The sequence below is a fragment of the Pseudosulfitobacter pseudonitzschiae genome, from assembly GCF_900129395.1.
GTDB lineage: Bacteria > Pseudomonadota > Alphaproteobacteria > Rhodobacterales > Rhodobacteraceae > Pseudosulfitobacter > Pseudosulfitobacter pseudonitzschiae.
Map to the genome: position 1 here is coordinate 571257 of NZ_FQVP01000002.1, position 115343 is coordinate 686599.

104 protein-coding genes (2 of these 104 cut by a window edge) are annotated in these 115343 nt (G+C 63.3%); 72 read left to right on the forward strand and 32 right to left on the reverse strand.

Features of this window, described 5'->3' with window-relative positions; all coding sequences use genetic code 11:
• From BUC08_RS07100 to BUC08_RS07110, 3 genes are all read right to left on the reverse strand, one after another.
• Positions 1–591 carry the 5' portion of an ABC transporter permease gene (locus BUC08_RS07100; protein WP_037925268.1) on the reverse strand. 333 nt of this gene lie to the left of the window's left edge, so the window shows 591 of its 924 coding nt (coding positions 1–591); it begins with the start codon at positions 589–591; its stop codon lies beyond the left edge, outside the window.
• A gap of 11 nt (positions 592–602) precedes the next feature.
• On the reverse strand, positions 603–1589 hold the full coding sequence (locus tag BUC08_RS07105; protein WP_037925269.1) for an ABC transporter permease: 987 nt from the start codon (positions 1587–1589) through the stop codon (positions 603–605).
• 62 nt (positions 1590–1651) lie between these two features.
• Positions 1652–3223 (reverse strand): ABC transporter substrate-binding protein, encoded by a 1572-nt coding sequence (locus BUC08_RS07110; RefSeq protein WP_037925271.1) that lies wholly within the window; start codon positions 3221–3223, stop codon positions 1652–1654.
• A 200-nt stretch (positions 3224–3423) separates the two neighbouring features.
• On the opposite strand from BUC08_RS07110, the gene BUC08_RS07115 reads away from it, so the two are divergent.
• On the forward strand, positions 3424–4122 hold the full coding sequence (locus BUC08_RS07115) for a GntR family transcriptional regulator (protein ID WP_037925273.1): 699 nt from the start codon (positions 3424–3426) through the stop codon (positions 4120–4122).
• Position 4123: 1 nt separating this feature from the next.
• The gene (locus BUC08_RS07120) at positions 4124–5509 is read left to right on the forward strand and encodes an amidohydrolase family protein (protein ID WP_037925275.1); all 1386 of its coding nucleotides are present in this window, start codon (positions 4124–4126) and stop codon (positions 5507–5509) included.
• 5 nt (positions 5510–5514) lie between these two features.
• On the opposite strand, the gene BUC08_RS07125 is transcribed toward BUC08_RS07120, so the two are convergent.
• Both BUC08_RS07125 and BUC08_RS07130 read right to left on the reverse strand, forming a co-directional pair.
• Entirely contained in the window at positions 5515–7152 is a 1638-nt protein-coding gene (locus BUC08_RS07125; protein ID WP_037925619.1) for an MFS transporter, read from the reverse strand.
• A 127-nt stretch (positions 7153–7279) separates the two neighbouring features.
• Positions 7280–9343: a methyl-accepting chemotaxis protein gene (locus BUC08_RS07130; RefSeq protein WP_051694222.1), complete on the reverse strand. Its 2064-nt coding sequence runs from the start codon at positions 9341–9343 to the stop codon at positions 7280–7282.
• Between the two features lie 292 nt (positions 9344–9635).
• Here BUC08_RS07130 and BUC08_RS07135 point away from each other — a divergent pair, with 292 nt between their 5' ends.
• The 5 genes from BUC08_RS07135 (at position 9636) to BUC08_RS24290 (ending at position 17813) form a co-directional block, all read left to right on the forward strand.
• Complete coding sequence (locus tag BUC08_RS07135; protein WP_037925277.1) at positions 9636–12959, forward strand: transglutaminase family protein; 3324 nt, start codon at positions 9636–9638, stop codon at positions 12957–12959.
• A gap of 10 nt (positions 12960–12969) precedes the next feature.
• Entirely contained in the window at positions 12970–15375 is a 2406-nt protein-coding gene (locus tag BUC08_RS07140; RefSeq protein WP_037925279.1) for a circularly permuted type 2 ATP-grasp protein, read from the forward strand.
• Positions 15376–15377: 2 nt separating this feature from the next.
• Positions 15378–16256 carry a transglutaminase family protein gene (locus BUC08_RS07145; protein WP_037925281.1) on the forward strand — a complete coding sequence of 293 codons (879 nt, stop codon included), beginning with the start codon at positions 15378–15380 and terminating at the stop codon, positions 16254–16256.
• Positions 16257–16333: 77 nt separating this feature from the next.
• On the forward strand, positions 16334–17317 hold the full coding sequence (locus BUC08_RS07150; RefSeq protein WP_037925283.1) for a zinc-binding metallopeptidase family protein: 984 nt from the start codon (positions 16334–16336) through the stop codon (positions 17315–17317).
• A 214-nt stretch (positions 17318–17531) separates the two neighbouring features.
• On the forward strand, positions 17532–17813 hold the full coding sequence (locus BUC08_RS24290) for a hypothetical protein (protein ID WP_143186691.1): 282 nt from the start codon (positions 17532–17534) through the stop codon (positions 17811–17813).
• A gap of 119 nt (positions 17814–17932) precedes the next feature.
• Here the strand turns inward: BUC08_RS24290 and BUC08_RS07155 are convergent, their stop codons facing one another.
• The 3 genes from BUC08_RS07155 to BUC08_RS07165 are packed head-to-tail and all read right to left on the reverse strand — an operon-like array spanning position 17933 to position 21499.
• The gene (locus BUC08_RS07155) at positions 17933–18997 is read right to left on the reverse strand and encodes a DUF1513 domain-containing protein (protein ID WP_037925286.1); all 1065 of its coding nucleotides are present in this window, start codon (positions 18995–18997) and stop codon (positions 17933–17935) included.
• 1 nt (position 18998) lies between these two features.
• The gene (locus BUC08_RS07160; protein ID WP_051694224.1) at positions 18999–19958 is read right to left on the reverse strand and encodes an imelysin family protein; all 960 of its coding nucleotides are present in this window, start codon (positions 19956–19958) and stop codon (positions 18999–19001) included.
• On the reverse strand, positions 19958–21499 hold the full coding sequence (locus BUC08_RS07165; RefSeq protein ID WP_037925290.1) for a di-heme oxidoreductase family protein: 1542 nt from the start codon (positions 21497–21499) through the stop codon (positions 19958–19960). Before BUC08_RS07165 ends, BUC08_RS07160 begins: the two co-directional genes overlap by 1 nt.
• Before the next feature lie 71 nt (positions 21500–21570).
• Here BUC08_RS07165 and BUC08_RS07170 point away from each other — a divergent pair, with 71 nt between their 5' ends.
• Together BUC08_RS07170 and BUC08_RS07175 are read left to right on the forward strand one after the other, a co-directional pair.
• Positions 21571–21993, forward strand: coding sequence for a hypothetical protein (locus BUC08_RS07170; RefSeq protein WP_143186692.1), 423 nt, complete (start codon positions 21571–21573; stop codon positions 21991–21993).
• A gap of 11 nt (positions 21994–22004) precedes the next feature.
• Complete coding sequence (locus tag BUC08_RS07175; protein ID WP_037925293.1) at positions 22005–22475, forward strand: Dps family protein; 471 nt, start codon at positions 22005–22007, stop codon at positions 22473–22475.
• A gap of 94 nt (positions 22476–22569) precedes the next feature.
• Here the strand turns inward: BUC08_RS07175 and BUC08_RS07180 are convergent, their stop codons facing one another.
• Together BUC08_RS07180 and BUC08_RS07185 are read right to left on the reverse strand one after the other, a co-directional pair.
• The gene (locus BUC08_RS07180; RefSeq protein WP_037925294.1) at positions 22570–23538 is read right to left on the reverse strand and encodes a LysR family transcriptional regulator; all 969 of its coding nucleotides are present in this window, start codon (positions 23536–23538) and stop codon (positions 22570–22572) included.
• Positions 23539–23548: 10 nt separating this feature from the next.
• The gene (locus BUC08_RS07185) at positions 23549–24223 is read right to left on the reverse strand and encodes a GntR family transcriptional regulator (RefSeq protein WP_037925297.1); all 675 of its coding nucleotides are present in this window, start codon (positions 24221–24223) and stop codon (positions 23549–23551) included.
• Positions 24224–24437: 214 nt separating this feature from the next.
• Here BUC08_RS07185 and BUC08_RS07190 point away from each other — a divergent pair, with 214 nt between their 5' ends.
• The 11 genes from BUC08_RS07190 to queF all read left to right on the forward strand — a co-directional run bounded on the left by BUC08_RS07190 (position 24438) and on the right by queF (position 33499).
• The gene (locus BUC08_RS07190) at positions 24438–25454 is read left to right on the forward strand and encodes a TRAP transporter substrate-binding protein (protein ID WP_037925299.1); all 1017 of its coding nucleotides are present in this window, start codon (positions 24438–24440) and stop codon (positions 25452–25454) included.
• A gap of 106 nt (positions 25455–25560) precedes the next feature.
• Complete coding sequence (locus BUC08_RS07195) at positions 25561–26370, forward strand: TRAP transporter small permease subunit (RefSeq protein WP_037925624.1); 810 nt, start codon at positions 25561–25563, stop codon at positions 26368–26370.
• 5 nt (positions 26371–26375) lie between these two features.
• Positions 26376–27971 (forward strand): TRAP transporter large permease, encoded by a 1596-nt coding sequence (locus tag BUC08_RS07200; RefSeq protein ID WP_037925303.1) that lies wholly within the window; start codon positions 26376–26378, stop codon positions 27969–27971.
• Between the two features lie 56 nt (positions 27972–28027).
• Positions 28028–28261 (forward strand): hypothetical protein, encoded by a 234-nt coding sequence (locus BUC08_RS07205; protein WP_143186693.1) that lies wholly within the window; start codon positions 28028–28030, stop codon positions 28259–28261.
• 252 nt (positions 28262–28513) lie between these two features.
• Positions 28514–29440, forward strand: a complete 927-nt coding sequence (locus BUC08_RS07215) for a DMT family transporter (RefSeq protein ID WP_037925308.1) — start codon at positions 28514–28516, stop codon at positions 29438–29440.
• Between the two features lie 21 nt (positions 29441–29461).
• Positions 29462–30205, forward strand: a complete 744-nt coding sequence (locus tag BUC08_RS07220) for an SDR family oxidoreductase (protein WP_037925310.1) — start codon at positions 29462–29464, stop codon at positions 30203–30205.
• A gap of 30 nt (positions 30206–30235) precedes the next feature.
• Entirely contained in the window at positions 30236–31084 is an 849-nt protein-coding gene (locus BUC08_RS07225) for a fumarylacetoacetate hydrolase family protein (protein ID WP_037925312.1), read from the forward strand.
• A 172-nt stretch (positions 31085–31256) separates the two neighbouring features.
• A complete protein-coding gene (gene queC / locus BUC08_RS07230) occupies positions 31257–31958 on the forward strand; it encodes a 7-cyano-7-deazaguanine synthase QueC (RefSeq protein ID WP_037925315.1) in 702 nt (233 codons plus the stop codon).
• On the forward strand, positions 31958–32311 hold the full coding sequence (queD, locus tag BUC08_RS07235; RefSeq protein ID WP_037925318.1) for a 6-carboxytetrahydropterin synthase QueD: 354 nt from the start codon (positions 31958–31960) through the stop codon (positions 32309–32311). Before queC ends, queD begins: the two co-directional genes overlap by 1 nt.
• On the forward strand, positions 32308–33018 hold the full coding sequence (queE, locus tag BUC08_RS07240; protein ID WP_037925320.1) for a 7-carboxy-7-deazaguanine synthase QueE: 711 nt from the start codon (positions 32308–32310) through the stop codon (positions 33016–33018). Before queD ends, queE begins: the two co-directional genes overlap by 4 nt.
• 19 nt (positions 33019–33037) lie before the next feature.
• Positions 33038–33499: a preQ(1) synthase gene (gene queF / locus BUC08_RS07245; protein WP_037925323.1), complete on the forward strand. Its 462-nt coding sequence runs from the start codon at positions 33038–33040 to the stop codon at positions 33497–33499.
• Between the two features lie 8 nt (positions 33500–33507).
• On the opposite strand, the gene BUC08_RS07250 is transcribed toward queF, so the two are convergent.
• Positions 33508–34416: a sugar kinase gene (locus BUC08_RS07250; protein WP_037925325.1), complete on the reverse strand. Its 909-nt coding sequence runs from the start codon at positions 34414–34416 to the stop codon at positions 33508–33510.
• A 181-nt stretch (positions 34417–34597) separates the two neighbouring features.
• Positions 34598–35047, reverse strand: coding sequence for a winged helix-turn-helix transcriptional regulator (locus BUC08_RS07255; protein ID WP_037925328.1), 450 nt, complete (start codon positions 35045–35047; stop codon positions 34598–34600).
• A 95-nt stretch (positions 35048–35142) separates the two neighbouring features.
• Here BUC08_RS07255 and BUC08_RS07260 point away from each other — a divergent pair, with 95 nt between their 5' ends.
• The 3 genes from BUC08_RS07260 to BUC08_RS07270 all read left to right on the forward strand — a co-directional run bounded on the left by BUC08_RS07260 (position 35143) and on the right by BUC08_RS07270 (position 37953).
• Complete coding sequence (locus BUC08_RS07260; RefSeq protein ID WP_200796201.1) at positions 35143–35655, forward strand: PaaI family thioesterase; 513 nt, start codon at positions 35143–35145, stop codon at positions 35653–35655.
• A 4-nt stretch (positions 35656–35659) separates the two neighbouring features.
• Positions 35660–37066, forward strand: coding sequence for an MATE family efflux transporter (locus BUC08_RS07265; RefSeq protein WP_037925331.1), 1407 nt, complete (start codon positions 35660–35662; stop codon positions 37064–37066).
• Positions 37067–37155: 89 nt separating this feature from the next.
• The gene (locus BUC08_RS07270; RefSeq protein WP_037925334.1) at positions 37156–37953 is read left to right on the forward strand and encodes a TIGR03084 family metal-binding protein; all 798 of its coding nucleotides are present in this window, start codon (positions 37156–37158) and stop codon (positions 37951–37953) included.
• Between the two features lie 9 nt (positions 37954–37962).
• Here BUC08_RS07270 and BUC08_RS07275 read toward each other — a convergent pair whose 3' ends face one another.
• The 3 genes from BUC08_RS07275 to BUC08_RS07285 form a co-directional block, all read right to left on the reverse strand.
• On the reverse strand, positions 37963–39762 hold the full coding sequence (locus tag BUC08_RS07275) for an IlvD/Edd family dehydratase (protein WP_037925336.1): 1800 nt from the start codon (positions 39760–39762) through the stop codon (positions 37963–37965).
• Between the two features lie 91 nt (positions 39763–39853).
• The gene (locus BUC08_RS07280; protein ID WP_037925338.1) at positions 39854–40699 is read right to left on the reverse strand and encodes a DMT family transporter; all 846 of its coding nucleotides are present in this window, start codon (positions 40697–40699) and stop codon (positions 39854–39856) included.
• A 109-nt stretch (positions 40700–40808) separates the two neighbouring features.
• A complete protein-coding gene (locus tag BUC08_RS07285) occupies positions 40809–44204 on the reverse strand; it encodes an indolepyruvate ferredoxin oxidoreductase family protein (protein ID WP_037925341.1) in 3396 nt (1131 codons plus the stop codon).
• A gap of 228 nt (positions 44205–44432) precedes the next feature.
• On the opposite strand from BUC08_RS07285, the gene BUC08_RS07290 reads away from it, so the two are divergent.
• The 4 genes from BUC08_RS07290 (at position 44433) to BUC08_RS07305 (ending at position 49358) form a co-directional block, all read left to right on the forward strand.
• Positions 44433–45263: a 3-oxoadipate:acetyl-CoA acetyltransferase gene (locus tag BUC08_RS07290; RefSeq protein WP_037925343.1), complete on the forward strand. Its 831-nt coding sequence runs from the start codon at positions 44433–44435 to the stop codon at positions 45261–45263.
• 67 nt (positions 45264–45330) lie between these two features.
• The gene (locus tag BUC08_RS07295; RefSeq protein WP_037925627.1) at positions 45331–46443 is read left to right on the forward strand and encodes an S-(hydroxymethyl)glutathione dehydrogenase/class III alcohol dehydrogenase; all 1113 of its coding nucleotides are present in this window, start codon (positions 45331–45333) and stop codon (positions 46441–46443) included.
• Between the two features lie 199 nt (positions 46444–46642).
• Positions 46643–47104, forward strand: coding sequence for a (2Fe-2S)-binding protein (locus tag BUC08_RS07300; RefSeq protein WP_037925345.1), 462 nt, complete (start codon positions 46643–46645; stop codon positions 47102–47104).
• Between the two features lie 4 nt (positions 47105–47108).
• The gene (locus BUC08_RS07305) at positions 47109–49358 is read left to right on the forward strand and encodes a xanthine dehydrogenase family protein molybdopterin-binding subunit (protein WP_037925347.1); all 2250 of its coding nucleotides are present in this window, start codon (positions 47109–47111) and stop codon (positions 49356–49358) included.
• Between the two features lie 14 nt (positions 49359–49372).
• On the opposite strand, the gene BUC08_RS07310 is transcribed toward BUC08_RS07305, so the two are convergent.
• From BUC08_RS07310 to BUC08_RS07320, 3 genes are all read right to left on the reverse strand, one after another.
• A complete protein-coding gene (locus BUC08_RS07310; protein ID WP_037925349.1) occupies positions 49373–50695 on the reverse strand; it encodes a TRAP transporter large permease in 1323 nt (440 codons plus the stop codon).
• Positions 50688–51173: a TRAP transporter small permease gene (locus BUC08_RS07315; RefSeq protein WP_051694228.1), complete on the reverse strand. Its 486-nt coding sequence runs from the start codon at positions 51171–51173 to the stop codon at positions 50688–50690. Before BUC08_RS07315 ends, BUC08_RS07310 begins: the two co-directional genes overlap by 8 nt.
• 112 nt (positions 51174–51285) lie before the next feature.
• On the reverse strand, positions 51286–52284 hold the full coding sequence (locus BUC08_RS07320) for a DctP family TRAP transporter solute-binding subunit (RefSeq protein ID WP_037925352.1): 999 nt from the start codon (positions 52282–52284) through the stop codon (positions 51286–51288).
• Between the two features lie 227 nt (positions 52285–52511).
• On the opposite strand from BUC08_RS07320, the gene BUC08_RS07325 reads away from it, so the two are divergent.
• From BUC08_RS07325 to BUC08_RS07340, 4 genes are read left to right on the forward strand one after another with little or no spacing between them, the layout of a single operon-like run.
• Positions 52512–53378 (forward strand): IclR family transcriptional regulator, encoded by an 867-nt coding sequence (locus BUC08_RS07325; RefSeq protein WP_037925354.1) that lies wholly within the window; start codon positions 52512–52514, stop codon positions 53376–53378.
• Between the two features lie 24 nt (positions 53379–53402).
• Positions 53403–54575 (forward strand): acetyl-CoA acetyltransferase, encoded by a 1173-nt coding sequence (locus BUC08_RS07330; protein WP_037925355.1) that lies wholly within the window; start codon positions 53403–53405, stop codon positions 54573–54575.
• The gene (locus tag BUC08_RS07335) at positions 54572–56194 is read left to right on the forward strand and encodes an acyl-CoA synthetase (RefSeq protein ID WP_037925357.1); all 1623 of its coding nucleotides are present in this window, start codon (positions 54572–54574) and stop codon (positions 56192–56194) included. The genes BUC08_RS07330 and BUC08_RS07335 overlap by 4 nt, the downstream gene beginning before the upstream one ends.
• A complete protein-coding gene (locus tag BUC08_RS07340; protein WP_037925359.1) occupies positions 56191–57042 on the forward strand; it encodes a PCC domain-containing protein in 852 nt (283 codons plus the stop codon). The genes BUC08_RS07335 and BUC08_RS07340 overlap by 4 nt, the downstream gene beginning before the upstream one ends.
• Here BUC08_RS07340 and BUC08_RS07345 read toward each other — a convergent pair.
• Together BUC08_RS07345 and BUC08_RS07350 are read right to left on the reverse strand one after the other, a co-directional pair.
• Complete coding sequence (locus tag BUC08_RS07345) at positions 57039–59528, reverse strand: ATP-binding protein (RefSeq protein WP_037925360.1); 2490 nt, start codon at positions 59526–59528, stop codon at positions 57039–57041. The two genes, BUC08_RS07340 and BUC08_RS07345, sit on opposite strands and share 4 nt — an antisense overlap.
• The gene (locus BUC08_RS07350) at positions 59525–60250 is read right to left on the reverse strand and encodes a response regulator (RefSeq protein WP_037925362.1); all 726 of its coding nucleotides are present in this window, start codon (positions 60248–60250) and stop codon (positions 59525–59527) included. The genes BUC08_RS07345 and BUC08_RS07350 overlap by 4 nt, the downstream gene beginning before the upstream one ends.
• Before the next feature lie 261 nt (positions 60251–60511).
• On the opposite strand from BUC08_RS07350, the gene phnD reads away from it, so the two are divergent.
• The 4 genes from phnD to phnE (BUC08_RS07370) all read left to right on the forward strand — a co-directional run bounded on the left by phnD (position 60512) and on the right by phnE (BUC08_RS07370) (position 63927).
• A complete protein-coding gene (gene phnD / locus BUC08_RS07355; protein WP_028954724.1) occupies positions 60512–61486 on the forward strand; it encodes a phosphate/phosphite/phosphonate ABC transporter substrate-binding protein in 975 nt (324 codons plus the stop codon).
• A gap of 82 nt (positions 61487–61568) precedes the next feature.
• Positions 61569–62342: a phosphonate ABC transporter ATP-binding protein gene (gene phnC / locus BUC08_RS07360; protein ID WP_037925364.1), complete on the forward strand. Its 774-nt coding sequence runs from the start codon at positions 61569–61571 to the stop codon at positions 62340–62342.
• Positions 62339–63133 carry a phosphonate ABC transporter, permease protein PhnE gene (gene phnE, locus BUC08_RS07365; RefSeq protein ID WP_037925366.1) on the forward strand — a complete coding sequence of 265 codons (795 nt, stop codon included), beginning with the start codon at positions 62339–62341 and terminating at the stop codon, positions 63131–63133. The genes phnC and phnE (BUC08_RS07365) overlap by 4 nt, the downstream gene beginning before the upstream one ends.
• A complete protein-coding gene (phnE, locus tag BUC08_RS07370) occupies positions 63130–63927 on the forward strand; it encodes a phosphonate ABC transporter, permease protein PhnE (RefSeq protein WP_037925368.1) in 798 nt (265 codons plus the stop codon). The genes phnE (BUC08_RS07365) and phnE (BUC08_RS07370) overlap by 4 nt, the downstream gene beginning before the upstream one ends.
• Before the next feature lie 106 nt (positions 63928–64033).
• On the opposite strand, the gene BUC08_RS07375 is transcribed toward phnE (BUC08_RS07370), so the two are convergent.
• The 3 genes from BUC08_RS07375 to BUC08_RS07385 all read right to left on the reverse strand — a co-directional run bounded on the left by BUC08_RS07375 (position 64034) and on the right by BUC08_RS07385 (position 67810).
• Positions 64034–64285, reverse strand: coding sequence for a DUF1289 domain-containing protein (locus BUC08_RS07375; protein WP_037925370.1), 252 nt, complete (start codon positions 64283–64285; stop codon positions 64034–64036).
• Positions 64286–64358: 73 nt separating this feature from the next.
• Positions 64359–65615 (reverse strand): imelysin family protein, encoded by a 1257-nt coding sequence (locus tag BUC08_RS07380; RefSeq protein WP_037925372.1) that lies wholly within the window; start codon positions 65613–65615, stop codon positions 64359–64361.
• A gap of 149 nt (positions 65616–65764) precedes the next feature.
• A complete protein-coding gene (locus BUC08_RS07385; RefSeq protein WP_037925374.1) occupies positions 65765–67810 on the reverse strand; it encodes an NADH:flavin oxidoreductase in 2046 nt (681 codons plus the stop codon).
• A 247-nt stretch (positions 67811–68057) separates the two neighbouring features.
• Between BUC08_RS07385 and BUC08_RS07390 the strand changes: the two genes are divergently transcribed.
• A complete protein-coding gene (locus BUC08_RS07390) occupies positions 68058–69497 on the forward strand; it encodes an aldehyde dehydrogenase family protein (protein WP_037925376.1) in 1440 nt (479 codons plus the stop codon).
• A gap of 2 nt (positions 69498–69499) precedes the next feature.
• On the opposite strand, the gene BUC08_RS07395 is transcribed toward BUC08_RS07390, so the two are convergent.
• A complete protein-coding gene (locus tag BUC08_RS07395) occupies positions 69500–70195 on the reverse strand; it encodes a UTRA domain-containing protein (RefSeq protein ID WP_037925378.1) in 696 nt (231 codons plus the stop codon).
• Positions 70192–71553 carry a formimidoylglutamate deiminase gene (locus BUC08_RS07400; protein ID WP_037925380.1) on the reverse strand — a complete coding sequence of 454 codons (1362 nt, stop codon included), beginning with the start codon at positions 71551–71553 and terminating at the stop codon, positions 70192–70194. The genes BUC08_RS07395 and BUC08_RS07400 overlap by 4 nt, the downstream gene beginning before the upstream one ends.
• 75 nt (positions 71554–71628) lie before the next feature.
• Here BUC08_RS07400 and hutI point away from each other — a divergent pair, with 75 nt between their 5' ends.
• From hutI to hutU, 4 genes are read left to right on the forward strand one after another with little or no spacing between them, the layout of a single operon-like run.
• Entirely contained in the window at positions 71629–72822 is a 1194-nt protein-coding gene (gene hutI, locus BUC08_RS07405) for an imidazolonepropionase (protein WP_037925631.1), read from the forward strand.
• On the forward strand, positions 72819–74375 hold the full coding sequence (gene hutH, locus BUC08_RS07410; protein WP_037925382.1) for a histidine ammonia-lyase: 1557 nt from the start codon (positions 72819–72821) through the stop codon (positions 74373–74375). Before hutI ends, hutH begins: the two co-directional genes overlap by 4 nt.
• Entirely contained in the window at positions 74372–75169 is a 798-nt protein-coding gene (hutG, locus tag BUC08_RS07415) for an N-formylglutamate deformylase (RefSeq protein WP_037925384.1), read from the forward strand. Before hutH ends, hutG begins: the two co-directional genes overlap by 4 nt.
• On the forward strand, positions 75166–76836 hold the full coding sequence (hutU, locus tag BUC08_RS07420) for a urocanate hydratase (RefSeq protein ID WP_037925386.1): 1671 nt from the start codon (positions 75166–75168) through the stop codon (positions 76834–76836). Before hutG ends, hutU begins: the two co-directional genes overlap by 4 nt.
• Positions 76837–76883: 47 nt before the next feature.
• Here the strand turns inward: hutU and BUC08_RS07425 are convergent, their stop codons facing one another.
• Positions 76884–77348, reverse strand: a complete 465-nt coding sequence (locus BUC08_RS07425) for a MarR family winged helix-turn-helix transcriptional regulator (RefSeq protein WP_037925388.1) — start codon at positions 77346–77348, stop codon at positions 76884–76886.
• A gap of 234 nt (positions 77349–77582) precedes the next feature.
• Between BUC08_RS07425 and BUC08_RS07430 the strand changes: the two genes are divergently transcribed.
• The 6 genes from BUC08_RS07430 (at position 77583) to BUC08_RS07455 (ending at position 81077) form a co-directional block, all read left to right on the forward strand.
• A complete protein-coding gene (locus tag BUC08_RS07430; protein ID WP_037925390.1) occupies positions 77583–78125 on the forward strand; it encodes a sigma-70 family RNA polymerase sigma factor in 543 nt (180 codons plus the stop codon).
• Positions 78118–78807 carry an anti-sigma factor gene (locus BUC08_RS07435; RefSeq protein ID WP_037925392.1) on the forward strand — a complete coding sequence of 230 codons (690 nt, stop codon included), beginning with the start codon at positions 78118–78120 and terminating at the stop codon, positions 78805–78807. The genes BUC08_RS07430 and BUC08_RS07435 overlap by 8 nt, the downstream gene beginning before the upstream one ends.
• Before the next feature lie 136 nt (positions 78808–78943).
• Positions 78944–79495, forward strand: a complete 552-nt coding sequence (locus tag BUC08_RS07440; protein WP_037925394.1) for a fasciclin domain-containing protein — start codon at positions 78944–78946, stop codon at positions 79493–79495.
• 112 nt (positions 79496–79607) lie between these two features.
• Positions 79608–80084, forward strand: coding sequence for a peptide-methionine (R)-S-oxide reductase MsrB (gene msrB, locus BUC08_RS07445; RefSeq protein WP_037925396.1), 477 nt, complete (start codon positions 79608–79610; stop codon positions 80082–80084).
• A complete protein-coding gene (locus tag BUC08_RS07450) occupies positions 80081–80437 on the forward strand; it encodes a DoxX family protein (RefSeq protein ID WP_037925399.1) in 357 nt (118 codons plus the stop codon). The genes msrB and BUC08_RS07450 overlap by 4 nt, the downstream gene beginning before the upstream one ends.
• A gap of 46 nt (positions 80438–80483) precedes the next feature.
• A complete protein-coding gene (locus BUC08_RS07455; RefSeq protein WP_037925401.1) occupies positions 80484–81077 on the forward strand; it encodes an NYN domain-containing protein in 594 nt (197 codons plus the stop codon).
• Between the two features lie 62 nt (positions 81078–81139).
• Here BUC08_RS07455 and truA read toward each other — a convergent pair whose 3' ends face one another.
• Positions 81140–81910 (reverse strand): tRNA pseudouridine(38-40) synthase TruA, encoded by a 771-nt coding sequence (truA, locus tag BUC08_RS07460; RefSeq protein ID WP_037925402.1) that lies wholly within the window; start codon positions 81908–81910, stop codon positions 81140–81142.
• Between the two features lie 114 nt (positions 81911–82024).
• Between truA and BUC08_RS07465 the strand changes: the two genes are divergently transcribed.
• The 7 genes from BUC08_RS07465 to BUC08_RS07495 all read left to right on the forward strand — a co-directional run bounded on the left by BUC08_RS07465 (position 82025) and on the right by BUC08_RS07495 (position 93091).
• Complete coding sequence (locus tag BUC08_RS07465) at positions 82025–83431, forward strand: YcjX family GTP-binding protein (RefSeq protein ID WP_037925404.1); 1407 nt, start codon at positions 82025–82027, stop codon at positions 83429–83431.
• Positions 83428–83883 (forward strand): GNAT family N-acetyltransferase, encoded by a 456-nt coding sequence (locus BUC08_RS07470; RefSeq protein ID WP_037925406.1) that lies wholly within the window; start codon positions 83428–83430, stop codon positions 83881–83883. Before BUC08_RS07465 ends, BUC08_RS07470 begins: the two co-directional genes overlap by 4 nt.
• Positions 83883–84878: a YcjF family protein gene (locus tag BUC08_RS07475; RefSeq protein ID WP_037925408.1), complete on the forward strand. Its 996-nt coding sequence runs from the start codon at positions 83883–83885 to the stop codon at positions 84876–84878. Before BUC08_RS07470 ends, BUC08_RS07475 begins: the two co-directional genes overlap by 1 nt.
• 77 nt (positions 84879–84955) lie before the next feature.
• Entirely contained in the window at positions 84956–87697 is a 2742-nt protein-coding gene (locus BUC08_RS07480) for a DUF2339 domain-containing protein (protein WP_037925410.1), read from the forward strand.
• Positions 87698–87937: 240 nt separating this feature from the next.
• Positions 87938–90907: an isoleucine--tRNA ligase gene (gene ileS, locus BUC08_RS07485; protein WP_037925412.1), complete on the forward strand. Its 2970-nt coding sequence runs from the start codon at positions 87938–87940 to the stop codon at positions 90905–90907.
• 232 nt (positions 90908–91139) lie between these two features.
• Positions 91140–92552 carry an NCS1 family nucleobase:cation symporter-1 gene (locus BUC08_RS07490; RefSeq protein WP_037925414.1) on the forward strand — a complete coding sequence of 471 codons (1413 nt, stop codon included), beginning with the start codon at positions 91140–91142 and terminating at the stop codon, positions 92550–92552.
• An 83-nt stretch (positions 92553–92635) separates the two neighbouring features.
• On the forward strand, positions 92636–93091 hold the full coding sequence (locus BUC08_RS07495) for a methylated-DNA--[protein]-cysteine S-methyltransferase (RefSeq protein WP_037925416.1): 456 nt from the start codon (positions 92636–92638) through the stop codon (positions 93089–93091).
• Here BUC08_RS07495 and BUC08_RS07500 read toward each other — a convergent pair.
• From BUC08_RS07500 to fsa, 4 genes are all read right to left on the reverse strand, one after another.
• Entirely contained in the window at positions 93088–93783 is a 696-nt protein-coding gene (locus tag BUC08_RS07500) for a CDP-alcohol phosphatidyltransferase family protein (protein ID WP_037925418.1), read from the reverse strand. The two genes, BUC08_RS07495 and BUC08_RS07500, sit on opposite strands and share 4 nt — an antisense overlap.
• A 91-nt stretch (positions 93784–93874) precedes the next feature.
• Positions 93875–94795, reverse strand: coding sequence for a tyrosine recombinase XerC (locus tag BUC08_RS07505; RefSeq protein ID WP_037925420.1), 921 nt, complete (start codon positions 94793–94795; stop codon positions 93875–93877).
• A complete protein-coding gene (locus BUC08_RS07510; RefSeq protein ID WP_037925422.1) occupies positions 94792–95499 on the reverse strand; it encodes a DUF484 family protein in 708 nt (235 codons plus the stop codon). The genes BUC08_RS07505 and BUC08_RS07510 overlap by 4 nt, the downstream gene beginning before the upstream one ends.
• A gap of 211 nt (positions 95500–95710) precedes the next feature.
• On the reverse strand, positions 95711–96364 hold the full coding sequence (gene fsa / locus BUC08_RS07515) for a fructose-6-phosphate aldolase (protein WP_028954692.1): 654 nt from the start codon (positions 96362–96364) through the stop codon (positions 95711–95713).
• A gap of 128 nt (positions 96365–96492) precedes the next feature.
• Here fsa and BUC08_RS07520 point away from each other — a divergent pair, with 128 nt between their 5' ends.
• The 4 genes from BUC08_RS07520 (at position 96493) to BUC08_RS07535 (ending at position 101575) form a co-directional block, all read left to right on the forward strand.
• Entirely contained in the window at positions 96493–98688 is a 2196-nt protein-coding gene (locus tag BUC08_RS07520) for a primosomal protein N' (RefSeq protein ID WP_037925424.1), read from the forward strand.
• Between the two features lie 118 nt (positions 98689–98806).
• Positions 98807–100039 carry an MFS transporter gene (locus tag BUC08_RS07525; protein WP_037925426.1) on the forward strand — a complete coding sequence of 411 codons (1233 nt, stop codon included), beginning with the start codon at positions 98807–98809 and terminating at the stop codon, positions 100037–100039.
• Between the two features lie 211 nt (positions 100040–100250).
• The gene (locus BUC08_RS07530; RefSeq protein WP_037925427.1) at positions 100251–101123 is read left to right on the forward strand and encodes a 50S ribosomal protein L11 methyltransferase; all 873 of its coding nucleotides are present in this window, start codon (positions 100251–100253) and stop codon (positions 101121–101123) included.
• A gap of 170 nt (positions 101124–101293) precedes the next feature.
• Positions 101294–101575 carry a hypothetical protein gene (locus tag BUC08_RS07535; RefSeq protein WP_224553477.1) on the forward strand — a complete coding sequence of 94 codons (282 nt, stop codon included), beginning with the start codon at positions 101294–101296 and terminating at the stop codon, positions 101573–101575.
• Between the two features lie 177 nt (positions 101576–101752).
• On the opposite strand, the gene BUC08_RS07540 is transcribed toward BUC08_RS07535, so the two are convergent.
• Positions 101753–101962, reverse strand: a complete 210-nt coding sequence (locus tag BUC08_RS07540) for a DUF1127 domain-containing protein (protein ID WP_037925430.1) — start codon at positions 101960–101962, stop codon at positions 101753–101755.
• A 341-nt stretch (positions 101963–102303) separates the two neighbouring features.
• Between BUC08_RS07540 and ruvC the strand changes: the two genes are divergently transcribed.
• The 15 genes from ruvC to BUC08_RS07615 form a co-directional block, all read left to right on the forward strand.
• Positions 102304–102813, forward strand: a complete 510-nt coding sequence (gene ruvC, locus BUC08_RS07545; protein ID WP_037925432.1) for a crossover junction endodeoxyribonuclease RuvC — start codon at positions 102304–102306, stop codon at positions 102811–102813.
• Positions 102810–103466 carry a Holliday junction branch migration protein RuvA gene (gene ruvA / locus BUC08_RS07550; RefSeq protein WP_037925434.1) on the forward strand — a complete coding sequence of 219 codons (657 nt, stop codon included), beginning with the start codon at positions 102810–102812 and terminating at the stop codon, positions 103464–103466. Before ruvC ends, ruvA begins: the two co-directional genes overlap by 4 nt.
• 3 nt (positions 103467–103469) lie before the next feature.
• Entirely contained in the window at positions 103470–104492 is a 1023-nt protein-coding gene (gene ruvB, locus BUC08_RS07555; protein WP_037925436.1) for a Holliday junction branch migration DNA helicase RuvB, read from the forward strand.
• Between the two features lie 57 nt (positions 104493–104549).
• Positions 104550–105179: a hypothetical protein gene (locus tag BUC08_RS07560; RefSeq protein WP_037925438.1), complete on the forward strand. Its 630-nt coding sequence runs from the start codon at positions 104550–104552 to the stop codon at positions 105177–105179.
• Positions 105169–105558 carry a YbgC/FadM family acyl-CoA thioesterase gene (locus BUC08_RS07565; protein WP_037925440.1) on the forward strand — a complete coding sequence of 130 codons (390 nt, stop codon included), beginning with the start codon at positions 105169–105171 and terminating at the stop codon, positions 105556–105558. Before BUC08_RS07560 ends, BUC08_RS07565 begins: the two co-directional genes overlap by 11 nt.
• Positions 105559–105657: 99 nt before the next feature.
• Complete coding sequence (gene tolQ, locus BUC08_RS07570) at positions 105658–106353, forward strand: protein TolQ (protein ID WP_037925442.1); 696 nt, start codon at positions 105658–105660, stop codon at positions 106351–106353.
• A gap of 3 nt (positions 106354–106356) precedes the next feature.
• Positions 106357–106839: a protein TolR gene (tolR, locus tag BUC08_RS07575; protein ID WP_037925444.1), complete on the forward strand. Its 483-nt coding sequence runs from the start codon at positions 106357–106359 to the stop codon at positions 106837–106839.
• A 6-nt stretch (positions 106840–106845) separates the two neighbouring features.
• Complete coding sequence (locus tag BUC08_RS07580; protein WP_037925446.1) at positions 106846–108000, forward strand: hypothetical protein; 1155 nt, start codon at positions 106846–106848, stop codon at positions 107998–108000.
• Positions 107997–109319: a Tol-Pal system beta propeller repeat protein TolB gene (gene tolB / locus BUC08_RS07585; RefSeq protein ID WP_028954677.1), complete on the forward strand. Its 1323-nt coding sequence runs from the start codon at positions 107997–107999 to the stop codon at positions 109317–109319. The genes BUC08_RS07580 and tolB overlap by 4 nt, the downstream gene beginning before the upstream one ends.
• Positions 109320–109401: 82 nt before the next feature.
• A complete protein-coding gene (pal, locus tag BUC08_RS07590; protein WP_037925448.1) occupies positions 109402–109923 on the forward strand; it encodes a peptidoglycan-associated lipoprotein Pal in 522 nt (173 codons plus the stop codon).
• A gap of 4 nt (positions 109924–109927) precedes the next feature.
• A complete protein-coding gene (locus BUC08_RS07595; protein ID WP_037925450.1) occupies positions 109928–110758 on the forward strand; it encodes a tetratricopeptide repeat protein in 831 nt (276 codons plus the stop codon).
• 2 nt (positions 110759–110760) lie between these two features.
• Positions 110761–112017: a tRNA lysidine(34) synthetase TilS gene (gene tilS / locus BUC08_RS07600; RefSeq protein ID WP_037925452.1), complete on the forward strand. Its 1257-nt coding sequence runs from the start codon at positions 110761–110763 to the stop codon at positions 112015–112017.
• A gap of 98 nt (positions 112018–112115) precedes the next feature.
• Positions 112116–114032 carry an ATP-dependent zinc metalloprotease FtsH gene (gene ftsH / locus BUC08_RS07605; protein WP_037925455.1) on the forward strand — a complete coding sequence of 639 codons (1917 nt, stop codon included), beginning with the start codon at positions 112116–112118 and terminating at the stop codon, positions 114030–114032.
• A gap of 87 nt (positions 114033–114119) precedes the next feature.
• Positions 114120–114872, forward strand: coding sequence for a type I methionyl aminopeptidase (map, locus tag BUC08_RS07610; RefSeq protein ID WP_037925457.1), 753 nt, complete (start codon positions 114120–114122; stop codon positions 114870–114872).
• Between the two features lie 135 nt (positions 114873–115007).
• On the forward strand, positions 115008–115343 hold the 5' portion of the coding sequence (locus tag BUC08_RS07615; RefSeq protein ID WP_037925459.1) for an MOSC domain-containing protein. The gene runs 276 nt beyond the window's last position; only the first 336 of its 612 coding nucleotides appear in the window; the start codon lies at positions 115008–115010; its stop codon lies beyond the right edge, outside the window.

Consider the following 115343-nt stretch of genomic DNA (forward strand, 5'->3'; position numbering starts at 1 on the left):
CTTGCGCCGCTCTACCATGGTCGAACCGCGCACGGTGCGTGCATATTGCACCCAGTTGGTCAGGCCGATCGACAGGATCAGCACGATCAGCGCCGAATCCGCCTGCGCCGATTGTGGCAGCGCACCACGCAGAACGCCGTTGATCAGCAGCGCCACAAGGATCGGCGGAAAGCTGAGCAGAACATCGGCGATGCGCATCAGCACCGCATCGACGATCCCGCCCAGAAAGCCGCCCAGCAGCCCCAGCGTGACACCCAGCACGGCGGCCAGGATCACGCTGGCAAAGCCAACGACCAGCGAAATACGCATCCCGTACATGATCGACGACAGCACGTCGCGCGCCTGCGTGTCGGTGCCCAGCAGATAGGCGGGGTTGCCGCCCTCGGCCCATGCGGGGGGCAGTTCGCTGTCGAACAGGCTCAGCTCGGCAATATCAAAGGGGTTTTGCGGTGCCAGATGGGGTGCGAAGATTGCCGCCAGAAACATCGCCAGCAACAGCAGCGTCGAGATCACCGCGACCCGCGACTTGCGGAAGCTATAGGCGATGTCGCTGTCCCAGGCGGAATAGAGCATTGGCATGAAAGTGGACATAGGGGGTCTCCTCAGACGCCGCGCGCGGTCGATTTCTCGACGCGCAGGCGGGGATCAACGACGTGGTACAAAAGGTCGACGATGGTGTTGATGACAACGAACAGGAACGACACCAGCACCAGATAGGCGGCCATCACCGGCACGTCGGAAAAGTTCACCGCCTGAATGAACAAAAAGCCCATGCCCGGCCACTGGAACACCGTCTCGGTGATGATGGCAAAGGCGATCAGCCCGCCCAGTTGCAGGCCGAAAATGGTCATCACCGGGATCAGCGTGTTCTTCAGCGCGTATTTGAAATGCAGCATCCGGTTGGGCATGCCGCGTGCGCGGGCAAATTTGATATAGTCGGCACGCAGCACCTCAAGCATCTCGGCACGCACCAGCCGCATGATCAGGGTCATCTGGAACAACGCCAGCATGATCGACGGCAGGATCAGCGCCTTGAGACCTGACAGCGTCAGAAAGCCGGTGGTCCAGCCGCCAAGGTCCACAACCTCGCCGCGTCCGAAACTGGGCAGCCAACCCAGCGTGACGGAAAACAGCAGGATCAACAGGATGCCGGTGACGAATGTGGGCACAGAGATTCCCAACAGCGACACGACCTGCAACCCCTGGCTGATCCAGCCGCGCGGGTTCAGCGCGGTGTAGATTCCCAAGGGGATACCCAACGCAAGCGCCAGGCTTGCCGCGACCAGCACCAGTTCGGCCGTTGCGGGAAAACGTTCGGCCAGCAGGTCGGACACTGGCCGGTTGTTGCGGTAACTCTGGCCAAAGTCGCCCTGGGCCGCGTTCGTGATGAACCGTCCGTACTGCACCACGAAGGGGTCGTTCAGCCCAATCTTTTCACGCAGGTCCGCGCGTTCTTCGACCGTTGCATCTTCGGGCAACAGGTTCGAGATCGGGTCACCCAGAAAGCGGAACATCAAAAAGGCAATTGACGCAACAACCAGCATCACAAGGGCGGCTTGGACGATGCGTCTGAGAAGAAAGGCGAACATGGCGGCCTCCGGCAGGAATGGGGGAAGGCGGCGGGCGCACGCATGCACCCACCACGAAGGGGTCAGTCGATCCGCGCAAGCCACAGGCGCGCTTTGTCGTCGCCGGTTTGCGGAATGCTCACACCATCACGCGCGGCCCAAGACAGCGGCTGTGCATGCAGCGGCAGCCATGCAACGTCGTTTTTGGCAATGGCAAAGGCCTCGACCATCATCGCCAGACGCTTGTCCGCATCCAGCTCAACCGCCACGGCTTCGGTCAGGCGATCCACTTCGGCGTTGGAATAGCCGCCGGGGTTCCAGGTGCCCATCTGCCCGCCGGGTGTGTGCAGCATGGCCGACAGCACCGAATAGCCGTCCAGCATCGGCAGCGTGGCCCAACCCAGCATGAACATATCCGTCTCGTTGGCGCGGGCATGTTCGAAATGGATCGCCTTGGTTTCGGCGGTCAGGTCCGCCTTGACGCCGACACGTGCGAACATCGCGGCCAGCGCCTGACAGATCGCCGCGTCGTTGACGTAGCTGTCGTTGGGGCAGTTCATGTTAAAGCTGAAGCCGTCCGCATAGCCCGCATCGGCCAGCATCTGCTTGGCCAGTTCGGGATCATAGGCGGGGATTTCATCGTTCGCGTCGTCAAAGCCGGGAACTTGCGGGGCGACAAGCGTGCCCAGATTGCGGGATTTGCCGCGCATGATCTTGTCCCGTAGCAGGTCATAGCTGATCGCATGGACCAATGCCTGACGCACCTCGACCTTTTTCAGCGGATTGCCCTCGGTGCTGGCATTGTTCAACTGATCGCCCAGGTTAAAGCCCATCATGATCGCGCGCAGGCCGGGCGCCTCGAGCACGTGCATCCCAGGAGTTGCCTCGATGCGTTTTGAATCCTGCAATGGCGACGGCACGATCATGTCCAACTCGCCCGACAGCATCGCCGCCACGCGGGTGGCGTCCGAGTTGATCGGGTTCAGTTCGATGCGGGTGATGTTGTGCTGGGGCGTGTCCCACCAACCTTCGTTGACCTCCAGCACGGTCTGCGCGTCCGGGGTGCGCGACACAAAACGGAACGGCCCGGTGCCGTTGGCATGCGAGGTGGTATAGCCCTCTTCGCCCTTCTGCGCGTCGATGGGGTCCAGCGCGTTGTTTTCTTCCAGCCAGCCCGCGTCAAAGATCAGGATGTTGGTCAGAAAGTTGTTCAGCAACGGGTTTGGCCCGTCCAGCAGCAGATCGACGGTCATGTCGTCCACCATCTTGGCCCCGACAAGACCCGCGATGTTGCCGCGAATGGGGGAATCTTCATGTGCGGCACGGTTGACCGAGGCAACGACATCCTCGGCGGTCAGGTCCTGACCGTCATGGAACTTGACCCCTTCGCGCAGGTGATAGCGTACGGTCGTTTCGTCAATCTGTTCCCAGCTTGTGGCCAGCGCAGGCTCGATCTTCAGGTCCGCGTCATAGCGCACCAGCGCCTCGTAGATGTGGTTCAGGAACGACACGGTAAAGCTGTCGGTCATGGAATGGGGGTCAAGGCCGTAAAGGTCGCCATTGGTGCCAAGGCGGAAGGTTTCGGCCTGCGCCGCGCCGCCAAGGGCCAGCGACAGCGCCGTGGTTGCGGTCAGCAAGAGTTTGCGTGGTGTCATGTTGGTATCCCTGTTTTCGGTTCATTGGGCCGGCAAAAGCGGCTTGCACGTGGATGACGACGGGAAGCTGACATGATTCGCAATTTACGTCTACAATTATTGTTAACAATTTATGACGACATTAATTGCTTGCATCTGTCTGCCTAATTTTGCGACAATTGAGATCGGGCCTGTTGCCCGGTCCAAGCCAAGGAGGCGAGATGTCGGACGCTCCCAAACTGACGGAACAGCAGATCTATGAACGGATCTGGAAATCGATTGCCGAACGCCGTTTGCCGCCGGGCACCCGCCTGAAAGAAGAGCGCCTGTGCGAGATTTTCGGCGTCAGCCGTCCGCGCATCCGCCGGGCGCTGGACCAATTGGCCCATGACGGGCTGGTCTGCCACATTCCCAATCGCGGGGCCTTTGTGTCGACGCCGTCCGTGGACGAAGCACGCGATGTGTTCTTCACCCGCCGCGTGGTCGAGCGGGGCGTGATCGAAGCGTTGAAAGACAACGTCAGCGACGACACGTTGTCTGCCCTCAAGGGCCACATAGAGCAGGAACGCCAGGCGTTGCGGGACGGTGATACGTCGCAGACCATTCGGCTGTCGGGGGCCTTTCACATGCTTCTGGCCGAACTGTCCGCATCGCCGCTGCTGGCGGATATCCTGCGCGATCTGGTGTCCAAAAGCACTTTGGTCACGGCGGTGTTTCAACCAAAATGCGACACCCAATGCGGCCCGGATGAACATGCCTCTATCGTCGATGCGCTGGCGCAGGGCGACTTTGAGACCGCCAAAAGCGCAATGGATGCACACCTGCTGGAAGCGGAACACACCCTGCAACTGGAAGCTTCGGGGGATGGCCAGCCGTTCCCGACCGATGTTCTGGGCGCAGCCCTGACCGAGGATACCTGAGTTGACCACCACTGCCATCACCGGAACCACTGCCATCACCATGGACGCCGCGCGCCGGGTCATCGAAAACGCGACGATTGTCTTTGCCGATGACCGTATCACCGCCGTTGGCGCGGCGGACGATGTGACCATTCCCGACGGCGCCGAGATCATCGACGGCACAGGCACGTTGACGTTGCCGGGGCTGATCGACAGCCACGCCCACGCAGGCCACGGACTGACCCGCAATCTGGGCGCGCGGGCAGGGGGCGACGCATGGTTTCAAGCCTGCGAAGACCTTTATACGCGCGGATCAACTGCCGGTTTCTGGCAGGCCGAGGCGCGTTTGTCCGCGCTGGAACGGCTCAAGGCGGGGATCACCACCTGTACCATTTTGCTGGGCGGCGGGGCGGACCACTATCGCACCGAAACGCGCGAGGCGGGTGATCTGCATTGCGCCGCCACCCGCGAGGCGGGCCTGCGCACCATGTTGGCCGCCGGTGTAAACCGGGCACCTTTCCCCAAGACCTACCGCAGCCTTGACCAGTCGCGCGAGATAACCCTGTCCTTCGACGAGCAACTGGCGGTCTGCGCGGAACTGGCCGGGGCGCATAACGACCTGTTGGGCGCGGGCACGGGCGTGTGCCTGATCATGCCGGTCTATCAACCGGACGAAGTGGCCGAAGACCCGCAAACCCTCCGCCGGATGTGCCGCGACGTGATGGACCTGCGCGAAAAGGCGGGGCTGCTCTTTACACAAGACGGGCACCGCAACGGCTCGATCGAACTGGCCGAAACGCTGGAGATCATCGGCCCGTGGTCCTATCTCTCCCACTCGGTCGACCTGACCGAGGGCGACATGGCCGCCGCCAGGCGCAGCGGCACCTCGATCGTTCACAACCCGTCGGCGATCATGTCGGTCTATGGCCGGTGCCCCGCGCCGGAACTGCGCGACATGGGCGTGAACGTGGCACTGGGATCGGACGCTGCCGCACCGGATCGCGGCTATGACATGTTCCGCCATATGGCGCAGTGCCTGCATTACCATCGCCGCCATTTCCGCGACCCCGACGTGATGATGCCGATTGACGTGCTGGAAATGTGCACCATCGACGCTGCGCGTGCCATCGGGCTGGCGGATGACCTGGGGTCGCTCGAAACGGGCAAAAAGGCCGATATCATCATGCTGGACCGCGAACAGGCGCATTTGTATCCGCCGATCATGCCGCTGACGGCCGCCGCGCAATTCGCAAATGCGGGCGACGTGGACACGGTGATCGTCAACGGCAAGATCCGCATGCGCCACCGCAAGACCGATCTGGACGAGCGTGCAATCCTGACATCGGCCGCGCAGGAACTGACCGATGCCATCGCGCGCTGTGGGCTGGAGCATCTGTTGGAGGAATGAGGTGTTCAGGCCTCTGACAGGCTCTCGTCGTCCTTTTGCATCATGTCGTCGCGCAGCGGTACGGTCTGGCGCTCGATCATCCGGTGAACCGCCGGCGATCCCTCGCCGCGGTGCAACACCCTCAGACGGTCTGACAGGGCGGCGTCCGCGTTGGTGCGCCGCTCGTTATGTCGTACATATTCGCCCCAGGTTGGTACATGATAGCTTTCGCTCCAGTGCTCGGGCTGGTGCAGATCGCGCAACAGCGCCCATTGCTGTGCCCCGTCCCGGATGCGCACACGCCGTCGCAGGCTCATCGCGGCCAGGAACTCGGGCACGTCTTCCTGTGCGATTTCATAGTCGACCATGACCATCACCGGACCGCTGCGATAGTTCAGGTCAAACCGTGTCGCGGGCTCCTTGAAGCGGTTCAGCGGGCCAAGGTCCAGGCCGTTGAACTCGGGCAGGGGCAGGGGATAGCCGATCAGCGCCCCGACAGCCAACAGGCCCGCGGCCCCCAACAAGGCCACCTCTGCCGATCCCGACTGTTCCGCGATGGCACCCCAGATCAAGCTGCCTGCGGCCATGCCACCGAATGTGCCGGTCTGGTACAGGGCGATCACCCGCCCCACGACCCAGCGCGGCGTCGACAGCTGGATGGTGACGTTGAACATGGACAAGGCCAGCACCCAGGCAGCCCCCGCCAACATCAGCGCGGCCCCCGACAGAACCGTGTTTGTGCTGAAGGCCAGGACGACGCAGCTGGCGCCGAACCCGACAAAGCCGCCGCGCGCGATGATCTCGTTGCTGAACCGGTTGCGCAGGCGCGCGTTGGACAGGGCGCCGGCCACGGCCCCCATCCCGAAACACCCCAGCATGACACCGTAGACAAAGGCGGTGGCATGCAGGGTTTCGCGAACCACCACCGGCAACAGGGCCAGCAGGGCGATGGCCGACAGGCCGAACCAGAACCCGCGCAGGATCACGCGCAACAGGTTTGGCGACATTGCCACATACCGCAGGCCGGCGGCAAAGGCGCTGCCCATGGGTTCCCGGGGCAGGTGCGTGTCGCGGGCAGGCGCCTGCCAGCGCAGCAAGGCGAGGATGATGGCGACGTAGCTCAGCGCATTGACGGCGAATGCGGCGGCCGCACCCGCAATGGCCACGATCGCACCGCCCGCAGCCGGGCCGATGCTGCGCATCAGGTTAAAGCCCATGCTGTTCAGCGACACCGCCGAGGGCAGCTCCTCGCGCGAGACGATGTCACCCATGGTCGCCTGCCATGAGGGGTTGTGCAGGGCTGTGCCGCACCCGATCAGAAAGGTGAATCCCAGCAACAGCCAGGGCGACAACCAACCTTCAAACGCCATGAATGTCAGGATGATAGAGACGAAGAACATGAAAGCCTGGGCAACCAGCATGACGCGGCGGCGGTCAAAGTTGTCGGCAAAAACCCCCGCCAAAAGCGAGAAAATCATGATCGGCAGCGCAACAGACCCCTGTACCAGCGCCACCATATTCTGTGAATCCGACAGCGAAGTCATCAGCCACGCCGCGCCCACCGCCTGAACAAGTCCACCAAAGTTCGAGGCCAGTGCCGAAATCCACAATGACCGGAAGGTCTGATTTCGGAACAGGATTAGGGGAGAAACTTGATCTGGCACTTTGGCAGCCTCTTGTTCACATGCCGTTTCTGGCATGCTTCACGACTGAGTTATAGCCAATCGTGCCAAGATCAAACAGCTTCTGCGTCCATCAGGCCAAGGTGTGCCCAAGCAGCATTTGGAATGTCTAACTTGCCATGCGTTGTTCTGCCGGGGCGGCATCATGAGTGGCGCCGGTGCATCTGAAGTAACCGACATCGCGCGTCATCGAATCCACGCCTGCTTGCAAAACCTGCACCGCACTCGAACTTTCGCCCGCCATTGCAGCGTTTTGTTGCACCGCACGGTCAAGATCCCCGACGGCGCTGTTCATTTCGTGCAAGCCACTGCTTTGCTCTGCCGCAGCGGATGCAATGTGCAGGATACTGTCGCGAATTTCCGTGACAGTGGTATCGATGGAATGCAGCGCCTCACCGGCCTGACCGACCAGATCGACACCGCGGCCCACCTGTCGTTTTGAATCTTCGATCAACTGGGCAATCTCGCGGGCCGCCTCGGAAGAACGTTGTGCCAATTCGCGCACTTCGGAGGCAACGACCGCAAAACCGCGCCCTGCCTCGCCCGCCCGCGCAGCTTCGACGCCGGCATTCAGGGCCAGCAGGTTGGTCTGAAAGGCAATGTCGTCGATCACGCTTGTGATCCGCGAGATGGATTGCGAGCTTTCCGCGATGACGTTCATGGCGCTGATCGCATCCCCGACCACGACGCTGGATCGTTCCGATTGCTCCTTGGCTTGCTGGACCTGATGGCTTGTGTCGTTGGTCATCTCGGTCGCGCTTTTGACCGAGAATGTCAGTTCCTCCAGCGCGGCAGCACTTTCTTCCAACGTGGCGGCCTGTCGTTCCGAACGATTGGACAGGTCATTCATGCCGGACGAGATCGAGGCGACCTCTTGCGTGACCTCAAGCGCTTGCCGCAGGACGCCCGCCATCACACTGTCAAGGCGTTCGACGGCGTTGTTGAATTGCACGCGAATGTCATCAAATTCCCCAAGGTCGTCATTCAACCGGACCGTCAGATCGCCAGCGGCAAGGCTGCTCAGACCGGCCTGCATGGCATCGGCCGTGCGGATATAGGGGGTGGTGTTGACTGCAAATTTGACAATCTTGACCACCTCGCCGGCGGCATTGCGGATGGGGTTGTAGCTGGCGCGGATGAATACGGTGCTGCCGTCCTTGCCGATGCGTTCGAACGATCCGTCCTTTGCTTCGCCGCGCCGCAAATCATCCCAGAATGACTGGTATTCGGGGCTGTGGCCATGATCATTGGTGACGAACATGCGGTGGTTCTTCCCAACGATCTCCTTTGCCTCGTAACCCATTGTTTGGCAGAAGATTTCATTGGCGTTCAAAATCTGGCCCCGGGGGTCGAATTCGATAACGGCCTGCACCTTCTGGATCGCGTCGACCATGGCATTGGCATCGGCTTCAAGGTCGCGCGCCACGGTGATGTCAAAGGCGTATTTGACCACTTTGAACGGCCGGCCTTCGGGATCAAGCAGGGTTTCATAGGTGGCCTGAAGCCAGCGCGCCTTGCCACTTTTGCTGATCCGCTTGACCTGGCCGGTTTCCGACGCCCCCGTGCTCAGCCGCTGCCAAAAGCCCTTGTATTCCGAGGTTCCAATCTCTTCGGGCGGCATGAATATCTTGTGGTGCTTCCCGATCAGTTCTTCCTGAGTATATCCCATCGCATCCAGGAAAAGCTGGTTCGCTTCCAGAATGTTGCCCGACAGGTCGAATTCGATCACCGCCATTGACCGTTTCAGCGCGTCGACCTGGCTGCGGTTGTCACGGCGGCGCAAATGCATATTCGTGATCTCACGTGCCGCGACGATGGTGTAGCCATGCGTGCCGTCGGCATTCATGATCGGGGTATAGGTTGAATCAAACCAGATCTCTTCGCCCTGGGCATTCAGGCGGGGTACGATCTGGTTGATGGTTTTGCCCGCTTCAACCGATCTCCAGATTTCCATGAATTCCGGTTTGTTATGATCCTTTTGGCGCACGATCTGTTCGTAGTTCTTGCCGATGATATCGGTTGGCGCGACATCCAGGACGGTGCAGAAATTTTCGTTGACCGACTGGATCTTTCTGTCGGAAGAAATACGCGCAATGACATGCGATGCCTCAAAGGCCTGCATTTCCCGTTTCAGAATTTCCATCTCGGGATTTTTTCCCTTGAACCAAACCATTTTTGCATCCGTGCATAGTGAAATATGAGCCTTGAGTTGCGAGATTGGCGGCCAATGGCTTCAAAACCCTTAAGGCCGTGCAAAAGAAGCATTGCATTTTCTCTAATTTCACCTTGCATGCTGCAACGGGAGCAACTTCGCCGCCTGTTTTAATAGATCGGCATGGCTTTTGCCCTGTTTCCAAGCGTTTGGTCGCAATTGCACCGTCGCGGCGCTACATTGCACTTCAATCCGCACCTTAGACGTTGCTGTGCCTCATGTGCCGCGCGATGGTGTGCGAAAGGAGATGTCAATGTCGATCACCGCCAGCATTTACCACCTGACCCATTACAAATACGACCGCCCCGTCACGCTGGGGCCGCAGATCATCCGGCTGCGTCCCGCGCCGCATTCGCGCACGCGGGTCATATCGCATGCGCTTTCGGTGTCGCCGGTCGAGCATTTCGTGAACCACCAACAAGACCCCTACGGCAACTGGATGGCGCGGCTGGTCTTTCCCGAGCCTGTGCGCGAGTTCAAGATCGAGGTCGATCTGGTCGCGGATATGTCCGTCTATAACCCCTTCGACTTTTTCGTCGAGGACAGCGCCAAGGATTTCCCATTCGCCTATGGCCCCGAGATTGCCGACGACCTGTCGATCTACCTGAAAACCGAACCGCTGACGCCCAAGCTGGACGCGTTCCTGAAAACCGTGTCGCGCGACAAGATGGTGACGATCGACTTTCTGGTCGGGCTGAACATGCGCCTGGCCAGCGAAATCAACTATGAAATCCGCATGGAACCCGGCGTGCAGACGCCCGAGGTGACGCTGGACCGCGCGTCGGGCTCGTGCCGTGACAGCAGTTGGCTGTTGGTTCAGATCCTGCGCAATCTGGGCATCGCGGCGCGCTTTGTCTCGGGCTATCTGATCCAGTTGAAACCGGACCTTATTGCGCTGGACGGGCCTGCGGGCACCGACCATGATTTCACCGACCTGCACGCCTGGGTCGAGGTTTACCTGCCCGGCGCGGGCTGGATCGGGCTGGACCCCACGTCGGGGCTGTTGGCGGGGGAAAGCCATATCCCGCTGGCCGCGACGCCGCATTATTCCAACGCCGCGCCGATCACCGGTGTCGCCAGCTTTGCCGAGGTGGAATTCTCGTTCGACATGCAGGTGAAGCGCACGGCCGAACACCCGCGCATCACCAAACCGTTCTCGGACGAATCGTGGGATGCGCTGAACGCGCTGGGTCAGAAGATCGACAAACGGCTTGAAGCCGGCGACGTGCGCCTGACGATGGGCGGCGAGCCGACGTTCGTGTCCATCGACGATTTTGAAAGTCCCGAGTGGAATTCCGACGCGGTTGGGCCGACCAAACGGGTGCTGGCGGACAAGCTGATCCGCCGTTTGCAGGACAAGTTTTCGAACGGTGGGCTGCTGCATTACGGGCAGGGCAAGTGGTATCCGGGCGAGACGCTGCCGCGCTGGACGTTCTCGCTGTACTGGCGCAAGGACGGCAAGCCGATCTGGAAGAACCCCGATCTGCTGGCCCGCGAGGACACAAAGGAAGATGTTGGCCCCGACGACGCCAAGGCGTTGCTGGACAGCATTGCCCAACATCTGGCGGTGCCGCGTGAAAACGTATTGCCGGCCTTCGAGGACCCCGCCGACTGGATCATCAAGGAAGCCAGCCTGCCGGAAAACGTGACACCCGAGAACAACAAGCTGAAAGACCCCGAGGAACGCGCCCGCATCGCGCGGGTGTTCGAACGCGGGCTGACCACGCCTGCGGGCTATGTGCTGCCGGTGCAGCGCTGGCAGGCGCGTGCACAAAGCCGCTGGATGTCCGAAGTGTGGAACATGCGGCGCGGCAAGGTGTTTTTGGTCGCCGGTGACAGCCCCGTGGGCTACCGTCTGCCGCTGGGCACGCTGCGGCATATCCCCGAGGCCAGCTTTCCTTTCATCAACCCGCAGGACCCGATGGATGACCGCGCGCCGCTGGCCGATCCCGATGAGATCGCGGCACGCCCGCAGGCCGTGGCCCACCGCACCGATGCCACCGTCGGGCAAGAGGTTGTGGAGCAGACCATGGCCAGTGATGGTGACCTCAGTGGGGCCGTGCGCACCGCCATTTCGGTTGAGCCGCGCGACGGGCGTTTGTGTGTGTTCCTGCCGCCGGTCGAAACGCTTGAGGATTATCTGGAGCTGATCGCCGCCACCGAGGCTGCGGCCAGTGCAACCGGCCACAAGGTGCTGATCGAAGGCTACAGCCCGCCCAGCGATCCGCGCATCGAGGTGATCCGCGTGGCCCCCGATCCCGGTGTGCTTGAGGTGAACATTCATCCCGCCGCCAATTGGGCCGAATGCGTCAACACCACCGAGATCGTCTATGAAGAGGCGCGCCAGTGCCGTCTGGGGGCGGACAAGTTCATGATCGACGGCCGCCACACCGGCACCGGCGGTGGCAACCACGTGGTTGTGGGCGGGGTCAAACCATCCGACAGTCCGTTCCTGCGCCGTCCCGATCTGCTGAAAAGCCTGATCCATTTCTGGCAACGCCACCCCAGCCTGTCATACCTGTTCTCGGGCACCTTTGTCGGCCCCACCTCTCAGGCCCCGCGCATCGACGAGGCGCGCCATGACCAGTTGTATGAGTTGGAAATCGCGCTCGACCAGATCTGGCCGCCGGCCAAGGGCGATGTGCCGCCGCCGTGGCTGACCGACCGTCTGCTGCGCAACAGCCTGATCGACGTGACCGGCAACACCCACCGCACCGAGATTTGCATCGACAAGCTCTATTCCCCCGACGGTCCCACAGGGCGTCTGGGGCTGGTGGAGTTCCGTGGATTCGAGATGCCGCCCAACCCGCGCATGAGCCTTGCGCAACAGGTGCTGATCCGCGCCATCATCGCCCGCTGCTGGGACAGTCCGATCAGCGGCAACCTGACCCGTTGGGGCACACAATTGCATGACCGGTTCATGCTGCCCGAATTCATCTGGGACGATTTTGTCGAAGTGTTGGACGACCTGCGCGCGCACGGCATGGCGCTGGACCCCATGTGGTTCGAGGCGCAGGCCGAGTTCCGCTTTCCGTTCTGCGGTGAAGTCACCTACGAGGGGATCACGCTGGAATTGCGCCAGGCGCTGGAGCCGTGGCACGTGCTGGGCGAAACAGGCGCAATCGGTGGCACGGTGCGCTATACCGACAGCTCGGTCGAGCGGTTGCAGGTCAAGCTGACTGGCGCGAACCCGGATCGTTACAGGGTCACCGCCAACAAACGCGTGGTGCCGCTGGCCCAGACCAAGGCACCGCAATCGCGCGTGGCGGCCGTACGGTACAAGGCGTGGAAGCCGGCACAGTCGATGCATCCCGTGCTTGAGGTCGACGCGCCGCTGACCTTTGACATCTACGACACGTGGACCGGACGGTCGCTGGGCGGTTGCCGCTATCACGTGGCGCATCCGGGCGGGCGTAACTTTGACACCTTTCCCGTGAACGGAAACGAGGCCGAAGCGCGGCGGTTGTCACGGTTCGAACCGCTGGGCCATACGACGGGTGCCTTTACCCCGCCGTCGGAAATACCGCACCCCGAATTCCCGTTCACGCTTGACCTGCGCAGACGCCCGGGGTTGTAGTCAGCCGGATATGGCAAGCGCGCGCATCAACACTGGCACAGCGGGCAACGACCTGCTGGCCAACTACACCACACAGCCCGGCGTCCACGACGAGATGATCGGCGCGGACGGTGCGGTGAAACCTGCCTGGCGCGACCTGATGGAGCACTTGTGCGGGCTCAGCCCCGAAGGGATGGCGCATCGTTTTGCCCGGGGTGACCAGTATCTGCGCGAGGCGGGGGTGTTCTACCGCCAGTACGACGACACGGTGTCGTCCGAACGGGAATGGCCGCTGAGCCATATTCCTGTGGTCCTGGGCGAAAGCGAATGGGCCGAGATCGGCACAGGGCTGGTGCAGCGCGCGGACCTGCTGGAACATGTGGTTCAGGATTTCTACGGGGCCAATGACCTGGTCCGCACGGGGCAAATCCCTGCAGCGCTTCTGGGCCAGAACCCGGCATGGCTGCGGCCGATGATGGGGGCGCATCCCAAATCCGAACCTTTCCTGAATTTCCTGTCCTTTGAAATCGGGCGCGGTCCTGATGGCAAATGGTGGGTCATCAGCGATCTGGTGGAATCGCCCACCACCACCGGCTTTGCCATCGAGAACCGTGTGGCGCTGACACGGGTGTTCCCGAACTTTTTCAGCAATGCCAACGTCCACCGCATCGCCGGCTTTTTCCAGGCGATCCAGCAACGCCTGTTTGATCTTCGGGGCAAGGGAACGGGGCAGATTGCCATGCTCAGCCCCGGACCGATGAACCAGCATTATGCCGAACACGCCTATCTGGCGCGCTATCTGGGCCTGTTGCTGGTCGAGGGCGAGGATCTGATCGTGACGGACGGCCAGGCGATGGTGCGCACGGTGTCGGGGCCGAAACCGCTCAGCCTGTTGTGGAACCGTGTGCCCGCGGCGATGATCGACCCGCTGGAACTGGATGCCGGATCGCTGATCGGCACGCCGGGCCTGCTGGACGCCTTGCGCCGTCGCACCCTGCGCACGTTGAACGCCGAAGGGGCGGGGGTGCTGGAAACCCGCGCGCTGATGGCGTTCCTGCCCAAGATTGCGCGGAAACATCTGGGCCAGCCGCTGATCATGCCCAACATCGCAACGTGGTGGTGCGGACATGCTGCGGAACGCGACCATGTGATCAACCATTGCGAACAGATGATGGTGGGTTCGGCCTTTTCCACCGTGCCCTTGATGGCGGATCCGGGCACCTTCGTTTTCGACGCGGACAAACAGGGCAGCTTTCCCGAACATGTGATGAAGCTGCTGCAAACCTCGGGCCGTGAACTGGTGGGGCAGGAGACGGTGACGCTTTCGACCACGCCTGTCTATGAAAACGGTCGTTTGGTGGCGCGGCCCATGTGTCTGCGTGTGTTTCTGGTGCGCACGGCGCGCGGCTGGCAGATGATGCACGGTGGCTATGCCCGTGTCAGCGGCGGCAATGACCCCAAGGCGCTGGCGATGCAGCGCGGCGGCCAGGTGGCGGATGTGTGGGTCGTCTCGGACAGGCCGGTGCCGCAGACCAGCCTGCTGACGCCCACGGCGGATGCACCCACGCGGGCGTTCTCCGAGGCGGCGCTGCCCTCGCGCGCGGCGGACAACCTGTTCTGGGTGGGCCGCAACGTCGAGCGTGCCGAATTCAACGTCCGTCTGTTCCGCGCCTATTTCGCCCGCATCAGCGATGGGGTCAGCCCCGACGCGCCGATCCTGCGTTATATCCGCAAGCGTCTGATGTATGACGTCAGCGCAGAGGTGGCAAAGATCGCCGAGCGGTTCGAGACACCGCTGTATCAGGGGCTGCACGCCGCGACCAAGATCGGTGACCGCTTTTCCCCCGACGGGATGAAGGCGCTCAAGGACATCGTGCAGGATGTGGACCGTTTGCGCGCCACCAAGGTCGAGCCGGACGACGTTCTGTCGGAAATCAGCCTGCTTTTGCGCAAGATCACCGGTTTCAGCGGGCTGGTGCACGAGAATATGTACCGCTCGCATGGCTGGCGTTTCCTCAGCCTTGGCACTTCGCTGGAACGTGCGGCAGGCATGGTGCGGGTCTTGCGCGAACTGGGCCGCGCGGACGCCCCCGACGGCGCGCTGAACCTGGCGCTGGAGCTGGGGGACAGCATCGTGTCGCACCGCGCGCGGTTCTCGGTGGTGGCGGACAAGGCGTCGGTGTTTCACATGCTGGCGCTGGATGGAAACAACCCGCGTTCGATCCGCTTTCACGTCAGCCGCGCCAACCAGCAGATCAAGGAACTGCCGGGACAGACCGGCGGTGCGGTGCTGGGCGCCGTGGCGCAGCGTGTTCTGTTGCTGGAGACCCAGCTGGCCACCATCAGCACGGACAAGCTGACGGAAGAGGTGTTCGACCAGATCGAAGCAGAGCTTTGGGCGCTGTCCGACGCGCTGACCGAAACCTATCTGGTGTAGCCATGGAATATGACATCCGTCTGGTGCTGACCCACACCTACCATCTGCCCGCTGGCAATGGGCGGCACGTGGTCCGCGTGGTGCCGCGCGCGCTGGGGCAGCGGCAGCAATTGAAACTGTCGATGCTGACGATCACGCCGCAGCCGTCCGAGCAATTCGACAGCGTGGATTTTTTCGGCAACCAGACCACCACCTTTGTCCACGCGGATGTGCACAGCAAAATGGTGATCTCGATGGCCTGTCGGGTCGCGGTCCAACAGCCCGCACCCTTGCTGGACTTTCCGTTGAACGCCGAGCAATTGGCGGTTGAGCTGTCCGACCTGCGCGACATGGGACCGTTGTCGCCCACGCATTTTCTGGGACCGTCGCCGCGTCTGACGGCAAATTCGGAAATCTCCGCCTTTGCCCGCGACATCCGCCGCGCGCGCGACAGCGTGGCCGCCACGGTGATGCGGCTGGGCGAGGCATTGCACGGCGTCATGACCTTTGACGCCACGGCCACCACTGTGGACACGAACCCGGTCGATGCCTTCAAGCTCAGGCGCGGGGTCTGTCAGGACTACAGCCACATCATGATCCTTGCCCTGCGATCTCTGGGCATTCCAGCAGGCTATGTCAGCGGCTATCTGCGCACGATCCCGCCCAAGGGCGCGCCACGATTGGAGGGGGCGGATGCGATGCACGCCTGGGTCAAGGCTTGGTGCGGCGCCGCGCTGGGCTGGGTGGAATACGACCCGACCAATTGCTGCGTCGTGGGCACGGATCATGTCGTGGTGGGCTACGGGCGCGATTACGCTGATGTCAGCCCCGACATCGGGCATTTGCGCTCGGCAGGGAACCAGACCACCGCGCAATCGGTTGACGTCAAGGTGGTGACCTGAACATCGGTGCGCCCCTCTTGGCATGTCACACAGGCATGACCTCCCCACGACTGCCTTTATGAACGGATACTGACGCAATGCGCATCTATGCCTGCCCAAGCTGCAAGGCGACGGCCTATTTCTGGAACCAGCGGTGCATCTGCGGCAATACGCTGGTCTATGATCCCGAAAACGACGGCTTTGTTCCGGGCGCGCCAACCTGTGCCAACCGGGCGCAGATCGGATGCAACTGGGTGGCCGAGCAGGCCGACACCGGCCTTTGCCGGTCCTGTGCCATGACCGAGGTCGTGCCCGACATCAAACAGGGGGACAACCTGGCGCTGTGGTCGCGCGCCGAGGCGTCGAAACGCTGGGTGTTGGCGACACTGGGTCGCTGGGGGTGGTTCACCGACGCCGACACCGGACCCAACCCGCGGTTCCACCTGTTGTCGGAAGACACCGCCAAGGGCCATACGAATATCATCATGGGGCACCAGAACGGGTTGGTCACCATCAACCTTGCCGAAGCGGACCCTATCGAAGAGGTGCGCCGCCGCGAGGCGCTGAGCGAGCGGTTGCGGACCATGACTGCGCATTTTCGCCACGAGATTGCGCATTTCCTGTTCGAACGCCTCGCCGCTGCGCACTCCGATTTCGAAGCGCAGTTTACGCCCATCTTTGGTGATCCGCAGGCCGACTATGGCGCGGCGTTAAAGCGCCACTATGCCAACGGCGCGCCCGCTGACTGGGTAGACCGTTTCATCACGCCCTATGCCTCGGCCCACGCCCATGAGGATTGGGCGGAAACCTCGGCCCATGTGATGCATCTGGCCGACATGCTGGACAGCGCGGTCGAGGCGGGGCTGACCCTGCCGGTGCTGAACAACCTGAAATACGACGCCTATGCAGAGACCGACGCCAAGGCGTTGATCGACACGGCAGGGGCCTACGGGCTGGCGCTGAACCACGTGAACCGGTCCATCGGGCACGACGATATCTATCCGTTCGTGCACAGCCAGACGGTGCAGGACAAACTGGCGACGGCGCATGGGTGGCTGAGCGGGGCGGGGGCTTCGGGTTGAACAGATCAGAGGGCTGAGGTCGTTATGCTGTATTGCTGAGCGGGGCAGTCATTCGTGTAGGCCGCGGTTAAGGTCCGGTTTGAGGTATTATTGCCTGTCGTTTCGTCCTCTCATCGCGGCAATCTCCGCCCAACCGCATATCGCTGTGACTACAAGACACCACCCGCCAAGCGCCGTCACCGATAGCAAGTAGATTGGTATCGACAGATTTGCGATGCTGACCGGAAAAAATGAGCACCGGACAAAGCCCTTCACTGCGCTGCCATCACAAAGCGTTTCTGCTAAGTGCAGATATATAAATAAAGAGATTACCACCAAAGTGACAAGTTTAGCGGTGAGCTTCATGACTGCCTTCACACGAGGAACAGTTGAGAAGTGCACCCAAGCCAACGCGGCCGCCGCTGGTGATATGTGTACTGCAAATGCGGTGATTGCTGGCAACAAAACTTTCAATTCAAAGCAGTCCTTACCAAGTTCCAATGCCAGCGACAGTTGAGGGAATGATCTGTTTGGTCAGGGTCCGCTCCGTCCCGCACACCGGACCTTGGTTCAGATCATGTTGAACGTCCGGCCCATATCACAAATGCCTGACTGTTAGGCCGACATGGCCCGCCCCTATCCCTGCGGTGCAATCTCGATCAGGTGGTTGTCGTATGCCAGTTGCACGGTCTGCAACAGGCGCGTGCTGCTGTCGGCATGGATCACCCGGCCCAGCCCGGTCGTTGCCAGCAAGCCGTCCTTGGCCGCGACCACGCCACAGACGTCCTGTTCTGCCAGCCGTTGCACCAGCGCGCCGGTGCCTGCGTCAAAAACCTCAAGCGTGCCGCCGCGCGGCGAGGTGATCGCCACCTGCGTGCCATTCCCGGAAAAGGCGATGCTGCCAACGTAGCCTTCCAGCGCCGCGGCATCGCCCAACAGGCGCAGCGGTTCGCCACGCCGGTGCAGGCCCACCAGCGCAGGCGACCGCGCCACATCGCCCTGCCATTGCATCCCCACGGCCACCAGCCCGTCGGCCCGCACCGCCAGGTGGCGGGTCGAGGCGTGGTGGTGCGGGGGTTCGACCATGTCGAGCAGGTCGCCGTCTTCGGACAGATAGGCCAGATTGGGCCGCATCGTGGGCAGGTTCAGCTTCAGCCGCCCGCTGTCGGGATGGGTGTCGATGCCGCCGTTGGCGACAACGAAGCCGCCCTGTGGCAGCAGTTTCATGTCATGCGGGCCAACCCCGCCCGAGGCAAACTCGCCAATGCGGGTATATCCCGCCGCCACGTCCCAGACGCCGATGCGGCCCTGACCTACGTCATAGTCGTTCTCGGTGGTGAACAGATACTGCCCGCTGGCGTCAAAGCTGCCATGCCCGTAGAAATGCCGCCCCTCTGGGCTGTCCAGTCGCGCCAGCACCGCACCATCGCGGCAATCCAGCACCAGCGCAAAGCGCCCCGGCCTGCGGGCAAAGGCCACGGCGACGGGCTGGGTCGGGTGCGCGGCAGCGGCATGGCCGCGCGCGGGCAGGGGGATGCGGAACCGTTCGGCCCCCTGACGGTCCAGCCCGGTCAGCACATAGCTTTCATCCGGCAGACGCGCGGCGGACAGATAGGCCGGGCTGCCCGCGTCGGCCCATGTGGGCACGGGCGCAAGGCCCGAGGCCAGAAGCCCCGCAAGGAATTGTCGGCGGTTTGCCATGTCAGTCTCCGTCCAGAGAGTTGAACCCCGCGCTGACGCCCAATTGCGGCCCCAGCTTCATCGCCAGCAGGTCTCGGATGGCGTCGATGTTTTGTTGCAGCACTTCCAGTTTCAGGTGGTTCTGCGGGTCGTCCACAAAGCTGAAATCGGCCCCGCCCTCGATCTGTGCAATCTCGTCCGCGCGGGCCAATGCCGTGTCGAATGCCGCGTCGATCTCTGTGGTCAACTCGGGGTCTTCTGAGGCCAGCGCGCGGGCCAGTTGTTGCAGGCTGGTCAGCGATACGACCACGTTGTTCAGCGACCGGCCCGACCGGCGCATCTCGGCGCGGGTGGCGCGGGGGTGGTCAAAGGTGCCCAAGGGGCGGCCAATGCGGGTGTCCGAGGTGAACTCAAGCCCGGTTTGCAGGGATTTGTACAACTCTTGCAGCGCCTCTGTGTCCGATTGATAGGTCGCATTCGTCGGATCGCGCAGCAGATCGGCGTAGCGGTCGTTCCAGTCTTGGGCGATGGCTTTGGTTGTGGTGTTTGCATCCTCGGCCAACGCGTGCACCAGCGCGCAGCGGGCATCGCTGGCGGGATAGGCGGGGTCGAACAGCAGGAACTCCATCGCATAGAAACCGCGCCCCGCGACGGATGCATCGGCCACCGCAGGGGCGTCATCGCCCAGCAATGTGTTCAACGCCTTGGGGGTGGCCCCGCGCGGGTCGGGCCAATAGGCCAGCGCAAAGCCGCGGTTGTTCACTTCCGTGGGACCAAAGCGCAGGTGCGACACCGCCTGCCATGCGTCCGACGCCTGCGCCCAGGCCGCGACAGGTGCGCAGTCCTGCGAGGCGGCAAGGGCCGCAGTGCTGTCCGTCAGATGGGCGAAGGCGGGCAAAATATGCTGGTCAAGGGCTGCATCCACCCGATCGTCGGCCATGGCTGACAGGGGAAGCAGGGCAAAAAGGATGGCAAGACGCATCAAAGGCTCTCCAGATAGGATACAAGCGCATCACGGTCGGGCTTGGGCATGTTCACAACACGGTCGCGGGCCGGTTGGGCCTCGCCTCCGTGCCACAGGATCGCCTCCAGCAACGACCGCGCGCGCCCGTCGTGCAGGAACAGCGTATGCCCCGAAACCTGCTGCGTCAAACCGATGCCCCACAGCGGGGCGGTGCGCCATTCGGTGCCATCGGCCACCGCTTCGGGACGGTTGTCTGCCAGGCCGGGGCCCATGTCGTGCAGCAGCATGTCGGTGTGCGGCCAGATCAGCTGAAAGCTTTGCTCGGGGCGGTCGGCCAGGCGGCTGGTGACAAAGGACGGCTGGTGGCAGGACGCGCACCCGGTGTCGTAAAACACTTGCTTGCCGCGCAAGACCTGCGGATCGCCCACGTCGCGCCGCGCCGGCACCGCCAGGTTGCGCGAATAGAACACAACCAGATCCAGCCCCTCCTGGTCGATCTCGAACTCGCGCACGTCGCCGTCACCATGCGGCGCGGTGCGACAGGCATCCTGAATGGTCGAGCATTCGCCAAAGGGATCGCGGTAAAGCGGGTTGGAAATGCCGATGTCACCGGCAAAGGCACCGGCACTTTGTTGCAGGACCGTGGGTGCGCCGGCCTTCAGGCCGAAACGGCCCAGCATGGGGCGGTTGAACTCGTCCGACCAGACCACGTTGGGGCGGCCCGAAATGCCGTCGCCGTCTGCATCGTCGGGGTCGGCCAGCGCCAGAATGTCGGCGGCGGGGATCGCCTCAAGCAGGCCCAGACCGATCATTTGCGGTGCCACGCGGGGCGACAGCATCGCCTGCGGGTGCAGCGGGCCATAGCCCAGATCGGCTGCGGTATAGGTCGGATCACGCAGCATCACGGTGGTTCCGTCGGCCAGGGTCACGGCGCGTTCTTCATAGTCGATCTGCAGCCGGTATTCGGCGGGCAGGCCGGGCAGGGCAAAATCCTGAAGTTGCGTGCCATAGGTCGGGTCGGGTGCGGTGCCCAGATAATCCTGAATGTCGGCAATGCGGGCGGCGTCGTCGGGGATCGAGACGCGCAGGAACATCGACACCGCGTTTTCGGCATCGGGCTCCGGCGGATGGCCGCGCCCGTCCTTCAGGTGGCACCGTTGGCAGGACCGCGCGTTATACAGTGGTCCCAGGCCATCCGAGGCCAATGTGGACGACGGCGCCGAGACCCAGATCTTGCGGAACAGCCCGTTGCCGACCTTGAAATTCAGCTCGTCCTCGAAGCTGAGATTGGCGGAGGGTTGCGAAAACGCATCGGCGTTGGGTTTGACACGCACGGTGGCCGCACCGCCGGGCAGGTCCTCGAACCGCTGCGGCGCGGTGAAATCCTGCGGCGGTGCCAGAACCTTTGCGATGCGCTCGGCCTCGGCGGGCGTGCGGGGAACCACGTTCAGATGGGGATCGTCCACGATGCCTGAATAGCGGTCGGATTGTGCGTCTGCCTGCGACAGCAAAAGTGTGCCGAAAAAGGCCGCGACAAAGAGTGATCTTGTTATCTTCATAAACCTGAGCAATATTGTCGGAAATTAGAGTCGTCCAGCTCTTTGTGACCCTTATACACGCGGGTTTGATCATGAAACCGTCTTATATCCAGCCTTTGTATGCACCCGATTGCGCGCCTGTGGAACCCGACCGGACCACATTGTCTGCGCTGCGTATTGCCGCATGTGGCTGCCGCGCCTCTGCTCGGCTGGGGGTTGAGCAGGCCTGTGCCATGATCGACGCATCGCCGGAAAAGGCATTGCACACCCTTCTGGGCGCATTGCCCGAGGCTTTTGGCCGTCCGACACGGTTCTTTCGGGTGGGCGAGGCCGAGTTGAGCTTTGACGAACGCTGGGTTCTGGCGGCGATTGATGCGGCCAGCCGGGGCGACAGCGACAGCCTGTATTTCCTGATTGCCCGCCGCGTACCGGCCTATTTGCGCCGATGGGTCGCTTTTTTGATCCGACGCGTTGCCGACACATATGGTCAGCATACATTCCACTTAAACAACTGAAGGAGCACCCGATGGGACAACCTGTATCCGAAATCAGCACCAGCGCACGCGAGGCGATTGCCGAGGCGCTGAACCAGGCCGTGGCCGAAACCGCCGTGGCGACCATGCTGGCGCAGAACTTTCACTGGAACGTCAAAGGCATGTCTTTCGGCCCGCTGCACGCCCTGTTCCAGACGCTTTACGAAGATCACTTCGTCGCGCAGGACGATCTGGCCGAACGTATCCGTGCGCTGGATTGCCACGCCGAGGGCCAACTGGCGGGTATGCTGAAACGGTCGAAAATCGACGAACATGACGGGCATCAGTCCGACAAGGAAATGATCCAGATCCTGCTGGATGCGCAGGAACAGCTGTCGGCAACCCTGTCCGGGCTTGAGCATGTGGCGAGCGAAAACGGCGACACGCTGACCGAGGACCTGGCGATCGAACGCGGGCGCGCGCACGAGAAATTCGCATGGATGCTGCGCGCCCATCTGGCGTGACACGTTGAACCGGGCCGCGTCCTGAGGTCTTGCGAACGGACGCGGCCAGACTTTACCGCAGCTTGCCCCCGACCTTCGGCGGCATGCCGCGCTTTCAAAACGGGCGTTGCTGCCATGCAGCCTGGGGCACGATGTCTTCGACTTGCATCCGGTGCTGCGCCATCAAGGCCTTCATGTCTTCGGCATGTGCCGCGGCCTGCGTTTCGGCCCAGCCCATAAACACCTGCACCGGGCGGCGTTTGACAAAGCGGGCGGGGCAACGGACCCAATGCGCGGGAAAGCGCAGGACCGGCAGGTCGGGGCAGACCGGAACAAGATCGCCCGCCTGCATTTCCGCCGTCGCCAGCGCCATGGATTCCAGCACGACACCGGCACCGTCCAAGGCCAGCTGGATCGCCATGGACGAACGGTCCATCAGCACGGTTTTGCGGTTGTTCGCCCCTGTCACCTTGTTGTGCCACAGCCAGAAATCCCATTGCACATGGGCGCGCGGGCTGTCGATCAGGCGGGCCTGCGACAGCGGATCATTGGCGGGCAGGCCGGCCAAGTAGTCAGGGTGCGCCAGCGGCAGGATATGATCGTGCACAAGCGGTTTGCACCACAGTCCCGGCCAGTCGCCGGTGCCATAGCGGATGTCCATGTCCATGATCTCGCGGTCGAAATCGGTAGGGTCGGGGGCGGCATCCACGCGCAGGTCCCAGTCAGGGTAACGGGTCAGGAAATCCGCCAGGCGCGGCCCCAACCACCGCACGCCAAAGCTGGGCGATACGCGCAGGTTCAGCCGGTGCGATGTGCGGGTGCGGCCCAGGTTGGCCTGCGCATCGGTCAGCATCCGCAGCGCCGTCCCTGCGGTTTGCGCCAGCAATTCGCCCTCCAGTGTCAGGCTGAGCACGCGGCCCGCGCGGCGGAACAGCTTGACCCCCAGTTGCTGCTCCAACAGCTTGATCTGCTGGCTGACGGCCGAGGGCGAGACGGACATTTCTTCGGCCGCGCGGGCCAGGCTGCCCCGACGGGCGACAGCCTCGAAATAGGGCAGGGCGTGCAGGTTGGGCGCGCGGCTCATGGCGGCCGCGTCAGTCGGTGCCGGTGGGGCCGTTGGCCTCAAGCTCTTGCTTGATCACGCCGATAATGTCGTCGCCAAGCTTGTCCAGGTGAACGCCGATGGCCGCGCGGATCGCCTGGGGATCACGCGCGCGCAGGGCGGCGACGATCTGGCGGTGATGCGAGATGACCCGTTCCCGGTTGCGCCGTTTGACCGCCGCCAGAAACCGCGACCGCCACAGCCGCGCCAGAAAGGTGCGGTGGATTTCGGCCAATGGTGCGTTGTGCGAGGCGCGCGCGATGGCTGAATGAAAGCTCATGTCGATCTCGAACAGGTCGAGCGGGTCGGCGGTGTCAAACAGGTCAGCCATCTGTTCAACGATCTGTTCGATCTCGTCAATGTCCGCATCAGTCGCGCGTCCGCATGCCAGTTCGCCCGAAAGCTTTTCCACGGCCAGCAACACTTCGACCTCGTCCGAGACCTGTTTGATCGAGGGGATCGACACGATGGGGCTGCGCGCGGGGCGCAGGTCAACCAGACCTTCCTTGGCCAGAATGCGCACTGCTTCACGCAGGGGCGTGCGGCTGACCCCCATTTCTGTCGCGTTGTCGCGCTCCTTGATGCTCGCACCGGGGGGCAGTTTGCCGCGCAGGATGTTGCGGCGCAGCTGGTTTGCGATCTGCTCGGACAGTGGGTTTTCGGTCATAAAGTGTCCATCACCTGAAGGGGCCGGGCTGGGTATCGCATGTTCTGCGCGACATGTCTCCGTTTTCAATTTGGTATACCGAAATTTGTTGATTGTCGATATGTGACCCGCTAGGCTCCGGGCAGATGGTATACCATCCTGACCAACTTCTGGTTGCAGAAGTATGGAATGAAAAAGAGGGCGGCCTCGATGTCGCTTAGGGAGGAAAGACATTATGAAACTGAAGACACTTTTGCTGTCGACAGCTGCTGCGGCCATGGTTGCAGGCAGCGCGTTCGCCCAGGATGTGACGTTGCGCATCCAGACGCACTATGCCACCGAACACCCCACCGGCAAGCTGCTGGCCCAGTGGATTGACGATGTTCAGACCATGTCAGATGGCGAGATTTCCATCGAAATGTTCTATTCATCCTCGGTGGTTGCCACGACCGAGACATTTGACGCCGCGATCAACGGCATCCTGGATTGCGACGCCACGGGCGGCGCCTATCAGACCGGCAAGAACCCCGCGTTCCAGTTCGTCGGCGACATCATGGGTGGCTATGACACGCCGTGGCAGCAATACAGCTGGCTGTATTACGGTGACGGCTATGCCGCCGCCCAAGAGCTGTACAACGCCCAGGGCATGCAGCTGATCGGCTGGTCGATCTACGGTCAGGAATCACTGTCCTCGTCCAAGCCCCTGGCCGGTTTCGAAGATGTCAAAGGCTGGAAATTCCGCTCGCCTCCCGGAATGGAGACCGAGATTTTCCAGGAACTGGGCGCGTCGCCCATCGTGATGGATTTCACCGAGATCTTTACCGCACTTGAAACCGGTATCATCGACGGCGCCGACGCCTCGGGTCTGGCCAACAACGTCGGCCTGGGTCTGTACGACATCGTCAAACACGCCACCTATCCGGGCTTTCATTCGATGCCGTCGGATCACCTGGCGTGCAATCAGGACGTCTGGGAAGGTCTGACCGAAGGTCAGCGCCGCATCATCGACACAGCATGGCAAAAGCTGTCTTTCCATGTCGCCCTGTCCAACGAGAAAGCCAACGCCGAGGCGGCGGCTGCGCTGAAAGAGCAGGGCGTGACCCTGTACGACTGGTCGCCTGAGGACCGCGCCGAGTTCCGTCGTGCCGCACAGGTAGCATGGGACGACTGGGGCACACGTTCGCCCGAAGCGGCCGCGCTGCTGGAAAGCCACAAGACCTACCTCAAGCAGTTGGGTCTGCTGAGCGAGTGATCCGGCGGCGGACGCACGTCTGACGCCGACATCAAGGCGGGCCTGATCGGCCCGCCTTCTTTCACCGGACGGGACTGTTCGGGAGAACCTTGTGGGGAGGCAAATGATGCAGGAAAATTCGCTGTGGCTGGGCCGGATGCGCGCACCGGTCAAGACCGCGATGATCGGGTTCGTGGTGCTGACGGTTGTCATTTATGCGCTGCTGATCGGCCAGCGACTGTTTTTGGAAAACGCCTACGGGATGTACGAAATGATCCGCCCGTCCGGCAGGCCGCTGGTGCAGGCGATGCTGGTCTGTCTGGTGGCGGCGCTGCTGTTTGCGTCCTTGTTTCTGTCCGACACCAAGGGCGCGATTGAAACCCGGCCAGAGGGGTTTTTCGATCTGGTGTCCGTGGTTCTGGGACGGCTGGCGATGATCATGACGGCCTTTGTGGTGCTGGTCATGTTCTACGAGGTTGTCTCGCGCTATGTCTTTGCCCGCCCGACGCTATGGGCGAACGAACTGTCCTTGTGGATTGCGGCAATCGTGTTCCTGCTGGCCGGGCTTTACGCCATGCAGCAACGCAGCCACATCCGAATCTACATCATCTACAACATGATGCCCCGCTGGGCACAAAAGGCGGCTGATTCATTTTCGGTCCTGCTGATCGTGGGCTTTGCCTTTGCGCTGGTCTGGGGCGGTTATTCGGACGCGGCCAAGCGGTTCCTGCGGATGGAGACCTTTGGCACCGCATGGGACCCACCCATTCCCGGAACGATCAAGCCTGCGGTTCTGCTGATTATCGTTCTGGTGGCCATTCAGGCCGTGTCGAACCTGATCGCGGATTGGCACAAGGACCCCGAAGAACACACCCCCATGGATGAAATCGACGAAACCGAGATCGAAAACATCCGCCGCACGTTGAAAGAGGACTGAATTCAATGGTCGATATCGGCACCCTGTCCCTGATCATCCTGCTGGCGATGTTCGCACTGCTGGCAATCGGCATGCCGCTTGGCTTTGCCTCGGCCTTTCTCGCTGTTGTCACGCTGGCGCTGAAATTCCCGCCCGATCTGTTGTTCGGCACTTTCGGGCGCGGGCCGCTGTCGGTGCTGGGGCAGGCGGTGTACCGGCAGATGACGAACTATGTTCTCATATCTGTCCCGTTGTTCATATTCATGGCGGCAATGCTGGAACGGTCGGGCATTGCGCGCGACATGTATTCGTCGCTGAACGTCTGGCTCAGCCAGGTGCGCGGCGGCATTGCCATCGTGACCTCGATCATGGCGGTGATCATGGCGGCCATGTCCGGCATCATCGGCGGCGAGGTCGTGTTGCTGGGCCTGATTGCGCTGCCGCAGATGTTGCGGCTGGGATATGACCGCAACCTTGCCATCGGCACGATCTGTGCGTCAGGGTCACTGGGCACGATGATTCCGCCCTCGATTGTCCTGATCTTTTACGGTCTGGTCACCGAAACCTCGATCAAGGCGCTGTTCACTGCGTCCTTCCTGCCGGGGTTCATGCTGGCGTCTTTCTTCCTGATCTACATCGTGGTGCGGACACAGTTGAACCCGTCGCTGGCCCCCTTGCCCGCGCCGGTTCCGGGCGAGCCGCGCGGCAGTGAAAAGGGGCTGATGTTCCTGGGCTTCCTGTCGCGGTTCACGCTGTGGCTGGCCGGAGTGCTGATGGTACGGGCTTTGTTCTTTACCGTGACGGGGGAAAACACCATCCGCGAAGGGCTGGACCCGATCCCGCTGGGCATGGTGTCGGACATTCCGTGGATTGCGGGCACGTTCGTGCTGGCGTTGGTGCTGATCTTTTTCGTGGTCGGGCGCGAGCGGACCAGCCGGGGCTGGGCCATGGGCAAGGGGCTGATCGCGCCGATTGTCGTTATCGGGGTTGTGCTGGGGTCGATCTATGGCGGCATCACCGGCATCACCGAGGCGGCCGGCATGGGCGTGGTTGCGGTCTTTGCAATCGGGTTGCTGCGCCGCGAGATGACCTTTGACATCGTCTGGGACAGCCTGATCCGTACACTGAAATCCACCGGTACGATCATCTGGGTAACCATCGGTGCGGCCGCGCTGGCTGCGGCCTATACGCTGGTGGGAGGGCCGACCTATGTGGCCAACCTGATCGTGGGGGCGGATATGCCGACGATGGGGATCATTCTGGTGATGATGGTCGTGTTCCTGATCATGGGGATGTTCATGGACTGGGTCGGCATCGTGCTGTTGATCATGCCGGTGTTCCTGCCCATCGTGGTGCGCCTGCCCGCCGAAGAGATCGGATTTCTCGGCAGCGTCGATGCGCGCTATATCCCGATCTGGTTCGGCGTGGTGTTCTGTATGAACATGCAGGTCAGTTTCCTGTCGCCGCCCTTTGGGCCGGCCGCCTTCTACCTGAAATCCGTGGCCCCGCCCGAGATTTCGCTGACCGATATCTTCCGCGGCTTCCTTCCGTTCATCGCCCTGCAGTTGCTGGCGCTGGCGGTGTTGCTGGCATGGCCGCCGATCGTGACGATCTTTCTCTAGAGGATCGGGGCGTGCGCGCCCCGATCCGGGGTTTCAGATATCTTCAGGAGTTTTCGATGCGATTGACCGCAGACGACCATCGCAAGTTTGCCAAAGACGGTGTTCTGGTGCTTGACCACGCCGGGACCGCGGCCAAAGGCGATGCCAAGCTGGACAAGGGCTGTGTCGGTCTGGACGGTGCCCTGTCGCTGGCGGTCAAGGCGGGTGGCGCGGTGACTTTCTACGTGCTGACACCGCGCAACCCGTCCAATGTGTTCCGCTGGCCGTCGGATGCGCGTGGCGGTGCCTGAAGTGTGATGTTCGACCGTTTTCCACCAAACGCCGCGCAAGACGGGCGTCTCCTGCACGGGTCCAGCGGGACCGTTTGCGCGCAGGCGCGTCAAAGATGTGCGCCCCTCCCCGAAAGCCGCATTGATCGGGCCCGTGCTCTGGACCTCTTGGCGGGTCCGCCTTACGCATCGGTTGACGGCACCGCCGCGCAGGTCGCCCCCCTGGCGCCTCTGCGGGTGTCGATGCGCGCAACCTCTGTCAAGGCGAACTGAATGCCCCATCACGTACTGCCCCGCGAAGACCGCACGGCCATGGGCCTGACCGCCATGGCTGGCGCTGTGGTCTTTTTCACCATGATCGACACATCGGCCAAATGGCTGGTTCTTGCTGGCCTGCCTGCACTGCAAGTGGTGTTCGTACGCTATGCGGTGCACTTCCTGCTGGCGCTTGCGGTCTTTGTCCCGCGTGAAGGCCGCGAGGCGCTGGTGTCGATGGCACCGGGCAAGCAGATCCTGCGGTCCGCGTTCCTGCTGGGCAGCACGGCGCTGAATTTCAACGCGCTGTATTATCTGCCGATCACCGTGACCACGACGATCATGTTCGCCGGTCCCATCGTCGTGACGCTGTTGGCGATCCCGTTGTTGGGCGAGCGGGTGGGGATGCACCGGATCATCGCGGTCTGTGTGGGTTTTGTCGGCGTGCTGGTGGTGATGCAGCCCTGGGGGGCCGAGTTTCACCCCGCGATGTTTCTCAACCTTGGCGCGCTGGTCTGCGCGTCGCTTTATTTCCTGATGACCCGCCTGCTGGCGGGGGTGGAAAGCAACGCGACCAGCCAGACCTGGTCCTCGGGGTTGGCGACAGTGTGCATCGCGCCCTTTGCGCTGTCCTCGTGGGTCTGGCCGCAAGCGCCTGCCGACTGGGTGTTTTTCGCCTTGATCGGCATTTTTGGCGGCACCGGACATATCCTGGCCACCTGGGCGCACCGCATGGCCGATGCGTCGATCCTGGCGCCTGTGGTCTATATCCAGATCGTCCTGGCCGCGGTTTCGGGCATCATTTTCTTCAGCCAGTGGCCCACGCTTTGGACGCTGGCGGGCGGGCTGATCATCATCGCCGCAGGTTTCTACATCTGGCAACGCGAGCGCATCCTGGGCAAGCGCGCCGCGGCGGACAAGGCCGCCAACATCGCACCGCATTGAATTCATCAAGGGAGAGAGAACATGGGCAGACTGGACGGCAAACGCGCATTGATCACCGCCGCAGGGCAGGGGATCGGTCGCGCCAGCGCATTGGCGATGGCCGCCGAGGGGGCGCAGGTCTTTGCCACCGACATCAGCGCCGAGGCGCTGGCCGAACTCAAGGGCGACGGGATCGAGACGATGGTGCTGGACGCCCGCGACACCGACAGCGTGAACGCAGGTGTTGCCAAGTCGCGACCTGACGTGCTGTTCAATTGCGCGGGCTTTGTGCACCACGGCACGGTGCTGGATGCCAGCGACGACGAATGGGACTTTGCCTTTGACCTGAACGTGCGGGCCATGTTCCGCACCATCCGCGCGGCCTTGCCCGGCATGGTCGAACGCGGCGCGGGGTCGATCGTGAACATGTCGTCGGCCTGCTCATCCGTCATCGGCGCGCCGAACCGGTTCATCTATGGCACCACCAAGGCGGCAGTGATCGGCCTGACGAAATCGGTGGCGGTGGATTACATCAAGACCGGCGTGCGCTGCAATTGTATCTGCCCCGGCACCGTCGAAAGCCCCAGCTGGCACGACCGCGTTAAGGCGCTGGGCGAAGAGATGGGCAGCTATGAGGCCGCCTTGGAGGCCTTCGTGTCGCGCCAGCCGATGGGCCGCGTGGCAAAAGCGGAAGAGATTGCGGCGCTGGTCGTGTATCTGGCCAGCGACGAAAGCGGATTTACCACCGGACAGCCCCACATCATCGACGGCGGCTGGTCGGGTTAACACGACACTATCAGGAAGAAGGACAAAAATATGAAACTGCTACGTTACGGCGACGCGGGCGCCGAAAAGCCGGGGATGCTGGACGCCGATGGCACGCTGCGCGATCTGTCGGGTGTTGTGAGCGACATCGCGGGCGATGTGCTGTCTGACGAAGGTCTGGCCAAGCTGCGCGACATCGACCCCGCCAGCCTGCCCAAGGTCGACGGCAATCCCCGTCTTGGCCCCTGCGTCGGCAACATCGGCAAATTCTGCTGCATCGGTCTGAACTATTCCGACCACGCCGCCGAAACCGGTGCCGCGATCCCAGAACATCCGATCCTGTTCATGAAGGCCAACAGCGCCATCGTCGGTCCCAACGACATGGTGATGAAGCCGCGCGGCTCGACCCACACGGATTGGGAGGTCGAACTGGGCGTCGTCATCGGCAAGGCCGCCAAATACGTCTCGAAAGAGGACGCGCTGGATTATGTCGCGGGCTATTGCGTGATCAACGACGTGTCCGAACGCCACTACCAGTCGCAACTGACCGGCCAGTGGACCAAGGGCAAAAGCTGCGACACCTTCGGCCCCACCGGCCCGTGGCTGGTGACCCGTGACGAGGTTGCGGACCCGCAGGCGCTGGCGATGTATCTGGATGTGAACGGCAAGCGGATGCAGACCGGCAACACGCAAACCATGATCTTTACCGTGGCCGAGATCATCGAACATCTCAGCGGGCTGTTCACCTTGCAGCCGGGCGACGTGATTTCGACCGGCACGCCTCCGGGTGTTGGCATGGGGATCAAACCCACGCCGGTCTATCTGGAAAAAGGCGACGTGATGGAGCTGGGCATCGACGGTCTGGGCGTGCAGCGGCAAGAGGTCGGTCAGGACGCCTGATCCGATGGTTTGACAGAACGGTCCCGCGTGTTGGCACACGCGGGGCCGTTTTTATTTGCGGCATTGCGGGGCGGCATTTTTCCGCCGTGCCGCCCCTTGGCACCTGCAACACGCTCGGCTAATAGGGCCATCCCGGTCGCAGCCTACCCGGGTAACAAAACAAGGGTACAAAATGAAAACCATCGTTATCTGCTCTGGCGGATTGGATTCGGTATCGCTTGCGCACATGGTGGCGCAGCAACACGAACTGACCCGCCTTGTCTCGTTCGACTATGGCCAGCGGCATCGCAAGGAACTGGACTATGCCGCCCTGTGCGCCCAGCGTCTGGCCGTTCCCCATGACATCATCGACCTGCGCGCCATCGGGGCGGCTCTGACCGGCTCGGCGCTGACCGACGACATCGACGTGCCTGACGGGCATTACGCCGAAGAAAGCATGCGTATCACCGTGGTGCCAAACCGCAACGCGATCATGCTGACCATCGCCTTTGGCGTGGCCGCCGCGCGTGGCGACGACTCGGTGGCGACGGCGGTGCACGGGGGCGATCACTTTATCTATCCCGATTGCCGCCCGGCGTTTGCCGAAGCCTTTGACGCCATGCAGAAACAGGCGCTGGACGGCTATGCGGATGTGTCGCTGTACACGCCTTTCGTGCACCGGACCAAAGCGGACATCGTCACCGAAGGTTACCGCTTTGGCACGCCCTTTGTCGATACATGGTCGTGCTACAAAGGCGGCGCGCATCATTGTGGGCGCTGCGGCACCTGTGTGGAACGCCGCGAAGCCTTTGATCTGGCCGGTGTCAGCGACCCCACCACCTATGACGACCCGGATTTCTGGGTGCAGGCCGTGGCGCAACGGGGGCAGGGCTGATGTACAGGATCACCAAGGAGTTCCATTTCTCCGCCTCGCATCAACTGGCGCATCTGCCTGACGGGCATCAATGCGCGCGCCTGCACGGGCACAACTATGTCGTGGTGGTCGAACTGGCGGCGGAAGCGCTGAATGCGGACGGGTTCGTGCGCGACTATGGCGAGTTGAAGCCGCTGAAAGACTATATTGACGCGGCGTTCGACCACAGGCATCTGAACGACGTGATGGGCGTGCCGTCAACCGGCGAGAACATGGCGCGCCATTTCTATGACTGGTGCGCCGCGCGCTGGCCCGAGACGACCGCGGTCAGGGTCAGCGAGACGCCCAAGACATGGGCGGAATACAGGCCATGACCGGGCTGCGCATTGCCGAAATTTTCGGCCCCACCATCCAGGGCGAAGGCGCACTGATCGGGGAGCCGACGGTGTTCGTACGCACGGGCGGGTGCGATTACCGCTGTGTCTGGTGCGACAGTCTGCACGCGGTTGACCCCGTGCATCGTCAAAGCTGGGCGCGGATGACCACGGATCAGGTCTGGGCCGAGATCACGCGCCTCTCGCGGGGCAATCCGTTGACGGTGTCGCTGTCGGGCGGCAATCCCGCCATTCAGGACTTTACCGCCCTGATCGCGCGGGGGCAGCAGGCAGGCTATCGCTTTGCCTGCGAGACCCAAGGGTCGGTGGCGAAACCGTGGTTCGGGGATCTTGATACGCTTGTGCTCAGCCCCAAACCGCCCTCCAGCGGTGAGACGGTGGATTGGGATGCCTTTGACGCCTGTATCATGGCGGGCCAAGGGGCCGTGCAGACGGTTCTGAAAATCGTGATCTTTGACGACGCCGACTATGCTTGGGCGCAACAAGTGGCCGCGCGTTTTCCGACGCTGCCGCTGTACCTGCAACCCGGCAACCCGCAGGTCGATCCGGCCCAGCCGGTTGACCCCCAGGACCTGTCGGACCGGCTGTTGTGGCTGGTCGAGAAGGTCACCGCCGACGGCTGGTTCGCGCCGCGCGTTCTGCCGCAACTTCACGTCTTGCTCTGGGGCAACAAACGCGGGGTCTGACCCGCCGAAGGAACATCATATGGAAACGATTTACAGCGACCTGAAACAACTGGGCGGCAAGACCGAGTTGCCCGAAACCCCCGAGCAGGCGGTTCTGGAGCGTGTGGCGAACCCGCAGGCGGATGTGTCCTATTGCGTGCGCTTCACCGCGCCCGAGTTCACATCGCTTTGCCCGATGACGGGCCAGCCGGATTTTGCACATATTGTCATTGATTATGTACCAGATCAGTGGCTGGTCGAATCCAAATCGCTCAAGCTGTTTCTGGGCGCATTCCGCAATCACGGCGCATTCCACGAGGATTGCACCGTTTCGATTGCACGGCGGCTGGTGGAATTGCTGTCACCGCGCTGGCTGCGGATCGGCGGGTACTGGTATCCGCGCGGCGGCATCCCGATTGACGTGTTCTGGCAAACGGGAGCCATGCCTGCAGATGTCTGGATTCCCGATCAGGGCGTGCCGCCCTATCGTGGCCGGGGGTAGTCCGCGCTTCAGATGTCGATGATCGCGCCCTTGTGGCCGATCACCCGTGACGCCAGATCGTGCCCGGCCTGCAAGGCCACGGCCTGTTCCGACCCACGCGCCCGTTCGAACAGGTAGCCTGCGTTGAAACTGTCGCCGGCGGCGGTGGTGTCCACCACGTTGGCCGCGCGGGCAAAGCGCAGGCCGGAGGTGCTGCGCGACAGGTCAAAGGGACCTGCGGGGCCGCGTTTCAGTGCCCCGTCGGTCAGGCCCGCAGCGTCAAGGCGCGCCAGAACCGCGCCTTCGGTGGTGTCGCCGTGGATCGCCATTTCGTCATCGACTGATGGAACGGCAATGTCCGTCACGGCCCACATGGCGTTGTTCACGTCAATGGCGGTTTGCGCGTCTTCCCACAGGCGGGGGCGGTGGTTGCTGTCATAAGCCACGGTGCCGCCGGCCTGCCGGTACAGGGCCAGCGTGTCGATCAGCGCCTTGCGCACCGGCGCGGGCAGGATCGCCAGAGTGATGCCCGACAGATAGACCAGGTCAAAATCGCCCAGCACGTCCAGTCCCACGGTGCAGGGCGTGCTGAACAGCGTGCGCGCCGCACTTTCGGATCGCCAGTAGGTAAAACTGCGTTCGCCCGCATCATCGGTGTCGATGGCGTACAGCCCGATGTTGCGATCCGCGCGGCGTTCGATGTGGGTGGTGTCGATGCCAAACCGGCCCATGTCCGCCACCGCACGCTGCGAAAAGGTGTCCTGCCCCAGCGCCGTGACATAGGACACGGTGCAGTCGGTGCCGCGCGCCAGTTGCGCCAGATAGACAGCGGTGTTGTAGCTGTCACCGGCCACGTTCAGGCGGGCATCGCCGGTTTGCTGGCCGACGATTTCGATCATCACTTCGCCGATGCAGGCAATCTTGGAATAGGGTTTCATGTCACCTCGGGTCGGACCGCAAAAGCGCGGTTGGCTATGGTTGCGCTACCATAACGGGCCGCGTTCTGGGGGGGAAGGGCAGGCAAAGGCGAAATGCCGCTGGCGCGACTGTTTTATTTATGGGGGCGCTGCCCCCCGGCGCTGCGCGCCTCCCCCGGAGTTTGTCTGGCAAGATGAAGGGTCAGGCGCCTTCGTTGCGCTGTGCGGTGACCGTGTGGGGCGTGATGGGGGTGCCGGTGTTTGCGTCGATCAGGACGGGGTTAACCGGCGCACCGGTGCTGCGCGATACCAGTGTGACAGAGGACTGTTCGGGCGGCGGCACCGCGTCGTTGGCCCAGGTGATCAGCGACACCAGAACGGGATGCAGCGCCTTGCCCCGTTCGGTCAGCCGGTATTCGTAGCGCACGGGGCGTTCCTGATAGGCCTCGCGGCGCAGCACGCCGGCATCTTCGAGGGTGCGCAGGCGGTCGGCCAGCACGTGCCGGGTGATGCCCAGACGCTCTTGCATCTGGTCAAAGCGGCGGATGCCGAAAAAACACTCACGTACCACCAGCATGGTCCAGCGGTCGCCGATCACCGAGAGGGCGCGCGCAACAGGGCAGGGATCGGTTCCAAGGTCATTCCATTTCATGGGTCCACCATACACCATATTGACAGGTTCCGAAAGAGAACTTACTAGTTAGTTCTAAAATAGAACCCACTTATGTGAATGCAAAGGAAACCGCCATGTCCCTTCAGACCAAGACCCGCAGCTATGACTATCCCATGCCCGCCTTTGACGGGGCGGCGGCGATGCAGATGTCTGGGCTGGAGTATTTGCAGGCGTTGACCGGCGGGCGGATCGGGGCAGAACCGTCGATCGGGCCGACCATCGGGATGCACATCCCGCACGAGCTGGGCGAAGGCCACGCGGTGGTGGATGCAACGCCCAGCGATTATGTGTTGAACCCCATGGGCGGCGTGCACGGCGGCTTTGCGGCGACGGTGCTGGATTCGGCGCTGGGACTGTCGATCCACACGACCTTGCAGGCGGGCGAGGGGTTTTCGACGGCCGAGTTGAAAGTGAACTATACCCGCCCCATGCGCCCGGACGCAGGCCGGATGCGTGCGACCGGCACCGTGATCCATCGCGGCCGCCAGATGGCCACCGCCGAGGCGCGGTTGGTGGGGGTCGAGGATGGCAAGCTGTATGCGCACGCATCGACGACCTGCTTTATTTTCCCGCTGCGCAAGGGCTGAGGTGATGACCGACGCCCCCGCCCTGCGCCCCGCGATGAACCTGCCCGATCCGACAGCGGCGGCCCGTGCGGCGCGCACGCACAGCCTGTTGCATGATCCCATCGGGCGTACGCTGGCGCGGCTGGCGGCCCCCAATGTGCTGGCGATGTTCGTGACCTCGGTCACCAGCATTGCCGAGGCATTTTTCGCAGGTCTCATGGGGGTGAATGCGCTGGCCGGTCTGGCGCTGGTGTTTCCGCTGGTGATGCTGACCCAGATGCTGTCGGCGGGGGCCATGGGCGGTGCAATCTCGGCGGCGGTGGCGCGGTCGCTGGGCGGGGGGGACACGTCGCGGGCCAGCGGGCTGACGGTGGCCGCGTGGATCATCGGGGTCGGCTTTGCCGCGGGCTCGGCGGTGTTGATGGCGCTGTTCGGGCGTACGATCTTTGTCGCGCTGGGCGGGGGTGATACTGCCGTGGCGGCGGCGCTCTCCTATGCGGGCGTGTTCTTTCCGGGGTGTCTGGCGCTGTGGCTGTGCAATGGCACGCTGAGCGTGATCCGGGGCACCGGCAACATGGGCACGCCGTCGGTGTTGTTGTTCGTGGCTTCGCTGGGGTCGATCCCGCTGTCGGGCGCGCTGGCGCTGGGCTGGGGTCCGTTTCCGGCGCTGGGCATGGCGGGGCTTGCACTGGGGCTGATAGCGGCCAATGGCGCGGCGGGGCTGGTTGCCATCGCCCTGGTGCTGTCGGGGCGTGCAGGGCTGAGCATGGGCGGCGCGCTGGGGCGGCTGCGTGGCGAGATGTTCCGCGACATCCTGCGCGTGGGCATCATTGCATCGGTGAACTCGGTTCAGTCGGTGCTGACCATTGTGCTGATGGTCGCACTGGTCGGACGGTTCGGCACGGCGGCCCTTGCGGGCTATGGATTGGGCGCGCGGCTGGAGTTCCTGATGATCCCGGTGGTTTTTGGAATTGGCACCGCCATGACGGCAATGGTCGGCGCCAACATCGGCGCGGGCAACACGCCCCGCGCGTTGCGGGTGGCGTGGACCGGAGCCGTCGGGGCCGCTGTCATTGTCGGAGGCATCGGCGCGGTGCTGGCGGTTTTTCCCGACCTGTGGCTGCGCATCTTCCTCGATGCTTCCGACACCGCGACGCTGGAGGTCGGGCGGGCCTATTTCCGCACGGTGGCGCCATTCTATGCGTTTTTCGGCCTGGGGCTGGCCTTGTTCTTTGCCAGCCAGGGGGCGGCGCGGATGGCGTGGCCGGTGATTGCCAGTCTGTTTCGCATGGCTGTGGCCTTTGGCGTGGCGCTGGTGTTGATCGGCCGGACCGACATGGGCGTCGAGGCGGTGTTTGTCGGGGTGGCTTGCGGGACGGTGGTTTACGGTGCGGTGACGGCGGCTGCGGTCAGGATCACGCGCTGGCGGTAAGAGCTGGCGGGCAGGGGACGCGCCGTCGCGGTTGCGTTCGTCAATCGGATTGACCAACCTGCCTGCATCCCAACCCCCACAGAGGTCCCATGCAGCAAGCCGAAGATTTCCGCGATGAAACCGACGCATTGGCCGCGATCCTGCAGCCGTTGTCCGAGGCCGAATTTGACCTGCCGACCCTGTTCAAAGGCTGGACCATAGACGACGTGGTCGGTCATTTGCATCTGTTCAACGTGGCCGCTGCCAAGTCGCTGGAAAGCGATGCGGCCTTTGCCGACTTCTTTGCGCCGATCAAACGGGGCATGGACAAGGGGATCTCGTTGCGTGAACTGCAATACCCTTGGCTGGCCGGGCTGCGGGGGTGTGCCCTGATGGAGGAATGGGGGCGCGCGGCTCACGCTACCGCCGATGCCTTTGCCGAAGCCGATCCGAAGAAGCGCCTGAAATGGGCCGGGCCGGACATGAGCGCGCTGTCTTCGGTCACGGCACGGCTGATGGAGACATGGGCGCACGGGCAGGCGGTGTTTGACTTGCTGGGCCAGACGCGTACTGAACACGACCGGGTCCGCAGTATTGCGCATCTGGGGGTGGCGACTTTTGGCTGGACCTTTGCCAATCGCGGGCTTGAGGTGCCGACGCCTGCGCCCTTTGTCCAGCTGACCGGGCCGTCGGGTGCCGTATGGACATGGGGTGATGAACAGCCTGACAACCGTGTCGACGGTACGGCGGTGGAGTTTGCCCAAGTGGTTTGCCAGACCCGCAACGTGGCCGACACGGCGCTGCGGACCACCGGACCCGTCGCGGCGCAATGGATGGCGATGGCGCAATGCTTTGCCGGCCCGCCCGAAGATCCGCCGGCCCCCGGCGCGCGTCACATGCGCCGCTAGCGACGCCGCTTAGTGGTTGTCGCGCGGTGTCCCCCTGCTGCGGGCGATGTCCTGATAGTTGGCCGCGTCGCGCAGGGTCATGCCCTTGTCGAAGGGTTCGACCAGCTCGCGGAAATACTGCTGCCACGGTGACTGGCTGGCGGGATATTTGTAGCCGCCGTCGGCCAGCAACGCCGCGCGCCGCGCGGTCAGTTCTTCGTCGGACAGCAGGATGTCGGCGGTGCATTTGTTCAGATCAATGCGCAGCCGGTCCCCATTGCGCAGCAACGCCAGCCCGCCGTTGTCTGCCGCCTCGGGGGCCGCGTTCAGGATCGAGGGTGATCCCGAGGTGCCCGATTGCCTCCCGTCGCCGATACAGGGCAGCGCCTTGATGCCCTGTTTCAGCAGATAGGACGGCGCGCGCATGTTCACCACTTCGGCGCCGCCGGGATAGCCCTTTGGGCCTGCGCCGCGCATCACCAGAATGCAGCTTGCGTCGATGTTCTCGGCCGGATCGTCGATGCGGTGGTGGTAATCCTCGGGGCCGTCGAAGACCACGACGCGGCCTTCGAACGCTTCGGGGTCGTCGGGATTGCTAAGGTAGGCCTTGCGAAAGGCCGCGTCGATCACGCTGGTTTTCATGATCGCACTGTCGAACAGCGTGCCCTTGAGGTTGATAAAGCCTGCGTTCTGCATCAGCGGTGCCTCGACCGTGCGGATCACGTCGTCATTCACCGATGCCTTTTCGCCGCAGTTGGTGGCCATGGACTGGCCGTTGGCAGTGATCGCATCGGGATTGGGCAGCAGACCCGCGCGCAGCAGCGCACCGATCACCGCAGGCACGCCGCCGGCGCGGTGGAAATCCTCGCCCAGATATGTGCCCGCCGGTTGCAGGTTCACCAGCAGCGGGATGTGGTGGCCGTGTGCCTGCCAGTCGTCATTGTCCAGCGGAACGCCCAGATGCCGGGCCACGGCGTTCAGGTGGATCGGCGCGTTGGTCGATCCGCCAAGGGCCGAGTTCACGGCAATTGCGTTCTCGAAAGCCTCGCGCGTCATGATGTCTGAGGGGCGCAGGTCCTCCCAGACCATGTCGACGATGCGCTTGCCGGTCTCGTAGCTGATCTGCCCGCGTTCGCGGTAGGGGGCGGGAATGGCGGCGGCACCGGGCAGTTGCATCCCCAGTGCTTCGGCCAGTGAGTTCATCGTGGTCGCGGTGCCCATGGTGTTGCAATAGCCCACGGACGGGGCCGAGGCGGCGGCGATTTCCATGAATTGTTCGTCGTTGATCTCGCCCGAGGCCAGCCGTTCGCGGGCCTTCCAGATCACGGTGCCCGAGCCTGCGCGTTCGCCCTCGAACCAGCCGTTCAGCATCGGGCCGACCGACAGGGCGATGGCGGGGATGTTCACGGTGGCGGCGGCCATCAGCAGGGCAGGCGTGGTCTTGTCACAGCCGATGTTCAGCACGACGCCGTCCAGCGGATAGCCATACAGCGCCTCGACCAGACCCAGATAGGCCAGGTTGCGGTCCAGCATCGCGGTGGGGCGTTTGCCGGTTTCCTGAATCGGGTGCACGGGCACCTCCATCGGCACGCCACCGGCGGCGATGATGCCGTCGCGCACGCGTTTGGTCAGTTCCAGGTGGTGGCGGTTGCAGGGGCTGAGGTCGCTGCCCGTCTGCGCGATGCCGATGATCGGCTTGCCGGATTGCAGTTCCTCGCGGGTCAGCCCGTAGTTCAGATAGCGTTCCAGGTAGAGCGCCGTCATTTCCATGTTTTCCGGGTTCAGGAACCATTTGCGCGAACGTAGATCCTGCGGGCGTATCTTGGACATCGGGTGGCTCCTTCGGGGCGTGAATCAGCACGTGTATATTTGGTATACCATCTTGAAGGCAAGACGGGGGCCGTGTCCAGAGCCAGTGTGGTCACATCGCCAGATAGCCGATGCCTGCAAAGGTCACGGCACAGCCCAGCCATTGCGGTGCCGTCATGCGTTCGCGCAGGATGGCCCAGGCCAGGACGATGGTCAGCAGGCCAAAGCACGAGGCGGCGACGGCGGCGTACTGCGCGTCGGGCATACGGCCTGCGGTCATCACGCAGGCCAAGGCAATCGCATCCGCCAATCCCATCAACGCCAGCACGGGCAGGGCGCGCAGGCCTGCCCAGAACGGCACGCGGGCAATGACGATGATCGTGATCAGCGCCACGATGGCGACGCTGCGGGTGACAAAGCTGACCGACAGTTCGTCCCAGCTTTCGACCGCCATCTGACCCAAGGCAAATGTGGTGGCGAACCCGACGGCAGAGGCTGCGGCATAGAGGATCGTGCGGCCCTTGGGCGGCACGTCGTTGCGGTCCTCATCTGCGAGCGCGGCGACGGCAGAGACGCCTGCCACCACGGCAAGGACCGCCAGCCACTGCAAGGCCGAAACCTCGGCCCCCCGCAGGGCGGCCCATGCGACGGACAACACGGGGTAGCTGGCGATGACCGGTGCCACCAGCCGCACCGGACCGCGCTGAAACGCGCCATAGAGGCCAAGCGAAGCAAGCAGGAAGGTCAGGCCCGAGGCCAGCGCATAGATCAGGGCGGGGCCGTTGGGTGCGGCAAGGTCGCCGTGCCAGACCATGAAACCGCCGTGAAACAACAGCCCCGTGACCAGCACCGCCAGCAAGGATGCCAACAGCGGCACCGACTGGCTGAGCCAGCGGATGCAGATGTCGTGAAAGCCCCATGCGAAGGCTGCGACGATGCCAAGGGTGAGCGCGGTCATGGGGGTGTTGTGGTGTATTCGGCGGGTGCGGTCCAGAGGGGCACGCTGTCCGGTGAAAGCCAGAGGCAGCGCCCGGGTCGGGGGGCTGCCTCTGTGGCTGGTGCGGCGTTCAGAGTTTGACCGCTTCGGCCCGCGCCATCACATCCGCCGCTGCCTTTTCGCGCACGGGGCCATAGCCGCGCACATCCATCGGCAGGGCGAGCAACTCGGCGCAGGCCTCGGCTGTGTCCGCGCTGTGGCGGTCGGCCACGCGGTCCATGACCTCGTCGAACCAGCGCAGCAGGGCGCGGTCCAGCTTGCGGTCGTGGCTGTAGCCGAACGGATCAAAGGGCGTGCCGCGCAGCCCCTTGAAGCGGGCCATGCCACGCAACATGGGCGTCATCCACTGGCCAAAGGCGCGTTTGTTCGGACGGCCACGGGCATCCTTGCCCAGCGGCAACAGGGGCGGGGCAAGGTGGTAGTTTACCTTGTAATCGCCTTCGAACTCCTCGGCCAGTTTCGCCGCGAACCCCGTCTGTGTCATCAGGCGGGCGACCTCGTATTCGTCCTTGTAGGCCATCAGTTTGAACAGCGAGCGCGCCGCCACGGCGACCAGTTCGGGCGGCAGGTCCGTGGCCAGACGTGCCAGCCGGTCACGGTAGCGTTTGGCGTATTTCGCGTCCTGATAGTCGGTCAGGAAATCGGCACGGCGGTCGATGATCTGTTCGAGGGTTTCGTCGGCCTCGGCCTGCTCTGCCACACCCAGCGCATCCGGGTTCACCGCCAGCACGCGGCCGATGTCAAAGGCCTGTTTGTTCTTGTCCACGGCCACGCCGTTCAGCAGCATCGCCTGTTTCAAGGCAACCTCGCTGACCGGCACCAGCCCTTGTTGCCACGCTGCCCCCAGCAGGATGATGTTGGCAAACACCGCGTCACCCATCAGATCCTCGGACAGCTTATTGGCATCCATGCCCAAAACGTTGTCATGGCCCACAACGCCGCGCACCATTGCCTCGCGTTCGTCAATCTCCAGATCGGCATCGCGGCGCAGGACCAGATCGCCAGTGGGCATTTCGGCGCGGTTGATCACCACGCGGGTGCCTTGGCGCAAGTGCATCGACGCCTTGGGCGAGGATGCCACAACCGCATCGCAGGCGATCATGGCGTCGGCGCGGCCTGCCTCGATGCGCACCTGGTGGATGTCAGCGGGGGTGGGGGCCAGCCGCACGTAGCCCAGAACCGTCCCGAATTTCTGTGCAAAGCCGGTGAAATCCAGCACGCTTGACCCTTTGCCCTCAAGGTGCGCGGCCATGGTGATCAGCGCGCCGACCGTGACGACGCCTGTGCCGCCGACACCCGCCACCAGCAGGCCGTAGGGCGCATCCAGACGCGGCACCTGCGGTTGCGGCAGGGCGGCCAGCGGGCCGCTCAGGTCAATGCTGACCTCGCGTTTGCGCCGGGTTGCCCCCTCGACGGTGACAAAGCTGGGGCAAAAGCCGTTCAGGCACGAGAAATCCTTGTTGCACGACGACAGGTTGATCTTGCGCTTGCGGCCGAACGGGGTCTCTTTCGGCTCGACGCTCAGGCAGTTGCTTTCGACCGAGCAGTCGCCGCAGCCTTCGCAGACCAGATCGTTGATATAGGCAAAGCGCGGCGGGTCTTCTGCCGTGCCGCGTTTGCGGCGGCGGCGTTTTTCGGTGGCGCAGGTTTGCTCGTAGATCAGGACGCTGGTGCCTTTGACCTCGCGCAGTTCGCGCTGCACGGTGTCCATGTCGGCGCGGTCGTGAAAGCTGGTGTGGCGGGGGAAGTCGGCCTTGTCGAACTTGTCGATGTTGTCCGACACCAGCGCGATCCGTTCGACGCCTTCGGCACGGCAGGTCTGGGCGATGCCCAGTACGCTGACGGGGCCGTCAACCGGCTGGCCGCCGGTCATGGCAACCGCGTCGTTGTACAGGATCTTGTAGGTGATGTTGGATTTCGCCGCGACCGACTGGCGGATGGCCAGCGAGCCGGAGTGATACCACGTACCCTCGCCCAGGTTCTGGAAGATATGCTTGTTGCCGTTGAACCGGCTGGCGGCGGTCCATGGCACGCCTTCGCCGCCCATCTGGGCGTATCCGACGGTGTTGCGGTCCATCCAGGACGCCATGACGTGACAGCCGATGCCGCTGGCGGCGGTCGAGCCTTCGGGCACTTTGGTCGACGTGTTGTGCGGGCAGCCCGAACAGAAATAGGGCGTGCGGGTGGCACCGGGGCGCGACAGCACGGGGGGCGGGGTTTCGGTCAGGGCAGCGGCCTTGGCAGGCAGACCTTCATCAGGGAAAAACGCATCCAGCCGCTCGGCCACGATGGGCGCCAGCAGCAGTGGCGACAGCTCGCCCGTCCACGGGATCAGCGGATCACCTGCCGCGCGGTGTTTGCCGACCATGCGCGCCGGTTTGTCGCCGGGCCAGTCATAGAAATATTCCTTGAACTGGCTTTCGATGATGCCGCGTTTTTCCTCGATCACCAGCACCTCTTCCTTGCCGCGCACAAAATCCAGCGCGTCGCGGCGGGCCAGCGGCCAGACCATGCCGACCTTGTAAATGTCGATGCCCAACCGGCGGCAGGCGGCCTCGTCCACGCCCAGCAGGCGCAGCGCCTCCATCAGGTCCAGGTGGCCCTTGCCGGTGGTGACGATACCGAATTTTGCATCCTTGATGTCATAGATATGCCGGTCGATCCGGTTGGCCTGAACAAAGGCCTCAACGGCTTCCAGCTTGGCACCGATGCGGGTTTCGATGGCGGGGCTGGGCAGGTCGGCGGGGCGCACGTGCAGGCCGCCTTGGGGGGCTGTATAGTCGGGTTGGACAAAGGTGCGGGCCGGTTTCAGGTCAATCGACTGCGCCGCCTCGACGGTTTCCGACACCGCCTTGAACCCGACCCATGTGCCCGAGAACCGCGACAGGGCGATGCCGTATTCGCCAAATTCCAGGTATTCCGCGACCGTGGCGGGGTTCAGCGTGGGCATGAACCACGACATGAAGGCTACGTCGGACTGATGCGGCATCGACGAGGACACACAGCCGTGGTCGTCCCCCGCCACCACCAGCACACCGCCCTTGGGGGACGAGCCGTAGGCGTTGCCGTGCTTCAGCGCATCGCCCGACCGGTCCACGCCCGGCCCCTTGCCATACCACATGGAAAACACGCCCTCGACAGTGCAGTCGGGGTCCAGCGTCGCCTGTTGCGCGCCCAGAACGGCGGTGGCGCCAAGGTCTTCGTTCACGGCGGGCATGAATTCGATGGCGTTCTCAGCCAGCAGCTTTTTCGTCCGCCACATTTCCAGATCGACCCCGCCCAGCGGTGAGCCGCGATAGCCCGATACGAACCCGGCGGTGTTCATCCCCGCGGCGCGGTCGCGGGCGGCCTGATCCAGCATGATGCGCACCAGCGCCTGCGTGCCGGTCAGGAACACGCGACCCGTTTGCGCGGTGTAACGGTCGGACAGCTGGTAGGTCTCAAAGGCGGGATCAAGCTTGCTCATGGGGGGGGCTCCGGTGCTGGCATCTGGTGACCATCATAGCGCAGGACGGCGCCTATTTCCGGTCTGATATTGTCTGCATAGCTAATGTGATGAGCGGAAATTTCCACGCAAAGCCGGATATGGGAAAAATTTACCATTCCAGTTGGCGGCGCGTGTCCGCGCGCACCATTGCCCCCGATGGCGAGGCTTGCCATAACCCGGGCAACGCTTTCAAAAGGGCCGACCTCAATGACCAATCCGCTTATCATTTGCTGCGCCATCACCGGATCGCTGCCGACCAAGGCGAACAACCCCGCCGTGCCGATCAGCGTCGCCGAACAGGTGGAAAGCATGCACGAAGCGTTCGAGGCCGGTGCCACGATCTGTCACGCCCATGTGCGCAATGCGGATGAAACGCCGTCAAGCGATCCTGACAAGTTTGCAGCCCTCAAGGAAGGTCTGGAAAAGCATTGCCCCGGCCTGATCATCCAGTTTTCCACCGGTGGCCGCTCGGGGGCCGGACAGGCGCGGGGGGCGATGTTGTCCCTGCGGCCCGACATGGCGTCGCTGTCGGTGGGGTCGAACAATTTTCCGACCCGCGTCTACGAGAACCCACCCGACCTGGTGGACTGGCTGGCGTCCGAAATGGTCACCCATGACATCAAGCCCGAGGTCGAAGCCTTTGATCTGTCGCACATCCTGCAAGCCGTCAAAATGCACGGCGACGGGCGCATTAAAGACACGCCGTATATCCAGTTTGTCATGGGCGTGAAAAACGCGATGCCCGCGGACAAGCATGTGTTCGACTATTACGTCGAAACCGTGAAACGCCTGCTGCCCGGCGCGCCATGGTGTGCGGCGGGGATCGGAGCGCAACAGGCGGTGCTGAATGAATGGTCCATTGCCGCAGGCGGACACGCGCGCACCGGGATGGAGGACAACGTGCGGCTGGACCGTGACACGCTGGCCCCGTCGAATGCAGCGCTGGTGCAGCGCACCGTGGAAATCGCACAAAAACACAGCCGCCCCATCGCCACGCCTGCGCAGGCGCGCGCGCTTTTGGGTCTGCGGGCGGCTTGACTTTACCCGGTTGCACCATGTTCATGCCGTGCAACCGGACCTGAACACCGAAGGGATAAAACAGATGATGAAAACCCGCGCCGCCGTTGCCGTTGCCGCAGGCAAACCGCTGGAAATTATGGACGTGAACCTGGAAGGCCCGCGCAAGGGCGAGGTTCTGATCGAGATCAAGGCCACGGGCCTGTGCCACACCGATGAATTCACCCGCTCGGGCGACGATCCCGAAGGCATCTTTCCGGCCATCCTGGGCCACGAAGGTGCGGGCGTCGTGCTGGAAGTGGGCGAAGGTGTCACCACGCTGGAAGTGGGCGACCACGTCATTCCGCTCTACACCCCCGAGTGTCGCGAATGCGAATATTGCCTGTCGGGCAAGACCAACCTGTGCCAGGCGATCCGCGTCACCCAAGGCCAGGGCCTGCTGCCGGATGGCACCACGCGTTTTTCGATGATGGATGGCACGCCGATCCACCACTACATGGGCTGCTCGACCTTTGCCAACCACACCGTGATCCCTGAGATTGCGCTGGCCAAGGTGCGCAAGGACGCGCCCTTTGACAAGATCTGTTACATCGGCTGCGGCGTGACCACCGGCATCGGTGCGGTGATCAACACCGCCAAGGTCGAGATCGGCGCGCGCTGCGTGGTCTTTGGTCTGGGTGGCATCGGCCTGAACGTGATTCAGGGTCTGCGACTGGCCGGAGCGGACCAGATCGTCGGCGTCGACCTGAACGACGACAAGGAAGAAACCGGTCGTTACTTCGGCATGACCGATTTCGTGAACCCCAACAACGTCGAAGGCGATATGGTGGCCCATCTGGTCGAACTGACGAAGGGCGGCGCGGATTACACCTTTGACGCGACCGGAAACACCAAGGTGATGCGCACCGCTTTGGAAGCCGCACACAAGGGCTGGGGCGAAAGCATCATCATTGGCGTGGCGCCTGCGGGGGCCGAGATCTCGACCCGTCCGTTCCAGTTGGTCACAGGGCGTGTCTGGAAAGGCACAGCCTTTGGCGGGGCCAAGGGGCGCACCGATGTGCCGAAAATCGTCGACTGGTACATGGACGGCAAGATCGAGATTGACCCGATGATCACCCACAAGCTGACGCTGGACGAGATCAACCACGGTTTCGAGCTGATGCACCAGGGCAAGTCGATCCGCGCGGTTGTCGAATTCTGATCCGTGGCTGTCTGCTTGATAGGGCGGGCACATGAACAAAAACAGGCCGCTGTCTTTCAAGGGCAGCGGCCTGTTCCGTTTCAGGGCGGGCGCGGGGCCGCTTCGGGCGATTGTGATTTGGCAGCCCTGAATAATTTGATATTCTAAACCGAACGGTACAGTTCCACGCGGGCTGTGGCACGATCAGGGAAGGCGCAAGATGAAGCTGACTGTTGATGGAAACCCTCATGACGTTGATGTCGAAGAGGACATGCCCCTGCTGTGGCTGCTGCGCGACGAGCTGGGGTACAAAGGTGTGAAATACGGCTGTGGCGTCGCGCAATGTGGCGCGTGCACCGTGCATCTGGACGGGGTTGCGGTGCGGTCCTGTCAGACTTGGGCTGGCGATGCCGAAGGGGCAGAGATTACCACCATCGAAGGACTGGGCACGCCCGACGCCCTGCACGCGGTGCAAGAGGCCTGGATTGCCCATCAGGTTGCGCAATGCGGCTACTGCCAGTCAGGTCAGATGATGCAGGCCGCGTCCTTGCTGGCTGAAACACCGGCGCCTACGGATGACCAGATTGACGAGGCCATGTCGGGCAATCTGTGCCGCTGTGGCACCTATCCCCGCATCCGTGCAGCGGTGAAAACCGCCGCCGCCAAGCTGAGCGAGGTTTAAGGTCATGGGACGCGCAGGAACAATCGCCCGCCGGACGTTCATGGTGGGCTCGGTCGCCGTGATGAGCGGCGTGGCCTTCGGCTATTACATGTACCGCAAACCCGGCCCGAACCCGCTGTTGGATGACCTGCAAGAGGGCGAGGCGGCGCTGACGCCCTATGTCCTGATCAACGCCAGCGGCATCACCCTGATCACCCCGCGCGCCGACAGCGGGCAGGGGGCCTATTCGGTGCAGGCGATGATGATCGCCGAGGAACTGGACGTGGACATGGATCAGGTCAGCGTCAGCCCCGGCGTGCCCAGCCCGGTCTATTACAATACGGCATTGGCCGCCGAAAGCGCGCCGTTCCGTCCCACGGACCGTTCGACCATGGCCAACACCACGCGCGGCGTGATGGATGCGGTGATGAAGTTCACGGGCATGCAATTGACCGGCGGGTCGACCACCGTGCCCGACGGCTATGAAAAACTGCGCATGGCGGGTGCCGTTGCCCGCGAGACGCTGAAGCTGGCTGCGGGCAAACGCACCGGCCAGGACCCCAAGAAGATGACGACCGAGCGGGCGCATGTGATCCTGCCCGACGGCACCCGCATCGCCTATACCGATCTGGCGGTCGAGGCGGCGCAGATCGAACCGGCGGACCATCTGGCCCTGCGCCACCATTCGAAATGGCGGATCATGGGGACGCCACAGCAGCGTCTGGACATCGTGGCGAAATCCACCGGCACGCTGCGTTATGGCATCGACTTTGAGCCCGAGGGCGTGGTGCACGCCACCGTGCGCACCAACCCGCGCAAGGGCGGGGTGATGAACGGCTATGATGCGACCAACGCCAAGGCGATGCGCGGGGTCAAGCAGGTGCTGCCTGTGACCGGCGGCGTGGCCGTGGTGGCAGACAACACATGGCGCGCCTTTGCAGCGGCCGAGGCCATCGACATCGACTGGGGCGCGGCACCCTATCCGGCCGAGATGGACGCCCATTGGCAGGCGCTGTCGGACAGTTTCAACGACGACCATCTGGACAGCCGCAAGCGGGACGACGGCGATGTGGCCGACGCGGCCTATGACGCGCCCGAAGGCACGGTTGTCGAGGCGGAATATCGCGCGCCCTATCTCGCGCACGCGCCGCTGGAGCCCAGCAACGCCACCGTTCTGGTGGGTGATGACCGCGTCGATGTGTGGTCTGGCACGCAGGTGCCGCGCTTTGTTCAGGCCAATATCGCCAAGCTGACCGGCATCAACGTCGATAACATCCATGTGCATGTGCAGATGATGGGCGGCAGCTTTGGCCAGCGGCTTGAGGATGACGTGGAACGTCAGGCCACCGAGATCGCCATGCAGATGAAGGGCACGCCGGTCAAGCTGACGTACCGGCGCGAAGAGGACATGACCCACGACCATCCCCGCCAGATCGCAATGGCGCGCGGACGTGGCGTGGTCAAAGACGGCAAGGTTCATGCGCTGGACCTGGGCATTGCCATGCCCTCGGTGATGTCCAGCCAGATGGGCCGTCAGGGCTGGACCGTGCCGGGGCCGGACCTGCAGATCGTGGCGGGGGCGTGGGAGCAACCGCTGAGCATTCCCAACTACCGCGTGTCGGGCTACCGCGCGCCGGAACTGGCACCGATCAGCTCGTGGCGGTCGGTGGGGGCGTCGACCAACGGGTTTTTCCACGACGTGTTTCTGGACGAACTTATCCATGCCGCCGGGGCTGACCCGTTGGAGGAACGGCTGCGCCTGATGTGGCACAAGCCGTCGCGCCAGGTGCTGGAGGCCGTGGCCGAGATGTCCGACTGGGCCACCAGACCCGGTGAGGGGCGCGGGCGCGGAGTGGCGTTCTGCACCTCGTTTGGCGTGCCAGTGGCCGAGGTGATCGACGTGACCGCCACACCGGATGGCATCCGCATCGACAACGTCTGGGTGGCCGCCGAGGTGGGGCGGGTGATTGATCCGGTGAATTTCGAGAACCTCGTGCAGGGCGGCGTGATCTTTGCGCTGGGCCACGCGATCAACTGCGAGATCACCTATGCCGACGGCATGGCCGAGCAGGACAATTTCTATGCCTTCGAAGGGCTGCGGATGCGTCAGGCGCCGGTGATTGAAGTGCGCGGACTGGAGAACGACATTCACGTCCGCGGCATGGGCGAACCGATGGTGCCACCGGCCGCCGCCGCGTTGTCGAACGCGATCTTTGCCGCCACGGGGCAGCGGATTCGGGAAATGCCGATGAACCGGCACATTGATTTCGTCTAAGGCAGGCGGCGTCGCTACTGCATCCAGATCAGCAGATAGGACGTCAGGTCGGGCCACAGGGCGACAATCGCAAGACCGATCACGCTGGTGACCAGAAACGGCAGGGCGGCCACGGCGATGCGTTCCAGCGACAGCTTGGCGATGTTGGCGGCGACGAACAGGTTGATGCCGACGGGCGGGGTGAACAGGCCGATGGCCAGGTTGATCATCAGGAACACACCGAACCAGACCGGGTCCCAGCCCAGTTCGCGCACCACCGGCAGGAAAATCGGCAGCGAGATGAACATGATCGTCACCGCGTCCATGAACATGCCCGCGATCAGCAGGATCACCGCCATCACCAGCATGATTGTCCAGGGCGATGACGACAGCGCCAGCAGCCCTTCGGAATAGCGGCCCACCACGTCGTCCACGGTGACAACCCATCCGAACAGGCTGGCAAAGGTCACGACCAGCATCACCACAGCCGAGGACGCCGCTGCATCATTCAGCGCGTCGAACAGCGTGCCGAACGACAGGCTGCGGTAGACAAAGAAGCCGATGAACAGCGCATAGACCACCGCGACCACAGCCGCCTCGGTCGGGGTGAAGATGCCAGCGTAGATGCCGCCCAGGATCACCACGGGCGTCAGCAGTCCCCAGACCGCATCCCGAAAGCTGAGCCACAGGCGCGTCGCATAAGGACGGTCGCCATAGGGCATCGGGGCCAGTTGCGCGAGGTTCGACAGTTTGGCGACGGTTCGCTGACGGCTGACCAGCGGCAGCGCAATCAGCATCAGCGCACCCATGAGCGCTCCGGGCAGGATGGCGGCGATGAACAGATCGCCGATCGACACCTCTGCGATGACGCCGTAAATCACCAGCCCGATTGACGGCGGGATCACGATGGACAGCGCCGCACCAGTGCAAACCATGGCGGCGGCAAAGGCGCGGGGATAGCCGTCTTCTTCCATGCCGCGGATGATCATCGGACCGATGGCGGCCACGGATGCAGGGCCAGAGCCGGACACAGCCCCCCAGAACAGGCTGACGACAACGCCAACCAGCCCCATTCCGCCAGGCAGGCTGCCCATCAGAACGCGGAAAAACCGGATCATCCGGTCGGCCATGCCCGCCGTGCCCATCAGGATGCCCGCGAGGATGAAGAACGGGATCGCCAGAAGCGAGAACTTGGTGATGCCGCTGGACAGAAGGTCGCCGACCAGGTCCAGCCCAAACCCCATCTGCCACATGGCAAAGAGCGACGACAGGCCCAGCGAGAAAGCCACCGGAACGCGGATGACCAGAAGCAGGCCGAAGAGGATCAGCATCTGTGTGCCGGTGTCGAGTTCAAACATCGGGCACCTCGTTTCGTGGGGTCAGCGTGCCTTGTACCAGCCGCAGCGCGATCATCAAAAAGCCCAGCGGCAGGCCCAGCGAATAATACCACGACGGCACCTGTAACCCCGGCGAGGTGATGCCGCTGGCGCGCTGGTTGCCGATCATTTCGATGCAATAGTAGGCCGACAGAAGCAACAGGATCACCCCCAGAACTGTGGCGACCCATTCCATGACGCGGCGCGCCTGTGCCGGCAACAGGTCGGAAAACAACGTGACCGCCAGGTGCTGGCTGCGCCGTGCCGCGATGGCCGCGCCAAAGACGGTCAGCAGCAGAAAGCCGTTCAACAGGATCTCTTGGGTGGCGGCAAAGGAAAAGTTGGTCAGGTAACGCACCAGCACATTCGCAAAGCCCACCAGCGTCATCACCAGAAAGATCGCGCTGCAAATGTACTCTTCCAGCCGGTCGAGATGTTTGAATAACGGTGATCTGGTCATAGGGCTCCGGCGTGGCCGTGTCGGGCGCGGCGGGGCGCACGCATGGGCCTTTTCAATACAGTGGATCAAGCGCACCCGGCGTATGCGTGCCGGATGCGCCTGACTGGGTCAGTTAGTTGGAGGCGTCAATGGTCGACTGGAACAGTTCGACCAGTTCGGGGCCAACCTTGGCCGCCCATTTGTCAAAGGGTTCTTTCGTGGCGTCGCGGAAGGCTTGCAGCTCTTCGGCGGTGGGTTCGTACACTTCCATGCCTTCGGCGCGCAGCTTGTCCAGACCGGCGGCTGTGCCTTCACGGGTGATGGTTTTCTGATAGGCCATCGCCTCGGTTGCGGCGGCCTGAACTTTGGCTTGAGTGTCCGCGTCCCAGCTGTCCCATTTTTTCTGGCTCACACCCAGGAAGATCGGGTCATAGGAATAGTGCCAGGGCGTGATGTATTTCTGCACTTCGTAGACACGTTGCGGCACGATCACGGCACCGATGGGGTTTTCCTGACCGTCAACCACGCCCTGTTGCAGCGCGCTGAAGGTTTCGGTCCATTGCATTTGCTGCGGGTTGGCCCCCAGCGCCGTCATAACGTCGATGTACATCGGACCCGCCACACGCATTTTCAGACCCTTCAGGTCGTCAGGCGATTTGATCGGGTGGACGTTGTTGGTGACTTCGCGAAAGCCGTTTTCGCCCCATGCCAGCACGACGATGCCATGCTCTGCCATGATCTCGGTCATGCGTTCGCCGGGTGCGCCGTCGGTTGTGGCGTCGACCGCGTCATAGTCGGAATAGAGATAGGGCAGCGAAAAGACCGCCATTTCCGGCACCATCGGTGTCACGTTAATCGCGGATGTTACCACGAAATCCAGCGCGCCCCGGCCCACCATTTCCGCCTGTTTCATCTGGTCGCCACCGGACAATTGCGCGTTGGCAAAGACACGAACGCTCATGTCGCCTTCGGTTGCCGCCTCCAGCAGCTCCGAAAACTTTTCGGAGCCCATATGCCACGAGGTTGTGTCGCCGGTGTTGTGCGACAGGCGCAGCGTTTCAGCCTGAGCAGCACCCGACAGGGCGGCGGCGGCCGAAAAAGCGGCTGCAAAAACGAAATTCATCTTGGACATGATGTCTCCTCCTGAAATCAAACGAACCTTCCTCCGAAGCTCTGGCGCAAGGGTCCATATTTTGGACGGTGTGACAAGCGGTTTCTGGAATGTAACGTGACGCTGTGCGGAAATTTCCTTGAAACCTCTGATTTATTGCGGAACACTCCGAAAAAACATGGTCCCGCCCGGGGGGAGTGGCTGGGGTTTAGTTGAAAATATGTCCATATTATGGACGTGGAGAGAAAATGACCGAACAAAAATCGGTGGGTGACACATCGGGGGCGCAAAGTGTGGACCGTGCGCTGGCGCTGTTGTCGCTGATCGGGCGGCACACGGTTGATGGCATCGGGCTGGCCGCCATCGTCGAGGAATCGCGCCTGAACCGCCCCACTGCGCGGCGGCTGCTGCTGGCCCTGATGCGCGCGCGCATGGTCGAGCAGGATGCAGGCTCGCGCCGCTATGCGCTGGGCGAGGAAACCTATGTGCTGGGCGTGCTGGCCGCGCAACGGTTCAACCTGATGGACGTGGCGCAGGACAGTCTGAGCGATCTGGCCAAGCAAAGCGGCGACACGGCGTTTCTGTCCGTGCGCCGGGATGCGTTTTCGGTGTGCATCCACAAGGAAGAGGGCGCATTTCCGATCCGCACCCATGCTTTGCAGGTGGGGTATCGCCACCCGTTGGGCGTCGGTGCCGGATCGCTGGCGATGCTGGCAGCGTTGTCTGATGAGGATTGCGCCGAGGCACTGGCGCGCAACGCCGTCCAGCTTGAGCGTGACTTTCCCGATTGCGCGCCCGACCGCCTGAAACCGCTGATCGCGGACACACGGGCGCGCGGATATTCCGTGAATCCCGGCCTGGTGCTGAAAAACTCGTGGGCCGTGGGCGTGGCCTTGCATCAGCCCGGCGGTCGGGTGGTGGGCGCGCTTTCGATTGCCGCCATCGACAGCCGTATGGACCCCGCACGCCAAGCCGAACTGGGCGCTGCCCTGACGCGCGAAGCGGCCCGGATCGAAGCCCGTCTGGCCAAGGCATTTGCCCTGCCGGACGCCAAGGAAACAGCCGCATTGCGCCGCTCTGCCCCTTTGGGCGGCGGTGCTGCTGCGGCGCAGTAACATCGCAACAAAAGGACTATTCCCATGAGCAAAGCACAGATCGTCGGATGGGCGCACAGCAAGTTCGGCAAATCCTCGGCCCCTGACACCGAACACCTGATGGCCGAGGTGATCGCCCCCGCGCTGGAACATGCGGGCGTGTCGGCGGCGGACATCGACGGCATTTTTGTCGGCGTGATGAACAACGGCTTTTCCAAGCAGGATTTTCAGGGCGCGCTGGCCGGTATGGCGATGCCCGAACTGGGCATGACCCCCGCCGTGCGCATGGAAAACGCCTGTGCGACCGGATCGGCGGCGCTGTATTCGGCGCTGGATTTCATCGAAAGCGGGCGCGGCAAGATTGCCCTTGTGGTCGGCGCGGAAAAGATGACGGCGCTGCCCACGGTCGAGGTCGGGGATATTCTGCTGGGGGCCTGCTATCGCACGGAAGAGGCGGAAGTGACGGGCGGCTTTGCCGGTCTGTTCGGACAGATCGCGCAGCAGTATTTCCAGAAATACGGCGACTGCTCGGACGCGCTGGCGATGATCGCGGCCAAGAACCATGCGAACGGGATGCACAACCCCTTTGCCCATATGCAAAAGCCGTTCACCTTTGAGGATTGCAACACCGTCTCTGACCGCAACCCTTATGTGGCACCGCCGCTGCGGCGCACTGACTGTTCGCTGGTCTCGGACGGGGCGGCGGCGATGATCGTGGCATCCGAAGATGTGGCCGCCGACCTGCACCTCGCCATTGCTTTCCGCAGCCGCACCCACACCAACGATGTGCTGGCGATGTCGCGCCGTGACGTGACCACATTCGACGGCGCGCGCCGTGCCTGGGCTGCTTCGCTTGAGGATGCGGGGCTGACGCTGGACGATATGGATCTGGTCGAAACCCACGACTGTTTCACCGTGGCCGAGTTGCTGGAATACGAGGCGATGGGGCTGGCCGCACCGGGCAAGGGCGCGGATGTGATTCGTGACGGCACCACCACGCGCGAAGGCCGGTTGCCGGTGAACCTGTCGGGCGGGCTGAAGTCCAAGGGCCACCCGATTGGCGCAACCGGTGTGTCGATGCATATCATGGCGGCGATGCAATTGGCCGGCGAGGCGCCCGAGGGCATCCAGGCCAAGGCGCCGACCTTTGCCGGTGTGTTCAACATGGGTGGTGCCGCGGTGGCCAACTATATTTCCGTGCTGGAGCGCGTGAAATGAGCGATTGGGCGTCTCCAAAACCGGACCCCAAAGGCGGCGTGGCTCCATCGACCACGCGGGTGGCCAACCTTGCGCAGCACCTGACCCGAAATGCGCGGCGTCTGGGGGACAGTCTGGCGCTGGTTTACGGTTCTGATCGCTGGACGTGGGCGGAGCTGGATGCCCGCGTGTCCGCGTTGGCGGCGGGGTTGCGTGCGGATCATGGCGTGGAAAAGGGCGACCGGATTCTGGTGCAGTCGCAAAACTGCAACCAGATGTTTGAAACCATGCTGGCCTGTTTCCGGCTGGGCGCGGTCTATGTGCCTGCAAACTTTCGCCAGACCCCGGACGAGGTGGCGTGGCTGGCCGAAAGTTCGGGCGCGGTGGGGATGGTCTGCGGGGCCGAGTTTCCCGACCACGCTCGTGCCTGCGATACTGCCGCACGCCGCTTTGTGCTGACCATCGGCGGCGGTGCGGATGACATCGACAGCCTGATCGCGGCGCATATGGGCGCGCAGGTGCCCAACACAACCGTGGACCGTGACGATCCGTGCTGGTTTTTCTTCACCTCGGGCACCACGGGGCGGCCCAAGGCGTCGGTGCTGACCCACGGGCAGATGGCCTTTGTGCTGCTGAACCACCTGAATGACCTGATGCCCGCCACCGGCCCCGCCGACCGGTCGCTGTGTCTGGCGCCGCTCAGCCACGGTGCGGGCATTCACCAGATGGCGCAGGTGGCGGCAGGGGCCGCGACCGTTCTGCTTCCACCCGGCCGGTTCGATCCTGCGGTGGCCTGGCAGATCGTACAGGACGAGCGGATCAGCAACATGTTCACGGTGCCAACCATCGTCAAGATGCTGGTCGAGCATGACAGTGCGCAGGCCCATGACCTGTCGTCGCTACGCTATGTGATCTATGCGGGCGCGCCGATGTACCGCGCCGATCAAAAGGTCGCGCTGAAGGTTCTGGGCAAGGTTCTGGTGCAATATTTCGGGTTGGGCGAGGTCACGGGCAACATCACCGTGCTGCCGCCCGCCGAACATTCCGAGGATGATGCCGAAATGCGCGTGGGCAGTTGCGGCTATCCGCGCACGGGCATCGAAGTATCCATTCAGGGCAGCGACGGGACCGAGCTGCCGCCGGGCCAGTCGGGCGAGATTTGCGTCAGCGGCCCTGCGGTGTTCGCGGGCTATTACAACAACCCCGAGGCCAACGCCAAGGCGTTCCGCGACGGATGGTTCCGCACCGGTGATCTGGGCTATGTGGACGCAGAGGGATACCTTTATATCACGGGCCGCGAGTCCGATATGTATATCTCGGGCGGGTCCAACATCTATCCCCGCGAGATCGAGGAAAAGATCCTGACGCATGACGCCGTCAGCGAGGTCGCGGTGCTGGGCGTGCCCGACCCGACCTGGGGCGAGGTGGGGATTGCCGTTTGCGTGTTGCACGCAGGGGCTGCCGTGGACCCCGACGACCTTCTGGCGTGGTTAAAGCCGAAAATCTCGGGCTATAAGCTGCCCAAGCAGGTGATCCTGATCGAGGACATGCCGAAATCGGCCTATGGCAAGATCACCAAGAAGCTGATCCGCGAAACCTTGCAGGAGCGGGGGCTGCTGGAGCTGCCCGCCGAGGCATGAGCGAGCAGGGGCCGGTCAATCCGCCGATGGTCCACCCCGGTGCGGTCGCGGCTGAGCGTGTGGCCGAGGTGCCGGTGCGTGCGCAGGATCTGGTGATCAAGCTGCGCGCGGGCCAACAGGTACAGCAGGCGATCTGTGCGGCGGTGGCCGACGCGGGCTGCGATGCCGCTTGGGTTGATGTGGCAGGGCTGGTCTGTGCGCCCTTTGCCTATGTCATGCCCGCCGCGTCGCCCGATGGGGCCCGCGTGGCGTGGTACAGTGATACCTATCGCCCCGATGGACCTGTGCGCGTGTCGGTGGGCGGCATTTCGGTGGGGCGTCTGGGGCAGGGGGATTTTACCCATTGTCACGGGCTGTGGTCGTTTTCGGGCGGTGCTGCGCTGGGGCATATGCTGGCGCCCGATTGCACGGTGGCCGAACCTGTGACCCTGCGCGGTGTTGGTCTGTGTGGTGGGCGGTTTGACCGGCTGCCGGATGGCGAGACCGGATTTGACCTGTTCCGCGCCTGTCCCGTGGGTGACCCCGTGCGCGACGCCGACGCGGTGATGATGACGATCCGCCCGAACATGGATATTGTCGAAACCATCGAAGCGGTGGCGCAGCGCCACGGCATTCGCAACGGCGCGATCATGGGGCTGGGCAGTGTCAACGGCGCGCGGTTTTCCGATGCGCCCGACATGCCGTCAGCGATCACCGAGTTCATCATCACCCGGGGCCAATTGACCGATGGCGCGGCGCAGATTGCGCTGTCGGCGGTGGACATGGCGGGGGATGTGTTCAGCGGCACCGTTCAGCGCGGCGGCGTGCCGGTGTCGATCACCGCCGAGATCGTGGTGCGCGCGATCTAATCGGGGTCCGGCAGCCTATCCAGAACCTGCGCCAGCACCTGTGCATCGACAGGTTTGGCCACCCGCCCAAAGCGGTGCGTGTCGGCGGGCGGGATGTTGTCGGTTGCGGGCAGTTGGGTCGACATGGCGATGGCGCGGGTTTGCGGATGGCGTGCCAGTGCCTGCCGGATCAGGTCCCAGCCGCTGTGCTGGGCCTCCAGCTTCAGATCGCTCAGCACCAGATCGGGACGGGGGGCGGCATTCAGCAGCGCCTGACCGCTGGCATAGTCGGGGGCGGTGGTTACATCAAACCCCAGCGTGCGCAGGGCAGTTGCGGCGGCATTCAGTGCCTTGGGGTCGTCGTCGATCACCACCGCGTGGCCTGCATGGCGGGCGGGCATGGGCCGCGTGTCGGCCACCGGCGGAAAGAACAGGGTCACCGTCGTGCCGGCCTCTGGCTCGGACGCAATGTGCAGACGTCCCCCCGACTGGTGCACGAAGCCATCAACCATCGACAGGCCCAGCCCCGTCCCCCCGCCGTCGCGGCGTGCGGTAAAAAACGGTTCGGTCGCATAGCGCAGGATCTCGGCGGGCATCCCGTGACCGTCGTCGGATACCGCCAGCGCGATGTCACCGCCTGTGTCCTGATACACCGATATCTCGATATGTCCTGCGCCGCTGATTGCCTGGCCGGCGTTGACGCACAGGTTCAGGATAGCGCTTTCCAACTGGCCGGGGTCGATCATTGCCCACATCGGCGTGTCGGGGGTGATCACCGACAAGGTGACCGTTTCGGGCAGGGCAATTTCGAGCAGATCACGCATGGCGTCCAGCAGATCGACGATATCGGTGCGCTGGGGCTCCAGATGCTGTTTGCGGGCAAAGGCCAACAGCCGTTCGGTCAGCGTCACGCCCAGATCCACCGCATCCTCGATGCGTGCGCGCAGGCGGGTGGCCGTGTCCGCGTCGGCGCGTTCCAGAAGGTGCAGGTTGCCCGAGATGGTGGACAGGATATTGCCAAAGTCGTGGGCCACCTCGCCCGTAACCTTGCCCAGCGTCTCGACCCGCTGGATTTCGGCCAGCCGCGCATCGACCAGCCGCCGCTCGGTCACTTCGGAAAACAGCCAGACGGCACCGCCGTCGGGAAAGGGCGAGCGGCGCAGTTCCAGCACGTGGCCCGCCGCGCTTTCGTATTCCAGATAGCCCGCCGCGGTCATGGCGGTTTCGCGCAGGGAAAACGGTGATTGCGCCAGAAGGTCGTCCACGGTTTCCGGTGCTGTGACAGTTTCGGGCAGGCGCAGCAGATCGCCGGTCCGCCGGTTCTGCGCCAGAATGCGGCCTGATGCAGCCGTGATCACCACCCCGTCCGTGATGTTTTCAAATACCCGCGAAAACAGCGTGTTCTGCCGCCGGATGAGCCGTGAATTGCGGTCGAGCCGCAGCGCGTTGGCGCGGAAGATGCGAAAGGCCGAGAACAGCTGCCCGATCTCGTCCTCGCTTTCCAGCCTGCGTTCCAGCCGTGTCGCACGATCGCCTGCCGCCAGCCTGCGCATGGCCTGCGCGATGCGGTGCAGGTTCATCACCACATAGCGCGAGACGAACACCGCCGTGATCACGGCCACCACAAGGCTGACCGCCATCAGCGCCAGCATCACCCATTGCGCGACGGCCAGCCGGGCGCGGGTGTCGGCCTGTGATGCCTCCAGCCGCTGGCGCGCGGCGGTCACTTTTTGCGCGGCCAACTGGTTGATCCGTTCCGCCTCGGTGCGGATGCGGAACAGGGCGTTCTCGGCGTCCAGCGAGATGGCCAGATTGCGATAGACCAGGTTGAACAGCGTGTCGTCACGGGTGATCGTGCGGTCGATTTCCTGCACGTTGTCGGCCACCAGCGGCGTCGCCACCGCCAGAATGTCCGCGCGGATTTTTGTGTAGCGCTGGCGGAATTCCCCGATGGAAATCAGCGTGTTTGCCCGCGCTGTGCCGACCGCCTCCATCGCCAGTTGTTGCAACCCCGCCCACGCCTGTCGCTGATAGGCCGTGGCGACGCGCGTCGTGGTCCATTGACGGTAGCGTCGCAACAGCACCTCAAGCGCCTGGTCGATTGCGTCGATGTCGCGGTTGATGCGGTTTTGTTGCGGGATGATCTCGACCAGATCGTCCACCGCAGCGCGCATGCGGGCCACGGACAGGGTCAGGTCCGCGTCGCCCTGCGCCATGTCTTCCAGCCGCGCAATGGCCGCGTAGATCTCGTCGGTTTCGGTTGAAATGCCAAAAGGCGGGTTCAGCGACAGCAGGAAAGGCGCGGATTTTGACAGGGTCGCGGTGCTTTGCGACAGTTCCAGCGCGCGGGACACTTCGGCCAGCGACACGCTGTGCAGCAGCTCGATCTGGCGGTCGGCACGTTCCAGCGTGTAAAAGGCGATGATCCCGATCACCGCAGCGACCACCGACAGCAGGCTGATGGCAAAGAACAGGCGCGTCCGAATGCTCAGCCGTGACAGCTTCATGCCCCGCGTCCATCCAGCACAAAGATATAGCCCTGCGCGCGTCGGGTTTGCAGATGCACCGGCTTGGACGGGATCGGTTCGATCTTGCGGCGCAAGCGCAGGATCAGCACGTCGATGGTGCGATCCAGATAGCGTTCGGAATCGCTGCCCAACTCGTCCAGCAGCTCGGGGCGCGGGATGATCCGGCCCGGATTGCGGACAAAGTAATCGAGCAGCCGGTATTCCGCATTGGTCAGCGGAATTTCATTGCCCGCCGCGTCCTGCAACTCGCGCTTTTGCAGGTCGACCCGCTTGTCGCCAAAGCCGATCTCGTGGCCGGTGGCGGGCGGTGTCACCGCCCCGTGGCCATAGCGGCGCAGCACCGCACGGATACGCGCCACCAGTTCACGCGGGTTGAACGGTTTGATCAGGTAGTCATCGGCGCCGGTTTCCAGCCCGATGATCTTGTCGATCTCGTCGCCCACGCCGGTCAGCATCACGATGGGCAGGTTGTATTTCTCGCGGATCTGTATGGCCAGCATCAGCCCGCTTTCCCCACGCAGGCGCAGGTCGATCAGCGCAAGGTCGATCGCGGGCGGATCGCCAAGCGCGTGGAATGCGGCACTGTCTGGGCAGGCAATCGCATGATAGCCGCTTTGTTCCAGCAACGCGGACAGCGTTTGGCGCACCTGTGCATCGTCGTCGACGATGGCAATTGTGGGTTGGGGGTTGGCACGGGTCATGTCACAGCTATGTCACGGCACGGCTGCACCCGCCAAGCGTCCTTGGCTGTGACGTGGTGAAAAACACACCAAACGCCTCCGTATTGTAATACTGTTAACATTGCACCTGCTCCCCGTAACTTTGTTAGTCACTGGACGGTGGCTTGGGCGGGGCATTGCCGACTAGCATCTGCGCCATGTTGACCACATCGGGGACCAGCGGAGGAGCTGTTCGCTGTGCTGCTGTTCGACAGATGTATTTACGGGAGGAACAAAATGCATATCACCAAAACCCTGCTGGGCACCGCTTTTGCCGTCGCCATGGGCAGCACCGCTGCCTTTGCTCAGGACACTTGCGCCGAGCGCGGCGCGCTGGACGTGAACTATTGCGACGCCAACGGCGATCTGGTCGCGGACACACCCACCGATCCGGCCAAGCTGAACGATCCGTCCACGCTGGTCTTTGCCTATACGCCGGTCGAGGACCCCGCCGTTTACGCCGACATCTGGGAACCGTTCATCGAACATCTGGAAGAGGCCACGGGCCGCGACGTGCAGTTCTTTGCCGTGCAATCCAACTCGGCCGAGGTCGAGGCCATGCGCTCGGGCCGTCTGCACATTGCAGGTTTTTCGACCGGCCCGACGCCTTTCGCCGTGAACCTTGCCGGTGCAGTCCCCTTTGCCATCATGGGCGCGGATGACGGGCAGTTCGGTTACAAGCTGCAAGTGTTCACCCAGGCCGATTCCGACATCAAGGAAATGGCAGACCTCAAGGGCAAGCGCGTCGCGCATACTTCGCCCACCTCGAACTCGGGCAACCAGGCGCCGCGCGCGCTGTTCCCCGGTCTGGGCGTGGTGCCGGACACCGATTACGAAGTGACCTATTCCGGCTCGCATGACCAATCCATGCTGGGCGTGGTGGCCGGTGACTATGACGCGGCACCCGTGGCATCGGAAGTGGTGGACCGTATGGCGGAACGGGGTCTTTACGATCCTGCCGACGTGCGTCTGATCTGGGAAAGCGATCCGTTCCCGACAACGTCCTTCACCGTGGCGCATGACCTTGAGCCCGAGCTGGCGGAAAAGATCAAGCAGGCATTTTTCAGCTTCCAGTTCGAAGGCACAAAGCTGGGTGAAGAGTTTCAGGGTGTGAGCAAGTTCATCCCGATCACCTACAAGGACCAGTGGGCCGTGATCCGCGAAATCCAGGCCAACAATGGCGTGGAATATACGCCCCAGGGTCTGGCTGCCAACTAAGCGTCGAACAGGACACGGGACGACCCATCGCGGTTGCCCCGTGTCCCTTTGCGCCTGTCCCACTGCCCCGTGAGAGGTCAAAATGCTGAAAATCGAAAAACTGGTCAAACGCTACAACGGCGGCGATCCCGTGTTGAAGGACCTTGATCTTGAGGTCGGCGGCCAGCAGGTCGTGTCGATCATCGGGTCATCCGGCGCGGGCAAAAGCACGCTTTTGCGCTGTATCAACCGGCTGGTCGAACCCACATCCGGCACGATCACGCTGAACGGCACCGACCTGACCAAGCTCAAGAAATCCGAGCTGCGCCTCGCCCGCCGTCGCATCGGCATGGTGTTTCAAAGCTTTAATCTGGTCGACCGCCTGACGGTGATGGAAAACGTCCAGTCGGGGCGTCTGGGCTATATCTCAACCTGGGCCGCGCTGACGCGCCGCTATCCGAAAGAGGACATCCGCCGCGCCTATGAGTTGATGGAGCGTGTGGGGATTGCACACTATGCCAACAAACGGGCCGACGAGTTGTCGGGTGGCGAACGCCAGCGCGTCGGCGTTGTGCGTGCGCTGATGCAGCAACCGGAGATCCTGCTGGCCGACGAACCCACGGCCTCGCTGGACCCGAAAACATCGGAACAGATCATGGCGCTGTTGCGCGATCTGGCGAACGAGCTGGAGCTGCCCGTCATCATCAACATCCACAATGTGACCGAAGCCAAGCAATACACCGACCGCATCGTCGGCATGCGCTATGGCCGGATCATCTTTGACGATGTGCCGGATGCGCTGGACGCCGCCGCGATGGATGAAATCTATGCAGGTGTCCCCGCCGAGGACCGCGCAGCCCAGGGGGCAGCGGCATGAGCGATTTTCCCGACACCTGGCGCAAGCCGCCCTTCATCCGCAACACCCTGCTGCGGCGGGGCCTGTGGATCGCGATTGCGGCCTATGTGGTCTTTACCATGGCGACATTGCCGATTGACTGGGAACGCGTCTCGGCGGGCATGGGCCGCGCCGCGCGGATCTTCAGCGGGGCCTTTCCGCCCAGTTTTGCCCGCGCCGACCTGCTGATCGACGGGTTCATGGAAAGCCTGAAAATCGCGCTGCTGGCCACGGTGGCCGGTGTGGCGCTGTCGATCCCAATTGCCTTTTGCGCCGCGCGCAACATCGCACCCATGCCTGTCTATTACCTGGGTCGGGCCACGATCATCATCGCGCGCAGCTTTCACCCGGTCATCGTCGCCATCATCTTTGTAAAGGCCGTGGGCTTTGGCCCCTTTGCCGGTGTGCTGACGCTGACGGTTTATTCCATCGGCTTTGTCGCCAAACTGCTGGCCGAGCGTATCGAAGAGATCGACTTTGGCCAGGTCGAGGCGATGCGCTCTGCCGGGGCGCCGTTTTTCAGCACGCTGGTCTATGCCATCGCGCCGCAAATTCTGGCCCGCCAGATCGGTCTGTCGATCTATCAGCTGGACAGCAACCTGCGCGCTTCGGCCGTGGTCGGTCTGGTGGGGGCCGGGGGCATCGGGGCGACGCTGGCCAATGCCTTTGGGCGCTACGACTATGACTTTGCTCTGGCGATCACGATGGTCATCGTCGGCGTCATTCTGGTGTCCGAGGCGATCAGCGGTGTCATTCGGGAGAAGGTCGCATGAGCCCTACAACATTGGACCACTGGTCGCGCTACACCCCGAAACAGCGCATCAAACGCTATGGCGTGCTTTTGGCAACCTTGCTTGTCGTGGCCTGGGCACTGCAAAGCATTGACGTAATCTGGGAGTGGGTGTGGGATTCACCTGCGCAGATGGCGGACCTGTTCGGTCGCATGATACCGCCCGATCCGCAGAACCTGCCCTCTATCATGCAAGCCATGTGGGAAACGGTGAACATCGCCACGATCGCCACGCTGTTCGCCATCGTCATCTCGCTGCCCGTGGCCTATATCGCGGCGCGCAACACCACGCCCAATGTCGTGACCCTGTGGATCGGCCGGTTCATCCTTGTGTCGTCGCGGTCGGTCAACACGATCATCTGGGCGCTGCTCTTCGTGGCCATCTTCGGCCCCGGCATCATCGCGGGGATCGTCGCGATCATGTTCCGCTCTATCGGCTTCATGGGCAAACTGCTGGGCGAAGCCATCGAGGAAATCGACACACGCCCCGTCGAGGCGCTGCAAGCCAGCGGCGCGTCACGGTTCAAGGTGGTGCTTTACGCCATCGTGCCACAGGTGATGCCCACGTTCTTTGCCGTGTCGATCCTGCGCTGGGACATCAACCTGCGTGAATCCACGGTTCTGGGGCTGGTCGGTGCGGGTGGCATCGGGATCATCCTGCAAGGGGCCATCGACACGTTCAACTGGCCCGAGGTGTCGACGGTCCTGCTGGCGATCCTTGCCTTTGTCATATTGGGCGAGGTGGTCTCGATGTACCTTCGCAAACGCATCTTGTAGTTTTGCAGAAACGGCGGGCCCACATCCTGCCCTGCAAACCCTGGCGCCCTGCGGGTCCTTCCCCCGCAGGGCGTTTCTTGTACCTGGTTGTCGCAAAGCGGCGTCTTTACCCTTCGGGCAAATGCGGGACTGCAACGCCTTTCTTGCGACACTTCTTTTCATAGACTGCAGGCCAGGCCCTGAATTTTCCCATCTGCGCCTGCTGCGCCATGACCAGTTGCACGAACCCGTGTCGCTGGTCTTCCTTCTTCAACGACTTGAAGGCTTTTTTCTGGGGCTTGGTCATCGAACAGGCAATGCAATGGCCTGCGCGTTTGTATTTGCACACGTCGATGCAGGGGCTTGGCAATTTGGGCATGGCGTTCTGGCTCTGCAAAAGAAAAAGCGGGACACGCCGTTGCGCGCCCCGCCCGTGATGGGGTGACGCGTGTTTACTCGAACACTGCACCGGGGTTGTCGAGGCTGTCGGACCCTTCAAAGGCGATCCCGTCCACACCCAGCGCCGTGACCACGCGTTCGATGGACCGCGTCTGGTCGATCAGGGCATTGACACCCCCCATCACCAGCTCTTCGCCCGCCGCGTTGCCTGCCTCCAGCATCTGGTCATAGGCCATGCCCGCTTCGGCGGTCGATTTGATCTCGCCCAACTCGCGCATGGTTGCCGCCAGTTTCAGGCGCATTTCGGTATCCAGCCCGGTATCTGTTTCGGCCACGAGAGCCGACAGCGACGGACCGGAAACGGTCGAGCCGTCAATGCGGGTATAGCTGCCAAGGTATACGTTCTGGATGCCCAGACCGTCGTAATAGTGGCTGTTGTGGGTGTTGTCCGAGAAACAGTCGTGCTCTTCCTCGGGATCGTTCAGCATCAGGCCCAGACGCATACGTTCACCCGCCTGCTCGCCATAGGACAGGCTGCCCATGCCAGTCAGCATCGCGGAAATGCCCGCGTTCTCGTCGGCCATCACATTGGCACGTGCTTCGCCGCCGTCGGCCCATTGCTCCGTCATCCATTCCAGATCCGAAACCAGCAGTTGCGTGGCTGCCTGCAGGTAAGCGCCGCGCCGGTCGCAGTTGCCGTTGGTGCAGGCGTCGCCGGTGGCATAGTCGGTCCATGGACGGTTGCCGGCACCGGGGCCGTTGCCGTTCAGGTCCTGGCCCCACAGCAGGAATTCGATGGCGTGATAGCCGGTGGCCACGTTCGCCTCGACGCCGTCGGCCTCTTGCAGGGTGTTCTTCAGCAGATCGGGGGTGATTTCGGTCGCGTCGATTTCCTTGCCCGACAGGGTGAATGTGGGGTTGGCGATCACGTTCAGCGCCGCGGCTTCGTTTTCATCGGTGGCCCCGCCATAGGATGCGTCCACATAGTCGATCAGCCCTTCGTCCAGCGGCCAGGCGTTCAGCCCGCCTTCCCAGTCGTCGACAATCGGGTTGCCAAAGCGGAAGACTTCGCTTTGCTGATAGGGCACACGGGCGGCCAGCCATGCGGAGCGCGCGGCGATCAGGTTGGTTTCCGACGGGTCTGCAACCAGCGCATCAACGGCGACTTGCAGAGCCTGTGCGGTGGTCAGGCTGTCACCGTAGGTCGCGGCGGCGATGTCGGCGTAATTGGCCAGCACATCGGTGCGGGTGTCGGCGAACGACGCCGTGGCCGTCAGGCTGATTGCGGTCGTCAAAAACAGGCGTTTCATTGGTGGTCCTTTGGGGTCGGATATTCTCGATGCCACGGTCCGGAATGGCCCGCAGGCGGGGTGACTCTCATGATATCTGAAAGCTGACTAAATTGCTCGGAATTGTCAATCCCGATTAAAAGCGTTGGTTTCAGCGCGCCGATGCGCCGCTACAAATCCTTGACCAACCGCAGCGCGTCATAGATCGCCGCATGGGTGTTGCGTGCCGACACGGCGTCACCGATGCGGAACAGTTGGAACTGGCCCTCGGGGTTGCGCACAACCGTCTGGGGCTGCCCGTTTATCAGCGCATCATGGTCCACCGCCCCGCCGTTGCGGCTGAGCGGTCTCAGGTCGTGGTAGAGCTCGTCCAGCGGCAGCGTGCCATAGTTCACCACCACCTGATCGTAATCGACCTGATGGCTGTGATCGCTGTAATCGGTGCCGATGGTCGCCGTCAGAACATTGCCGTTGCGCGCAACCCCCAGCAGGCGGCGGGCGACGGTCATGGTCACGTCCTTGTCCTGAAGGGAGCGCATATAGGGCACCAGGTTCATGCCCATGATGTCGGGCGCAAAGGTGCGGTCGGGGGTCATCACCTCGACCTTTGATCCGGCAGCGGCGGCGATCTCGGCGGCTTGCAGGGCAGGGTGGTCACCGCTTTCGTCGTAGATCAGAACGCGGGCGGCGGGTTTGATGTCCCCGGCGATAATGTCCCAGGCGCTGACCACATGCGCGGCCTCGGTTCGGGTCTCGAACAGGTGCATGTTGGGCATGCCCCCTGTCGCCACGATCACCACGTCGGGCGACAGGGCGGTGACATCCCCGGCCTCGGCCCATGTGTTGAAATGAAAGGTTACGTCGCGGGCGGCGCATTGCGCCATGCGCCAGTCGATGATGCCGATCATCTCGCGGCGGCGCGGGCTGCGGGCGGTCAGGCGGACCTGTCCACCGGGATCGGGCTGTGCTTCGAAGACCGTCACGTCATGGCCCCGCATGGCCGCCACCCGCGCGGCCTCAAGGCCCGCTGGGCCTGCGCCCACGATCACCACCTTGCGGGGGCTGTCGGCGGCGGGGATGTCGTGGGGCATGGTCAACTCGCGCCCCGTGGCCGCGTTGTGAATGCACAGCGCCTCGCCCGCCTGATAGATACGGTCCAGACAATAGGTGGCCCCGACGCAGGGCCGTATGTCGTCTTCGCGGCCTTCGATGATTTTGCGCACGATGTGCGGGTCGGCCATATGGGCGCGGGTCATGCCGACCATGTCCAGCAGGCCCGACTCGACCGCATGGCGCGCGGTGGCCACATCGGGAATGCGCGCGGCGTGAAACGTGGGCATGCCGGTCGCGCGGCGCACTTCGCCTGCGAAATCCAGATGCGGCGCGCTTTTCATGCCTTGCACGGGGATCACGTCGGTCATTGCGGGGTCGGTGTGAATGCGGCCCCGGATCACGTTCAGGAAATCCAAGCGGCCGTCGGCGGCGAGTATTTTTGAAATCTCCAAGCCCTCGGCGGCGTCGATCCCGCCCTTTTGTGCCTCGTCCGCGGTGAACCGGAAGCCCACGATAAAGTCGTCGCCCACGCGTTTGCGCACAGCTCCCAGCACATCCATCGGAAACCGCATGCGGTTTTCCAGCGTGTCGGCCCCGTATGGCCCGGTCAGATCGTTGGTCAGCGGCGACCAGAACTGGTCCAGAAGGTGCCCGTAGACCTGCAATTCGATCCCGTCCATGCCGCCCGCCTGCATGCGTTCGGCGGCGTCGGCAAAATCGGTGATGATGCGTTCGATGTCCCAATCCTCGACCAGTTTGGGAAAGGCGCGGTGTGCCGGTTCGCGGTGCCGCGACGACGACACAGAAGGCAGCCAGTCGCCCTTGTTCCACCCGGTCCGGCGGCCCAAGTGCGTCAACTGGATCATCACCGCGCAGCCGTGCTCGTGGCACCCGTCGGTCAGGCGCTGAATCCACGGCACTACCTTGTCGTCATACACCAAAACGTTGTTGAACGCAGGCGGGCTGTCCCGCGACACCGACGCCGACCCTGCCGTCATCGCCAGCGCCACACCCGCCTTGGCGCGTTCCGCGTGATAGGCCGCATAACGTTCCTTTGGCATCCCGTCCTCAGGATAGGCGGGTTCGTGGCTGGTGGTCATGATCCGGTTTTTCAGCGTCAGGTGTTTCAGCTGGAAGGGCTGCAAAAGCGGATCTTTTGACATGGAGGTTCCTTGGGGTTGGGTGGCAGTTATGTTCATGCTGCCAGCCGTGGGTGTCACAGATTTGCCGACCTGCGACGCCGACCTGTCAACGCGCGACGCGCACAGATTGACGGGGACATTTGCTGGTCAATGGTCGCAGGTTGGGCTGCGCGCGGGGCCGTGTCAATCACGGCTGCTGCGCTGGACAAGGCACGGGGCGGCGACTATCTCGGCAAGGGTCAGGAACACTGCACCAAAGGACCATGCCATGCTGGACAAGCGTCAGTTCTATATCGACGGCCAATGGGTCGCGCCGCTGGCAGGCACGGACCGCGCGGTGATTGATCCGTCGACGGAACAGCACTTTGCCACCATTTCGCTGGGTGGGCAGGCCGACACTGATTTTGCCGTTGCCGCTGCACGCGCGGCGTTCCCAAGCTGGCGCACCTCGACCAAGACGCAGCGGATCGACCTGGTCCGCAGCATTTTTGACGTCTACATGCGCCGCTCGGACGAGATGGGCGCGGTGATCAGCCGCGAGGTTGGCGCACCGCTCGAGATGTCCAAGACCCAGCAGGCCCGCACCAGCAGCTCGCATTTCACCGGCTTTCTGGACGCACTTGAGACGTTCGAATTCGAACGCCCGCTGCGCCCGGACACGCCGCACGACCGTATCCTTTATGAACCCATCGGCGTCGCGGCCCTGATCACGCCGTGGAACTGGCCGATGAAGCAGATCGTGCTCAAGGTGATACCGGCGCTGGCTTCGGGGTGTACTGCGGTGCTGAAACCCTCGGAACAGGCGCCGCTGTCGGCCATGCTCTTTGCCGAGATCATGCACGAGGCCGGGGTGCCTGCGGGCGTTTTCAACCTGCTGAACGGTGACGGGCCGGGGGTGGGGGCGCAGCTTTCGGGGCACCGCGATGTGGATGTGGTCAGCTTTACCGGCTCGACCGATGCGGGCCGCGCGATCACGCGGGCAGGGGCGGACACGGTGAAACGGGTGCGGCTGGAACTGGGCGGCAAGGGGGCGAACATGATCTTTGCCGATGCCCATGAGAACGCCGTGCCGAACGGTGTCATGCGCTGTTTCAACAATTCGGGCCAGTCGTGCAATGCCCCCAGCCGGATGCTGGTGGAACAATCGCGTTATGCGCAAGCTGTCGAAGAGGCCAAAGCCACCGCCGAGGCGATCACCGTGGGTGGCACGTCCGAGGTTGGCCCGCACATCGGGCCTGTGGTCAACGCAGCGCAGTTCGACAAGATCCAGACGTTGATTGCATCCGGTATCAAAGAGGGCGCACGGCTGGTCGCCGGTGGTCTGGGCCGTCCCGAAGGGATCGAACAGGGCTTTTACGTGCGTCCCACGGTCTTTGCCGATTGCACGCCCGACATGACGATCATGCGCACGGAAATCTTTGGGCCGGTGCTGTCGATGATGGCCTTTGACACCGAAGACGAGGCCATCGCCATTGCCAATGACACCGACTACGGCCTGACCAACTATGTGCAGACCGCCAACCCAGACCGCGCACAGCGTATTTCGCGCGACCTGCGCTCGGGCATGGTTGAGATCAACGAACAGCGCCGCAGCACCGGCGCGCCGTTTGGCGGCATGAAACAATCGGGCACGGGCCGCGAGGGCGGCATCTGGGGGCTGGAAGAGTTTCTTGAGGTCCGCGCCATCAGCGGCTGGCCCGCGGACTGAACCTAAAGGTCGGCCTGCATTGCATAACCATGCGCAAACAGCAGGCTCACGCGGGTGACCGCAGTGTCCCCGTTCCACGTGTTGCGGGTGAGCGCGAACAACGCGGCGCCTTCCGCACACCCCAGTTCCTGCGCCTCGGCGCTGGTGGCGCTGTGCGCTGATAAGGCAATGTCGCCGCCGGTATAGGGCGTGTGTTCCAGCAGCCATTCGTTGGCGCTGGTGGTGTCAAAGGATTGGTCCAGCACACCCGGCGCGCCTGCCGGATTGATCCAACGGTCTTCCAACGCATAGGCCACGTCATCGGCAAAATGCAGCGCCCGCACATGCAGCAACGCCGCCTTGCCGGTTTTCAGCACGCGGCGGACAGGGGCGGGGGGGCGGACCAGCTTGCGCGCGAGCAGGCGGTAGTCATAGCGCGCGCCCTTGTCCTCGACTTCCTGGCGGATCACCGCGATGGACAACGTGGCCCGCGCCACCGGTTGCAGCGCCACGCGGGTGCCCGCCCGTCGCTTGCGGTCCAACAGCCCCGCCTCGGCCACCGCGCGCAGGGCGCGATTCACGGTGGCGCGGGCGCAACCGAATTCCGTTGCCAGATCGGCCTCGTTCGGGATCAGCGCGCCGGGGGGCCATTCGCGGGCATTGATGCGGCGCAGCACCTCTTGCTGCACCGCCTGCCAGTTGCGGATGTCCTTGGTCACAGGGCGTCTTTCAGTGACCGCAGGACCCGGCGGTAGCTTGCGGTGATGGCATCGCGGTCGATGTGCGCGCCGTCCTGCACCACATGGCGGCCCGCCGACCAGACATCTCGCACCAGCCGGTCGTCGCCTGCGAATATCCAGGCGTCCAGCGCCAGATCGCCGCTGCGTCCTTCCAGGTGGATCGACTGTGTGTCCAGCGCCAGCATGTCGGCCCATTGGCCTGCGGCAATGGCCCCGCTTGCGCGCCCCGCCGCCTGCGCCCCGCCCGCCAGAACGGCATCAAAGATGCGCCGTCCGGTGGACGCCTGCGCTGTGGCCAGCGCCGCGCGGGTGCCATCGCGCAGACGCTGGGAATAGTCCAGCGTGCGCAGTTCCTCGGACAAGCTGATGCGGATGTTGCTGTCGGACCCTACCGCCACGGCACCGCCCGCATCGAACCAGCGCACGCCATCAAAAATACCGTCGCCCAGCGAGCTTTCGGTGATCGGGCACAGGCCCGCGACGGCACCGGTTGTGGCCAATGCTGTGGTCTCGGACGGGGTCATCTGAGTGCAATGGATCAGGCACCAGCGGTCGTCCAGATCCATGTGTTCCAACGCCCAGTCGACGGGCCGTGCACCCCATGCGGCCTGTACCTCGTCCACTTCGGGGATCTGTTCGGCCAGATGCATGTGCAGCGGACCTTGGTGATAGCGGCGGGCAAATTCGGTCAGGTCCTCGCGCCCCACGGCGCGCAGCGAATGCGGCGCCGCGCCCAGCGTGTGATCGGCAGGCAGGGTGCGCAACGCATCCCCCGCCGCCGCATGCAGTTGCGCGAAACGGTCGGCGTCGTTGCCAAATCGAACCTGACCCGCGCCCAGATCACGCTGGTCACATCCACCGAACTGGTAGTGCACCGGCACCAGACACAGGCCCGCGCCGCTTTGTTCGGCTGCGGCCACGATGCGCCCCGACATCTCGGCCAGGTCGGCATAGGGCACACCGCCGGGCTGGTGGTGCAGGTAGTGAAATTCGACCGATGCCCCATAACCGGCTTCAAGCATTTCCATCTGCACAAAGGCGGTGATCGCCTGCACATCGTCCGGCGTCAGCCGGTCGAGAAAGCGGAACATCAACTGCCGCCAGGTCCAGAAACTGTCGCGCGGGTCGGGGCCGCGCCGTTCGGTCAGACCGGCCATTGCCCGCTGGAACGCGTGGGAATGCACGTTCACCGGGGCGGGCAGCAGAATTCCCAGATCGGGACCGCTGCGCGCGGTGTTTGCCGTGGCCGAGACGATGCGCCCCGCGTCAACGGTCACGGTGACATCCTGCGCCCACCCTTGTGGCAGCAGGGCCTGGGACGCCCAAAGTTTTTCCATGATGCCTCGCTTGACAGAATAATATGTGCAGACATAATACGCATAACTGCACCGATAAACAAGTGAGTCGTGACCATGCTTTTGACCAATGCCCGCATCGCCACAATGTCCGAGCCTGCCGGTTACGGCCTGATCGACGACGGGGCGATTGTGATCCGTGGCGACCGGATCGTCTGGGTTGGGGCGCAGGCCGACCTGCCTGCGGAACACGCGGGCGAAGAGGTCACCGATCTGGGCGGGCGTCTGGTGACACCGGCGTTGATCGACTGCCACACGCACCTGGTTTTTGGCGGCAACCGCGCGGGCGAATTCGAACAGCGGCTTGAAGGTGTCTCCTATGAGCAGATCGCGCGCAGCGGTGGCGGCATCGTGTCGACCGTGCGCGCCACGCGCGATGCCACGCCCCAGGCGTTGCTGCAATCGGCGCTGACCCGCGTGGATGCGATGATCGCCGAAGGGGTCAGCACCATCGAGGTCAAGTCCGGCTATGGTCTGGACCGCGAAGCCGAGTTGAAGATGTTGCGGGTGGCGCGGCAGATCGCCGATGTGCGCCCGGTCACCGTGCGCACCACCTATCTGGGTGCCCATGCGGTGCCGCCCGAGTTTGCGGGTGATGCGGATGGCTATATTGATCAGGTCTGCATCCCGACCCTGCACGCCGCCCATGCCGAAGGACTGGTGGATGCGGTGGACGGGTTTTGCGAGGGCATCGCTTTTGACACGGGCCAGATCGCGCGGGTGTTCGACGCGGCCCGCGCGCTGGGCCTGCCGGTGAAACTGCACGCCGAGCAACTGTCGAACATCGGCGGCACGCAACTGGCTGCGCGGTATGGCGCGCTCAGCGCCGATCATGTCGAATACGCCAACGCCGCTGACGCCGACGCGATGGGGCAGGCGGGCAGCGTTGCTGTTCTGCTGCCCGGTGCCTTCTACACGCTGCACGAAACCCAAATGCCCCCCGTCGCGGCATTCCGCGCCGCCGGTGTGCCCATGGCGATTGCCACCGACTGCAACCCCGGTTCCTCCCCGCTGGCCTCGCCCTTGCTGACGTTGAACATGGCCTGCACCCTGTTTCGCCTGACACCGGCCGAGGCGCTGGCGGGGCTGACCCGCAACGCGGCACGTGCGCTGGGGCTGACCGATCAGGGCCGGATCGCACCGGAGATGCGCGCCGATCTGGCGGTCTGGGACGTCACCGAACCTGCCGAACTGGCCTATCGCATCGGCTTTAACCCCCTTCAATCCCGTATTTTCGGAGGCACATTGTGACCGTAACCCTGACACCCGGCACGACGACACTGTCGACCCTGCACCACATCTGGACCCACGGGGGGGCCGCGGCGCTGACCCCCGACGCCCGCCCCGGCGTCGAAGCGGCGGCGGCACTGGTGGCCAAGGCGGCGGCAGGCGAGGCGGCGGTTTACGGCGTGAACACCGGCTTTGGCAAACTTGCCTCAGTCAAGATCGCGGCCAAGGATACAGCGCGCCTGCAACGCAACCTGATCCTGTCGCATTGCTGCGGCGTGGGCACACCGCTGGACGCGGCGACGACGCGGTTGATGATGGTGTTGAAGCTGCTGTCGCTGGGGCGGGGCGCGTCGGGTGTGGCGTGGTCTACGGTTGCTGTGATCGAAGGGATGCTTGCCAAGGGTGTGAACCCGGTGATCCCGGACCAAGGCTCGGTCGGTGCCTCGGGCGACCTTGCGCCGCTGGCGCATATGGCCGCCGTGATGATCGGCGAGGGCGAGGCGGTCTTTGACGGCACCCGCATGGCAGGGGGCGACGCGTTGAAGGCTGCGGGGCTGAAGCCGATCACGCTGGGCCCGAAAGAGGGGCTTGCGCTGATCAACGGCACACAGTTTTCCACCGCCTGCGCGCTGGTGGGGCTGTGGGGCGCTTGGGCCAATGCGTCGGCCAGCGTGGTCACCTGCGCGCTCAGCACTGACGCGATCATGGGCAGCACTGCGCCGCTGGAAGATGCCATTCACACCCTGCGCGGCCATGCGGGCCAGATTGCGGTGGCCCGTGCGCAACGAGCGCTGATGGCAGGTTCGGAAATCCGCGAAAGCCACCGCGACGGCGACACCCGCGTCCAAGACCCCTATTGCATCCGCTGCCAGCCACAGGTGACGGGTGCCGCGATGGACCTGTTGCACGCCGCCGCCCGCACGTTGGAGATCGAGGCGAACGCCGTCACCGACAACCCACTTGTCCTGGTCGATGACAGTCACCCCGACGGCGGCCTGATCGTGTCGGGCGGGAACTTCCACGCCGAACCCGTGGGCTTTGCCGCCGACCAGATTGCCGTCGCCATTTCCGAGATCGGTGCGATTGCGCAGCGGCGCGTGGCACTGATGGTGGACCCGACGCTCAGCTTTGATCTGCCGCCCTTCCTGACGCCCGACCCGGGCCTGAATTCGGGTCTGATGATTGCCGAGGTGACCACGGCGGCGCTGATGAGCGAGAACAAGCACCTGGCCAATCCCTGCACCACCGACAGCACGCCGACCTCTGCCAACCAGGAGGACCACGTGAGCATGGCGGCCCATGCTGCACGCCGACTGGCGCGGATGAACGCCAACCTGAACGTGATCCTGGGCGTCGAGGCAATCTGCGGTGCACAGGGCATCGGCTTTCGCGCGCCATTGCAGACCAGCGATACGTTGCAGGCGGTCATTGCGACCCTGCGGCAGGTCGTGCCTGCGGTGGCCGAGGACCGCTACATGGCCCCCAGCCTCGAGGCGGCGGCGACGCTGATACGCGAAGGCCAACTGGTTGCGAGCGCCGAGCTTCCGGCCTTTGTGCGCGGAGAGATGGCATGACCCCAGTCGAAATCATGCAGGGCGACAGCCCCGTGGTTCTGGGCCTGCCGCACACCGGAACCTTTGTGCCCGATGATATCCACGCGGCGTTGAACGCGCGGGGCAGGGAACTCGCAGACACCGACTGGCACATTCACACGCTGTATGACGGGCTGCTGGCCGGGGCCACGACCGTGCGCGCCACGTTCCATCGCTATGTGATCGACGCCAACCGCGACCCCAGCGGGACCAGCCTGTACCCCGGGCAGAACACCACGGGGCTGGTGCCGCTGACCGACTTTGACGGGCACGACATCTGGCAGACCGAACCCGATTCCGCCGAGATCGAACGCCGCCGTCTTGCGTTTCACGCGCCCTATCACGCGGCCTTGCAGGCGGAACTGGAGCGGGTCCGGGCGCGCCACGGCGTTGCGATCCTGTACGATTGCCACTCGATCCGCAGCGATATCCCCTTTCTGTTCGACGGCACCCTGCCGGATTTCAACATCGGCACCGATATGGGCCGCACCTGCGCCCCGCAGATCGAAGCCGCGACCGTGGCGGTCTGCGCGGCGGCCACACAGAGTCACGTCCTGAACGGACGGTTCAAGGGCGGCTGGACAACCCGCCATTATGGCCAGCCCGAAACCGGCATACACGCCATCCAGATGGAGCTGGCCCAGTCCACCTATCTGACGGACGAGGCCGCGCCCTGGACCTATGACGCAACCAAATCCCGCGCCTTGCGCATCCATCTGCAAGACATCCTGACCACGCTGGCCGAAATGGCCCCCCAGTTGAAAGGCACATCATGACAAACCCGCGCCACAACCTCCGCGACGTATTTCCCGACACCGGCACGACGATCACCGCCAAAAGCTGGCTGACCGAAGCACCGATGCGGATGCTGATGAACAACCTGCACCCCGACGTGGCCGAGAACCCGCACGAGCTGGTGGTTTACGGCGGCATCGGCCGCGCCGCCCGCACGTGGGAGGATTTCGACACCATCGTGGCTGCGCTGAAAGAGCTGGAAGACAACCAGACGCTGCTGGTGCAGTCGGGCAAACCCGTGGGCGTGTTTCAAACACACAAGGACGCGCCGCGCGTGCTGATCGCCAACAGCAACCTTGTGCCGCATTGGGCCAATTGGGACCATTTCAACGAGTTGGATAAAAAGGGTCTGGCGATGTACGGCCAGATGACCGCCGGGTCGTGGATCTATATCGGCACCCAAGGGATCGTGCAGGGCACCTATGAAACCTTCATGGAAGCGGGCCGCCAGCATTACGAGGGCAACCTGAAAGGGCGCTGGATTCTCACCGGTGGCTTGGGCGGCATGGGGGGCGCGCAGCCGCTGGCGGCGGTGATGGCGGGCGCCTGCTGTCTGGCCGTGGAATGCGACGAAACCCGCGTCGATTTCCGCCTGCGCACCCGTTACGTCGATGAAAAGGCGCATACGTTGGATCAGGCGCTTGAGATGATCGAGACCTGGACCAAGGCGGGCGAGGCAAAAAGCGTGGGCCTGATCGGCAATGCGGCGGATGTCTTTGCCGAACTGGTCGAACGCGGCATTCACCCCGACATCGTGACCGACCAGACCTCGGCCCACGATCCGGTGCACGGCTATCTGCCCCAAGGCTGGTCGGTGGCCGAATGGCGCGCCAAGCAGGAAAGCGACCCCAAGGCGGTCGAAAAAGCCGCCCGCGCGTCGATGAAAAACCACGTGGCCGCGATGGTCGATTTCTGGAACGCAGGGGTGCCGACGCTGGATTACGGCAACAACATCCGGCAGGTGGCGCAGGAAGAGGGGCTGGAGAACGCCTTTGCCTTCCCCGGTTTCGTGCCTGCCTATATCCGCCCGCTGTTCTGCCGTGGCATCGGCCCGTTCCGCTGGGCGGCGCTGTCGGGTGACCCCGAGGATATCTACAAGACCGACGCCAAGGTGAAGGAACTGATCGACGATCCGCACCTGCACAACTGGCTGGACATGGCGCGCGAACGCATCGCGTTCCAGGGGCTGCCCGCGCGCATCTGCTGGGTGGGCCTGGGCCTGCGTCACAAGCTGGGGCTGGCGTTCAACGAGATGGTCCGCAATGGCGAACTGTCGGCACCGGTTGTCATTGGCCGCGACCATCTGGATTCAGGCTCGGTCGCGTCCCCCAACCGCGAGACCGAGGCGATGAAGGACGGGTCGGACGCGGTCAGCGACTGGCCGTTGCTGAACGCCATGCTGAACGTCGCCAGCGGTGCGACATGGGTATCACTGCACCACGGCGGCGGCGTCGGCATGGGCTTTTCCCAGCATTCGGGCATGGTGATCTGCTGTGACGGGTCCGAGGACGCGGACCGCCGCCTTGCCAACGTGTTGTGGAACGATCCGGCGACCGGCGTCATGCGCCACGCCGATGCGGGATATGACATCGCTCTGGAGTGCGCGCGCGAAAACGGGCTGAACCTGCCCGGCATCCTGAAGGGCTGAACAAATCAGCGGGAGCAGCGGGGGCGGACCCTCCGCTGCGCCGTTCCCTAAAAGTCGCGGCGCGTGGCGGTTTCGTCGAGATGGTCCAGAATCCGCAGGAAGGTGTCGATGTCTTCATCGCTCAGGCCTTCTGTCATCGCATCCTGACGGCGCATCATGATCGGCAGGATCTTGTCCTTGATCGCGCGCCCTGCAGGCGTTGCCTTGAGAAGCTGGCGCCGCTGATCATTTTCATCCTGCGCGCTGGCGATATAGCCTTTTTCAACCAGCGCCTTGATCGACCGGCTGATCTGCGCCTTGTCCAGCCGGCTTTCCTGTACGATCTGGCTCATGGTGGCGGTCGACATGCTGCGCAGGATGTACAGGATGCGCCATTCCGTCAGTGTCAGATCGCTTAGATTGGACAGGACATGCCCTGCTTGCGCGTTCAAGGCATTTTGCAGCTTCGAAATCCGGTAAGTTATGAACTGGCGCAATTCAAACTTAGCGACGGTTTTTTCGGTGTCTTTCATCGGGCCTCGGTATCCAAACTTATTTGACTATCAACAAACTCACAGTCCAATCCCGGATAAATTGAACTGCAAAGATATTGAAGCTCAATCCGTTGTCTTGTCAACGCCACCTAAGCCGCGTTGCCGCCCGCCCGGAGGCCTGCATCGCGACCATCCGCAGAAAAGCGCGCATCTTTCCAGCGCAATACCAAGATTAACTGTTGAAACCCCGTGAGGCTGTGACACATATGGGGCATGGACCATGCCGACCTGGAAGATTTGATATCGCGTTGCGCGCTTCGTGATCGGGCGGCGTTCGAAGCCCTGTTTGATGCCACATCGGCGAAACTTTTGGCGGTCTGCCTGCGTGTCTTGTCCAACAAGACCTCAGCAGAGGATGCCATGCAGGACGCATATGTAAAAATCTGGACCCACGCGGGACGCTATCAGACCACCGGGCACAGCCCGATGACCTGGCTGATCACGATCGCGCGGAACACGGCCATTGACCAGCTGCGCAAACGCAAGTTCGCTTCGGATGTGGATGATCCGGCTCTGGCACTCGCCTCTGCCGAACCCGGACCCGAAGCGATGGCCGTGGCCGCATCTTCGGCGCGGCGGCTGTCGGGCTGTATGGACGAACTGCCGGCCGAACGTGCCGCTGCCGTGCGCGGCGCCTATCTGGATGGCCGCAGCTATGCCGAACTGGCTGAAGAATTCAAACAACCGCTGAACACGATGCGCACCTGGTTGCGCCGTGGTCTGATCGCGTTGCGCGAGTGTATGTCCGATGGCTGATACACCGCTCACAGAAAACGATCGCGCTCTGGCCGCTGAATACGCGCTGAGCCTGCTGGAGGGGCAAGAGGCCGAAATAGCCGCCCGCCGTTTGCGCGAGGACGCAAGCTTTGCCACCGAAGTCGTGGCCTGGCAGCGGGACCTGTCGGCGCTGGCCGATGCATTGGACCCGGTCCAGCCCTCGGCCGCGGCGCGCCGTGCGCTGATGGCGCGCGTGTTTGGCCGCAAACCCGCAAGCGCATTGCGGTGGCTGCGCCCGCCGATTTGGATCGGGCTGGCAGCGGCCGCGCTGGTCGCCGTGGCGCTGTTTGTCTATACGCCTGGACCGCTGCAACCCACGGGCCCCGTCTATACCGCGCAACTGACGCCCGAGCAGCGCAGTTTTGTGCTGACCGCGACATTGCAACCGGAGTCCGGCTTGCTCAATCTTGTGCGCAGCGACACCACGCCTCCACCCGCGGGCCGCGTGACCGAGCTGTGGGTGATTGCGCCCGATGCGGCACCCGTGTCGCTGGGTGTTGTGCCGCTTGAGGGTGAATGGCAGGTGTCCCTGCCGGAAAGCCTGCGCGCGGTGGCGGCCAGCCTGACGCTGGCGCTGTCGGATGAACCGACGGGCGGTTCGCCCACAGGCGCGCCAACCGGTGCCGTTCTGGCGGCGGCCGCGGTGGAACAAGCGCTTTAAAAACAACGCCAAATCGTTCTTTCGAAAAAAAATCTGAAAAAAATGCACGCCGCGTGAAACTTCACGCGGCGTTTTTGCGTGGCTCAGGTCAAGCAGGGGGGAAACGCCGCTGCACACAATAGGAAGGAATGAAGATATGACACCGTTCAAGACACTTGCTGCCCTTACCCTAAGCACTGTGCTGGCCACTTCTGCTTTTGCGGCCAACCCCGATGTGGGCGGCGCGCCCATGTTCGAAGACAAGAACATCATCGAAAACGCAGTGAATTCCGCGGATCACACAACGCTGGTCGCAGCGGTCAAAGCTGCCGATCTGGTTGATGCCCTGCAGGGCGCGGGCCCCTTTACGGTCTTTGCCCCCACCAACGCGGCCTTTGCGAAGCTGCCCGATGGCACCGTCGAAACACTGTTGATGCCTGAGAATAAAGACCTGCTGACCAAGGTTCTGACGGCGCATGTCGTCGCGGGCGACCTGTCAGGGGCGACCCTGATGAGCAAGGCGAAGAATTCCAAAGATGGTTTCTTTCACTTGCAGACCCTGTCGGGCGACGCGCTGTCGGCCCAGGTGAAAGGCAAGAACCTCTATATTTATGACGAAAACGGGAATGTCGGAAGAGTAACGATTGCGGATGTGAACCAATCGAATGGCGTGATTCACGTCGTCGATGCGGTTCTTGTGCCGAAGTAAGTACCAGTGTGTTCCGACCGGGTTGGTCGCTGGCTCCCCATGTTGGCGGCCAACCCACTTTTATTGACTCGATCCCGTTCAAACCTACCTAAGTCTTGAAAGGATCACCTCCATGTTACGCCGAAATTTTCTTGCCTCAGGTGCCGCGCTGGCCTTTGCCCGTCCGGGATTTTCCGCAGCCTCGGATGGCAAATTCGAGATCACCCGCACCGAAGCCGAATGGCGGGCGATGCTGACCGACACCGAATATGCGGTCATGCGCGAAGAAGACACCGAGAAACCTTTTACCAGCCCTTTGAACGATGAAAAACGCGCAGGCGTGTTTCACTGCAAGGGCTGCGATCTGCCGCTGTATGACGCCAAGACCAAGTTCGACAGCGGCACCGGCTGGCCCAGCTTTTACGACAGCCTGCCGGACGCGATCGGAACCAAAGAGGACCGCAAGCTGCTGTTCTATGTGCGCACCGAATGCCATTGCAGCCGCTGCGGCAGTCACCTGGGGCACATATTCGATGACGGGCCGGCACCTACGGGCAAACGCCACTGCCTGAATGGTGTCAGCCTGACGTTCACGCCAGAGGCTGCGTGACAGGCTACCGCATCTGGTCTTTCCGCGCAGGGCGCGCCCTTTTGGGCGCGTTCTTTGCTGCGGGGGCTGTGCAAAAGATCACGGACCCGGGTCCCGCCATGGACCTGCTGCGCGGCATGGGACTGCCCGCCGTGCTGGTCTGGCCTGCTATGGCATTCAATATGGCGGGGGCGTTTGCCCTGTGGTTCGGGACATACCTCAGCCTGATGGCTTTGGCGCTGGCCGCCTATTGCATGGTCACGTCGGTGTTTCACTACCTGCCCGACGACCCGTGGCAAATGACGATCTTCGTCAAGAACTGGGCGATTGCCGGAGGCCTTCTGGTGCTGGCAGGCCACCCGGACGCGCGCTGAAAAAACAACCCTTGGCTGTAAAATGTGACGCGGCTAACAATGCGATATGCGCGCACCTTTCTTTCTTTTTCTGATTTCCTGTATCGGCATCGCTGTGGCGCTGCTGCTGCCCGGCTGGTCCGATCTGTTGCTGGTTGCCGTTCCGATGGCGGTGGCCGCAGCGGTCCTGATTGCACCCCGCCCGCGAATTGCGCCAATACGGCGGCCCCCACCGGGAAAACCGCGTGCCGGTCAGCCTGTCATCCTCGACGGTTCGAACGTGATGTACTGGAAAACCGACAACCCCGATCTTGGCCCGGTGCGCGATGTCATTGCCACGCTCATGGCCCGCGGCCTGTCGCCATCGGTGATCTTTGACGCCAATGCGGGCTATCTATTGTATGGAAAATACTGGCACGGCAACGATTTCGCCGCCGCCCTGAACCTGCCCGATGGTCGCGTGACCGTGGTGGACAAGGGCACGCCCGCTGACCCGCTGATCCTGCAAACCGCCCGCAAGACAGGCGCGCGCATCGTCACGAACGACCGCTACCGCGATTGGCTGAACCAGTTCCCCGAGGCCCGCAAACGCGGCCACCTGATCCGTGGTGGCTACCGCGACGGACCGCTTTGGCTTGACCTGCCAAAACCACAGGTTTGATCTTCATCTTGCCAGGAAAACTCCGGGGGAGGCGCGCCAGCGCCGGGGCAGCGCCCCAAATCCTAGCCCCCGAACGGGTCCTCGGGGTACTGCACCCCCGCCAGATACAACCCCTGCGGCGGGCACACCGGTCCACAGGCCGCACGGTCCCGCGCCTCAAGCGCGCGGCGCACGTCGTCCGGCTGCCAGCCGCCGCTGCCCACACGCTCCAGCGTGCCGACAAAGCTGCGCACCTGATTGTGCAGGAACGACCGCGCCCGCACGGTGAACTGCGCTTCCGGCCCCCAATCGGTCTCGACGCGCACGATGTCCAGCGCGTCCAGCGTCTTGACCGGGCTTTCTGCCTGACAGATCGACGACCGGAAGGTGGTGAAATCATGCAGGCCCAGCAGATGCGCAGCCCCTTCGCGCATGGCATCCACGTCCAGCTGGTGGTTCACCCGCCACACCAGCCCGTTCTGATGGGTCAGGGGCGCACGGCGCATCAGCAGGCGGAACAGGTATTTCCGCTCCAGCGCCGAAAACCGCGCATGCCAGTCGTCGGGCACGGCGGCACAATCGACAATCGCCACGGGCGCGGGTTTCAAGTGATAATTGATCGCCTCGGACAGCCGAAACGGGTCCCAGTCCTTGTCCATGTCGCAATGCGCCACCTGCGCCAGCCCATGAACGCCGGCATCGGTGCGCCCTGCGGCAGCGATGGTATGGGCGCGCGGTTCCAGTTTCGCCAGAGCAGCCTCGATGGCACCCTGAACCGATGGCTGGTCCGGTTGCCGCTGCCATCCGACGAATGGCGCACCATGATATTCGACTTTCAACGCATAACGGGGCATGGCGCATGCCCTAGCGCCACGCGGCCCCACTGGCAAGCCTGTGGTGGACACCCTATGTTCACCTCAACAACATGCGTCACCTTTCGGGGTGATCGGGCAGAACAAGGGGACCACGTGGTCATATCAGCAATAGCCGACAACCTGGTGCGCAGCGTCGAAAACATGCAGGACACGGTATCCGAGACATTTTTTGAACCCGTGGTCCGCCTTGGGGTCACGGGACTGGCGCGGTCGGGCAAGACGGTGTTCATCACATCTCTGGTTGCCAACCTGCTGGACCGGGGCCGCATGCCGCATCTGCTGGCGGCCTCCGAAGGGCGGATCGAGGCGGCATTCCTGCAACCGCAGCCGGACGACACGGTGCCGCGGTTCGACTATGAAAGCCACCTTGGCGCATTGACCGCCGACCCTGCCCATTGGCCGGACAGCACGCGGCATATCTCGGAACTGCGGGTCAGCTTGCGGGTGCGCCCCAAGGGGCTGCTGGCGGGGCTGAAAGGGCCGCGCACGGTGCACATCGACATCGTGGATTACCCCGGCGAATGGCTGCTGGACCTGACGCTGATGGACAAGACCTATGCCGAATGGTCCGCCGCCACGTTGAAATCCATCACCAGCCGCGAAGAGGCCGCCGGCTACCGCGCCAAGGTGGCGCAGGTGGATGGGTCGGCAAAGCTGGACGAGCCGCTAGCGCAGGATCTGGCCGCCAGCTTTGCCGCCTACCTGCAAGACGCGCGGCGGGCAGGCTATTCCGATTGCGCACCGGGGCGGTTCCTGTTGCCCGGCGATCTGGCGGGCTCTCCGGTCCTGACCTTTGCACCGCTGCCTGCCGGTGCTGCCCCGCGCGGGTCGCTGCTGCGCGAGATGGACCGCAGGTACGAGGCGTATAAGGCGCAGGTGGTCAAACCGTTTTTCCGCGACCATTTCGCCCGCATCGACCGCCAGGTTGTGCTGGTCGATGCCTTGGGCGCGATCCACAACGGCCCTGCGGCATTGGAAGACCTGCGCGGCGCGCTGACCGAGATCCTGTCGGCCTTCCGCCCTGGTCGGAATGCGTTCCTGACGCGATTGCTGATGGGCAAACGGGTTGAAAAGATCCTCTTTGCCGCGACCAAGGCCGACCACCTGCACCACAGCCAGCACGCGCAACTGACCGCGATCATGCAGGCACTGGTGCGCGACGCCACCGACAAGGCGCGCTTTGCGGGCGCTGACACACAATCGCTGGCCATTGCGTCGCTGCGTGCGACCACCGAAACGGATATGCCGCATGATGGCGAGACATTGGGCATGGTGCAGGGCAAGCTGCTGGACACCGGCAAGCAGGCGGCGTTCTTTCCCGGCCATCTGCCCAGCGATCCGTCGCACCTGTTGAACCCACAGCGCGGTGAAAACTGGCTGGCGGGGGATTATCAGGTGATGCGCTTTGCGCCCGCCGCGCTGACCCTGCGCCCCGGTGACGGGCCGCCGCACATCCGGCTGGACCGCGCCGCGCAATTCCTGATCGGGGACAAGCTATGAACGCCGTTGAAATCCGCGCCGCCCGTCCGCTGGATGCGGGCACCGTGGGGGCGATCCTTGGCGCGAATGTCGATGCAACCCCTTGGCTGCCCCGCGTCCATAGCCGCGCCGAAGAGGTGATGTTCGCCGCTGACATGATCGACGCAGGCTGGGTGACCACCGCGCGTACAGATGCTGGGGTGGTCGGGTTTCTGGCCTTGCAGGACACCGAGATACAGGCGCTTTACGTCGCCCCCGAGGCGCAGAACCGTGCGGCGGGCACGGCCTTGCTGAACCATGCCAAGGCACGTCACAGGCGTTTGGGCCTGTGGTCCTTTGCCGCGAATGCAGGCGCGAACCGATTTTACGAACGCGCGGGCTTTCGGCCTGTGCAGCACACGGACGGCGCGGGCAATGACGTGGGTCTGCCCGATGTCCGCTATGAATGGCATGCCGACAAGGAGACGTTGTAATGGCCAAAGGTCCGGTTCTGATTGATCTGTCCGAAACGCCCTCGGTCGCCGACGCACCGCCCGTGCCCGACACGCTGGAAGAGCCGTTGCCGCAGGGCCGTGCGATGCAGGCCGCCGCGCGTATGGCCGCGCGCCGCCCGTCGACGCTGGCGCGGCTGTTCTGGTGGGTGACGACCACCTTGATCGGCGCGGTTGTGTCGGTGGCCGCATGGGATTTCGCCAACGGTCTGATTGACCGCGCCCCTGTTCTGGGCTGGATCGTGACCGGGCTGTTCGCCCTGTTCGTGGCGATCCTGCTGTTGATGGCGATCCGCGAACTGGCCGCATTGGCACGCCTGACCCGCATCGACGACCTGCGCCATCAGGCCGCCACGGCCATCGAGGCCGCCGACCTGCCTGCCGCGCGCAAGGTCACCGACCGTTTGGTGACGCTGTATAGTAGACGCGAGGACACCCGTTGGGGTCGCGAGCGGCTGCAAGAGCTGCGCGGCGACCAGATGGATGCCGCCGCCCTGCTGACCCTAGCCGACGCCGAACTGCTGGCCCCGCTGGATGTGGCCGCCTCGCGCGAGGTCGAGGCCGCCGCCCGTCAGGTCGCCGCCGTAACGGCGCTGGTGCCGCTGGCGCTGGCCGATGTGGCCACGGCGCTGACGGCCAACCTGCGGATGATCCGCCGCGTGGCCGATGTCTATGGCGGACGCTCGGGCTTTTTGGGAAGCTGGCGGCTGACCCGCGCGGTGCTGTCGCATCTGGTGGCAACTGGCGCGGTGGCCGTGGGTGACGATATGCTGGAGCCGGTGCTGGGCGGCTCGTTGCTGGGCAAGCTCTCGCGCCGCTTTGGCGAGGGGCTGGTCAACGGTGCACTGACCGCGCGCGTCGGCGTGGCCGCCATGGACGTCTGCCGCCCGCTGCCGTTCCCCGCGGGGAAGCGCCCGACCAGCCGCGGCATCGTTCAGCGCAGCCTGACGGGCCTGTTCGGGTCCAAGGAACGCTAGGTCTGGATTTCCCCACTTTGCGCCACCGCGTCAAAGCGTTAACTTGCGCTTTGGATGTTGCTTGGGGGTAGGGCGCGATGGAAGGTCTTCTGGTTTTGATCGGGGGGATCGTTGTGGCGATCCCCATCGCGGTGATCTATCTGCTGATCAGCCACAGCGGCGTGAAATCCCGCCTGGCCGAAGTGGAAAAAGAGCTGACGGCGCTGCGTTTGCGGTCCAGCTCTGAACCTTCGGAAACTGCGGAAACTGCCGCGCCTCAGGCGTCAACGCCGTCGCCCCAACCGGCCGAACCGGCCAAGCCCGCAGCAACGCCACCACCACCGGCCGCTGCCGTGATCGCCGCGCGTGCAGCGGGGCAGACAAACGCACAGACCTCGACACCAGCCGCGCCGCGCCCACGCCCGCAGCCCGAAGGCCCGGACTGGACCCAGCGGCTGAGCGCGTGGCTGGTTGAAAACTGGTTCTACGCCGTGTCGGCCGTGTCGCTGGCTTTGGCAGGGCTGTTTTTGGTGCAATACGGCATGGAAAACGGCCTGTTGCCGCCCACGGCACGGGTGGTTGCGGCGCTGGCCTTTGGCGTGGTGCTGATCGGCGCGGGCGAATACATCCGCCGCCGGTTCGGCGATGGCGAGGACACGACCACCGCCTATCTGCCGTCGGTCTTTTCCGGTGCGGGCATCGTGTCGCTGTTCGGCGGCGTGCTGTCGGCGCGGCTGCTGTATGAGCTGATCGGGCCGGAAACGGCGCTGATCGGTATGGTACTGGTGGCGCTGGTCGCGCTTGTGCTGGGCTGGTTCTACGGCCCGCTTCTGGCGGCTGTGGGCGTGATCGGTGCCTTTGCCGCACCGTTCGTGGTGGGCGGGTCGTCGGATAATCCGACGATTTTCTACGGCTATTTCGCCATTATCGCGGCCCTGGGCCTGGGCATCGACACGCTGAAACGCTGGGCCTGGGTGTCGGTGCTCAGCCTCGTGCTGGGCTATGTCGCAGGCTGGCTGCTGGTCGTGGGCGCGGATGACACGATAGCGGCCTTTGTGGCCTATGTCTTTGCGCTGGCGCTGATGGCTGTGCTGATCCCGGCGCGGTCGCTGATGCCGGATCACAGCGGAGCGATGGTGCACCAACTCGCGAAACGGGAACGCCCGATCTTCCCGACGCTGCTGGCCACCGGGGCGTTGGGTGTCACCGTGATTTCGCTGGTGATGACCGCGCATGGCGGTGTGGCCGAGTTTTGGGTGTCGGTGCTGGCGCTGTCGGTGCTGGCAGGGGCATGGACCTGCTGGTCGGTGCGCGCACCGGCCTTGCAGGACCAGACGCTGCTGCCGGTCGCAGGCCTGGGCGCTGCGGTTGTGCTGGTCGGTCTGGACCGCGCGTCCATCGTTACCGATTACCTGAACACCTATGTGGACGCGCCCGAGGCCAAGTTCCCCCTGACCGTCACCGCGTTGGTGGGCATCGGCGTGGTGCTGTCGCTGCTGACCGCGTGGCGGTCGCTGCGCGGCGGTGCGTTTGCCCCCCTGTGGGCGCTGGCGGCGGCGGTGATCGCACCGGGTCTGGCGGTGCTGATCGAAGTGACATGGCAGCCGGCGACGGCCATTGGGGCCTATCCATGGGCGCTGCACGCAGCGGGGCTGGCGGCGCTGATGAGCGTGATGGCCGAACGGTTTGCCCGTGTGGACGGACCCGACCAACGCTTGCGCACCGCGTTTTTCGTACTGTCGGCGCTGTCGTGCATCACCTTTGCGCTGGTGCTGATCCTGTCGCTGGCGGCGCTGACGGCGGCGATTGCGGTGACGGTTGTGGTGGCCGCGTGGCTGGACCGCAAGTTCGACCTGCCGCAGATGGCGTGGTTTGTGGCGGCGGGCGTGGTCACGCTGGGATACCGGCTGGTGGCCGATCCGGGAATGATCTGGGCCATTGATACGGGGCTGGCGGAAATGCTGCTGGCCTATGGCAGCGCCTTCGCCGCGATGGTGGCGGGGCTGTGGCTGCTGCGCCCGCGCGTGGCCCAGGGGCGGCGGGACGAGGCGATGCTGATGCTGGACAGCGCGGCCTGGTCGTTTGGCGGGATACTGGTGACGCTGCTGGTCTACCGCGCGATTTCCTATGTGCTGGACGAGGACAGCGTGGGTTCGCATTGGGCGATGGGCCTGTTTGCGACGATCTGGTTCGGGCTGGCGCTGGCACAGGTGCAGCGGATGGCGGGGCGGCCTTTGCTGCGCTGGCTGCGGGCGGGGCTGGCGACGGTCTTTGCGCTGATCGGTCTGCTGGCGCTGCTTGCTGCGACGGTTCTGACCTCGCCGCTGCTGAGCGACTGGTTCGCGGATGTCTCGGGTCCGCCGCTGATCAACACGCTGGCACCGGCCTATCTGGCACCTGCGCTGATACTGGCCCTGGGCCTGTGGCGGATCGGGACGCTGCCGCGCCTGCTGCGGCTCGCGATGGCGGCGCTGTCGGGGGCGCTGGGTCTGCTGTGGCTGTTCTGCGTGATCCGCCATTTCTGGCAGGGTGCCGAGGCGATGGAGCTGTCCTATGGCATGGGGCAGGGCGAGCTTTATACCTATACCGTGGCGCTGCTGCTGGCGGGGGCAGGGCTGTTCTACCAGTCGATGGCGGCCAATTCGGCGCTGATGCGGCGGGCCGGTCTGGTGGTGATCGGGCTGGCCGTGGCCAAAGTGTTCCTGATCGACATTTCGGGGCTGGGCGGTCTGGTGCGGGTCTTCTCGCTGCTGGTACTGGGCCTGTCGCTGGCGGGGCTGGCGTGGCTGAACCGCTGGGCGCAGGGCAAGACGGCGGCGCAGGAGGACACGGTGGACTAGGGGGCGCTGCCCCCACGGCCCGTTGGGCCGTCCCCCCGGGATATTTGAGGCCAAAAGAAGGGGTCTTGTCGGGCTTTGCTGCGCTGCTTATAAGGCGGGCATGATGATGCTATCCGCGCTCATTATTCGAATTATTTCCCCGGCGCTCTGACACTTGAGACGCCGGGCAACAGGTGTTTGAGCCATCGCACCGACCCTCACTGAACATATATTCCCGACCTGATCCGAAGGACGCCCGACATGTGCGCCGATACACCTGAATACAAAGACACACTGAACCTGCCCCGCACCGATTTTCCGATGCGCGCGGGCCTGCCCAAACGCGAACCCGAATGGCTGGCGCGCTGGGAAGAGATCGGTGTGTACGACCGCCTGCGCGAGAAACAGGGCCGCACGCCCTTTACGCTGCACGATGGCCCGCCCTATGCCAACGGGCACCTGCACATCGGCCACGCGCTGAACAAGACGATCAAGGACATGATCGTGCGCAGCCACCAGATGATGGGTTTTGATGCGCGCTATATCCCCGGTTGGGACTGCCACGGGCTACCGATCGAATGGAAGATCGAAGAGCAGTACCGCAAGAAGGGCCGCGACAAGGATCAGGTGCCGATCAACGAATTCCGGGGCGAATGCCGCGAGTTCGCGCGTGGCTGGGTGGACATCCAGCGCGAGGAATTCAAACGTCTGGGCATCACCGGAAACTGGGAAAATCCGTACCTGACGATGGATTTCCACGCCGAACGGGTGATCGCCGAGGAGTTCATGAAGTTCCTGATGAACGGCACGCTGTATCAGGGATCGAAACCCGTGATGTGGTCGCCGGTGGAAAAGACCGCGCTGGCCGAGGCCGAGGTCGAGTATCACGACAAGGAGAGCTTTACCGTTTGGGTGAAGTTTAAGGTGGCTGGAATAGAAGCTATTGGCTCAAAATTTGTAGTCACCCAAAGCGATGAAATTCAAGTTGAGCAGGAGCTGTCTACGTTAGTCTCTGACATGGATGGCGCTCAGGTTGTTATCTGGACAACTACGCCGTGGACCATCCCGTCAAACAAGGCTGTCGTGTATGGGCAAGAGATTGACTACGGGCTGTACCAAGTGATCGGCACGCCAGATGAATGCTGGGCGAGCATCGGCGAGAAGTTCATCTTGGCTGACAAGCAGGCAGGTGAAGTAATGTCTCGTGCGCGTTTGGATGCCAACATGTATCGTCGCGTGCGCGATGTTGACCCGGCAGTAATAACTGGACTGCTTCACCCTCTCGCAAACACTCAAGCCTCTAAAGGCGAATGGGACGACCTGCGCGATTTCCGTGCCGCTGATTTCGTCACCGACACCGAAGGCACCGGTTTCGTTCACTGCGCCCCGTCGCACGGTCTGGAAGAATACGAGCTTTACCGTGACCTGGGCATGTTGGAACAGGTCATCACCTATAACGTCATGGAAGACGGGCGTTTCCGCGACGACCTGCCGTTCTTTGGCGGCAAGGCGATCCTGAAACCCAACGGCAAGGAAGGCAACGCCAACGCGGCGATCATCGACAAGCTGGTCGAGGTTGGCGGTCTGCTGGCGCGCGGCAAGATCAAGCACAGTTATCCGCATTCCTGGCGCTCCAAGGCACCGGTGATCTACCGCAACACGCCGCAGTGGTTTGCCGCCATCGACAAACCCGTGGGCGACGGGCTGGACACGTTCGGCAAGACCATCCGCGAGCGTGCCCTGACCGAGATCGACAACGTCAACTGGACGCCTAAATCGGGCCGCAACCGCCTGCACTCGATGATGGAGGCGCGCCCCGACTGGGTGCTGTCGCGTCAACGGGCCTGGGGCGTGCCGCTGACCTGCTTTACCAAGAAGGGCGCACTGCCCACCGACGCCGATTTCCTGCTGCGCAACGCGGATGTGAACGCGCGGATTGTCGAAGCGTTCGAGGCCGAGGGCGCGGACGTCTGGTATGCGGACGGCGCGAAAGAGCGGTTCCTGGGCGGCATCGTCAACCCTGACGACTACAACCAGGTCACCGACATTCTGGATGTGTGGTTTGACAGTGGCTCGACCCACGCCTTTACCCTGCGCGACCGTGAAGACGGCTCTGACGACGGGATTGCGGACGTCTATATGGAAGGCACCGACCAGCACCGGGGCTGGTTCCATTCGTCGCTGTTGCAATCGGTCGGCACCACCGGACGCGCGCCCTATCGCAACGTGGTGACCCACGGCTTTACGCTGGACGCCAAGGGCATGAAAATGTCGAAATCCATCGGCAACACCATCGTACCGGACGAGGTCGTGCGCCAGTACGGGGCCGATATCCTGCGTCTGTGGGTGGCACAGTCCGATTACACCGCTGACCAGCGGATCGGGCCGGAGATCCTGAAAGGGGTGGCCGACAGCTATCGCCGCCTGCGCAACACCATGCGGTTCATGCTGGGGTCGCTGTCGGACTTTACCGAAGCCGACCGGACCGCAGCCGCCGATATGCCCGAGCTGGAGCAATGGGTGCTGCACCGTCTGGCAGAGCTGGATGAGGTGGTGCGCACGCGCTATGCTGCATTCGATTTCCAGGGCGTCTGGCAGGCGGTGTTCAACTTTGCCACGCTGGACCTGTCGGCCTTCTACTTCGATGTGCGCAAGGATGCGCTGTATTGCGACGGCGACACGCTGCGCCGCCGTGCCGCGCGCACGGTGCTGGACCTGTTGTTCCAGCGCCTGACCACATGGCTGGCCCCGATCCTCGTGTTCACCATGGAAGAGGTCTGGTTGGAGCGGAACCCGGGTGCCGATGCATCGGTGCACATGGCCGATTTCCCTGCAACGCCCGACGACTGGCGCAATGATGCGCTGGCGGCGAAATGGGCGGGCGTGCGTGCCGCACGTCGCGCGGTGACGGCGGCGCTGGAAGTGCAACGGACCGACAAGGTGATCGGTGCCTCGCTCGAGGCGGCCCCGGTCGTGCATGTCGAGGACGACGCCCTGCGCGCGGCGCTGCAATCGGTGGCGTTCGAGGATCTGTGCATCACCTCCGACATCTCGATCACGTCGGACGCGGTCCCGGCCGAGGCGTTCCGCCTGCCGGAAGTTCCGGGCGTGGGCGTGGTGTTCGAAAAGGCCGCAGGCGACAAATGCCAACGTTGCTGGAAGGTGCTGCCCGATGTGGGCACGCACAGCCATGCCGGTGTGTGCGGACGCTGCGACGACGCGCTGAGCTGAACCAGCGCCACTTCACGCTTCTGGCGGCCCGTTCCCGTTTCGGGGGCGGGCCGCTTTTTATTTAAGCATTTTCCCCGCAACGCCTAATCTGTGATCAATTCGACGCTATGCAGGCGCAAACCGATGTGACAGGTTCCCGTTACCGCGGCGCACACTGTGCCGCGCAATATCAGGACGCCAAGGTCAAAGGCCGCCGTCCACAACAGATTCGCATAAACAGCGAGGGACACTTATGACACTTCACACAGAAACCCCCATCGGTGGGGGCGGCGATACGCTGAATCCCGTTACCGCATCGGAAAAGAACTGGGGCTGGTTCGCCATTTTCAACATCTGGGCAAACGACGTCCAGTCGCTGTTCGGCTATTCGCTGGTGGCGTCGCTGTTCATCTCGTTCGGCGTCAGCGGCTGGACTGCCTTTGCCGCGCTGATCTGCGCGGGGTTGTTCGTTATGTTCCTGGTGAACCTGTCGGGCGCGCCGGGTGAGAAATACGGCATTCCCTATCCGGTTCTGGCCCGTGCCAGCCTTGGCACCCAAGGGGCCAAGCTGCCCGCGATCCTGCGGGCCATCGTGGCGGTGTTCTGGTACGGGGTGCAGGTTTACTTTGCTTCGACCGCTGTGGCCTTGCTGATCCGGTCGTTGACGGGCATCAGTGGCGGGACAGAGGTTCTGGGGCTGACCGGCGTTGACTGGGTGTCATTCGTGATCGTCTGGGCCTTTCACATCGTGATCTTCTGGCGCGGCATGGACTGGGTCGAAACCTTCCTGAACATCGCGGGGCCTTTCGTCTATCTGGTGATGATCGGGCTGGTGATCGTACTGTGGCAAAAGGCGGATGGTCAGTTGCTGAACGCGGCGCAGTCGATCTTTGTCGAACCGGACGCGACCTTTCTGACCGAATTCAACGGGTTCGTGGCCATCGTCGGCACGATGGTTGCCTATTTCGCCGCCGTCATGATCAACTTTTCGGACTTCTCGCGCTATGCCAAGGACAAGCCGGCCATGGTGCTGGGCAACCTTGTGGGGCTGCCGTTCAACATGGTCTTGTTCTCGGCCCTGGCGCTGCTGACCACGGCGGGGGCCGCGGTGGTCTACGGCGAGGCGATCATCAACCCAACCGAGATTGTCGAGCGCACCGACAGCGTGCTGCTGAGTGTCATCGCCGCGATCACCTTTTTCGCGGCGACGGTCGGGATCAACCTGGTGGCCAATTTCATCCCTGCGGTGAACGGCATTGCCAACCTGGCCCCGCGCAAGATCAACTTTCGGTTGGCGGGGCTGATCACCTCCGGTTTCGCCTTTGTCATTGGCGGCCTTTGGACCAGCTTTATCGCCAATTTCGGCATCGGTGGTTTTGTGAATACGCTGGGGGCGACGTTGGCGCCGATCTACGGGATCATGATCGTCGATTATTATATGCTGCGCCGCCAGACGCTGGATGTGGCGGGACTGTATGACGAGGTCGGCGGGCCGTACCGCTTTGGCAACGGCTGGAACAATCCCGCAGTGGTTGCCTTTGCCATCGCGGCCGTGTTTTCGGTGGCAACGGTCTGGATGCCTGCGCTGGCCGTATTGTCGGGCTATGCCTGGGTGATCGGTGCGCTGATCGGTGGCGCGCTGTATTATGTCCTCGCCAAACGCTGAATGACCTGCGCACCGCCTACGGGCGGTGCGCAATGCGCAGGTTACGGGTTGAGCGCGCGCCGCTTTGGCCGCATTCTCGGTCCATGAACCTGCATGATGTTCCCACACAATTCGGCATCCTGTGCCTGACCGAAGACGACGGCGCGATCACGGCGCTGTCGTGGGGCGCATCGGGGCGCACGGATGACACCACCCTGCTGCAAGATGCAGCGGCACAACTGCGCGCCTATGATGCCGGACAGCTGGAACGGTTCGACCTGCCGCTGCGCGTGGCGGGGTCCGAGTTGCAGCAAAAAGTCTGTGCCGCGATGTCTGCAATTCCTTACGGTTTCACCCGCACCTATGGCGAGATCGCCCGCGACGTGGGCGCGTCGGCGCAGGCGGTGGGGCAGGCGTGCGGTGGCAATCCGATACCGGTGATCATCCCGTGCCACCGGGTGATGGGGGCCAAGGGTCTGACCGGATTTTCAGGGGCAGGCGGGGTTGAAACCAAGGTGGCCCTGTTGCGCCACGAAGGCGCGGGCGGCTTCCTGATTTAGCCGTCGCGACCGTAGACCAGCTGCTGCGCGATGCCCGCAAATGTCAGGTAAACGGATGTGATCGCCAGCCCGTAGATGGCCCATGTGTCGGGGTGAAAGTTCACCCATGCAGCCCAGCCCGCAAAGACTGTCCATGCCAGCGCCACCGGCAGGCTCAGCTTGCGCCAGCGTTCGGTGCGCACGGGATGGATGAACTTCAGCGGCAGGAACATCGCCACCGCCAGCACCGTCACCAGCGCCAGCGACACCCAAAAGTTTGGCTCGATTGCGAAAATAACCAGCACCAGCATGTTCCAGCAGCCGGGGAAGCCGGAAAACGAGTTGTCCTTGGTCTTCATCCGCGTGTCCGCGAAATACAGCGCCGAGGCAAAGGTGATCAGGATGATCGCCACCCAGCCGGTCCAGCCGTCCATCAACCCCGATTTGAACAGGGCAAAGGCGGGAATGAACACATAAGTCAGATAGTCGATGATCAGGTCCAACAACACGCCGTCAAATTCGGGTGCGTTGTTCTTTACATCGTATTTGCGTGCCAGCGGTCCGTCGACGCCATCCACGGCAAAGGCCACCACCAGCCACAAGAACATCAGATCCCATTTGGCATCGACTGCGGCCAACATGGCCAGCATCGCAAAGACCGCGCCCGTAGCGGTCAGCAAATGGACGGAAAGGGCTTTCATCTGGCGAGTCATGGCACCCTTGATGGCGCATCGGCGGCAGGGATGCAAAAGGAAATCGGGAGGTATTCCCGGATTGTCGGGTGCGATTGCGCAAACATGCGGATCAGGCTTTGGGATGGGCGCTGTTGTACACATCCATCAGCCGCGCGGTGTCCACGGCGGTGTAGGCCTGTGTCGTCGACAGCGACGCATGGCCCAGCAGTTCCTGGATGCTGCGCAGGTCCCCGCCCGCGTTCAGCAGGTGCGTGGCAAAGCTGTGGCGCATGGCGTGCGGCGTCGCGGTGGCGGGCAGGCCCAGTTGCATCCGCGCGGCCTCCATCGCCTTCTGGATCGCACGCGGCGCCAGCGCCCCGCCGCGCACGGCGCGGAACAGCGGTTGGTCGTCTTGCAGGATGTGCGGGCAGGCGGCGATATAGGCGTCCACCGCCTGTTGCGCGGCACCCACCACCGGCACGATGCGTTCCTTGCCGCCCTTGCCGGTGATCCGCATCACTTGCGGCAGCGGTGCGTCGCCCCCGCGCAGGCTCAGCGCCTCGGATATCCGCAGACCACAGCCCCACAGCAAGGTCAGCACCGCGATGTCGCGCAAGCCCACCCAAGGCGTCAGCGACTGCATCCCGATGGTTTCTACCAGATCATGTGCAGCATCCACCGCCAGCGGGCGCGGCAGCTTGCGGGTGTATTTCGGGGATCGGGTGGACAGCACGGCGGTGGGTTCAAACCCTTCGCGTGCGGCCAGCCAGCGGTAAAAGGATTTCACCGCACTCAGCTTGCGCGCCAGCGACCGCGGTCCCACATCACCCGACCGCGTGTGGGCCATCCAGGCGCGCATGTCGCTGACGGTGATATGCGACAACGCACCAAGGCCCTGAGGTGCCCCCTTGTGGGCAGTGATAAAGGCCAGGAATTCGCCCAGATCGCCCGCATAGGCGGTGATCGTGTTGGCAGCCGCCCCCTTGAGGGCACGCTGGTGGTCCAGCCATGTCTCCAGCGCGTCGCGCGCGGCCGGAGAGATCAGGCTCATGACAGCCAGCGGCGCATCGTGCGCTCGAACACGCCGGTAAAGAAGGTCAGCAGGTCGGTGCCTTGTTGCGGGCCGAACATGTGCGGGTCTTCCGCGCCCATGACCAGCAACCCCGGCAGGCGGCCCGCGCCAAAGTTCAGTTTCAGGCAGGCTTCGGAGCGAATCCAGTCGCAATTGTTGCCGTAAATCTCGGGGTTGCCATTCTGGACCTGACGCAATGTGACCTGACGGACAGGGCCGCCGCGGCCCTGGCTTAGGTAGCTGTCAATAAATCCCGGCTCGGCCACGCTTAGAACTTCGCCCAGACGTTGCACGGCTGGGTCATTGTCGTTCTGCACGCTTTCCAGCACCAGTTTCACCGCATCCACGCGCAAAATCTCGGCCACTTCGCCGCCCAGATCGCGCAGGAAGGTTTCAAATTCGATAGGGTCCAGCATCCGCAGAATCGCGCGGTGCACCTGATTTGTGCCGGCCAGATTTTCATAGGCGGCGGCAATCACGCTGCGGTGGGTGTCCTCCAGCCGGTCCAGCCGCGATTCAAGCCGTTCCATGGCAATGCCGCGCAGATCGACGATATTGCCGCCCATACTGCGTTCGTTGGCCGCGATCAGGGCGTGCATCATGTCCTTGTCATCAAGGATCACATCGGGACGCGAGATGATCGCCTCGCGCAGGGCGTCGTCGATTTTCGGGCTGCTGGTCATGAACTGCTCATTTTATTTTGTGGGACCCTAACATGCAGCGTCGGCAAAATCTGCCCCTTTTTGGTTAAAAGGGCAGGTTTTCACGTGCGATGTGCGGGGTGTTGCCGAAATTCCCGTCTGAGGGGAGTTCTGGCGCAAGTTCCCCTCGATTCGGAGAAAGCGCAGCCCCGTCCGGCAGATACCGGGCAGGGCAATGTTCAAACCCGCAGGTTTACAGGATTTTCTGGCCGGTTTTCGCCCAGTCTTTCATGAACTGGTCCAAGCCGGCATTGGTCAGCGGGTGCGAGGCCAGTTTCTTGATCACTTCGGGGGGCGCGGTCATCACGTCGGCACCGATGCGCGCACAGTCCTGCACGTGGGCCACCGACCGGATCGACGCGGCCAGGATGTTGGTTTCAAACCCGTAGTTGTCATAGATGGTGCGGATGTCCTCGATCAGGTCCATGCCGTCGATGTTGATGTCGTCCAGACGCCCGATAAAGGGGCTGATGAACGTGGCACCGGCCTTGGCCGCCAGCAGCGCCTGGTTGGCCGAGAAACACAAGGTGACGTTGACCATCTTGCCTTCGCCCGACAGCACCTTGCATGCTTTCAGGCCGTCCCATGTCAGGGGCAGTTTGACGGCGATGTTTTCGGCGATCTCTGCCAGCTTGCGGCCTTCGGCGATCATCGCATCGGAGTCCAATGCCACAACTTCGGCGCTGACCGGGCCGCTGACCAGATCACAGATTTCCTTGGTTACTTCGAGAATGTCGCGGCCTGATTTCAGGATCAGCGAGGGGTTGGTTGTTACCCCGTCGACCATGCCCAGATCGTTCAGTTCGGCGATGGCGTCGATATCGGCGGTGTCTACAAAGAATTTCATATCGGTGGCTCCAGATGCTGTTAGCGCAATCACAGGGCGGCGCGCGATCAGTTCGCGATGGCCTTGCTTTGTGTTTGCATGTACCCCAACTGAACACCCACCGAAACCCACAATTGCCGAGGCCAGACGTGACGCGCCCCGAATTCTATGACGAAGGAGCCTTGGTTGCGGTGCTGACGACGCAGCCGCTGGACCGGTTGCTGGATTACAAGGCACCAGAGGGCGGTTGCCTGCTGGGCGCCTTTGTCGAGGTGCCCTTGGGGCCGCGCAAGGTGCTGGGCATTGTCTGGGGGCCGGGCCGGGGGGATTGGGATATCTCCAAGGTGCGGTCTGTCATCCGGGTGCTGGATGCCGCCCCCATGCGCGAGGAAATGCGCACGTTTTTGTTAAAGGCCGCCGAATACACGCTGACGCCGATGCCTGCGATGCTGCGTCTGGCCACCCGTGCGCCGGGGCTGGGCGATCCGCCGTCCATGCGCAAGATCTACCGGCGCGGCGAAGGGGAGCCGGACCGCGCCACCGATGCCCGCCGCCGGGTGATGGAGACGCTGGCAGACTACGGCGATCTGTCGTTCACCTTGAAAGAACTGTCCGAGATGGCGGGGGTCACGTCGTCGGTGGTCAAGGGGCTGGTGAAACAGGGTGTCGTGTCCGAAGAGGACGCGCCGCGCGATGTACCGTTCCGACGTCTTGACCCGTCGTTGCCTGGCAAGGAATTGACCGAGGATCAGGCGGCAGGCGCCGCGATGCTGGCCGAGGCCGTGCGGTCCGAAACCTATGGCACGACCCTGCTGCGCGGTGTGACCGGATCGGGCAAGACCGAGGTCTATCTGGAAGCTGTCGCCGCCTGTCTGGCGCAGGGGCGTCAGGCGCTGGTGCTGCTGCCCGAGATTGCGCTGACGGCTGAATTCCTGAAACGGGTGCAGGCACGCTTCGGCGCGCGGCCTGCGGAGTGGCACTCAGGCGCCACCATGACCGAACGCCGCCGCATCTGGCGGATGGTGGGCCAAGGTGGCGCGCAACTGGTGATCGGGGCGCGTTCGGCTCTGTTCCTGCCCTATCAGAACCTTGGCCTGATCGTCGTGGATGAGGAACACGATACTTCTTACAAGCAAGAGGACGGCGTGTTGTACAACGCCCGCGACATGGCCGTGCTGCGCGCGTCGATCTGCGGGGCGCATGTGGTGCTGGCCTCGGCCACGCCCAGTCTGGAAAGCTGGGCCAACGCCGAGGCGGGCAAGTACAAGCGGCTTGAGCTGACGTCGCGCTTTGGTCCTGCGGTGATGCCGACGATGGGCACGATCGACATGCGCGCCGCCGCCTTGCCCGCGGATCGCTGGGTGTCGCCGGATTTGCAAAAGGCCGTGCAGGCGCGGATTGATGCGGGCGAGCAGGCGATGCTGTTCATCAACCGGCGCGGCTATGCGCCGATCACGCTGTGCCGGGCCTGTGGCCACCAGATCGCCTGTGATCACTGCGATGCGCGCATGGTCGAGCACCGGTTTCTGAAGCGTCTGATGTGCCACCAATGCGGCGAAACAAAGCCGATGCCGACGACCTGCCCCAGTTGCGAGGCCGAGGACCGGCTGGCCCCCGTCGGCCCCGGAGTGGAGCGGCTGGGCGAGGAGGCGGCAATGCTGTGGCCCGATGCGCGGATTGCAACGCTCAGTTCCGATATGTACGGCAGCGCCCGCGCACTGAAGGCCGAGATTGAAAGCATCGCCCAGGGCGGGGCGGACATCGTGATCGGCACGCAGCTTGTGGCCAAGGGGCATAATTTTCCCAACCTCACACTTGTGGGCGTGATCGACGCGGATCTGGGCCTGCAAGGGTCCGACCTGCGCGCCGCCGAACGCACGTTCCAGTTGATGCGGCAGGTCGCGGGGCGGGCAGGCCGTGCGGACAAGCCGGGCACCGCGCTCTTGCAGACCTATCAGCCCGAACATCCGGTGATCCGCGCCATTCTGGCGGGCGACGAAGAAGGCTTTTGGCGGGCCGAAGCAGCACAGCGCGAGGCGGCGGGCGTGCCGCCCTATGGCCGGATGGCGGGGATTATTCTAAGCGGGCCGGATGTGGCAGCGGTCTTTGACATTGCCAACCATCTGGCACGGGCAGACGGGCCGTTGCGGCAAGTGGGCGCGCAGGTGTACGGGCCGGCCCCTGCGCCCATTGCCCGCGTGCGCGGACGGCACAGGGTGCGGATGCTGGTCAAGGCGGACAAGGGTGTGGCCTTGCAGGGCGCGCTGCGCAAGTGGGTGCGTCAGGTGCAGATCAAGGGCGACATCCGGCTAGCCATCGACATCGACCCGCAGAGTTTTTACTGACGCCCGCGCAGGTTGTTCCGTCAAGCGTTTGAGCAGGCCGCAAAGTTGTACATAAAACCGGCATTTTGGTACAATTTTTATATCGCCTCGTTTTCGCAATGGGCGTAATGCGGAGCGCATGACACGTCTCGTAAAAACCGGCGATGCCGCCACCTTGCCGTTCTGGCGCCGTCCCATCGCCTTGCTGTTCCTGATGGCGATGGCCATGCCGATTGCCTTCAACACCTGGTCGGCGCTGCTGAACAACTTTGTCATCGAGGCCGCCAATTTCGATGGCGCCGACATTGGTCTGTTGCACACGATCCGCGAAATCCCGGGCTTTCTGGCCATCGGTGTCATCGCCATCATCATCTTTGTGCGCGAACAGGTGCTGGGGCTGGTGTCGCTGGTGCTGCTGGGGGTGGCCACTGCGGTCACTGCGCATTTCCCGTCGCTGGGCGGTATCCTGACGCTGACCATGCTCAGCTCGATCGGCTTTCACTATTACGAGACAGTCAACCAGTCGCTGCAACTGCAATGGATCGACAAGGAGAACGCGCCACGCGTGCTGGGTTGGTTGTTGGCCGTTGGATCGGGTGCCACCTTTGTCGTTTACCTGGTGATCCTGCTGCTGTGGGAGCCGCTGAACCTGACCTATAACATCGTCTACATGGCCGGTGGCGGCGTGACTGCGGCCATCGCCATTTTCGCGATGCTTGCCTATCCGCAGTTCGAGGCCCCCAACCCCCAACGCAAGCAGTTCATCCTGCGCAAACGCTATTGGCTGTATTACGCGCTGCAATTCATGGCCGGCGCGCGGCGGCAGATCTTTGTCGTTTTTGCCGGTTTCATGATGGTTGAAAAGTTCGGCTTCAAGGTTGACGAGCTGACGATGCTCTATCTGGTCAACCTGTTGATCAACATGCTGGTCGCGCCGCTGTTGGGCCGCGTGGTGCAGCGGTTCGGCGAGCGCAAGACGCTGGGGTTTGAATACATCGGCCTGGTCATCGTGTTCCTGAGCTACGGCGGTGTCTATTACATGGGCTGGGGCATCGCGGTGGCGGCGTTCCTTTATGTGGTCGATCACATCTTTTTCGGGCTGGCGCTGGCGCTAAAGACCTATTTCCAGAAGATCGCAGACCCGGGCGACATCGCGCCCACGGCTGCCGTGGCCTTTACCATCAACCACATTGCGGCTGTGGGCCTGCCTGCGCCGCTGGGGCTGTTGTGGCTTGTCTCACCTGCTGCCGTGTTCTTTCTGGCGGCAGGCATGGCGGCCACGTCGCTGATGCTGGCGTTGCTGATCCCGCGCCATCCGGTGCCGGGGCACGAGACCGTGCTGACACGCCCGATGCCCGCAGCGGCAGAGTAACGCGGAGGGGCAGGGGCGTTTCATCACCGGCTTGACCATGGGCCACGTGGTGCGGATGACAGCGACAAGAGCCTTCGGCATCACCCTTGTTTTCTGATCGATGCGGCGAACCTGTTGTGGCTGTCGCAATGGGGACTGGGGCCGCAATCGGACATTGACCCCGCGCCGCCACGCCCCTATCCGAATTTGGACCGCTTTCGGAGACGTTGAAATGCCCACATTCACAGCCCTGACCACCCTGACCGGGAAAGCCGCAGCCGAGGCGCTGGGCGCCGCGATGGAGCGTCTGGAGCCAGAACCCACCGGCATCGGTGTGTTCGAGGTCGAAGACGGATCGGGCCTGTGGGAAGTGGGCGGCTATTTTTCCGAACAGCCCGACGCCACCGCGCTGGCGCTGCTGGCCACGATGATGGAAGCGAAACCGTTCGTGATCTCGGAACTGCCCGAAACCGACTGGGTCGCCCATGTGCGCCGCGAACTGGCGCCGGTCGAGGCGGGGCGGTTCTTTGTCTATGGCAGCCACGACGCCGACAAGGTGCCTGAGGGCAGCGTGCCGCTGCTGATCGAGGCGGCGATGGCCTTTGGCACCGGTCACCACGGCACGACGCTGGGCTGTCTGCGCGCGCTGGACCGGCTGGCTGGCGACGGCTGGAAAGCGGACCGCGTGGCCGACATCGGCTGTGGCACCGCGGTGCTGGCAATGGCCGCGGCGCGGATCTGGCAGGGCGAGGTGATCGCCAGCGACATTGACGAGGTTGCCGTGGAGGTGGCCGAGGCCAACCTGGCGGCCAATGACATGGCGGGCGCGGTCAAATGCGTCGAGGCGGCGGGCTTTGATCACCCGGATCTGAAGGCGCTGGCCCCCTATGACCTGATCTTTGCCAACATCCTGAAAGGTCCGCTTGTGGCGCTGGCCCCCGATATTGCGGCGAACCTGCGCCCGGATGGGGTGGCGATTCTGTCGGGGCTGTTGAACGAGCAGGCGGATGGGGTTCTGGAGCATTATCTTCAGGCCGGACACAGTCTGATGCACCGCGAGCAGATTGGTGACTGGACGACGTTAACCATCCGCAGAAATGCATAGGAATGGCCTATATTAGACCTCATTTGGCCAATTTGCCTAGATTTTGCCGCAATTCAGCGACATAGTTAACGTGCAATTCGGTGGGGGCCGAACCGCTAGAGGCTGCCATGGTCGAGACCAAGCAAAACTTTGATTCCCGTTTGCGTTCTCTGACACGCAAACACCGCCGGATGTCGCACGGATACACGGCCCACATGCGCCGCGATGGTTTGATCGTGGTCAGGCCGAAACGCGCCAGAATGCAGTTTCCGCTGAAGGGGGCCGTGCTGGTCGCGATCGGGTTTTTTGCCTTCAAGGCTTTCATGCTGATGTCGTTGGGCGAGGTCACCTATGCCGACCGGTTGGCCGGCTTGCAGAATGGCACGCTGATCGAACAGGGCGGTGCGTGGGTCATGCAGGCCGATCCGTTGACGCAGGCGATGGTGCGCTTCGTTTCGACCAACCTGCTCTGACGGCCAACCCCTCCAAATCTGACATTCAGGCCGCTGCGACATCCGTCGGGCGGCCTTTTCATAGGTCCTGCGTGATCGTCAGGCATAAAAAAACCGCTCACCCCTTGGGGGAAGCGGTTTTTCATATCCGGCGCGGGCGTGCCCCGAGGGAGGATCAGGCCGTGCCCGTGGGCCGGATCAGCGACGCGAGATCACTGTGTCGATGTCGCCACGTGTCAGGCCGATGTCTTCCAGTTCACGATCGGACAGGGCGGACAGGGCGTTGCGTGTCACGCGTGCGTCGTTCCATGCCATCACCGAAGCGATTGCGTTGAAAACGAAGCGGGAGATGCGGCCTGCTACAATAGCGGAGCCGTAGGTGGTGCGGGTGGTGTCGAAAGCAGCCATTGGTGCAGTCCTTCAATTACGGGTTATCGTGTTGCGTCTTCTGAGGCGCAGATAGTTCGCCTTATTTTTCACCACAAGCCGCGAAGTTTGCATGTGCGATATGCGGAATTTGCATGGGTTGCAAAAATATGAAGTTTTTTCTTGACAGGTATTTGGAGGTTGCGCCGAAAGCCGTCGTTTTCACGGTGTAAAGGGGCGAAATCGGGCGCTTTTGAGCATTCTCAGCCTTTGGGCGGTTCAACTGTGCATGTGTCTTAGCACTTGGCGGATGTTCGCGTTTCGTGCTACTTAAACCCCAAAGCGGCAAAAACGTCGCACAAAAGGCCGGGCGGGGCAGAGATATGACACGGATTTTGGGCATCGACCCGGGGCTGCGCAACCTTGGTTGGGGCATTATCGACATGACCGGATCGCGGTTGACCCATGTGGCAAACGGTGTGTGCCAGTCGCTGCCGGGGGATCTGGGGGATCGGTTGCTGTCCCTGCACACGCAACTGACAGATGTGGTTCGTCAATACATGCCTGATGCGGCGGCGGTGGAACAGACGTTCGTGAACAAGGACGGCGCAGGCACGCTGAAGCTGGGACAGGCGCGCGGGATCGCGATGCTGGTGCCGGCGCAGGCTGGGCTGAAAGTGGGCGAATATTCCCCCAACACGGTGAAAAAGACTGTCGTGGGCGTGGGGCACGCGGCCAAGGTGCAGGTGCTGCACATGGTGCAGATGCAATTGCCCGGCGCGGTGATCGCAGGGCCGGATGCGGCGGACGCGCTGGCCATTGCCATCTGTCACGCGCATCATGGTCCCACAGGCGGCCTGGCTGCCGCAGTTGAACGGGCACGCGCATCATGATCGGCAAGATTACCGGACGGATCGACTATCGCGCATTGGATCATGTGCTGATTGACGTGAACGGCGTGGGCTATCTGGTCTATTGTTCGGACCGCACGCTGGCTGCGCTTCCCGGCACGGGGCAGGTGACGGCGCTTTATACGGATCTCGTGGTGCGCGAGGACCTGATGCAACTGTTCGGGTTTCTGACCCTGGTGGAAAAGGAATGGCACCGTTTGCTGGTGTCGGTGCAGGGCGTCGGCGCCAAGGCGTCGCTGGCCATTCTTGGCGCGCTTGGTCCCGATGGTGTGGGCCGCGCGATTGCGCTGGGTGACTGGAACGCGGTCAAGGCGGCCAAGGGCGTCGGCCCCAAGATTGCGCAGCGCGTGGTTCTGGACCTGAAGGACAAGGCCCCCGGCCTGATGGCCATGGGCGGCACGGTGGCGCAGGCGATGGGCGATGAGGCCGCGGACGTGATCGAAGCGCCAGTACGCCCGGCGGCCCCCAAACCCACACCCACCGCACAGGCTGATGCGCTGTCGGCACTGGGCAACCTTGGCTATGGCCCCGGCGACGCCGCAGGCGCCGTGGCGCAGGCGGCCACGGACGATCCGCAAGCAGACACGCCGACGCTGATCCGCGCGGCGCTAAAGCTGCTGGCGCCGAAGGGGTAGAACATGAGTGATATCGACCCCACCGTGCGGCCCGAACCCTTGGCCGAGGATGGCTTTGACCGGGCGTTGCGCCCGCAGATGCTGGATGATTTCGTGGGTCAGGCCGAGGCCCGGGCGAACCTTCGGGTGTTCATCCAGTCCGCCCGCCAGCGTGGCGAGGCGATGGATCACACGCTGTTTCATGGGCCACCCGGTCTGGGCAAGACGACGCTGGCGCAGATCATGTCGCGTGAACTGGGTGTGAATTTTCGCATGACATCCGGCCCCGTGCTGGCCAAGGCGGGTGATCTGGCGGCGATCCTGACCAATCTGGAAGCGCGCGATGTGCTGTTCATCGACGAGATCCACCGCCTGAATCCGGTGGTTGAAGAGGTGCTTTACCCCGCGCTGGAAGATTTCGAGCTGGATCTGGTGATCGGCGAGGGGCCGGCCGCGCGCACGGTGCGGATCGAATTGCAGCCCTTTACGCTGGTCGGGGCCACCACGCGGATGGGTTTGCTGACCACGCCGCTGCGCGACCGGTTCGGCATTCCAACACGGCTGAATTTCTACACCGAGGACGAGCTGTTCCAGATCGTCACCGGCAACGCCCGCAAGCTGGGCGCCCCCGCAGACGAGGGCGGCGCACGCGAGATTGCGCGGCGCGCGCGGGGCACGCCACGGATCGCGGGACGGTTGTTGCGGCGGGTGGTGGACTTTGCCGTGGTCGAAGGCGATGGGCGCGTGACGCGCGAACTGGCCGACAGCGCGCTGACACGGCTGGGTGTGGACCATCTGGGGCTGGATGCGGCGGACCGGCGCTATCTGCGGCTGATCGCGGAAAACTATGGCGGCGGACCGGTGGGCATCGAAACACTGAGTGCGGCGCTGAGCGAGAGCCGCGATTCACTGGAAGACGTGATCGAGCCGTTTCTGCTGCAACAGGGGCTGATCCAGCGCACCCCACGCGGGCGGATGCTGGCATCCAAGGCCTGGGCCCATCTGGGGCTGGACGCGCCGCGCAAGCCGGATGATTTGTTTGGTTGAGGCCGCGCGTCATACCTTTTATGCCTGTCGCGAGGATATTTAAGGCCAAAAGAACCAATGACAGCTGACCAGATCGAAGCCTTGTTCACCCGTGCGGATGGCAGCTATGCCTTTGCGCGCTGGGGACGGCCGATTGCACCGATTGCATTCGGTGTGCAGGATGAAACGCTGGGCGTGATCAAGGGCGCGATCGAAGCGGTCTGTGCGCTGGCGGGCCATGAAACCACGGATATGGACCCTGAACTGGGCAGCAATTTCATGTGGTTCTTCTTTCGCGATTGGGACGAGCTGCCGCAGGTGCCGGGGTTGGAGCGCATGGTGCCCGATCTGGAACCGCTGGTCGCGCGGCTGAAGGCGGCGGATGCGAACCAGTACCGGGCCTTTCGCTTTGACGAACGCGGCGCGATCAAGGCCTGTTTCGTGTTTCTCAAGATGGACGGCGCGCTGGCCGATCTGCCTGCGGACACGTTGGTGTTGGGGCAGGCGGCGCAGTCGATCCTGTTGTGGTCTACCCTTGCCTTTGCCGAACGCTCGCCGCTGGCCGTGGCCGGGCAGACTACCGTGCTGCGCCCGGAAATCGCCGATGTGATCCGTGCGGCCTATGATCCGGTGATGCCGGTTGCGGCTGCGGACAAGTCACACGCGTTGCGCATGGCGGCGCGGCTGGAGGTTGCCAATGGCGCATGAGTTTCCTGTCACGGTTTATTACGAAGACACGGATATGGCGGGGATCGTCTATTACGCCAATTACCTGCGTTTTATCGAACGTGCGCGGTCGGAAATCGTCGAGGAACTGGGCGTGGACCAGCGTGCCATGCGCGCCGAAGGGATCGTTTTTGCCGTTACGCGGGTCGAGGCGGATTATATCGGGTCGGCCCGTCTGGGCGATCGTTTGACCGTTGTGACCACCCACGAACCGGTGGGCGCGGTGCGCTGGGTGTTCGACCAGGAGGTCCGTTTGGGCGACAAAACGATCTTTCGGGCCAAGGTGACCGCCGCCTGTATGTCCACCGAGGGCCGTCCCACCCGACTTCCAGCGAAAATACGCGCATTACGTGGCGATTGAAGGCCAGTTGCCGCCATTGTGATAGCTTTCCCCTTGGTCTTCCGCTAGATTCCGCCCAAGGAAGGCTGGACATAACAGCCGTAGACAAAGAGCAGGCAGATGGAAGCAGACACGCTGGCTTTGGCGCAGGGGATAGATTTCTCTCTGTGGGGCCTTTTCGCACGCGCCACAATCCTAGTTAAACTCGTCATGATCATGCTGATCGTCGCGTCCTTTTGGTCGTGGGCGATTATCGTGCGCAAACTGATCAGCTTTCGCGCGGCGCGGTCCGAGGCCGCCCGTTTCGACGAGCGATTCTGGTCGGGAGAACCGTTGGACGAATTGTTCGACGAGATCGGGCCAGAGCCGCGCGGCAGTGCGGAAAAGATATTTGCGGCCGGTATGACCGAATGGCGGCGCTCGCACCGTGATGATGGCCGGTTGATTGCCGGGGCGACCGCACGGATCGACCGCAGCATGGATGTTGCGATCAACAAAGAGGCCGATGAGCTGCAAAAGAGTCTGTCGATCCTGGCCACCATCGGTTCGACCGCGCCCTTTATCGGCCTGTTCGGGACCGTCATGGGGATCATGAACGCCTTTATCGAGATTGCAGAGCAGCAAAACACCAGCCTTGCGGTTGTGGCCCCCGGCATCGCCGAGGCGCTGCTGGCCACGGGTCTGGGCCTGCTGGCCGCGATTCCGGCGGTGATCTATTACAACAAGCTGTCGGCAGACAGCGATCGCATCATTTCGGGCTACGAGGCGTTTTCGGATGAATTCGCCACCATCCTGTCGCGCCAGTTGGACAGCTGATCCATGGGCGCAGGTGTGATGCAAAAAGACGGAGGCGGCGGCGGGCGGAGACGCAAGCGCAGCCGCGCGCGTCCGATGGCCGAGATCAACGTCACGCCCTTTGTGGACGTGATGTTGGTGCTTTTGATCATCTTCATGGTGGCCGCACCGCTGCTGACCGTCGGGGTTCCGGTGGAACTGCCCAAGACCGCTGCGGGCGCTTTGTCTGCGGATCAGGAAGAGCCGCTGACGGTGACGATCACCTCGACAGGATCGGTGCAGATCCAGACGACGGAGACGCCGCGCGAGGAACTGATTGGCAAGCTGCGCGCGATTTCGGCCGAGCGTGAAAGCGACCGCGTGTTCCTGCGCGCTGACGGGGCCGTGCCTTACAGTGACGTGATGCAGATCATGGGCGCGCTGAACGCGGGCGGATTTTCCAACATCGGTCTGGTGACGGACACCGGCGGTCCGTCGCTGGACGGCACGGACACATCGGGCGGGTAAGCCACAGTGGACGCAGGGCATGTCATATCGGGTGCGGGCCATATTGGCCTGATCGGCTGGTTGCTGTTTGGCGGCGCGTTCCAGACCGATCCTTTGCCATTGGAAACCATGGATGTTTCGGTGATCTCCACCGAAGTTTACGAGGCGATTGTTGCCGCACAACGGCCTCCGCAGTCGGGCACCGAAGTGGCGCAGCCCGAGCCGCCTGCCGCCGAGGATACGGCCGCGACGCCGCCTCCTGCCGAGACCGAGGTGACGCCACCCCCTGCGCCGGAAACCACGCAAGCCCCTGAACCGGAAACAGCGCCCGAGCCGCCGCAGCCCGTGCCGCCCGTGGCCGAGGTCGAAGAGACCGCGCCCGTTCAGCCCGATCCGCCTGCGGACGTGGCCGTTGTCGTGCCGGAACGCAGCACGCGCCCCGTGCCGCGTCCGGTTGAGCGTGTGGCCCCCGAGGCCGTGGCGCCGCCACCGCCAGAAGCCAAGCCCGATCCGGTCGAGCAGGAGGCGGTCGAGCCCGCCGAAACCGGCGAGACCGTGCAGGAACCACAGACCGCGACCGCGCCCGAAGAGGCCGCGACCGAGATCGTGACCGAGGCCGAAAAGCCCAGTGCCGCGCCCAATGCGTCGCCGCGCCCGCCGTCGCGGCCCAAGCCGCCGGTGCGCACGGCAGCCGCCGAGCCGAAGCCTGAGCCGAAGCCCGAGGCGAAACCGGAAGCAAAACCTGATCCGAAGCCCGAAACGCCGCCTGCCACCAGCAGCAGCACCAAGGATGCGGTGGACGCAGCCCTTGCCGAAGCGCTTGGCGGCACCACATCCGAACCAACGGCCCCGACCGGGCCGCCGCTGTCTGCGGGTGAAAAGGATGCGCTGCGGGTGGCGGTTTCAAGCTGCTGGAACGTGGGTTCCTTGTCGTCCGAGGCTTTGCGGACGACAGTGGTGGTCACGGTTTCGATGACGCCGGATGCACGACCTGTGACATCGTCCATACGGATGACCAGCAGTTCAGGCGGTTCCGGCGCGGCAGCGGACCAGGCGTTTGAAGCGGCCCGTCGGGCGATCATTCGCTGCGGAGCCAAAGGATACAACCTGCCGTCCGAGAAATACGGGCAGTGGCAAGAGATAGAAATGACGTTCAATCCCGAAAGGATGCGCATCAAATGATCTGGCGAATTCTCGTTTGCATGATGGCCGTTCTGGCCTGGACCGCCCCGACAGTGCAGGCCCAGCAGGGCCCGCTGCGTATCGAGATCACCGAAGGTGTGATCGAACCCTTGCCCTTTGCCGTACCTGCCTTTGTGGCCGAGAACGCCGCGAGCGGGCAGATGGGGCAGCAATTGGCGCAACTGGTGGCGGCCGACCTGATCGGCACCGGCCTGTTCCGCGAAGTGCCTGCCAGCGCCTTTATCAGCGGGGTCAGCGATTTCAACGCGGCGATCCAATACGCCGACTGGAAGGCCGTGAACGCCCAGGCCCTGATCACCGGGGCCGTGGCCGTCACGGGGGATCAGATGACGGTAAAGTTCCGGCTTTACGACGTGTTCTCCGGGGCCGAACTGGGCAGCGGGCTGCAATTTGCGGGCACCACGGCCGGCTGGCGGCGCATGGGGCACAAGGTGGCCGATGCGGTGTACAGCCGGATCACCGGCGAAAGCGGCTATTTCGACAGCCGCGTGGTGTTCGTTTCGGAAACCGGTGCCAAGGCGGATCGTCAGAAACGCCTGGCCGTGATGGATTACGACGGCGCAAACGTGCAGTACCTGACCGGCAGCGAAAGCATCGTGTTGGCCCCGCGTTTCTCCAAATCGGGCGACCGGGTGCTGTACACCAGCTATGAAACCGGTTTTCCGCGCATCTTCGTGCTGGACGTCGGCAGCGTGCAGCGCCGCGTGCTGGAAAGCCAGGACGGCACCATGAGCTTTGCACCACGCTTTCACCCCAACGGGCAGACGGTGGTCTATTCGCTGAGCCAGGGGGCGAACACCGACATCTACACGCTGGACATCAATACAGGGCAGACCACGCGTCTGACCTCGGCCCCATCGATCGAGACCGCGCCCAGCTATTCGCCTGACGGCAGCCAGATCGTGTTTGAAAGCGACCGCTCGGGCGCGCCGCAGCTTTATGTGATGTCCGCCAGCGGTGGTGAACCGACGCGCATTTCCTTTGGCGAGGGGCGCTACGGCACCCCCGTTTGGTCCCCGCGTGGCGATCTGGTGGCGTTCACCAAACAGTCCAAGGGGCGTTTTCACATCGGCGTGATGCGGTTGGATGGCAGCGAGGAACGTCTGTTGACGGCGTCGTTCCTGGACGAGGGGCCGACGTGGGCACCGAACGGGCGTGTCATCATGTTTACCCGTGAATCCCAAGGGGAATCAGGCCGCGCGACGCTGTATTCGGTGGACATCACGGGCCGCAACCTGCGACCTGTGCAAACACCCGAGGGCGCATCGGACCCAAGCTGGGGGCCGTTGCAGAATTAAGCCGCACGATTCCCCTTTGCGGGCAATCGTGCTAGACTAAACCAAACGCATGACTACGAACTCAATTCAAAAGGCTTTAAGCATGAAACTCTCGACGAAACTCGTAATGCTGGCAGGCGTGCTGGCGTTGGCGGCCTGTACAAACCCCGACCGCTTTGGTGCAGATGGCGCAAACGGCGGTATCGGTGGCACCGGCATGAACGGCGGCATGGTCCCCGGCAGTGCGAACGATCCCACCTCGGTGGCGTATTTCCAGCAATCCGTGGGCGACCGCGTGTTGTTTCAGGTCGACCAATCGACCCTGACCCCCGAAGGTCGCGCGACCCTGGACGGACAAGCCGCATGGCTCAGCCAGAACGGTGACTATACCGCCATCATCGAAGGCCACGCCGACGAGCAGGGCACACGGGAATACAACCTTGCGCTGGGTGCACGTCGTGCCGATGCGGCTCGGGCCTATCTGATCAGCCAAGGCGTGCCGTCGGGCCGTCTGCGCACGATCAGCTATGGCAAGGAACGTCCGATCGAAGTGTGCAGCAACGAAGCATGCTATGCAAAGAACCGCCGCGCTGTGACTGTGCTGGCCGGTGGATTGACGGGGTAAGGTGATGCGGCGTTTCGCAATTCTGGCAACGGTTGTGGCCCTTTGGGCACCGGCCTCGGGTTTCGCTCAATCGGCGGATGGCAGCACCCTTGCTGACATCCGGCAGGAGCTGACCATTCTCAATGTGGAAATCCAGAAGCTTCGCCGCGAGCTTTCGACGACGGGATCGGCTTCGGTGGATGTAGGTGCGGGTGGCTCACTGGACCGGCTGAACGCCATCGAATCCGAACTGCAACGGGTGACCGCCAAGACTGAAGAGCTTGAGTTCCGCATCGGCCGCGTGGTCGAGGACGGGACCAACCGGATCGGCGACCTTGAATTCCGGCTGGTCGAGCTGGAAGGCGGCGATCTGGGCGCGATCGGCGATACGCCCACATTGGGTGGTGACACCGGCGGGGCGACGCCGTTGCCCGGTCCGGTGACACCGCCCGCCACGAACGAGGCACAACTGGCAACACAGGAACAGGCCGACTTTACGCGGGCGTCGGAGGCGCTCGCAGCAAGTGACTTTCGCGGCGCCGCTGACCAGTTTGCGACCTTTAATCAGAACTACCCCGGTGGTCCGCTAGCGGCGGCGGCCGATCTGGGCCGTGGCAAGGCGCTTGAGGCGCTTGGTGATACCCGAGAGGCGGCGCGCGCCTATCTTGCGTCCTTTTCTGCGGATCAGGCCGGTGCAACCGCGCCCGAGGCTTTGTACCTGCTGGGGGTTTCGCTGGGCCGTCTGGGCAAGACCGGTGAAGCCTGCGTGACATTGGGCGAAGTGCCAGTACGCTTTGGCGGAACGGATGCCGCAGCGCGGGCGCAAAGCGAAATGAGCACGTTGGCCTGCGGCTGACCATGGATGATGATGCGGCGTTGAATGCAGCCATCGCGGCGCATCTGTTGCCGGAACCACCCGAAAAACTTGGCGTCGCCGTGTCGGGCGGCGGTGATTCCATGGCGCTGTTGGCGTTGGCCGCAGGCTTTGCGCAGACGCACGAAGTGCAGGTGCATGTGATCAGCGTGGATCATGGTCTGCGCTCTGGCGCGCGTGACGAATTGGCGCTGGTCGCCGCGTTTTGTGCTGAACGTGGTCTTTCTCATCACATCGAAAGCTGGAGCGGCTGGGACGGGTCAGGGAACCTGCAAGGGGCTGCACGCGCGGCGCGCTACAAGCTGATCAACCGCTGGGCCGAAACGGTCGGGCTGCGCATGGTTCTGCTGGGCCACACCGCTGACGATCAGGCCGAAACCCTGATGATGCGGCTAGCGCGCGGGGCGGGAGTGGACGGATTGTCTGCCATGGCGCCGCGGCGCATGCGCGAGGGCATAACCTATGTGCGCCCCTTTCTGGACATCACGCGCGCCGAGTTGCGCGATTATCTGACGCGGCACGACATTGCGTGGGCCGATGATCCCAGCAATGACGACACCAGCTTTGCTCGCGTGGCGATGCGGCAGGCGCTGACACAGCTGGAACCGCTGGGGCTGAGCGCCCGGACGCTGGCCGGTGTCGCGCGGAACATGCGCCAGTCGCGAGAGGCGCTGAACTGGCAGACCCATTCCGCCGCCCGCGAAGTTGCCCAGGTGCAGGCCGGTGCGGTGCGGGTGGATATCCAAAAGTTCCGCGCGCTGCCCGAGGAAATCGCGCGGCGGTTGCTGGTTCAGGCGGTGATGTGGATCAACGGCGGCAATTATCCGCCACGGCGCAGCGGTGTTGCGGGCGTGCAGGCGGCGGTCAGGGAGGGACGCACCACCACGCTGGACGGCTGCCAGATCAGCTTTGCCGGAGAGGCCATGTGGATCTATCGCGAGCTGAATGCGGTGCGCGACATCTTCAGCAAACCGGGCGGGGTCTGGGACAACCGCTGGCGTGTGGAAGGGCATGAAAACAATCCCCGCCTGCATGTGGGACCGCTGGGCGAGGATGGTCTGGCGCTTTGTCCCGACTGGCGCGAGCATGGCCTGCCGCGAGGTGCGATGCTGTCCCTGCCTGCGGTCTGGGAGGGGGGCGACCTTGTCGTCGCACCGGTTTTTGACGACGCCGCAGGCTGGTCTGCCGAGATCGCGGGCGGGCAAGAAACCTTTTTTGCCGCACTTCTATCCCGTCAATGATGCTGTTATCGCATTGAACTGACGGACAGCATGTCTATCTTATGCGGGTGACCGTGGCGTACTGCCGTTCGGTCCCGGGAATTTTTGGGAGAGTATCCTTGGGTAATGCACGCAATATCGCGTTCTGGGTCGTACTGCTTGTATTGATCGTTGCGCTGTTCAATCTGTTCAGCGGCACAGGCAGCACACTGCAAAGCCGCGAAATCAGCTATTCCGAATTCGTCCAGTCGGTTGAGGCCGGCAAGGTCACCAGCGTGACACTGGACGGAGAGCAAGTGCGGTTTCGCGAAGGCGAGACCGACTATGTGACCATCAAGCCGACGGATGCCGAGGTCACGAACCTGCTGATTTCCAACAACGTGCCGGTCAAGGCCGAGCAACAGCAACAATCGGGCTTTCAGACATTCCTGATGTCGCTGCTGCCCTTCCTGCTGCTGATCGGTGTCTGGATCTATTTCATGAACCGGATGCAGGGTGGCGGCAAAGGCGGGGCCATGGGCTTTGGCAAGTCCAAGGCCAAGATGCTGACGGAAAAGTCGGGTCGCGTGACCTTTGACGACGTGGCCGGTATCGACGAGGCCAAGGAAGAGCTGGAAGAGATCGTTGAATTCCTGCGCAACCCGCAGAAATTCTCGCGTCTGGGCGGCAAAATCCCCAAGGGCGCGTTGCTGGTTGGCCCTCCGGGCACCGGTAAGACGCTGCTGGCGCGCGCGATTGCGGGCGAGGCGGGTGTGCCGTTCTTTACCATTTCGGGGTCCGATTTCGTTGAGATGTTCGTGGGTGTGGGTGCATCCCGTGTGCGCGACATGTTCGAACAGGCCAAGAAGAACGCACCCTGCATCGTGTTCATCGACGAGATCGACGCCGTGGGCCGTCACCGGGGTGCCGGTTATGGCGGTGGCAACGACGAGCGTGAGCAGACGTTGAATCAGTTGCTGGTGGAAATGGACGGCTTTGAAGCGAACGAAGGCGTGATCATTCTGGCCGCGACCAACCGTCGTGACGTGCTGGACCCCGCGCTGTTGCGTCCCGGTCGGTTTGACCGTCAGGTGACCGTGCCCAACCCCGACATCAAGGGCCGCGAGAAGATCCTGAGCGTGCACGCGCGCAAGACCCCGCTGGGCCCCGATGTCGATCTGCGCATCATCGCCCGCGGCACGCCCGGTTTTTCGGGTGCTGATTTGGCGAACCTTGTGAACGAGGCGGCGCTGATGGCTGCCCGTGTGGGCCGTCGTTTCGTGACGATGATTGATTTCGAATCTGCCAAGGACAAGGTCATGATGGGCCCCGAGCGGCGCAGCATGGTGATGACGCCCGAGCAAAAGGAAATGACAGCCTACCACGAGGCCGGCCACGCGCTGGTGGGGATGACCCTGCCCAAATGCGATCCGGTCTACAAGGCGACGATCATTCCGCGCGGCGGTGCCTTGGGCATGGTGATGAGCCTGCCGGAAATGGACCGTCTGAATATGTTCAAGGACGAGTGCAAACAGCGTCTGGCCATGACCATGGCGGGCAAGGCGGCCGAGATCATCAAATACGGTGAGGATTCGGTGTCCAACGGTCCGGCGGGCGACATCCAGCAGGCCAGCGCGCTGGCCCGTGCGATGGTGCTGCAATGGGGCATGTCGGACAAGGTCGGCAACATCGACTATTCCGAAGCGGCCCAAGGTTACCAAGGTGCGACCGCCGGTTTCTCGGTTTCGGCCAACACCAAGGAAACCGTCGAACAGGAAGTGCGCATGTTCATTCAGGACGGCTATGACTGGGCCGCCAAGATCATCAAGGAAAAGCACGTCGAGTTCGAACGTCTGGCCCAAGGGTTGCTGGAATACGAAACGCTGACCGGCGACGAGATCAAGCGCGTGATGAACGGCGAACCCCCGCAAGCGGGTGACGATGGCGATGGCACGGCTGTCAGCGAAGACAAGCCCAGCCTGACCGCCATTCCGAAAGCCAAACCGAAGAAAAAGCCGCCATCATCCGGGGGCGAGATGGAGCCGGAACCGACCTGAACCGGTTGCACAAGATCAAGGAAGGCCTCGCGGAAGCGGGGCCTTTTGTTCTAGGGGGGATGGGGCAGGCCAACAGGGACGCAGTGGATGACGATTACGAAACAAGACGAACTTGACGGTCTGAAAGTCATCGGGCGGATCGTGGCAGATACGATGCAGACGATGGCAAGGGCGCTTGAGCCGGGGATGACCACGCGCGAGCTGGACGAGATCGGGCGCGCGTTTGTTGAGCGTGCCGAAGCGGTTTCGGCGCCTCAGGCGTGTTATGATTTCCCCGGAACCACCTGTATCAGCGTGAACGAGGAAATCGCCCACGGTATCCCCTCCGAACGCATTATCGCGGCGGGTGATCTGGTCAACATCGATGTGTCGGCTTCAAAAAACGGATTTTTCGCGGACACCGGCGCCAGCTTTCAGGTGCCGCCTGTGACCAAGGCCGTCACGCGCCTGTGCCGCGATGGCCGACGTGCCATGCAGATCGGGATTGTGCAGGTGGGCAGCAACAGGCCGCTTGCAGGCATCGGGAACGCCATCGGACGGTTTGCATCCGCGCGGGGCTATACGCTGATCCGCAACCTTGCCAGCCACGGCGTGGGCCGTTCCCTGCACGAATACCCCGAAGAGATTGCCACATGGCCCAACCGCCATGACAAGCGGCGCATCAACAAGGGGCTGGTCCTGACGATTGAGCCGTTCCTGTCAAAAGGCGGGCAGTGGGCGGATGACGGCGAGGACGGCTGGACGCTTTACAGTGAACCCCGTGCCCCGGTGGTACAGTACGAGCATACGGTTGTTGCCACGGACCGTGGCCCGATCATCGTGACCCTGCCAAGCGCATAGGCGAACGGGCCGCTGGGCTGGCCCGTGAAAAGCCGCGTCGGCTGAAATTCCGGGGCTGCCTCTTCCCCTTTTCATTCCGACGCCCTTGCGCCAGATTGCCCGCGAACCCGCCACCCATTCAAAAGGCAGCAGCTCATGCCCGCGCTTAAACCCACGTCCTTTTCTGCCCGCATCACATGGTTGGGCCGCAACACCAACCCTGACGACAGCAGCGTTTCAGGCGCCTTGCGGTCCGAGCCGCTGGAAACGGTGACCGTCACGCTGGAAGGGGTCGAGGGCGAGGTGCACAGCGGCTTTTCCCGCCCCTCCTGCAGCCGCGTGACGTCGCAGCACCCCAAGGGCACCCAGATTGGCAACGCGCGACAGCTGACGATCCTGTCGGCCGAGGAACTGGCCGAGATCGCGCAAAAGATGGGTGTCGATGCGCTGGACCCCGCGTTGCTGGGGGCGTCAATGATTGTCGAGGGCATC

Coding starts and splice junctions, on each gene's coding strand:
- ruvB (WP_037925436.1), top strand. CDS start 103,470: ATGAGTGATATCGACCCCACCGTGCGGCCCGAACCCTTGGCCGAGGAT.
- phnC (WP_037925364.1), top strand. CDS start 61,569: ATGCTGAAAATCGAAAAACTGGTCAAACGCTACAACGGCGGCGATCCC.
- BUC08_RS07195 (WP_037925624.1), top strand. CDS start 25,561: ATGCAGGAAAATTCGCTGTGGCTGGGCCGGATGCGCGCACCGGTCAAG.
- queF (WP_037925323.1), top strand. CDS start 33,038: ATGGAAACGATTTACAGCGACCTGAAACAACTGGGCGGCAAGACCGAG.
- BUC08_RS07300 (WP_037925345.1), top strand. CDS start 46,643: ATGAAGCTGACTGTTGATGGAAACCCTCATGACGTTGATGTCGAAGAG.
- queD (WP_037925318.1), top strand. CDS start 31,958: ATGTACAGGATCACCAAGGAGTTCCATTTCTCCGCCTCGCATCAACTG.
- ruvA (WP_037925434.1), top strand. CDS start 102,810: ATGATCGGCAAGATTACCGGACGGATCGACTATCGCGCATTGGATCAT.
- BUC08_RS07140 (WP_037925279.1), top strand. CDS start 12,970: ATGGCAAGCGCGCGCATCAACACTGGCACAGCGGGCAACGACCTGCTG.
- BUC08_RS07225 (WP_037925312.1), top strand. CDS start 30,236: ATGAAACTGCTACGTTACGGCGACGCGGGCGCCGAAAAGCCGGGGATG.
- truA (WP_037925402.1), bottom strand. CDS start 81,910: ATGCCCCGTTATGCGTTGAAAGTCGAATATCATGGTGCGCCATTCGTC.
- queE (WP_037925320.1), top strand. CDS start 32,308: ATGACCGGGCTGCGCATTGCCGAAATTTTCGGCCCCACCATCCAGGGC.
- BUC08_RS07135 (WP_037925277.1), top strand. CDS start 9,636: ATGTCGATCACCGCCAGCATTTACCACCTGACCCATTACAAATACGAC.
- BUC08_RS07425 (WP_037925388.1), bottom strand. CDS start 77,348: ATGAAAGACACCGAAAAAACCGTCGCTAAGTTTGAATTGCGCCAGTTC.
- BUC08_RS07220 (WP_037925310.1), top strand. CDS start 29,462: ATGGGCAGACTGGACGGCAAACGCGCATTGATCACCGCCGCAGGGCAG.
- BUC08_RS07310 (WP_037925349.1), bottom strand. CDS start 50,695: ATGTTTGAACTCGACACCGGCACACAGATGCTGATCCTCTTCGGCCTG.
- BUC08_RS07265 (WP_037925331.1), top strand. CDS start 35,660: ATGACCGACGCCCCCGCCCTGCGCCCCGCGATGAACCTGCCCGATCCG.
- BUC08_RS07540 (WP_037925430.1), bottom strand. CDS start 101,962: ATGGCTGCTTTCGACACCACCCGCACCACCTACGGCTCCGCTATTGTA.
- hutU (WP_037925386.1), top strand. CDS start 75,166: ATGACAAACCCGCGCCACAACCTCCGCGACGTATTTCCCGACACCGGC.
- ileS (WP_037925412.1), top strand. CDS start 87,938: ATGTGCGCCGATACACCTGAATACAAAGACACACTGAACCTGCCCCGC.
- pal (WP_037925448.1), top strand. CDS start 109,402: ATGAAACTCTCGACGAAACTCGTAATGCTGGCAGGCGTGCTGGCGTTG.
- map (WP_037925457.1), top strand. CDS start 114,120: ATGACGATTACGAAACAAGACGAACTTGACGGTCTGAAAGTCATCGGG.
- BUC08_RS07285 (WP_037925341.1), bottom strand. CDS start 44,204: ATGAGCAAGCTTGATCCCGCCTTTGAGACCTACCAGCTGTCCGACCGT.
- BUC08_RS07250 (WP_037925325.1), bottom strand. CDS start 34,416: ATGAAACCCTATTCCAAGATTGCCTGCATCGGCGAAGTGATGATCGAA.
- BUC08_RS07145 (WP_037925281.1), top strand. CDS start 15,378: ATGGAATATGACATCCGTCTGGTGCTGACCCACACCTACCATCTGCCC.
- BUC08_RS07510 (WP_037925422.1), bottom strand. CDS start 95,499: ATGACCAGCAGCCCGAAAATCGACGACGCCCTGCGCGAGGCGATCATC.
- BUC08_RS07500 (WP_037925418.1), bottom strand. CDS start 93,783: ATGACTCGCCAGATGAAAGCCCTTTCCGTCCATTTGCTGACCGCTACG.
- BUC08_RS07190 (WP_037925299.1), top strand. CDS start 24,438: ATGAAACTGAAGACACTTTTGCTGTCGACAGCTGCTGCGGCCATGGTT.
- BUC08_RS07470 (WP_037925406.1), top strand. CDS start 83,428: ATGAACGCCGTTGAAATCCGCGCCGCCCGTCCGCTGGATGCGGGCACC.
- fsa (WP_028954692.1), bottom strand. CDS start 96,364: ATGAAATTCTTTGTAGACACCGCCGATATCGACGCCATCGCCGAACTG.
- tolQ (WP_037925442.1), top strand. CDS start 105,658: ATGGAAGCAGACACGCTGGCTTTGGCGCAGGGGATAGATTTCTCTCTG.
- BUC08_RS07180 (WP_037925294.1), bottom strand. CDS start 23,538: ATGAGCCGCGCGCCCAACCTGCACGCCCTGCCCTATTTCGAGGCTGTC.
- BUC08_RS07350 (WP_037925362.1), bottom strand. CDS start 60,250: ATGACCCGTGCCAACCCCCAACCCACAATTGCCATCGTCGACGACGAT.
- BUC08_RS07490 (WP_037925414.1), top strand. CDS start 91,140: ATGACACTTCACACAGAAACCCCCATCGGTGGGGGCGGCGATACGCTG.
- BUC08_RS07560 (WP_037925438.1), top strand. CDS start 104,550: ATGACAGCTGACCAGATCGAAGCCTTGTTCACCCGTGCGGATGGCAGC.
- BUC08_RS07525 (WP_037925426.1), top strand. CDS start 98,807: ATGACACGTCTCGTAAAAACCGGCGATGCCGCCACCTTGCCGTTCTGG.
- BUC08_RS07305 (WP_037925347.1), top strand. CDS start 47,109: ATGGGACGCGCAGGAACAATCGCCCGCCGGACGTTCATGGTGGGCTCG.
- phnE (WP_037925368.1), top strand. CDS start 63,130: ATGAGCCCTACAACATTGGACCACTGGTCGCGCTACACCCCGAAACAG.
- tilS (WP_037925452.1), top strand. CDS start 110,761: ATGGATGATGATGCGGCGTTGAATGCAGCCATCGCGGCGCATCTGTTG.
- BUC08_RS07340 (WP_037925359.1), top strand. CDS start 56,191: ATGAGCGAGCAGGGGCCGGTCAATCCGCCGATGGTCCACCCCGGTGCG.
- hutI (WP_037925631.1), top strand. CDS start 71,629: ATGCTTTTGACCAATGCCCGCATCGCCACAATGTCCGAGCCTGCCGGT.
- BUC08_RS07595 (WP_037925450.1), top strand. CDS start 109,928: ATGCGGCGTTTCGCAATTCTGGCAACGGTTGTGGCCCTTTGGGCACCG.
- BUC08_RS07130 (WP_051694222.1), bottom strand. CDS start 9,343: ATGGTTTGGTTCAAGGGAAAAAATCCCGAGATGGAAATTCTGAAACGG.
- BUC08_RS07505 (WP_037925420.1), bottom strand. CDS start 94,795: ATGAGCCTGATCTCTCCGGCCGCGCGCGACGCGCTGGAGACATGGCTG.
- BUC08_RS07400 (WP_037925380.1), bottom strand. CDS start 71,553: ATGGAAAAACTTTGGGCGTCCCAGGCCCTGCTGCCACAAGGGTGGGCG.
- BUC08_RS07205 (WP_143186693.1), top strand. CDS start 28,028: ATGCGATTGACCGCAGACGACCATCGCAAGTTTGCCAAAGACGGTGTT.
- BUC08_RS07565 (WP_037925440.1), top strand. CDS start 105,169: ATGGCGCATGAGTTTCCTGTCACGGTTTATTACGAAGACACGGATATG.
- BUC08_RS07335 (WP_037925357.1), top strand. CDS start 54,572: ATGAGCGATTGGGCGTCTCCAAAACCGGACCCCAAAGGCGGCGTGGCT.
- BUC08_RS07270 (WP_037925334.1), top strand. CDS start 37,156: ATGCAGCAAGCCGAAGATTTCCGCGATGAAACCGACGCATTGGCCGCG.
- tolB (WP_028954677.1), top strand. CDS start 107,997: ATGATCTGGCGAATTCTCGTTTGCATGATGGCCGTTCTGGCCTGGACC.
- BUC08_RS07150 (WP_037925283.1), top strand. CDS start 16,334: ATGCGCATCTATGCCTGCCCAAGCTGCAAGGCGACGGCCTATTTCTGG.
- BUC08_RS07155 (WP_037925286.1), bottom strand. CDS start 18,997: ATGGCAAACCGCCGACAATTCCTTGCGGGGCTTCTGGCCTCGGGCCTT.
- BUC08_RS07275 (WP_037925336.1), bottom strand. CDS start 39,762: ATGTCCAAGATACGCCCGCAGGATCTACGTTCGCGCAAATGGTTCCTG.
- BUC08_RS07320 (WP_037925352.1), bottom strand. CDS start 52,284: ATGTCCAAGATGAATTTCGTTTTTGCAGCCGCTTTTTCGGCCGCCGCC.
- BUC08_RS07440 (WP_037925394.1), top strand. CDS start 78,944: ATGACACCGTTCAAGACACTTGCTGCCCTTACCCTAAGCACTGTGCTG.
- BUC08_RS07110 (WP_037925271.1), bottom strand. CDS start 3,223: ATGACACCACGCAAACTCTTGCTGACCGCAACCACGGCGCTGTCGCTG.
- BUC08_RS07390 (WP_037925376.1), top strand. CDS start 68,058: ATGCTGGACAAGCGTCAGTTCTATATCGACGGCCAATGGGTCGCGCCG.
- BUC08_RS07455 (WP_037925401.1), top strand. CDS start 80,484: ATGCGCGCACCTTTCTTTCTTTTTCTGATTTCCTGTATCGGCATCGCT.
- BUC08_RS07495 (WP_037925416.1), top strand. CDS start 92,636: ATGAACCTGCATGATGTTCCCACACAATTCGGCATCCTGTGCCTGACC.
- BUC08_RS07280 (WP_037925338.1), bottom strand. CDS start 40,699: ATGACCGCGCTCACCCTTGGCATCGTCGCAGCCTTCGCATGGGGCTTT.
- BUC08_RS07475 (WP_037925408.1), top strand. CDS start 83,883: ATGGCCAAAGGTCCGGTTCTGATTGATCTGTCCGAAACGCCCTCGGTC.
- BUC08_RS07200 (WP_037925303.1), top strand. CDS start 26,376: ATGGTCGATATCGGCACCCTGTCCCTGATCATCCTGCTGGCGATGTTC.
- BUC08_RS07255 (WP_037925328.1), bottom strand. CDS start 35,047: ATGAAATGGAATGACCTTGGAACCGATCCCTGCCCTGTTGCGCGCGCC.
- BUC08_RS07160 (WP_051694224.1), bottom strand. CDS start 19,958: ATGCGTCTTGCCATCCTTTTTGCCCTGCTTCCCCTGTCAGCCATGGCC.
- BUC08_RS07375 (WP_037925370.1), bottom strand. CDS start 64,285: ATGCCCAAATTGCCAAGCCCCTGCATCGACGTGTGCAAATACAAACGC.
- BUC08_RS07480 (WP_037925410.1), top strand. CDS start 84,956: ATGGAAGGTCTTCTGGTTTTGATCGGGGGGATCGTTGTGGCGATCCCC.
- BUC08_RS07325 (WP_037925354.1), top strand. CDS start 52,512: ATGACCGAACAAAAATCGGTGGGTGACACATCGGGGGCGCAAAGTGTG.
- BUC08_RS07330 (WP_037925355.1), top strand. CDS start 53,403: ATGAGCAAAGCACAGATCGTCGGATGGGCGCACAGCAAGTTCGGCAAA.
- ruvC (WP_037925432.1), top strand. CDS start 102,304: ATGACACGGATTTTGGGCATCGACCCGGGGCTGCGCAACCTTGGTTGG.
- BUC08_RS07290 (WP_037925343.1), top strand. CDS start 44,433: ATGACCAATCCGCTTATCATTTGCTGCGCCATCACCGGATCGCTGCCG.
- BUC08_RS07345 (WP_037925360.1), bottom strand. CDS start 59,528: ATGAAGCTGTCACGGCTGAGCATTCGGACGCGCCTGTTCTTTGCCATC.
- BUC08_RS07175 (WP_037925293.1), top strand. CDS start 22,005: ATGGGACAACCTGTATCCGAAATCAGCACCAGCGCACGCGAGGCGATT.
- hutG (WP_037925384.1), top strand. CDS start 74,372: ATGACCCCAGTCGAAATCATGCAGGGCGACAGCCCCGTGGTTCTGGGC.
- BUC08_RS07430 (WP_037925390.1), top strand. CDS start 77,583: ATGGACCATGCCGACCTGGAAGATTTGATATCGCGTTGCGCGCTTCGT.
- BUC08_RS07385 (WP_037925374.1), bottom strand. CDS start 67,810: ATGTCAAAAGATCCGCTTTTGCAGCCCTTCCAGCTGAAACACCTGACG.
- BUC08_RS07260 (WP_200796201.1), top strand. CDS start 35,143: ATGTCCCTTCAGACCAAGACCCGCAGCTATGACTATCCCATGCCCGCC.
- msrB (WP_037925396.1), top strand. CDS start 79,608: ATGTTACGCCGAAATTTTCTTGCCTCAGGTGCCGCGCTGGCCTTTGCC.
- BUC08_RS07380 (WP_037925372.1), bottom strand. CDS start 65,615: ATGAAACGCCTGTTTTTGACGACCGCAATCAGCCTGACGGCCACGGCG.
- phnE (WP_037925366.1), top strand. CDS start 62,339: ATGAGCGATTTTCCCGACACCTGGCGCAAGCCGCCCTTCATCCGCAAC.
- tolR (WP_037925444.1), top strand. CDS start 106,357: ATGGGCGCAGGTGTGATGCAAAAAGACGGAGGCGGCGGCGGGCGGAGA.
- BUC08_RS07315 (WP_051694228.1), bottom strand. CDS start 51,173: ATGACCAGATCACCGTTATTCAAACATCTCGACCGGCTGGAAGAGTAC.
- BUC08_RS07215 (WP_037925308.1), top strand. CDS start 28,514: ATGCCCCATCACGTACTGCCCCGCGAAGACCGCACGGCCATGGGCCTG.
- BUC08_RS07295 (WP_037925627.1), top strand. CDS start 45,331: ATGAAAACCCGCGCCGCCGTTGCCGTTGCCGCAGGCAAACCGCTGGAA.
- queC (WP_037925315.1), top strand. CDS start 31,257: ATGAAAACCATCGTTATCTGCTCTGGCGGATTGGATTCGGTATCGCTT.
- BUC08_RS07530 (WP_037925427.1), top strand. CDS start 100,251: ATGCCCACATTCACAGCCCTGACCACCCTGACCGGGAAAGCCGCAGCC.
- BUC08_RS07165 (WP_037925290.1), bottom strand. CDS start 21,499: ATGAAGATAACAAGATCACTCTTTGTCGCGGCCTTTTTCGGCACACTT.
- BUC08_RS07105 (WP_037925269.1), bottom strand. CDS start 1,589: ATGTTCGCCTTTCTTCTCAGACGCATCGTCCAAGCCGCCCTTGTGATG.
- BUC08_RS07435 (WP_037925392.1), top strand. CDS start 78,118: ATGGCTGATACACCGCTCACAGAAAACGATCGCGCTCTGGCCGCTGAA.
- BUC08_RS07185 (WP_037925297.1), bottom strand. CDS start 24,223: ATGACCGAAAACCCACTGTCCGAGCAGATCGCAAACCAGCTGCGCCGC.
- BUC08_RS07535 (WP_224553477.1), top strand. CDS start 101,294: ATGTCGCACGGATACACGGCCCACATGCGCCGCGATGGTTTGATCGTG.
- BUC08_RS07170 (WP_143186692.1), top strand. CDS start 21,571: ATGAAACCGTCTTATATCCAGCCTTTGTATGCACCCGATTGCGCGCCT.
- BUC08_RS24290 (WP_143186691.1), top strand. CDS start 17,532: ATGCTGACCGGAAAAAATGAGCACCGGACAAAGCCCTTCACTGCGCTG.
- BUC08_RS07115 (WP_037925273.1), top strand. CDS start 3,424: ATGTCGGACGCTCCCAAACTGACGGAACAGCAGATCTATGAACGGATC.